This window comes from Methylotenera sp. G11 (assembly GCF_000799735.1).
Taxonomy (GTDB): domain Bacteria; phylum Pseudomonadota; class Gammaproteobacteria; order Burkholderiales; family Methylophilaceae; genus Methylotenera.
Genome location: NZ_JUHH01000001.1, coordinates 1,670,652 through 1,785,994 on the forward strand (window position 1 = coordinate 1,670,652; position 115,343 = coordinate 1,785,994).

Sequence of the window (115,343 nt, forward strand, 5' to 3'; positions counted from 1 at the left end):
CCGAGATAAATGCACGCAAACAAGATGGCTGCGGCAATACCAGATGCTTGATAGTTAACTGGCACAGGAGAGAAAGGGAACGTTGGGCATTGATTATTTAGCACAACATAGCTCGCTGCTAAAAACGTTCCAATGCCCATGACTATATAAAACCTATTGAATGCGACTGCTGAATAACTTGTGCCAACAGGCCACACCAGATAAATAAGCAAACAATAGATAAAAATTACAGTAGTTTGAACAGTGGGTGGATTAGCTACAGCTTGTGAACTTGCAAGAAGCGCAAGCAGCAAAAGTGTTAAAACAAAAACTATTAAATATTTAACAATTTCCATTGAACCCTAACGTTTGAATTAAGGTGCTGGCTTTAGCCAGTCCCGCTTGAATGAGAGGTTAGCTCGCATTAACAACACCACTGAAGTATGGAATTAACAACTTGGTAATACCTATCATGTCGGTAATGAATAATATCTCAAACAAAATCATGATAATTGGCACTATGTATGCGGTAAAGCGAGAGCTAAATGCTAGTACAAAACAAAGCATTCGTGGCAACCCAGAAATGTAATAGTCTCTTGTCATTTCAAGCATTGCCAATCTGTAATCGCTCCGTATATGGTTCTCAGTATCTGTCACTATGTCGGAGTATCTTTCTTGATACTTTGAAAGCTGGGAGTCGGAAATTTTTGCATGATTTTCTCTATCTTTATCAATCTCACGTATTAGTTCTTTTAGCTTATCTCCACATTCAGTAAGGTTTTCTGCTCTTAATTCGTATCGCGCGGTACCTATTACAACTGAATATACCAGTACAGCGACGGCAAGAAAAATTACCATCATATTTAAAACACTAGGCTTGAATGCGAGTGAAATGCCTGAATTTTGCATTAACGGAATAAAAATCAAACCTAATGAAAGAGTGGTGGTGGTGAAAAATGCAAACTTTCCTTGTCTTTGCAATCTTCCCGCAGCGTTATACCGGCATTTTGCAGTTGTGCGCATACTCATCTGAAGTTTCTCTGAGGCATCCTTAACGGCTCTTTCACGCTCATTTAATGATAAAAGCCAGCGCCATAAATTCTTAAGCATTTGAATATCCATTATTTTGAGGACTAACAGTAATTATAGAGACCCATGGGTCTCTATATTAATAATTGAAATTGTATGATGCACGGCTGGAACCCCTTGTCTTTTCTTGGTTTTATTGTTTCTTGGTCTCTATATTCAAATATTAATATAGAGACGCAGCATGACTGAATTGATTGTAATTGAATTTGATTAAATATTGAAAAATGACCGTCCGCTTTGTCCGGCTTAGTTGCCGTTCATACATAATTATCAACTGCCCCTGTTGACCAAATGGGAGCATTCATAAATTTTCAACATGACAATTTTGTCACGCACTGACGAGTCCTAGCGAGTAAAGGCGAGCCTAAAACACTATAAAATGATGATTTTAAAGTTGAAAATCCGTGTGTCGGCAGTTCGATTCTGCCCCCGGCCACCAAATTTCGCGAAGCTGCTTTTGCAGCTTTGCAAAATTTAAGTTGGGTGATTTTCTCAACGGCCACCATCTAAATCAAGCTCACTTTAATGTGGGCTTTTTTACGTCTGTAGATTACAAAAAAACATGACCCGCTCCTTGCTCATGGTTTTTGACGGCAGGAAACTGCTGCCGTCAAAACTGAGTTTGCTAATTCCAGCGTTGTCCATTGCCTTGAATGCTGAAACGGCCAGCGCCAAGAAAAAACACTGACAAAGCTGCCGCAAGGTACATCCCTTGCAACTCCAGCGCCCACCCGCCCGTTTGGTTAATATGCAATAGTTCACCGGTATGCACCAGCAAAATAGCCACCACCATATTGATGGCGATGATGAGGCCGCCGATACGCGCCCATAGCCCCAGCAGCACAAGCAAAGGCGCGATCACTTCTCCGACATAGACCAAGTTGCCCAAGATTGCGGGAAATCCGGCCTGGGATACCAGGCCGGTAATGAAGTCGGCGCCATTCATCAGCTTGCTGACACCGTGTAAAAGAATAAGGACTGCCAGCGTCACACGCAGAATGAGTTTGCCGGTATCAGCACAGTTGCTATTAATTGTCATAGTAGTCATAAAACTTCCTTTTTTTTTGAATGAGACGGTTTTACTTCTTATTGATGATGCAACAAAGGCAATACGAAAATTATCACATCACACGCTTGTTGAACAGATTAAAAGATATCCGCAAACATCGTTATCCTGCGGCAGTATTATCCAATGCTTTAATCTGCCATTTCTTGAAATCGAATCGCGGTTACCGCAAGCCAGAACTCCAAATAGCCTTTGCCTTCCTATAGAATAGGCAAACACCTTAAATCGAATCGTGATTGATGATGAACATATCCATTAACTCCCCTGTCACCGACCTGTTACAGCATGCGGGCATTACTTATGATGTGATAGAAATTCCATTAAGCGAAGACAAAAAACCGGTCAGGAACCTGGAAGAATTGCTTTCACAACAAGGGTTAGACCCGCAATCAGTGGTAAGAAGCGTGCTGTTCAAAACCGCATCGGAAAAATTTGTTTTATTGGCCGTTGCCGGAGGCGGACGTGCCGACTGGGGCGTGCTGCGTAAACATTTGAATGAGCGCAAGTGCCGCATGGCGGAGTTCGATGAGGTTCCACAAGCCACCGGGTATGTTGTCGGGGCTGTACCGCCGCTCGCACTGCCGGAAGACATCCAGGTATTGATAGACGCCAGTGTCAAAGATTATGAAACCGTTATGATCGGCAGTGGCGTGCTGGGGTTTGCCTTGGCGCTGAAAAGTGCCGATCTGCTCAGGCTGCTTGCTGATGCCGACCAAGGGGTATTTACAAGTAGCCCGCAATAGAACATGACGTAAACACTCATTGCCAGAACCATCAACATACCTTTGGCCGCACGCTCTGATAGCGGGCTGCCGCAGACCCGGCTTACCGATCGTCGATTTTTTCGATAATCATCTGGTAATAAACACGCACAATCTTATAAGACCCTTTTTTGAGCTTCAGAAAAAGATTGATCGCTGCGGCCGGGTTATCGATAAAATCAGGGTAATAACGCCATAAGTAATCATCAAAGATTAATAGCCCGCCTGTTTTAAGCATCTCAAAGCATTTAATGGCATCAATCATGACATCATTACAGTGATGCGACCCATCCACATAGATCAGGTCGAAGCGCTGGTCAGGCTGTGCGGTGTTAAAAAAAGAGTATGACGTCCCTTTATATTTCACCAGCCTGCCCTTGAATGTTAAAAGGTTGCGATCAAAAGCCTGCTCTATATTGCTCAGCATTTCTTGCGTAGCGTAACGGCCAGATTTGTGTTCGTCGGCACCCTCCCATGTGTCTACGCAAGTGAGCGTTGCATTAGGCAATGCATGCAATATGAAATAACTGGACAGGCCTTCCCAGCTGCCGATCTCAAGAACTTTTACCTGGCTTCTATCTGCGAGGCGATACGCATCAAATACAGAAAACCATTGCGGGGTGTGATGCGTGAACCAGTCAGTAGATAATGCCAAGGCAGTTTTGGCATTGATGAAAGCAGATTGCCTGGGCAGGTAAGGTTTGGTAATGCGGTCATTTTTCAACCGGCCAGCAATATACAACACAATCGTATTAAATGAAGCATAGGTCTTAACCAGATAATGCAGATCCAGGAAAATATTCTTCCCCAGCTTATAACGCCGACCTGGCTTTAATAAATTTCGGATCGATGTCATAGCTTGCATGGCTTTAATTGGCTAGCTTATATTACACATGATTGGTCAAGTATAACAACATACACATTTCAACAGTAAGGCCTATATGCAGGCCAGCGTCAGCCAAACCCGGTACAGAATCTAAAGTGTAATGACCAGCTCTTGCATGCGCGATCACAATATAGTGCATGTATTTTTAACACGCACAGCATTAGTGCGCCATGCCTGTAATTAAGCCCATATTCATCGGATACCCATGCTTAATCGGGTGGCATGCCGCTTGCTTTTACTTAAAGTAATATTAAAAGCAAAGCGGTGATCCATCATGAATAGCCCTACGAGAATCTGTTTTGATGAAATGCATTCCAGCCCTACCGGGGTACGGAAACTCTACGCTAACTACGCAAAATGGCTGCACAGCATGCCGGCTGAGCAGCTGGAAAGCAAACGTAAAGAAGCGGAGCTTTTATTCCGCCGCGTGGGGATCACGTTTAACGTATACGGGGAAGATGCAGGTACCGAACGGCTGATTCCATTCGACGTGATTCCGCGTTTACTTGCCAATGACGAATGGCAGGTTCTATCCAAAGGTGCGGTACAGCGTGTAAAGGCGCTCAATATGTTCCTGCATGACATTTACCATGACCGGGAAATCGTCAAAGCCGGCATCGTGTCGGAAAACGTCCTGATGCATAGTCAGTATCGTCCGGAAATGTTTGGCGTGGATGTACCGGGCGGCATTTATGCGCATATTGCCGGCATTGACATCGTGCGTACCGGCGAAAAACAGTTCTACGTACTCGAAGACAACTTGCGCACGCCTTCCGGCGTATCGTATATGCTGGAAGACCGCAAAATGATGATGCGGCTGTTTCCCGAGCTATTCCGCCGTTACTCGATCGCACCGGTTGAACATTACCCGCATGTATTGAAGAACAATTTGCGTGCAGTCGCCCCGGCAGGCGTAAAAGACCCCACTGTCGTCCTGCTGACGCCGGGCGCATATAACAGCGCTTATTTCGAGCATGCGTTCCTGGCACAGCAGATGGGGGTGGAACTGGTCGAAGGGCAGGATTTATTCGTGCGCGGCAATGCGGTATACATGCGTACAACCGAAGGGCCAAAACGCGTTGACGTGATCTATCGCCGCATTGATGATGAATACATAGACCCGCTCGCTTTCAACCCGAACAGCATGCTGGGCGTGCCGGGGCTGTTTTCCGTTTACCGCAACGGGGGCGTGACGCTTGCCAATGCTGTCGGCACCGGGGTCGCAGATGATAAATCCACATACATCCGTGTGCCGGAAATGATCCGGTTCTATTTGAATGAAGAGCCGATCCTGTCTAATGTGCCGACGTATGAATTAAGCAAAAAGGATGACCTGGCCTTCGTGCTGGATAAGCTGCCTGAACTGGTGGTAAAAGAAGTACAGGGCTCCGGCGGCTACGGCATGCTGGTGGGGCCTGCTGCAAGCAAACAGGAAATCGCCGATTTCCGGCTGCGCATACTGGCTGACCCGGGCAACTACATCGCACAGCCTACGCTGGCACTCTCCACCTGCCCGACGCTGGTTGATCAGGGAATTGCGCCGCGCCATGTTGACCTGAGGCCATTTGTGCTGTCAGGTGAAGCCGTGACCCTGGTGCCGGGCGCACTTTGCCGCGTTGCCATGCGCGAAGGCTCGCTGGTCGTCAATTCCTCACAAGGCGGTGGCACCAAGGACACCTGGGTGCTGCAGCAAGATTCTGCACTAGCAGCGGCAGAAATCACGCAAGCATTCGATGAGGCCGCCGTATGTTAAGCAGAACCGCAAATCATTTATTCTGGATGGCACGTTATATCGAGCGTGCGGAAAACATGGCCCGTATCCTGGACGTCACTGCGAATATGGCTTTAGTGCCTAACGCAGCGCTGAGCGAAGCCGCTTTATGGCAGCCGGCACTGGAAATATCCGGCAATGCGGAAACATTCAACCAGCGCTTCAGCGATTACACCGCAGGCAATGTGATCCATTACCTGGCGATGGACCCGGAAAACCCGTCCAGCATTTATTCCGCTTTATACAGCGCTCGTGAGAACGCCCGCGCCGTGCGTGTGGCAATGACCTCTGAAACCTGGGAGAACATCAACGCACTCTGGCTCGAATTCAGCCAGTTTGATGGCAAAGACCTGGCGGAAGAAGGCCTGCGCGAGTTTTGCGACTGGGTAAAAGCGCGTTCACATCTTTTCCGTGGCGTCAGTTTCGGTACCATGCTGCGCGATGATGCCTTCCAGTTCCTGCGCCTGGGCACGTTCATCGAACGCGCCGACAATACGGCACGTTTGCTGGATGTGAAATACCACTTGCTACTGCCTATGGAAGAAGAAGTCGGCGGCGGTGTGGATTACTACGAGTGGAGCGCCGTATTACGTTCAGTATCTGCATTCCAGGCATACCAGAAAGTGTATAACGACACGATACAGCCCTGGCGCGTGGCCGAACTGCTGGTGCTGCGCAAGGATATGCCGCGTTCGCTGCATGCCTGCTTCACTGAAATCACATCCATACTGGACAACCTGACCACAGGCCGCCATATTGAATGCAGAAGGATTGCGGGAGAGATTAACGCAAGCTTGCAGTATGGCCGCATCGACCATATTTTCCAGAATGGCCTGCATGAGTTCCTGACCGAGTTTATTGACCGCAACCATCAGCTAGGTGCCGAGATCCAGGGCAGCTTCCTGAATGTGCATGCGGCCTGAACAACCGAGACAATTGATAAGGAATCGCCACACCATATGCAATTCAGCATACTCCATAGCACCGAATATCATTACAGCGAACCGCTGCACTACAGCATCCAGCAACTGCGCCTGACGCCGCAGGATGGGTTTGGCCAGCGCGTCATGAACTGGTCCATTTCCGTCAACGGCCAACTCAGCCAGCATCATGACACTTACGGCAACCTGGTACACACCATGGTGCTGGACAGCAACCATCATGAAATCAGGCTGGTCGCAAAAGGCGATGTCGAAACCGGCCTCACCATCACAGCGAATCAGGAAAAACTGCCGCTGGCGATTTACCTGCGCAGCACCGCACTGACCGCTGCGGACGCAGGGATCAGGGCATTCTCGGAGCCATTCGGCAAGCTGAAAACGATCCCTGACCTGGAGAGATTAAGCGCATCCATCATTGACCAGGTGCCCTACATGAAGGGCGGCACAGGCGTCTACACCACTGCGGCGCAGGCTTTTGCCGCAAGAACCGGCGTCTGCCAGGACCATGCGCATATTTTCATCGCATGCTGCCGCAGCCTGGGGCTGCCTGCACGCTATGTGAGCGGCTACCTGTTTACCGATGACGGCCATCTATCGGAGAGCCACGCCTGGGTAGATGCCTGGCTCAGCGATACTGGCTGGGTCAGCGTGGATGTTTCCAACCGCTGCCTGGCGAATAGCGCTTATGTCAGGCTGGCAACTGGCCTGGATTACCACGACGCCTGCCCGGTGAGCGGCGTGCGTGTCGGCGGCGGCATGGAAACCATGCAGGCAGGCGTCAATGTCTGGCAGCTTGGCAGCCAGGAAAATAACCTTCTATTGAAAAAACAGATTGCCCAGATTCAGCAATAAACAGAATCCAATAAACATAAAGCAGGAAACCTATGACATATTGCGTTGCCATTTTAGTTGATCAAGGCCTGGTACTGGCTTCCGACACCCGCACTAACGCCGGTGTGGACCAGGTAGCCATTTTTCCGAAAATGCATCATTTTGAGGTGCGCGGCGAACGCATGGTCACCCTGCTGACCGCCGGAAACCTGGCGATCACGCAGCTGGTGGTCAACCGGCTACGCGAGGCGATCAAGCGCGATGACGGCGCCCACCTCAACAATGTGGAAAGCCTGTTCGATGCGGCAAGCCTGGTGGGGGATGAAGTCCGTTTCGCTTTTGAGCGTGATGCGGAACACCTTAAGAACCACAATGCCGATTTTCATGCCAGCATCATCGTGGCCGGACAGATAAAAAACGAAAGACCCAGGCTGTTCAATGTTTACAGTGCGGGCAATTTTATTGAGTCCAGCACTGAAACCCCTTATTTCCAGATTGGGGAAACCAAATACGGAAAACCGATTATCGACCGCGTGATCAAACAAAATACCGACATGATGGAAGCGGTGAAATGCGTGCTGATCTCTTTTGACTCCACGATACGCAGCAACATTTCCGTTGCACCGCCGATTGACCTGATGCTGTATCGCAAAGACAGCCTGCATGGCGACTCCCATCAGCGCATCGGCGAAAATGACGCCTACTATGCGCTGATACGCAAAGGCTGGTCAGAAGGCCTTAATACGGTATTCCGGCAGTTGCCCGCTCCTGACTGGCACGAGGCCAGCTGCACATGATGCTGGATCCCGCCACCGATATTCACGATGTTTCAATCGCGATCCGCGATGCCGTTACCCCGGTATTCCTGCTGACTGGCATCGGTTCGATACTGGGCGTGCTGGTCAATCGCCTGGGGCGCTCGATTGACCGTGCAAGGGCCATCGGTGCCATGAATGATGAGCAGTTCTCCAGGTGCGCTGACGAGCTGGATATTATCGTCAGAAGAACCAGGTGGATGCGCTGGTCGGTGGGATTATTCATCTTTGCCGGCTTATGTGTGGCCATATCGATTGCTTCAGTTTTTATCAGTGTGGAACTACGGGCGAACCTGACGCATTTTGTGCTGATCACCTTCATTGCCGCCATGCTTTCATTAACGATAGGCTTACTGTGCTTTTTGCGGGAGATCATCCTCGCTTCCAAAGAAAAAATCTCCTGCGACCGCAAGCCATTGCCATGACACCATAACGGCCGCCACAGCTTAATTCGCCTAGCCGCAAACTGCCGCTAGACGATGCATGGTTATAATAAATCGTGCAGCTTGAATCCTGATTCCTGAGACAGGGGTTCGGTTTCCCTGATGGACTGTGACAGGTACTGATCCGCCTTGACCGGCCCTGCACTCTGGCACATGGCGACATACACCAGGTTAATCAGCTGCCGCAGCACCTCAAGCTCATAGGTACCCTCCAGGTCGGACGTATGCAATGAGAGCCACTCCCGAATATACATCAGGCGCATCTTGTCTGTTTTCACCTCATGCAGGTGATCTATCAGGAATTTCCTCAGCTGCTCCTCATCACGCTTGTTAAACTTGAGGAACATCTGCTGCAGCAGCATCGTGAATACTTTTGTCGTATGGTCCTGGGCCTGCCTGATTTCCGGCTGGAATACATTATTGGCATTCAACTCGACAAACGGATCCGGCAGCAGCTCATCCGACGCCAGATCCATCGCCATAAAAATTGCCCCGAGTATCTTGGGTCGGTCGAGCTTAAGCTGTGCTGTATTGCAGCAGCGCGCCACAAAAACGCTCAGGGCGAATTTCTGCTTATGCGAATACTCGGCCTGCCAAAGGTTGATTGCATTCAACAAAGCCTCATCATCAAAATATGGGCGCATCCCCGTGTAGATGGCGCGCCGTCTTAACGTCAATTCCATAGTGTTGCCCGCTCCATATCTTTAATCCCATGCATCAGATCTTGCTCAGGCCTTTAAGGCTTTCGCTGCTGTATACAACATCCTTGCCGAACTCAGGGTAGCCGATCTCGCCATGCTCGGTAATATCCAGGCCACGCTGCTCATGCATGGTGCTTACACGCAGGCCAAATACCCGTGAGATTGAAAAATACATGAGCAGTGCACTAAAGAACACCCATGCGAATGCTGCACCAATACCGGCCAGCTGCACCAGAATCTGATGCGTGTCATACATATTTCCGGTCAGGAACAGCCCTGCGGCCAAAGTGCCCCACACACCGCAAATGCCGTGTACAGACACCGCGCCAACTACATCATCCAGACGCATTTTCTCCAGCCATATCGTACCCATCACGCTCAACCCACCGCCGATTGCGCCGGTTAATATCGCATAAGGCACCTGCATGCTAGCGCAGCCTGCGGTGATCGCGACCAACCCGGCAATGCTGCCGTTTACCGTACCGGTAAGCAGCGCAGGCTGACGGGTGATGAAACAGACCAGCAGTGCGCCAACAGCCCCGGCTGCACCAGCCATGTGCGTATTCAACAGAATATGGCCGAGATCGGTGCCGGCAGCCAGGGTACTGCCGCCATTAAAGCCAAACCAGCCGAACCATAACAGGAACCCGCCTATGGCAATGAAACTCAGGTTATGGCCAGGCACCTGGCGCGCCTCACCTTTTTCGCCGAACCTTCCCAGCCTTGGCCCCAGCAAGATAACGGCTGCCAATGCACACCAGCCGCCAACGGAATGCACCACGGTAGAGCCGGCAAAATCAATAAAGCCCATTTGCTTTAACCAGCCGTGCTCGTTCCACGCCCAGCTGCCGAAAACAGGATAGATAATCGCCGTGATACCGCAGGTGCCGATCAGGTAGGCAATATAGTTGGTGCGCTCCGCCATGGCGCCGCTCACTATGGTAGCGGCAGTGGCTGCGAACATGATCTGGAAGAAAATCAGCGTGTAATCCCAATGGGGAGCTGAAGACAGCCCGAACAGGCTGGTGCCGTAAAATCCACTGGGATTATCGCCGAACATCAGCCCATAGCCCATCAGCCAGAACAGCAGCGTACCTACACATAAATCGATATAGTTTTTCATCATGACATTCACTGCATTCTTGGCCCGCACCATGCCGGTTTCCAGCATGGCAAACCCGGCCTGCATCAAGAACACCATGGCACCGGCAATCACCACCCACAGCGTATTCACCAGCTGCGCCTGTATCTCATCAATGGCCATCACAGTAGCGGGAGACAGAAAAACGATGCCTGCAAGTATCAACAAGAAGGGTTTGGCAATTTTCAGCATATAGGCCTTTGCATATTGTGATTAATTTACATAGTGCCAAGCATGATCTATGCCATTCACAAGTGTCGGTGCCCATAAGATGGGTGCGTGTTGAGATTGCCTGTCCATCACGTGCCAAACTATACTGATCAATATCATGGGTTGCCGCGGCATCCCGCTCATTTTGGTGAAGCTCGCCAGTAGTCAAGACAAGGGCTCTCAAGAAAAATAAGACTCTGATGAAAAATACGATTAAAAGAATTTTCATGCCAAGGTTGCCGGTGCCTGCCATAAGCAGGCCTGCGCTGGTGCTGCTGTTATTCGCGGCATACTTCATACTGGGTTTGGTGATCCATTCAGACTATGGCGTGTCATGGGATGAGCCGGTTTCCAGGACGAACGGCATGGTCAACCTCAAATATATCGTCGAAAAAGTCGCCCCTTCCCTCATCACGGGCGATAGCGCAAAAAATATCCCAGAACTGCACAGCTGGCAGGATAAAGACTACGGTGTCGCTTTTGAAGTACCGGTAGCTGCGCTTGAGCTGCTTTTGAAACTGAAGGACTCTGAAGATATTTATATTTTCAGGCATCTGGCTACATTCCTGGCCGCGTTTATTGGCGCGGTGGCGGTTTATGCAAGCGCACGGCATCTGTACAAGGATTACCGGTTCGGCCTGCTGGCAGTAGGCATGCTGGTATTGTCGCCAAGGATCTTCGCGGAATCGTTCTACAACTCGAAAGATATTGTATTCATGGCCTCGATAGCGGTCGCCATTTATACCATGATCATTTTCTTGTCCAGGCCAGGCTTCTCCAGCGCGGTCATGCATGGCTTCTTCTGCGCTTTTGCGATCGATGTGAGAATCATGGGCGTGATGATGGTGTTATGTACCATAGGCCTGTTGGTGATCCGGGTGCTCAGGCGTGAAACGGCCACCGGCACCGGCTTCCGGTGTGCGGCAGCATTTGCAGGCGCCTGCTGCGCTTTTACTGTTCTCATGTTTCCTTTTCTTTGGGATGACCTGGCCGGGAATTTCCTGCTCGCTTTCAGCAATATGGCCAAGTTCCGTTGGGATGGCCTGGTTCTGTATATGGGGGAAATCCATCAAGCAAGCAAGCTGCCGTGGCATTACATCCCGGTGTGGATCCTAATAACGACACCGCCTTTGTTCACGGCGCTGATGGGGGTTGGCGCATTCAGCACCATCAGGCAGGCCTGGTCTAACAAACTCGGCCTCTGGTCAAATGAAAGGGAAATGTTCGACCTGGTAAACCTTGCATTACTGATGATACCGATAGCCGCGGTCATTGCCTTATCTTCAGTACTCTATGATGGCTGGAGGCAGATGTATTTCGTCTACCCGGCCTTCATACTGATTGCGACAAAAGGCGCCGTGACCATATTCGGCCTATTCAAGGAAAACCGGAAAATACAAAACTTGCTCTGGGCAGTGCTGTTGTTATGTGGCGCTTATAATGGCTACTGGATGTGGGCATCCCACCCCTTGCAGAATGTTTATTTCAACTTTCTGGCCGGGAGCGACTGGAAAAACAAGTTTGAACTGGATTACTGGGGGCTTGCCAATAGAGAAGCGCTGCAATTCATCCTCGACAACGACAACAGCCCAGTCATTACGATAAGCGCAGACAGCCAGACCCCGCTGGAAACCACATTACTGATCCTGAACCGCAAAGACAGGAACCGTGTCGCGATCCTGCCTGCCGAGGCTACGCCGTCATACCGGCTCACCAATTACCGGCAATCCAGGAGCATGGGGCTCACAACGCCCCCTGAAAACCACACGCTTTTCTACCGCAAGCAGGTCGACGGAGAAACCATCCTGTCAGTCTACAAGATCAATGCCCCGCAAAAGGCCGCCAGGGTCACTAGAACTGACCGCGCATACAGCGCTGACGAAATCCGTGGAATCAGTTATCGCTATGACGGCAGGAGCGTACGCGACGGAAAGTCGATTGTAGACTTCAAAATCAATCATCATGGCCTGCTGCCAATATCAGCGTTATCAGACGTGGGCAAGCCGATACACATTGCATGGCGCTTTCTGGATGCTTCGGGCAAACCGGTATCGGAATGGAATAAACAAAAAGGCCTGCCGGCGGATATTCCGGCAAATGGTGAGCTGACGGTAGAGATAGCCATCAACCCCAAGAACGAAATCAGGGGTGGCACACTCCAAATCTCCATGGAGCAGGAGTCTGCTTTCTGGGCGCATGATATTGGCGTTCAGCCGCTTGAGATTCCGTGGAAGTAGATTTTACAAATACGCGTTACAATTGTGGTTATGCCAGAGCGTTGCAACCGGTCTGGAACAGACTGAAGACTACACAAATGACGACCGAAGCCATAACACAGCACAATAACCCTTTGCACGGCAAGACTCTGGAGGCAATACTGACTGCATTGCTTGACCACTACGGATGGAACGGCTTAGCCGAACGTATCCCTGTGAACTGTTTCAGGAATGACCCCAGCATCAGATCAAGCCTGAAATTCCTGCGTAAAACGCCCTGGGCCAGAGATAAGGTTGAAACACTTTATTTATCGCTGCCCGCCGCACCGGGTCGTTAAGCTCGTGTCAGCACATATGGCGTCAATGGTCCATCAAGCCTGAACCTGGTTCCCGAACAAACCTCAAATTAAAATCCACAGATGAAAATCGACAAACTGATCATAGCGGTAACATTTTATTACGTTGAGGCGCGGCTCAAATACCTATCCGCAATCTCACGCCATTTCTCCAGCCTGGCGAACCAGGTTCAAGTATTCATTACCACCAACACCAAGGATGAAGGCCATCACCAGAAAATCATGGCGAGCCTTGACCAACAGCTCGAAGCAGAAATTCTTGTTCCTGAACTGCTGGGGCACCCTTATCTGCTCACGTGGTGCCATCTCGATATTTTCAGGGAGAAGTTCCGTCAGGACGAGGGCATTACGCACTTTATGTATCTTGAAGATGACATGTGCATTCACCCCGGCAATATTGCATACTGGATGCAGGCACGGGAAACGCTCAGGCCACATGGGCTCCTTCCATCTTTCCTGAGGTTTGAGTACAAATCAGAAGAAGATACACCATACAGCAGCGACGTTACCAAGAAGATCCCCTTCTGGCAGCTGCCGAAAGTCAGGATCTCGGATCATTATTATTTCGTAAACTTACGCAAACCATATCAGGGCATGTATTTAATGGACAGGGAGCTGATGCAGGAACATTTATCCGGTCCATCATGCAGCCCGGATTTCGGCATCTGGAATATCAGGGAAAAAGCGGCGCAGGGGCTCACCTTTGCAAAAATACCGGCGGGCTACACTTCAAGAAACCTGGTCGGATATGACAGCAGCACACGGCAGATTGACCCGGATGCCCTGATACATCACACCCCCAACAATTACGCGAACAATCCGGATAGCGGGTTTGGCAAACTGCCCGTGAATGAACTGATCGACATGTCACTTACGGGCTATATACGCAGCCTGGTAAAACCAAAAAGCGCATTCAACTTTTAGCCTTGCCGTTCAGGATATGAATGAAATTATCCGTAATCTGCATGATTTCCTTTTTGGAATGGCTGATGTAGATCATCGGAATATTGATTTCATCAGCAATTAATTTCAAGAAAGGCAGGATCTGGTTCTTCAGCCTGTCGTCCAGCGATGCCAGCGGCTCATCCAGCATCAGCAGCCTGGGCGAGCTCAGGAGCGCACGTCCTAACGCCACCCTTTGCTTCTCGCCGCCGGATAACTGATGTGGGCGCTGCTGCAGCAAGGCGCCGATTTCAAGCAGCTGCACAATGTGCCCGAAATCAAACTGCTGCCGGCTGGCAGGGATAAAATTCAAGGCATAACGCAGGTTCTGCTCAACATTCAGGTGCGGAAACAGGCGCCCATCCTGGAATACCAGCCCTATCCTGCGTGCATGTACGGGTTGATTGATATGTGTCCGGCTGTCGAACAGGCATTCGCCATTGATCACGACACGCCCGCTATCTGGTCTGATGATGCCGGCAATGATATTCAGCAAGGTGCTTTTACCTGAACCCGACGGCCCGAAAATAGCGGTCACGCGATGTTCCAGCTGCAGCGAGACATCCAGCTCGAAATTCGGCCGTTCAAGCCGCGCCTGCACTTCAATCATGCCGTACCTCAATCATGCCCGCGCCCGATCTGCAGGTTGGCTTTACGCTCCAGCCTGTCACTCACCATCAGCGCACCCAGCGCCAGTAAAACGCTTAATATGACCAGGCGCAAAGCCGGCAGGTCGCCATCCGGCACCTGTGTGTAGCTGTAAATCGCCAGTGGCAGCGTGCGTGTTTCATTCTCGATATTGCCGACAAAGGTAATGGTTGCGCCAAATTCACCCATACTGCGGCTGAAAGCCAATATCAAACCCGTAATAATGCCGGACATGGATAACGGCAGGGTAATGGTGAAAAACACCCTGAGCGGATGCGCCCCCAGGGACTGGGCTGCAATCTCCAGCCCCTTGTCTACCTGCGAGATCGCCTGCCTCACCGAGCGCACCATCAGCGGAAACGCCATCATGGCAGAGGCGACGACCGCGCCCATCCACGTAAACGCCAGGCTGATGCCAAAATACTCATGCAGGTACCTGCCGATCAGACCCTGGTTACCCAGCAGCAATAACAGCAGGAACCCCGGCACGACCGGCGGCAGAACCAGTGGCAGGTGCACCAGGCTATCCAGCAAGGATTTACCGAAGAAGGATTTTCGCGCGAGCAGCCATGCGACAGCGGTCGCCGGAATCAGGATCAGCGCCACGCAAAACAAGGCCACTTTTAATGAAAGCAGCAATATTGAAATTTCAGCGGATGTGAAATGGAAAAGATCAAGCATATCGGGATTGTAGCCTACTACATGCTTTTGTGGCGCGCCCCGGCTCAACCGTCATGGCTGAATCCCGCGCCCGCTTCTTGATAACAAGGCGCCAATATGGTCTGCGGCGGCTTGTATCCATGCATCGCTTTTTCTCGAATCTAAACGACAGTAATCCGGCAACAGCGCGCATGCGGCTGTTGCCGGATGATATTAAAACAATACCTGTTATCGATATTGACTATCAATATTCAATATCGATATTGGCCGTCAATATTTACTGTGCCGCAGCCTCTGCTTCGGCAGGCGGCGCTGCTTCGGGCTGCGTACCCCCTATTTTTTTGTTAAGCAGCAGGACTTCGCCCTGGGTAATGGTGGTCAATGTATTTGTCCGGCTAACGGCCACTAAAGACAAAATGAGCGCCAGCACTGCAACGACAAACGTTACAGCGATCCAGATACCGAATCTTGCCGGTTCAATAACGTGATTCACATCAGACATATTATTTACTCCCTTTTGTTAAAAAATTTAAGCGCTACATTTTTACTGCTAAAAAAGCTGCTGCACGGCACCTGTGTTGCCTTCTGAAGCATGCAGGGCGAGCTGCGTTGCTTTTGTCCGGGATTCATAATGGGCAAGCTGCGTCACCATATCCCTGCCCAGCACGACCCTGACGTTCACATTGGCACGAATATCACGGCGCTCAACAAGTTTGGGCGCATCCAGCAGTTTGGATTGCAGCAACAGCGCCTGCGCCTCATAGCCAGGGCGATAATGGATCTGTGTCGTCAGCGTCCGGTATGGCTTTTTATTGGTCAATCGCGTTGCCATATACCCCTGTTCGCGCAGGAACCTGCTGACTTTACCGGCCGCACCGTTCACGCCGTTTCCGTTTGCCACTTCAAGGCGTATCTGCTGCATGTTCTGCTCAGCCTCGACGGCTGCGACCTGCACTGTTTCGGCACTTTGCGGACTGATCTGCAGCTCTGATACATGCGGTGCCAATTGCACCAGTTTTGCCCGGCTCTCTATTGCAGGCACCACCAGCGGCGCCGTATCGGCTGTGCGGATAACGCCCCGGTCTTTGGGGATTGCCAGTACCTGCACATCCTGCGGTGCAGCTGCGGTTGAGACGGCACTGGAATCAGCGGCTGGAGCTGGAGTTGCAGCCGCTGCAATATAGGTCACGCTGGGCGGCGCGCTTGGGGCAGGCACGGGCACGGCGGCCTCGGCTGCTTGTTGAGTGGTTTTCTCTACGCTGATGGCTTCAGAAAAAGCCAGTGCGGCCTGCGTAGTATTGCCGGCCTTGGCATAAGCCTGACCCAGGTTATTCAGCGCACGCTGGTTATTTGGGTCAAGCGCCGTTGCCTGCTGCAACGCTTTTACCGACTCGGCATACTGGCCTTGCAGGTAATAGGCATAGCCCATATTGCTGTATAAATGCGCAGCCTTGGGTGCCTGTTTGATCGCGAGGCGGAATGCCTCGATCGCCTCGCGGTACTTGCCCTGTCTTGAGTAAACGACGCCCAGGCCATTGCGTGCCTCCACGAAGCCGGCATCTGCATTCAGCGCTTTCATATAAGCATTGATCGCTTCATCAAAGCGGTTCTGCCCCTGGTAGTAACGGCCCAGCTGGTACATGGCTTCAGGTTTGTCGCCGCTGCTTCTGGTCACCGCGGTTGACTTGATTGTCCACGGCACGGCACTGGTACTCTGGTTAGACGCGCAGCTCGTCATCAATGCGATGCAGCACACTGCCGGTAAGATTTTATGTTTAGCGTTCATTTGAAACCTCCAAACTTAACAACTACGTCTACTGACCCGCCAATGCCGGCAGCATGATGCGATGTATGCTGATGAGCGCCGGCCCTAACAGTACCAGCAGCATTGATGGGAATATAAAGAATATCAGCGGGAACAGCAGCTTCAATGCAATCTTGGCAGCCGCCTCTTCTGCCCGCAGGCGGCGTTTGGTGCGCAGATTCTCCGCATGTACCCGCAAAGCCTGTGCGATACTGGTACCGAAACGGTCTGACTGCACCAGCATCGCCACCAGCGTGTCAATATCCTCAACCCCGGTTCTCAGTGCAAGGTTGCGTAACGCCCTTTCACGCGAGCTGCCTGCACGCAGTTCAAGGTTGATCAGATGCAGCTCTTCACCCAGTGTCGGGCTGATCATGTGCATTTCCTCGCTGACCCTTGCCAGCGCAGCATCCAGACCCAGGCCTGATTCTACGCAGACGATAATCAGGTCCATGGCATCCGGAAAGCTGTCGAGGATTTCACGTTTCCGATAAGCGATGCGACGCTCCAGGAACACATTCGGCAGGAAATAGCCCAATCCGGCAGCGGTAACAATGAACAGCAGCAACAGATTCGCCTTAAGGTTGATCCCGCTGATCGTAACGTAAAGGATGACCATCAGCGGCAGCGCAAAGGTAAGCAGCGTTTTTGCCAGGAAATAGACCATCGGCGCCGTTTCATTGCGGTAGCCGGCATTCATGAAACGGATGCGCAGCTGGGAAGTCTCCCACCCTTCTTTAGGCACTGAAAGCTGGGCTACCGGTTTGGTGAGTTCAATGATCTTGCCCACCCATGGAGCAACCCTGGCCTGCTCGTCGATCTCGACTGGATCATCACGGCCGGATCTCACAATCCGCAGCCTGTCTTGCAGAGACTTGGTATTGAATTGTGTCAGGATCACCAGTGCGACCACAAACACGGTAATGAAAATTAATGCTAGATAAATGATTTGTATGCTGTTCATATTATTCTCAATTCATTAATCTGCTTACACCCTGATTTTAATGATGCGGCTCATCGCATAAATACCCAGCAGCATCATGCCCAGGGCGACAAGGCTTAACCTGATACCCAGCGGGTCGGTCCAGAGCACGCTTAAAAAGCCGGGGTTAACCACCTGCAAAGTGGCGCCAAGTATGAAAGGCAGCAATGTCAGTATCCAGGCCGACAGCTTGCCCTCTGCCGACAGCACGCGCACCGTTCCCATCAGTTTCAGGCGCTCCCGGATAATCCCGCTGATGTTGCTCAGCAGTTCGGATAAATTACCGCCTGTTTCATGCTGGATCAGCACCGCAATCACAAAATAACTGAGATCGGTGCTCGGCACGCGCACACTCAGGTTTGTCAAGGCTTCCTGTGTGGAGATGCCATAGTTGATTTCCTCAAACACCAGCCTGAACTCTGACGCGATCGGCTCGGACATCTCGTTGCCCACCATACGCAAAGCGCTCGGGAATGCATGCCCGGCTCTCATGGCGCGCCCCATCAGGTCCAGCGCATCAGGCAGCTGCGCTTCAATCACCCGCATGCGTTTATTTTTCGCATTGATCGTCAGAATCAACGGCAACGATCCGAGCGCTATCGCCAGCACAACCAGAAAGAACAGCGGCATCGCCAGAAACACGGCAATCGCTGCGCCAAGCAGCGCCATCAGGATACTGATGCCCAGGAAAGCCGCCACGCTAAGGTTCGAGCCTGATTGCAGCAATAGCCGATCCAGCAGGTGTACCCGCGGCAGGCTCAGCAACAGGCTTTGCAATTCAGGGGTTTTTGCAAGCAGACGCTGCTTGGCCAATGTCGCAGCCTGGCCGCTGCCGCCTGCTGCCGATATTGCCTGCAACCGTTTGGCAATACGTGTTTTTTCCGGCCCTTTGTAGGCATTCCATGTGAGAAAAACACCTTCCAGGAACAGCACTACCGCAAAGAAGCCCAGCACTACAAACAGATAATAGAGAAAGTCCACATCAACCTCCTATTCAAACAGGACCGTTGGATCGAACAATTCATCAGGCACATGAACCCCGTGTGTACGCAAGCGTTCTACAAAGCGCGGACGGATACCTGTCGCCCGGAAGCGGCCATTCACGGTGCCGTCTTCTGCAACGCTGGTTTGTTCGAATGTGAAAATATCCTGCATGGTAATAATATCGCCCTCCATACCGGTAATTTCCTGGATACTCGTGATCTTGCGCTTACCGTCACTCAGCCGGGTCAGATGCACCACCGCGGTCAGCGCCGAACTGATCTGTTCGCGCATGGCTTTCGGCGGCAGGTTGAAGCCCGCCATGCCGAACATGTTTTCCAGCCGGGTCAGCGCATCACGCGGCGTATTGGCGTGAACGGTCGCCATGGAACCTTCGTGGCCGGTATTCATCGCCTGCAGCATATCCACCACTTCGGCACCGCGCACCTCGCCTACGATGATGCGGTCAGGACGCATACGCAGGCTGTTGCGCACCAGCATGCGCGGCGTGACCTCGCCCTTGCCTTCGATGTTGGGCGGACGCACTTCAAGGCGAACGACATGCGGTTGCTGCAGTTGCAATTCAGCTGCATCTTCAATCGTCACGATACGCTCCGACCCCGGAATGCTGCCGGACATGATGTTCAGCAATGTCGTCTTACCGGTACCGGTACCGCCTGAAATCAGGATATTGACCTTGGCTTTCACCAGCCCCTGCAATATTTCCGCCATCGGCGGCGTCAGGCTTTTATATTCAATAAAATCCTTCATCTGCAGCGGAACCAGTGCAAAACGGCGGATAGACATCAAGGCGCCGTCAACAGCCAGCGGCGGAATAATGACGTTCACGCGCGAACCATCAGGCAAACGCGCATCCACCATCGGGCTGGATTCATCCACGCGCCGCCCGACACCGGAAACGATCTTGTCGATGATCTTGAGCAGATGCGCCTCACTTTCAAAGCGCACATCCGTCAGTTCAAGCTTGCCCTTGCGTTCGACATACACCTGCCGGTAAGTATTGACCAGGATATCCGACACCGTAGCATCTGCCATCAGGATTTCCAGCGGCCCCAAACCCAGTACCTCATGCTGAATATCTCGCACCAGGTTCAGGCGTTCTGAATCATTGATTGCGATGGTCTCTTCAGTCAGCAGACGCTCGACCAGCGTTTTGAGCTCTTCGCGCAAGCGTTCGCCCGACATGCTTTCCATCATCACCAGGTCAACACGGTCCAGCAACTTACGGTGGATACGTGACCTTAGGGCCTGATACTCCTGATAACCCATAAAACCGTATTGCTGCGGCGCCTGCGTTTGCGCCGTGATTGAAACCGGGGTTTCATCTTTTTTGATTTCTTCCAATCGATCGCGTAATGACATAGTCCTTATCCTTCCTCGAATCAGCATGCCTCAGCTGACTTATAGTTCTGGTTACCGTGCTGATGTGCTCAATTAAATAATTTTGAAAGCCAGCTGCTCTCCTTCGCACCGGGTATCTCCGTCAGCTTTTCTGCGATGCCCTCTAAACTCTTGCTGACCGGATCGTGCCTGGAAATCTTCATGATCGGCACACCCTGGTTAACCGACGCCGAAACGGTCGCGTAGCTATTGGGAATCCGCTCATAGACTTTCATTTCCAGGGTCGCTTCCACATCGCGCACATCAATATCACTGGCCTTCTCGCAGCGGTTGATCAACAGGTTGATTTTGGCTTTCGGATACCCCAGGGAAAGCAGGATCTTGATCAGGCGTTTGGAATCGCGAATGAACGGCAGTGTCTGCTGCAGCACCAGGAAAATGTTATCGGCATGATCCAGCGCTTTAAGGCTTGATGAATTCAGGGTGCGGCCGATATCCAGAATCACAAAGTCATACTGGCGTTTGGCTAGCTTGATCAGCGTATCCACATGCTGCGGCTTCACTTCCACTGCACGCTCGGCATCTTCAGGGGCTGCAAGCACACCGAAATTCGGCAGGATCTGCACCATGGACGAAGCCAGGAAAGAAGAGTCCAGGCGGGCAATATTGCTGGCGACATCCGCCAGCGTATTGGGCGGAATATGGTCAGACAGGAACAGTGCCGCATCACCGAATTGCAGGTTCAGGTCAAGTAAGGCTACCTTGATATCGCCATGCGTAGCCGCCAGGGTATACGCCAGGTTACAGGCAAGGAAAGTAGCGCCACTGCCGCCCTTGCCCGAGGTGAACACGATGACTTTACCCTGCTTGGTGGCCGCAGCATAATTTGATTTGCTCTCCACGCGATGCACCGCACGCAGCAGTTCCTCATTCACCAGCGGCAGTTTCAATACATCCTTAACGCCGATGCGCAGTGCGCTGATCAGGAACTCCTGCGACACGGTCTCGTTCAGCATGATAAAACCCGTACTCGGGTATTGCATGCAGGCCTGCTCCAGCGCGGCCAGGTCTTTTGCATCCACCCCTGACTCATCAAGAATCACCACATCAGGCGACTCTTTATTGATTAGGTTGATGATGTTGACCGCTTTATCCAGGCTCCCTTCAAACAGGTAGAAAACGCGCTGCGGATTATCTTCCAGCAAAACCCGCCGAATACCTTCCATCAGGGTCTTGTTAGGCGAAATTATTGTTATTTTCATTGGTCTCATTTTTATTTTTCATCCAAAATTTTTTAACCGGAATACCCCATGCTTTCTGCGGGCATCGTCACCGTTGAAGCAGGAATAGGAACTCTAAGATCGATTCTGAATGGATTGCTCTCCGAAAATGGGAATGCTGTTAATTGCAACGTGGAAAAGATACTGACAACCGGCGCATAAGTGGCATTGGTAATCGACACCCTTACAAATGCGATACAGTCATAACTACCGCTAGGGTCCAGGCATGCCGTTATATTGTCGGAGCCAGTTGGCGGGAGCCTGCTGGATATTATCTCCACGCCATCTGCTTTCAGATATTTGATATCTACATTACCGACTGCGATCTCGGCACCTGCCGGCATTGAGTTCTGCCCAAACAATGCCGCTATCTTTGCCGGACTGGTACTGGAGTTATCCACTTGCCTGACGACAGCCTCTCGAGCGGCATGCCGCGTGACTTCCTGCACGGTATTAAACACATAAAACATCCGTCCAAATTCCATAATGCCAAACAGCAGGATAAACAGGATTGCCGCAACAATGGCAAACTCGACCGCTGCCGCACCCTGCTGCCTGTGCCCGAATACCCGTTGATCTGTTGTCATCATTGTCAGCATGATTTCACTCATTGCATATACCGCATTGTAGTTGCGGGAGAAAGCGTAGCATTCCAGGTCACGGCGCCGGTAGAAACAATGATCGGTATCCAGCCGCCAATGGTCACCGGATAATCGATGATGCTTACTGTCACGTAAGTGGGTGCCACGCAATCTGTCGGGTCACACACTACATCTACGTAGGATGTTGAAAAAGCAGGCACTTTGGCTGCATTTACCGCATTAAGCACCATCGTTCTTGCGTTAGCTTTTATCGTGTCATTGACGCCTACCGCAGGGCTTACCCTGGTATTGGAAACATAGCGCGCAGCATCCCTTGTACTTTTAGCGAGCGCATCGTAGTACCAGAACGTCCTGCCGAATTCGATGATGCCAGCAACGATCATCAGCAGGGGAATAATCACCAACGCAAACTCAACCGCGGCAGCCCCGCGCTGCTGCGGTATGGAGTGAGCATTGGTGTTTAATATCCGCATATCCATATCTATCTGTAAAGCTTGATGTCACTGGTTGGCAGCGGTGTAGGCAGCAATCCGCCAAACTCAACATATAAATCTTTATCAGAGTTGGGCAGACTGGCTTTCCGCTGCATTAAAAATCTCCCTACACCCAATACCGTCACAGGACGGCAGTTACCGCCTGCCGCTGAGCAATCAACAATCACCATATTGAGTACCCTGCGCCTAGGAATACCGGGTCGATGTGCAACCGCTGGCGCAGTAAAGAAATCTCCACTGGTTTGTGCATAAGGCGAAGTCTCCGGATAGCTGGTGGCAGTATTACCGTTATACAGCGTTGACCACTGCGCTACGGTTGCGCCGCTGGGTCGGTTACCAGCCCACAGCACGCCATAATCTGTCGCAGTTCTCAAACTGTATGGTTTTGCTTTACAAGGTTTGTTAGGTTTACACGCACCGTTAGTTGCACTATCAACAAAAGTGATGCTTTGCTGAACCGGGTCAGTCCCCATCCATTGATCTGCCAAACCCGGTGCAGACCCAGGGACATACTCTTTGATATTGGCATCAGGAGGCGCAGTCGCCGGGTCACATTGCGCTGATGAAGGATACATATCGAACCTGGAGTCGAGTGCTTCAAAGAATGGACCTAAGGAGTTACCCGAGTTGGTGTTGACCGTCTGCCCCACGACTGGCGTGAACCCGATCTTGCCCGCACAGACATAAGGCCTGCCCGCGTTAGTATTGGTGACAGGACAGTTGCCTGGCGTTGCAGACTCCGGATCGATCCAATACATAGTACCGGGGCCTATGGGATTGGCTGCACTCACCTTATAAGATACGCCGCGCTCATACCCAAGTTCATTAGTCGTGCCAGGGTTTGCTAACTGGCAAATGGCGATAGGCGTGATATCTGCCGCATATTTGCCTGCCACAGCCACTGCCGAGGTTGCCATATTGCTTATGATGGAAGGCAGTACCTGAGCAAACCAGGTACCCAGGTTGTGGCGGCCGGTATTCACTTCAAGAAAGGTTTTATTGGCAGCCAGGGCATCCGTTGTGATGCTGGTAATCGGCACCATGCAGCCGGAAGTATGGCATGCCCCTACCCTGATATCTGCCGATGAAATCACCAGTGCCTGAGATTGAAGATTGAATTTATTTCTTCCCGCGGCCTCTACTGCCTTGCTGATCGCATTATTGATACCTGTCAGCCTGCCATTGAGCTCTTTGGCTCCGCTTAACGACGCGGCATCCGCAGCATTCTGCAGCTCGGTTTTTGTGACATACAGATGCCCCAGGTCAAGCACCAGTCCCAGCAAACCGACAAGCGCAACAAGGCAAATAGCAACAATAATCGCTACCGCGCCATGCTGGCGTGATTTGATTCCTGCCCTTAAACCCTGTTGCTTAATCATCATAGGCTCCTTCACTATCCACTCACACAGCCGGCATGCTACCTGTATGAACCACCACTGCTGCTGCCGCTACTGCCGCCGCCCATGCTGCTGGCGCCGCTGCTCACGCCGATATTAAATACATTGGGTGTGGTTGCGGGCTGAACGAAAGACCTGTGGTAACGGCTCATCGCCGCATCCGCAGCCTGGCCGTCTATACCGGCCACGGGGTCGGTATTCAGTGAGGCATCCGGGTTAATGATCTGCGCCGCTTTCGCTGCATTCACCGCGCTGCCGAAGTTATCGTCCAGTTTCGGCGTAGGCGTTGCGCAGCCCGCCGCAACGGTAGCCAGCAACACTGAGAGTATCAATTTAAGTGATACCGGTTTTATTGTTGATGTATCCATGATGCTCTCCTTATTTCATCTCAAAGCCGTCGTTAGGGCTTTGTTGTGCCGGTTTTTCGGTTGTTGTCGCCGCAGGTGCGTTTTCAGCAGGAGGCGATACGCTTTCCAGCTTGCCGTTCAGGAAAAACTCGGTTCTGCTAGGCGGGCTGAAACTATCCGTAGGCAAGGCATAATCCGGCGGCAGCGGTTTAACCAGGCGTGGCGTCACCACGAACAGCAACTCGGTTTTTTCGGTCTGGAACGAACTGCTTCTGAACAAGGCGCCTAATATCGGGATTTCCCCAAGAATCGGGAAGCGTTTGATGTTCTCGGTGACATTGTTTTTGATCAGGCCTGCAATTGCAAAACTTTGCCCGTCATTCAACTGCACCGTAGTGGAAACACGCCTGGTGATCAGCGTAGGGTAATTGGAAATCGTAGTGTTCGCTGTATCGGCTGCCTTAGCCAGCTCGGTCACTTCAGGTGCGACACGCAGGTTGATCAGGCCTTTTTCCAGAACCGTAGGCGTAAACCTCAGGCCTACACCAAAATCCTTTTCTTCCAGGGTGATTGCGTTATTGGTGCCGCCCTGCGGAACCGGGATATAAAATTTACCCCCCGCCAGAAAGCTGCCTTCCTGACCGCTGATGGCAATGATATTGGGTTCAGCCAGTATCTTGAACACTGAGTCGGTTTTGTCGGCATCGATGGTGACGGTCGTCCCGCCGTTTCTGAACACCAGCTTGCCCGCCCCTGTAAGCGAAAAACCGCTCAGGATATCGTAAGCAACCCCGCCATTCGCGCGTCCGGCTCTGAAGTTAACACCTAGCTGGTCCAGCAGGTTTTTTGAGATCTCGGCCATTTTCACTTCCAGCATCACCTGCTGCGGTGCGCCCACCTGCATCATGTTGATCACCTTGTTATCCTTGCCCCCGTAGGCCTCGGCCAATGTCATCGCTTTATCGACTTTCACGGCATCGCTTGCCGTGCCGCTCAGCACCAGTGATTTTCCGGCGGTACCGACAAAGATGCCTTTTTCATCCGGCAGCATCTGTTTCAGCTTGCCCTGCAATGCCATTGCATCCATCGCTACGGTACTGCCCATCACGCTGATATCCATGATGGTGACCTGGCCTGACTTATCCCAGATCATGAGTGAAGTGGTCCCTATGCTTTTGGCATGCAGCACGATCTCCCTGGGGCTGGTAACCTCCACCTGCACGATCTTGTCATCTTCGACCTTGACCCGTTTCAGGTTGACTCCGGCCGGCATCCTGATCAGGTGCGATTGCCCCGGAGAAAACTCCATTCTGGGAGCAAGCTCAGTAGAGGTTGGGATGATCCTGCCTGCCGATTCTGCCGCGTATACCGGGCCGCCAATGAGTACGGCGAACCCCAGGACAGCGACCATGGCTTTGATGCTATGCCGCGCTAAATGGCACGATAAATCGTGCGTCATAAGACTTTTTACATTGCTGTGCTCATTCATTTTAAACTCTCCCTAGCAATATCCTAAATTCACTTAAAGAGTGATACTTCCCGAATTGCCATCACATTAAATTTACATTTTCTGCTGCATACACCTAAAACTTCTCAACCGATTTCACATTGCCCCTGATCACTTCAACCTGTTCATAGGTTTCAGGTTTCTTGGCAACCGCTTTACGGCGAACCACTTTCTTGACTTCCGGTTTGGCCGCTGTCGCTTCAGGTTTGGCATCGGCAGCGACAGGCAAGGCAGCTGGCTGTGTATCACCATTCAACAAATCTTTTTTGGTAGAGCCTCCGGTGGCGGCCAGGCTGCTGTCGATCTGGTTGCGCAGCACCAGAGACAGGCTGCCGACACTGCGCGCGAGGTCAAGTTTTTCGGCCTGTTCAGGCGTGACCTCCAGTGTCACGGCATTCACGACCTTGGGCTTGGTTTCGTCGCGGTTCTGCTCCTGCGCAACCGCCAGCACCAGAATATGCTCAAGCACGATCTTGGAGATGCTGTTATTGCCGTTTGCGGCCTTGGCAGTTTCATCTACGGTATTCACCACGATATCTACATAGTTGCCTGGCAAGGCAAAACCGGCAACACCAACCACATCGTTCACGCGCACGGTCATCGCACGGTTACCTTCTTTAATCACGGCAGAAAGGCCGCCAGTCGCGCCCAGTGGCGCCAGCTTGGATTCCAGAACCGGCTCGCCGCGGGATAAACTGGTTTTCAGCACCCGCGTATCCAGCGCTTTAACATCAGTAAAAGCGCCCGCCGGCACGCTGCCCATTGGCCAGTCGGCCACTTTCAGCATCTGCGGCGCAAGCGGCGTTCCCAGATCGACATCGGTGGCGGCCACTACCACCTTGCTGGACTGTACAGAAGCCTGTTTATTGACCCAGCGCGATGCAAGCACGACTGCACCCAACCCTATGATTATCGAAATAATCACCATCAGAAAAGCTCTCGGATTTTTCATTTGGAAACCCCTTTTTCTCTATTTTGTTTTTTCGTTTTCATTGCTTGCCGTTCTATTTCCCGATTAATCCTGCGTCATTAACGTCATCTTAATCATGCGTAAAGTAGTTGTTCCAGGCCCAATCCAGCAGCTCCTTAGTCATCTCGGCCTGCCTGCCTTCGTAACGCGATATATCGCGCAGCTGCTCCATGATGTCGCGCGGAATGCAGGCCGACAGCGGCTTGCCGGATTTATAGTGGTGCTCATGCAGCAGGTAATTAAAGCCGTCTTCGCTATAAGGTATGCCCAGCTCCTGGCATACCTGCTGCGTGATGCGGCGATATTCCTCTTCGCTGAGCGCACCGACATAAATCTTGTAGCCAAGCCGGCGCAGGAATGCCTCATCCGCTAATTTGCTGGGGGCGATATTGGTAGAGAACACGACGATCACATCAAACGGGATCATGAATTTCTTACCCGTATGCAAAGCCAGGTAATCGACACGGCGGTCCAGCGGAACGATCCAGCGATTCATGATGTCGACTGCCGGTGCCAGCTGCCGGCCAAGGTCATCAATAATCAGCAAACCGTTGTTGGCCCTTACCTGCGGCGGCGCCTGATAGAACCTGGCACCCTCATCAAAATCAAGATCCAGCATGGAGAGCGTTAACTCACCGCCGGTTTTAATCACCGGCCGGTGGCATAGTATCCAGCGCGCATCCGATGCAAGCCGTCGATCAAGCACAAAACCGCTTTCGTCCGTAGACCCCTTAGGCAGCAAAGGGATATGCACCAGCGGGTCATAAATCTGGATAATCTCGTTGTCCACAACAATCGCATGTGGAATCGCCACATCGCCGTTAAGCAAGCCTGCCAGATGTTCGGCAATATAGGTTTTTCCGCTGCCGGACGGGCCATATACAAAGATCGCGCGGCCTGAATTCATTGCAGCGCCCAACTGCCTCAATATCCCATCCTTGACGACCAGGCTGCCGAACACCTGCGCCAGGTGTTCTTTCGTGACTTCCATATCCGCAATCGACTGCTCTCGCACCTGCTTGATATAGGCATCCAGGCTAACGGGCGCCGGGCCTACATACTGGCTTTTACGCAGGTAATCTTCGCCGCGTTCACGGCCCAGCTCGGATAAGTTATAGGAAATGGCCGTTTCGGTCTCGCCGTTACGCATGACCTCGCACATGTATTCAGTACGTAAAAAAGACAGCACCGGTTCCAGCACTGCCATTGAAAGTTTGGTAGATTTAATGAGATCCTGCAGGCGCATCTGGCCACGCAGGAATAAGGTCTTTGTAACGAGTTCGACAAGAAATTGGAAACCAAGCCCCGTTTCCTCTATGCTATGGGGAGCCGCAGGCAACTGCACATGGCGCCGCTCTACGCCGGGCCTGGCGTTACGCTCTGAAAACAGGCTGTTTATTTTCGCTTCGCTCATCATGGTTTTTTCAATCTTGGTTGTTTTTTTATACCTTGATCTCACTGGATAGCAACCGGGTTACCGCTCACAATCCCGCTAATCGCCAGCCATCCTTTTTAAATGATGAATCATTGCCGCTCAAATTCGTTTTTAAGTCACGTTTACTTACATACGCTGCCAAACCAGGTAACCCAAAGTACCTGTCGTAATCGCTACCGCATACGGTAACTGCCCTACCGATAACGGCATGTCGTTCATGAGCGGCGGCCGTCCTGTACTCATCCTCAACAGGCCGCCCAACAGCATTCCCCGGATATTCAGCAGCAGATTCAGGAACTGCCTGGACCATAATGCCGCAACCAGGGCCATCACACCGCCAGCAATCAGGGTTGCGATCAAGGCGCCGATCAAATCCCCAGCCCCCAGAAATGCGCCCACCATACCCATCAGCTTCACATCGCCGGCACCCATCGCACGCAGCAGGTAAATCGGCAGCAGCACGGCCAGCCCAAGTGCCAGCCCTTTCAGCGCGGCCAGCCAGCCTAGCCCGCCCGGCAATAATCCATTCAGCGCCAACCCCAGCACGACACCGGCCAGAACCAGCCTGTTCGGGATGCGATGACTGCGCATATCTTCCCGCGTGGCCAGCAACAGCAGCACGCTCAATATCATTAACGCCAGCAATCCTGTTAATTCCGCGGTCATTTCATACGCTCAAACAGTCTTTAAAACTTACCTACGCTTAGCTGCAAGTAATAATAGCTGTGGTGCCCAGCGCCTCAGCTACACTCTTGAATCTTCCGCATACGCGGTCACCCAACACATCTACTGAAGCAATGATCACCAGCGCAATCAGCGAAGCGAGCATCACATACTCAATGGAAGTCACGCCTTCTTCATCCCGCCACCAGCTTTTAACCATTTCACACAAGCGATTCATCGTCATCCCTTTTGTTTTTCCGGCAGCCAGGCCTCGCTACGATAGCGGGCGCAACAGAAGCAGCGATCAATTCATGCAGCGCTGCGCTGCTTATTCTTTGAATCTGTTTTTTTGATGGCGATACAGCCAAAATTTCCATACCGCCATCAAAACAGTGCAATTAAGGCCTCAGGAAATTGCATTCGCAACCTTGTTGAAGGTTAAATTAACATCCTGGCCGACCAGTGAAACTGCACCGATAATCACCACCGCGATCAAGGATGCAATCAATGCATATTCAATAGCGGTAACGCCTTCTTCATCACGGATAAAACGCTGGATACCTGCATATAGTTTTTTCATCATTAATCTCCTCTTATTAAAAAAACACTAATTGCTACGAAACTGCATTACATTAAGCCATTATTTACCTGTGCTACTTGCCTTGGCGCCGTAATTGGCTTATGGCTATATCTCAACACAGCTACAATCTACCGCAGTCATGATTTAACTCATATACGTGCTAACCCCTATTATGAAAGCGGTATCCTTTCGAACCTGCAGAACGATGGAGAAAGCTGTGCATTCACGTCGCTTGAATGGATTAAAACCAGCCTATGAATACGTACAGGGAATGATTGCCACTGGGTAGTTAGCGGTGCAAGCGCGGCGCAGCATCGGGTGCTGCGCAGGCCATGGGTGATAAAAACTTATCTAGGATTTTTCTGCTGGATCCGGTACGCAATTGCGTCCAGTTTTGCGTCGATCTCGGGATAGTAACTATCCGGCAGTATCAAGGCCGTGCCGGTTTCGGAACCAAGACGGAGTTTGCGTAACTCTTTGTCCATGACATCCAGCTCAGGCATGGTTTCGGGTGCCGCAAGCTGCCTGAGCAGTTCGATCCGGATCAGCTGCCTGTTGCGCTGCATCAGTATGTAAGTACTTGCTTGCTTCAGGGTTTGCAGCGCTTTGGCAGCATGCCCTTCTTCCAGCTGCAAACGTGACAGCGTAATGATTGCATCAACGTGATAAGGGTTGGCCTGCAGGCTCTGGTTCAGCACCTGATGCGCCTTTGCATAGGCAAAACCGTCATCGAAAGCCGCATGGTGCCCGATCAGGACCCTGGCCTCGCGCACGCCTAGTTCCGCGTCGTTTGCGTTAAGCGCACGCACTGCATCGAACCGCTGCAATGTCTGCTCAAGCAATCTGCGGTAAAAATCCGTGCCCACCCTGCGTATCAATGCGTCATCGGCAAGCGCCCGTTCCGCAGTCTGCAATATGGTTTCCTGTGCAACCCTTTCCTGCGGCTGGATCATGGCGATGATCCCGGCGAGTTGATAAGCATTGAATTGCTGGGAAACCAGGTTCTCCGGCGATACATTATGCTGCCTGTTGATTGACCAGCCAACGATATGCGCGCCATACGGCAGCAGGATCAGCACCACGATGAAACCGGCGCATAAATACTTGAGCGAAGGGCTGAGCATTTTGATGTGACTAACATGCAGCACTGCGGCTTTCTCCGTTAATTGCGCTGCACGCGCCAGGTAAAGGCCGGCGAGGATATTCATGAAGGCCAGGTAAAAAATGAAATTGACAAACGCATGCACGAATAGCGCCATCACACCCAAGAGTAAGGCGGCGCTTTCAAAGCCTGCCGTGGCCGCTGCCAGGCGCAGGCTGCGCTTGAGCTGCACCCACACGCCATACAGCAGGCATAGCTGCAGCAATAAGGCAGGCAGGCCGCCTTCAATAGCCAGCTGCAGGTAATCATTATGGGCAAAGAAACCGGCCGTGCTATTTTCCAGCGGCACCCGGTATGCCGGATAATAATGGACAAAGGTACCCCAGCCACTGCCGATGACAGGATGCGCCAGCAGCATTTTCAGGCCTGACTGCCATAACAGCAGCCGTGCAGCGGCTGACGGGTCATGATCCAGGCGGAAGGTACGGTCTGCAATGCTCACGTTCAACAGCACGGTGCTGCACAGGTACGCTGCGATCGTCAGCAGCACAAGGAACAGGATGCGCTTTCTGGCCATGTCATTACGATAAGCCGCCCACAGGAAAACCGGCAGCAGCAATAGCCAGGCAGCGATGCCGCCGCGCGAAGTGGTCGCAAACAGCGCGGTGCTGATGATCAGCAGGCCGGCAGCTGTCACCAGGCACTTGAACCGATAGCGGCGACTTTCAGCAGTGAGCAGCACAAATGCCGCAGGGAACCAGAGCAGGTTCATGAATGCCGCAAACACATTGCGGTCCTGGAACGGACCCTGGGCATAGCCATATCCGGTATGGTGCACCACCTGCCAGATGGCCCATAGCGCAAACCCAACACCCAGCAGGAACAGCAATGTCCGAAAATACCGCCACGTTTCGGCAAAAGCCGCTGTATTGGTGGCAAACAGGTACATGACAGGCAACCCGGCCAGCATCGGCAGCGTCATCAGTGCCGTTTCGGGTACTGCGCTGGCCCAGCCTGCAACGAACAGCCACAGCAGATAAACCAGCATCAACCTGGAAAGCCGATAGGCCTGACAGGCCTGCCGCGTGAACACAAGCTGACAGCCGGCGGCGCCGGCAACCAGCAGGAACATGGCCGTCACTGCGCTGCCGGCATACCAGAAACCCGATAGAGTGAGCTCTGCCAGAAATAACAGGTATATGAACTGGCGAACATTCATGGTGCTGAATACCATAGCATTGAATACCATAGCATTGAATACCATGGCATTGAATATCCGGGCAGTGAGATCACATGATCAAAATAAACATGCATAAAGCCTCATGCGGCAACCATTGTTTTACAGCATGCTACCACCGTTGCAGCGCTAGCTGAAATCATTCTTCCGGTCTGGCTTTTAAGGCATTAGTCATAGACAAAAAAAAACTTCTCTCTTAGACTTGATGACAGCGATTGCAACCTTATGGTAATTCTGAAGGAATATCAGTTGATCAGCCAATATTCAGACCTGAGTTTCCAGACACTGTTTAACACCGTGTCTAACGCGATGCTGCTGGTTAACGATGCCGGGCAGGTTGTTCAGGCCAACCCCTCGGCACAACTGCTGCTTGGCTACCCGCTGGAAACCATTATCGGCCTTGAAGTCGAATCACTGATACCGCAACGCTACCGCGAACACCACCGTCATTACCGGCAGGCATTTAACGACAACCGGGAAGAACGCCCTATGGGTACCGGCAATACCCTGACCGTATTGACCCGGGATGGCAGGGAACTGAACGTACACATAGGCCTGAGCCCGCTGCATGGCGAGATAAAAACTTACACCCTGGTCACCCTGCGTATTGTAGACAGGCGGCGTCAGGCCGAAGAGGACTTGAGAATCAGTGAGGAACGGCTGCGCTTCGCAAGGGAAGCCGCCAACCTGGGCGTTTTTGACCTGGATGCCAACTTTAACATCCTGTACTGGGATGACCGCATGCATGAACTGTGGGGGCTGGATCCAGGCAGCCCGCTCAATAAGAAGCAGCTCCTTTCAGCGATACACCCGGAAGATATCGCGCTCAGGCAAGCCGCGCTCAAACATGCATCAGACCCCGATGGCAACGGAAGATACCATGCAGAATACCGCGTCACTAATTTCAGGGATGGCAGCGAACACTGGGTGGCCGCCGTTGGCAGGATGCATTTTCACGATGGGTGCCCGATCCGCCTGGTAGGGGTGGCACGTGACATCACCGAGCAAAGGTCTCTTGAAAAAAAACTGCAGGAACAGCGTGATGAAGCCGAGCAGGTTTTTACACAACAGGTAGCCGCACAAACCGCCTCAGCCATTGCGCACGAACTCAATCAACCGCTAGCCGCAATTTCCGCCTACAGTGAAGTTGCCCTGCATGCACTGGAAAACAATTCCATTGATACCGAAAAATTGCAGCGCGCGCTTGAAGGCTGCGTGAAACAGGCGCAGCGTGCAGGCAACAGCCTGCACGAGTTGCTGGCTTTCCTGCAAAAAGGTGATCTGGTCAAAGACCAGCTGAATATCAATGATGCAGTGAGAGAGGCGCTCAATATCGCAAAAAGCAGCGGCTTTGGAAATTTCCGCAGTACGCTGAACCTGGAAAAAAATATCCGGCCGGTACTGGGCAGCCGGACGCATGTCATCAAGATACTGGTCAATCTGCTGAGGAACGCGGTAGAAGCGATGCAAAGCGCCGGCGTATCCACCGCGGCCATCATCATCAAGGTGCGAACCAATACGGAAACCAATATGGCGCATGTTTCCGTCCAGGACTATGGCCCCGGGGTGGCACCTGATGTTGCAAACCGCATGTTTGAGCCTTTTTTCACCACCAAAACCACCGGTATCGGCCTGGGCCTTGTGATCAGCCGCGCCCTGGCAGAAGCCAACGGCGGCCAGCTATGGGTTGAACCAAGCACCAAACCCGGCACTACGTTTCATTTCACGCTGCCTTTTGCACCGCCGGCCTTCGACGCTTCAATGTAATTTTTCAGGTTCAAGGCCAGGTTCGGGAGCCTGAGCCAAAATCCAGACTCGTTCAAACCCTGTCCCTGCCCCGTACTTTAATCCGCTGTTGATATTTCATATAGTGCGCAACAGGCGCTTAATTGATATTATTGATGCTGATCAACAAAGGCCTGTTCCAATGAACACATATCAGCAGATTCAACCGGATGATTTAATCGCCATGCTTTCATCCGGCCCGGTATTACTAGTCGATGTACGCAATGATGACGAAGTCGCGCGCGGCATCATCGAAGGTGCGATTCATATCCCCTTAGCCTTGCTTCCGCTCCAGTGTGATGCGCTGAACAAAACGGAACCCATCGTATTCTACTGTCATAGCGGCGTGCGCTCGGCGCATGCGGCGGCCTTTGCCATCAGCAAAGGTTATAAAGACGTATACAACCTGTCGGGCGGGGTTTTAAGCTGGGCAAGGGCAGGCTTCCCTTTTGTGCCGAACAGCAGCATGCCTAAGGCTTAACGGGCTGGATATGCAAGGCCGTGAAACTCGGCCGGCTTATTAAACAAAACGGTAAATTACAGGAAAAAGAAATAATGCAGTTTAATAAAGAAGTAGATGCCAGCGGCCTGAATTGCCCGCTGCCGATTTTGCGCTGTAAAAAAGGCTTAAGCGACATGGCGCCGGAACAGGTGCTTAAAATAATCGCGACCGACCCTGGTTCAGTAAAGGATTTCAAGGCATTCTGCGTACAGACCGGGCATGAACTTCTGCAGCTTGAAGAACATGATCAATCATTCACTTTTTATATCAAAAAACGGGTGGCTTGATTCACGCGCCAAAAACCTGCTCCCGGCAGATTCCGCAAACCTGGGCAAAAAACCCTGACTTAAAAAAACCTTACTTAAAAAAAAAGAGGTGCCCAAAGCACCTCTTTTTTCTGGCCGTTATTCAGGCGGTTCTATTTAAGTTTCGATAGCTGCACCTGGAGTTTTTCCAGGCTTGCCCCAAACTCGGCCACACGGCCTTTTTCCTGCTCCACCACCGCCGCTGGCGCGCGCGCTACAAAACTCTCATTGCCCAGTTTTGCATTGGCCTTGCTGATTTCGTTTTCCAAACGCGCAATCTCTTTGCCCAAACGCTCTTTTTCAGCCGCCACGTCAATTTCAACTTTGAGCATCAGTTTAAAGTCATCCACCAGCATCACCGGCGCATCGGCTTCAGGCAAGTCAGCCACAATCGCGACATCTTCCAGCTTGGCCAGCGCTTTGAGATAAGGCGCGTATTTAGCCAGTTTTTCAGCATCACCCGCCGCAATCAGCGGCACGCGTGCGGCCGGTGAAATACCCATTTCGCCGCGCAGGCTGCGGCATGCATCCACCGCCTGCTTGAGCAAGGCCACCCAGGCTTCATCCGCCTCATCAATCTTGTTCGGCTGCGCTTTGGGATAAGCTTCCAGCATAATGCTAGGCCCACTGCGGCCGCTCATCGGGCCTATGGTCTGCCAGATTTCTTCGGTAATGAATGGCATGATCGGGTGTGCCAGACGTAAAATGGTTTCCAGCACACGCAGCAAAGTGCGGCGCGTCGCGCGCTTTTCACCGTCGCTGCCATTCTGGATCTGCACTTTAGCCAGCTCCAGATACCAGTCGCAGTATTCATCCCACACAAATTCATAAATGGATTTGGCTGCCAGGTCAAAACGGTAATCCGCAAACGCACGTTCCACATCGGCTTCAGTGCGCTGCAGAATGCTCACTATCCAGCGGTCTGCCTGACTGAAACTTAAATACCCTTCCGGTTTGGTTTTGCAGTCTTCCAGCCCGTTGTCCTGGCCTTCTGTGTTCATCAGCACAAAGCGCGTGGCGTTCCACAGCTTGTTGCAGAAATTACGGTAACCGTCACAGCGCTGCAAATCAAACTTGATGTCACGCCCAGGTGACGCCAGTGCGGCAAAGGTAAAGCGCAAAGCATCGGTGCCATAAGCGGCGATACCTTCCGGAAACTCCTTGCGCGTGCGTTTCTCGATCTGCTCAGCCTGTTTCGGATTCATCAAACCGGTGGTGCGTTTTTTGATTAAATCATTAAGGCCGATGCCGTCGATCAAATCAATCGGATCCAGCACATTACCCTTGGATTTACTCATCTTCTGGCCTTCGGCATCGCGGATCAGCCCATGCACGTACACATGCTTGAACGGGATTTTGCCGGTGATGTGCGTGGTCATCATCACCATACGCGCCACCCAGAAGAAAATGATGTCAAAACCGGTCACCAGCACGCTGGATGGCAGATACTGCTGCAAAGCCACATTGGCTGCGTCCTTTTCTGCATCGCCAGTCCAGTCCAGTGTTGAGAACGGCCACAGGGCAGATGAATACCAGGTATCCAGCACATCGTTGTCGCGTGTCAGGTTGCCGGTATAACCGTCTTTAGCCGCCAGCGCTTTGGCTTCTGTCTCATCTTTGGCTACATATACCTTACCATCGTCTGAATACCAGGCCGGAATCTGGTGCCCCCACCATAACTGGCGTGAAATACACCAGTCCTGAATATTATTCAGCCATTGGTTGTAAGTGTTGACCCAGTTCTCCGGGTAAAACTTGATTTCGCCTGAAGCCACCACATCCAGCGCTTTTTGCGTGATGGATTTACCATCAGCAGCCGGTTTGCTCATCGCCACGAACCACTGGTCGGTAAGCATAGGCTCAATCACCACGCCGGTGCGGTCGCCGCGCGGCACTTTGAGTTTATGTTTATCCACCTTGACCAGATAGCCCTGCGCTTCAAGGTCAGCCACCACTTGCTTGCGTGCCGCAAAACGCTCCAGCCCCTGGTACTGCTTGGGCGCCGCTTCATTCACAAAACCTTGCAGGTTCAAAATACCTATCATCGGCAGCTTGTGGCGCTGGCCCACGGCATAGTCGTTAAAATCGTGCGCCGGGGTGACTTTCACCACACCGGTACCAAACTCTTTATCTACATAATCATCGGCAATAATCGGGATTTCACGGTCGCACAAAGGCAGCTTCACGTTCTGGCCGATGAGATGTTTGTAACGCTCGTCTTCCGGGTGCACCATTACCGCCACGTCGCCGAGCATGGTTTCAGGACGGGTCGTCGCTACGGTTAAATTACCTGCGCCATTCGCCAAAGGATAATTGATGTGCCACATCGAGCCATCTTCTTCTTCCTGCACCACTTCCAGGTCTGAAACGGCCGTGCCCAGCTTCACATCCCAGTTCACCAGGCGCTTGCCGCGGTAGATCAGGCCTTCGTTATACAGGCGCACAAAAGTCTCGGTTACGGTTTTGTTGAGGCCTTCATCCATGGTGAAGCGCTCGCGTGACCAGTCCGGTGACGTGCCTAAACGGCGCATCTGCTTAGTGATGGTACCGCCTGAATATTCTTTCCACTCCCAGACTTTTTCCAGGAACTTCTCGCGACCCAGGTCATGGCGCGACACGCCTTGCGCATCCAGCTGGCGCTCGACTACGATCTGCGTGGCGATGCCGGCATGGTCGGTACCCGGCTGCCATAAGGTATTGTCGCCGCGCATGCGGTGATAACGCGTCAAGGCATCCATCAGGGTCTGGTTGAAACCATGGCCCATGTGCAGGGTGCCGGTCACGTTAGGCGGCGGCAGCAGGATACAGAAGTTGTCTTGCTTGGATTGGTCTAAACCAGCGGCATAGTAGCCTTGGCCTTCCCAGAACTCGTACCATTTGCTTTCTATGGTTTTGGGATCGAAGGATTTAGCTAACTCTTTAATTTCGGACATTTTTTGAGAGGGATATTCAGTTGTAATTGGCCGTTATTTTAACACAGGCCACAGGCAGTTCGTCATTGCGCTGTTTGAGCAGCACATTTACGGTGGGATGAAAACTTGCGGCGCGCTGGTGCCACTGCCTGCTCAAGTGCCCAGCAATAATGGCGCGGCTTTATCCCAATAACGGGAAAAACGCTGCAGGCGCTTATCGCTCATTTCCGCATCCACCAATTTATCCACCGGCTGCCATTTGGTCAAGAACGGTGTCAGCGCCTGTTTAACCCTGGCATTGGGCGTGGCCTGCGTAATCAGTTCCCCCACGTTTCTTTGCAGCAGCACGTCATAGGTATCGCCGACCCATACTTCCACATGCATCATCTCGCTCAGGCAGTCCATCACAAACTGCAGCCGATTAAGCGGCCAGTCGCCATGCAGCTGCGGATCGAATACAAAAATCTTGGGGAACGGCTGGTTCAGCACGCTATTGTTTGGCGACAGCATTTCATCATGCACATAAACCGCTACCGCTTTATGCATGGAAGCCGCATTCATCGGCAATGGTTTCAATGGATACCGCTTTGCATCAGCGCTTGCGGGCTGGGTGAATAGCCGTGCCTGCAATGTTTCATAGCTGGCATCAAACGGGCAAACGGCCGTACAGTCGGCACAATAGTTCTCGCCGGTATAGCGTGCCAGATTCTCTTTGTTAAAGTAATAAGGTTTGGAACTGAATGTAGACGCGACCCATTGCCACGATAAATGATTGCTGGCGATGTCACCATCCAGCAAATGTGCTTCGAACCAGTCGGCGGCTTCACGCCAGTCGATTTTAAGATGATGGACGATATAACTGGCCAACCACATGCGCGCATGATTGTGGACATAACCGGTGCCCAGCAAATCACCGATAAAAGCATCCATGCACGGCAAACCGGTTTCACCCTGCCTGACGGCGTCTGTTAACCGGGCGTACCCAAGCGCAACTTTAGGCGGCTCCATCTCGCTGTAAATTGCATTACCGCGTGTAAACCATACCTGACGCCAGTAATCGCGCCAGGCAAGCTGCATCAGGAGGTTTTCCGCAGTCAGCCCGAATTTTCCTTTGATTGCCGCAAAGGTCTCGTTCAAAGTCAGGCAACCGTACCTGAGGTAAGGGGATAGATGCGTGACCGAGCCATTCAGGAAATTACGGTTGCGCCCATAGGCAACCGCATCAACGTTATTCAGCTTAGCCAGCGCATTTGAACGCCCGCCCGCCCATTCGCCTTTAAGATCGTCACCCCTGGCATCCGGGAATATACGCTTGACGTAATGCAGACGCTCCATGCGATCGCTGGGGATAGTGAGCTTCAGTGCAGGCTTCATGAGTTTTTCTCCTACGTGCTTAATCGCTAGTTTACTATTTTTTATCACCTGAACGGGTAGTGTTTGTTATTCATTTTCTAATATGCGTACCAAAATATAACATGCAATAATGCCTTGTTATGTATAGAATCAACATCGAAATCTTCTGAAAAGGAACGGCATGATAGAAGCAATGTGGGCCTGGGCAGTATTGGGCATAGTACTGCTGGCAGTCGAAATTATGATCACCGGCACTATATATACATTATGGTTCAGCATCTCTGCGCTATGCGTTGCGATCATGCTGTGGCTGTTCCCCGGCACGTCTTACGCTGTCCAGTTCACGGTTTTTGCGGCATTATCCTTAGGGTCACTGGCCATCTGGCGCCGTCATTACAAGAAAACCGACACCAGCTACCGTGTTGGCCAGGCACAGGGTGAAGAAATAGGCCGCGTCGGCACTGTCATTATCGCAACCAGCCCTACTCATAATGGAACGATACGTTTTGCACAAGGCTTGATGGGTAGCCGCGAATGGATTGCACTATCAGACGAGCCAATTGAAGTAGGCGTCGATGCGACAGTAGTGGCAGTTGAAGGTAATACGCTAAGAATTGCAAAAATAATTAATAATTGAATTAAGGAAATAAAATGACTGAATTTAGCTTTGTACTGATATTTTTGGTAATCGTCGCCATTGTTAAAGGTGTGCGCATCGTGCCGCAAGGCGAAGAATGGGTGGTGGAACGCCTGGGCAAGTTTGCCGGCGTGCTGACCCCCGGGCTGCACGTCATCAACCCGATTTTCACCAAAGTAAGCTATAAGGTCACCACCAAAGACATCATTCTGGATGTGCCGGAACAGGAAGTCATCACCCGCGATAATGCTGTGATTCTGGCCAATGCGGTGGCGTTTATCAAAGTCACGAAAATCGACCGTGCCGTATATGGCATTGAGAACTTCCGCGAAGCAATGCGCAATATGGTGCAGACCAGCCTGCGCTCCATCATCGGCGGCATGGACCTGAACCAGGCGCTGACCTCGCGTGACCGCATCAAGGCTGAGCTGAAATCCGCCATTGCCGACGAAGCGCTGGATTGGGGATTAACAGTTAAGTCTGTTGAAATTCAGGACATCAAGCCATCGCACAACATGCAGGAGGCGATGGAAAGACAGGCCGCTGCCGAACGTGAGCGTGTGGCGGTGGTGACCGAAGCGGAAGGCGCGAAACAATCACTGATCCTGAACGCAGAAGCGCGCCTGGAAGCGGCACGTAAAGATGCGGAAGCGCAGATGGTGGCTGCAAAAGCCTCAGCCGAATCCATTAAGTTCATCACTGAAGCCGTCAAGGAAAACAACTCGTCTGCCATGTTCCTGCTCGGTGACCGCTACATCAACGCCTTGCAAAGCATGTCAGCTTCTGAAAACAGTAAAATCGTAGTGATGCCGGGTGACTTGGTGGGTGCGGTTAAAAGTCTAGTTGGTGGTAAATAACTCCATTTCCTTCCCCCACTCAGGGGGAAGGCTAGGATGGGGGTGTGAAACTTATCAAACCATGTTAAGAGTTTCTCCAAATATAAAAACCAATTCACGCAAATTACGCAGTGAACTAACCGAAGCTGAAACGCATTTATGGCAACATTTGAGAGCACGTCAAGTATGTGGTAAAAAATTCAGGCGGCAACATCCCATCGGAAACTACATACTGGACTTTGCGTGCGTTGAAATTAAATTAGCAATCGAAGCTGATGGTGGGCAACATAGTGAAATGCAAATCGAAGATAATTTTCGTAGTGCATGGCTTGAACGCAAGGTTGGAATGTATTACGTTTTTGGAATAACGAAGTACTACAGAATGTTGAGGGAGTTCTTGAAGTCATTTATGGCGCAGTCACAAATAGATGAGCTGAAAACAATTTCACCCCCACCCCAACCCTCCCCCTTATATGGGGAGGGAGCGTTAGAAAGCGCACACGCTGCAAGCCGGGTCTTTACTCAGTCTGATTGTGCGCCACTCCATGGCAAGTGCGTCCAGCAGCAGCAGGCGCCCCTGCAAACTTTCGCCGATATCCATCAGTAATTTCAAAGCCTCTGCTGCCTGACAGGTACCTATCATGCCAACCAGCGGCGCAAACACGCCATTGGTCGCACAGCGCAGCTCGGTATCCTCTCCGTTATCAGGAAACAGACAGTGATAGCATGGGCTCAGGATCGAGCGCATATCGTACACCGTGACTTGCCCCTCAAAACCGATGGCCGCACCTGAAACCAGCGGCTTTTTCAAGTCCACACACAGCTTATTCAAGGTATAACGCGTAGCAAAGTTATCGCTGCAATCCAGTACCACATCCGCCGCTGCGATCAGCCTTGCGAAATCGGCTTCGGTAGATTTTTCACAGACCGTATTGACCTGTGCTTCCGGGTTGATTTGCAACAGCGTTTTTTGCGCGGAGAGCGCTTTGTTAATGCCGACCGCAGCAGTGGTATGCACAATCTGGCGCTGCAGGTTGGTTAAGTCCACGACATCAAAATCACAGATCGTAATCGTACCCACGCCGGCAGCGGCAAGGTACAACGCAGCGGGGGATCCTAACCCACCGGCGCCGACCACCAGGGCATGGCTGTTGACGAGCTTATCCTGCCCTTCATAACCTATCTGCGGCAAGAGGATGTGGCGACTGTATCGGAGGAGTTGGTTATCGTTCATAAAAACTAAGGTAATTGTCCTGCGGAAACCATGCGGTTCATAAGAATATTAACGGATATCCAGTTAACGCTATCATCAAATTCGTTAGCCGAACCTTGCGGTGTGGGGGTGTGGCTTATAAAAATGTTATTTGAATTAGCATTTTCCACCTCATCAGCCCCTGCCGGTGCCGGCATCTGGTTATCGGGCGAAGCCTGCACGGTATTGATCCCGCCAAAACCATTGGGCCCATGGGAAGCAACCACGGCTACGACGTTACTGGCAAGCGTGCCGGTATCACTCTTCACAGTGATATTCCCAATATTTGTAAGTTCGAAAAAATTTAGATTATCAGTGAATTTTGTACTCACCCGGTATCTGATATAGCGGCCCCATGCATCCTGTCCCCGCACGCCCAAAAGCTGCCAGGGCAGCACCCCTTCCAGCACTGCGCATTCATCAGTGGCAACGTTGCGGACGCCTTCTGCTCCAGAGGGTATCGCATTAACATCCGGGCATGGCAGGAACTTATTAACCAGGGCGTAGCCGAGCAGGGCTTCTTTCGCTTCTTCCAATATGGCTTCCGTTTCCTGGGTTCGCCGCAGTTCGACCTGCGTACTCAACGGGCTTAACAAGCCGGCGATCAGCAATCCAAAAATCACCAGAACCATCGCCAGCTCTACCAGGGTAAACCCTGGCTGCTTCCGGCTGTATTTATTTGTTTTCATGGTGATGGCCTGTTTTCATCGTTATGGCGCTGAACAAGTCACGACATTCGCATTGGCATCACACGAATAGCTGCCAAACGCATCTGCCAGCGTGACTTTAATATGTGTAGCCGTTATATATTGATAAGTTGTCATTGCAAACCATCCGTTATTCGCGAGCCATGTCCCTAGCGTGGGGTAGCCTAAACCTATTGCATCATCATTATATGGCACAAATCCTGTCGCCAGCGTGCAGTCCGCATTGCCATCCACGGTCTTTGCCGGGCATGGATACTCATTATGCGGCGTGCCTGTTGAAGGGTGATAATATCCGACCAGGCCGCCTGCCACACCTGCATCACCCACGATTTCCCGCACGATGCGCTTTTTTAGCGCAGGGTAAAATTCCTTGGCAGTGATATACAGCAACTGATCGTTAAAATCATCGCCTGCCTTACCCAGCTTGAATGTGTAATGATCCCCGGCTACATTCCCCGTGGCGTTATTCACGGCGCCCCTGGTATCCAGGTAGTTGCCAGCTAAAAAATCGCCCGGGCAGTAACCGTCCGCTTCCCCGCTCCGGATCTGGCCTTTGACCGGACTATTGGGCGCGATAATCACCGCAATCACCGGGTTCACATTTCCCAATGGGGCTTCATTGTCATTCACCAGGGTGATCGTACCGGGCGTATTGCTATTGATTGGGTTCAGCTTGCGGTTGGCAACCGTCATCTGGTTGCGGAACACGGGAGACAATGCATACCAAAGGCACTCACCGTAGCTATCTTTCAACATCGGAGCCCCTAGCTGCTTCGATGGCAGCCGCCCGATAAATGCTTTACAGTTATTGCTGCCGTTAGTATTGGCGCTACCATCACTATATTTTTCAGTTTCATAATCAGTGCAAGGCAGCGTACCGGGCTTGGTATCACTTGTTAACGCATAGCCGATCAGCGCAGCTTTGGCTTCAGCCAATGCCGCGGCAGTTGTTTTATCACGCTCGACTCTTACAGTGCTGCCATTCACCCCTGACAGCATTGCCGCTGCTGCAATCAGCAGAAGAACCAGCATCAGCATAATTAATATACTGCCCTGCTGAAAAGAAAAGCTGGTGCACCAACGCTTAATCACCGGCTGTTCCCGTCGCCTGCAGATTGAGCTGCTTTTCTTTCTCCAGCAGCCTAAGCTCACGGATGCGGTTAGTATCAGGCTCGTACACCTGCCCGGCCTTCAGCTGCAGGCGCTTGCCGGTTGCCGGCACCCTCACGTCCAGGCTCTCCGAGCCTTGTCTGCCCGCGCCGTGCCTGGCTGCACTTCTCTGCTGGTTCAGGCGGCCGATCTCTACATTATCCTGGGTGGTATTTTCCTGCACCGGTTTATTATTCACCCATAGCGTCGTTGCCCCGTCGCTGCGCTTGACATAACCCTGCATCGTGATCGGATCCGGCAGTTCGTTAAGCTCGGGCTCCGGTGATGTATCCTGCCGCGGGCTCACCACAATGAGCTTCTGATTCTGCCGCAGGGTATCCAGTTTTTTACGCTCTGCGGCACTGCTGAACAGGCGGCCAAAGCCATCATCCGGCGCGGCCTGTGCAGGCATGAGGCCCGCCAGTGAAACCAGCAGAAAAATAGATAATCCAGACAATTTATTCATCACGTTAGCTGCCTATTCAAGGTGCCGGGCTTACATAAGCAGAAGCAGGCTCGCGCAACGTGAGCCAATCAAGCTCACACTGTGCATGCAGGTTCGCAATGAGCTGGTTGCCTAATGGCCGGCCCGCATTAATCCTGGTTATTTCGCAGTCGCGCAGTATAAACGGGGCCGCATGCCTGCTGTTCAAGCCTTCCGTTAACTGCAGCAGGTCGCCTTCGTGCAGCATATCCAGCTCCAGTTTCATGACCGAGCGATTCAATGTGAACCCGCCCAGGTTTGCGGCAAATGCCGGCGTATATTTTTCCTGCGGGCTGATACCGTACTTAATACCAAAAAGTTTCTGGGTTTTGTGCTGTTCGCGCAAGTGTTCTACCCACGCTATGCGTTGCTCCTCCCCCACAAAACCTTTGCTGATCAGCATCTGGTACTTGGGCAAATACTCGGCGATCATCTCTTTTTCTGCACCGGATAACTGATAGCGCTGGCGAGCCGCATTCAGCAGGCCCTGCTGGTTCTGCAGCGCGAGTGCCTGGCTCTGGCTGAAATAGCGGGCAAATCCAAACAGCAGGATACCCGCAACGACAACCGCGCCCAGCACAAGCAAAGGCGTCTGCAGTTTCTGCCAATCCTGTTTTTCCAGATTCATGGCTGCGTCACCCCGCTCACCTCAGACAAGACCTGATCCACAGGTTTGAGTATCACTTTCAATTTGAAATATACCGGCGGTTTCTGTGCAGACTGCTCATCGGCAGTGCTGCCCTGCAGGTCAGCAAAAGAACTTACATTCACCGGTTCCTGCAATATTTCTACAGCGGCCACCCTCGCATCTGCTTTGATATTTGCAGCATAGCTGTTCACCGTATTCAGCGCAGCACGGTAATCGCCGCCGAAACCTGCAATCTCGGCCGTCACGAAACCCACTTCATACAGTGCCGCAGCATCTGCCGGCAACACCACACTTGCATTTGCCTGCGCATTGCCTGCTACCTGTGAGGTCGGCAGCGGCATAGATTTGTCATCATCTTTCACATTGCCATCAGCACTCAGCATCCAGCGCAGCCTGTCCAGCTGCACATTATCCATGGAGCCCTGACCTGACGATTCAAGTGCAGCACTCAGCACCTGCATCATGCGCCGTGGCGACTGCGGGTAAGCTGCGATTTTCTTATCAAGCTCAACGGCAAGCTGCAAATCATTGGCGCTAATAGGCGTGACCGGGTAACTTCTGGCCACATCCCTGTAGCGATGCTCCTGTACGTTAGTGTCCTGCACAGCCTGCCTATAGGCTGCCTGGTGATTCAGCCCTTGCAGCAGCATCCACGCAGATGCAGACACGCCTAAGACCCCAGCCGCCACAGTTGCGATCCCGATGGCCTGTTTGAGCTGCCTGAACCGGAAACCTTTCGTAAGTTTTTCCGGAGCAAGGTTATCAACCAGATTGCCATTCGCCAGCAACTGCATATGCAGCAATTCCGGCATCTCCTGCAGCATATCCAGCGGCAGTCCCAGGCTCTTTGCCATTTCTGAAGAGTTGATGCTCAGGCAATCCAGCCCCTGATCCTGGCTGATGGCTTGTGAAATGTGCTGGGTCACGCCATCGGCACTTACCAGCACCAGGCTCATGCGGGTTTCCAGCGAGATGAAACGCTTGCTCATCAGATAAAGCCGCGTTTTCTCGGTTTCCGCCAGATAAAAATAAGCCAGCTTGCCGATATCGTCCGGCACATTCGGCACCAGGCGGCTCATGCTCAAGCGTCCGTTGTAAAAATAAGTCTGGCGCAAGCCTGATGACAGCTGCTCGCACAGCAGGATATCGGGAGCCGTCAGCTTAAACTGTTTCACCAGCAGTTTGCTAAGCATCGGAAGCAGGTAAATACCGACCAGCTGCGCATCTGCCCGCTGGATCACGCTGATCCAGCCCTCGATGAACTCATCGTTATTCAGGGCGACAAACAGGTAATTATCATCTTTGCGCTTATCTTTATCCCTGCTGATGAAGTGTGCGGTACGGTAATACAGGCCGCGGTAAAACTGATTCAGTTTACGGGTGAGCAACTCGCGCTTAGCCGCGCCTGAAGTATGTGGCAGGCTCTCCAGCCTGTAATCCTCTTCTACCGCATCGACAATCAGGTAGACCGGTATGAATGGGTGCTGCTGCAGAAAACCGGCAAAAGCGGCATGCCCGTCTTCATGATTGATAAAGGTCTGGCACCCCTGCAGTTTGCCGGCATACCAGATCCCGGCCCGTAAATTATCGGCCGTGGCACAAAGCACTATTTTATTTAAGTTACTTTTGATCATGATCTGGCCAGTTATTAAATCTTGAGCTTGCTGAATGAATCATAAACCGGCCCCAGCACCGAGAACATAATAAAGGCAAGTATACCGCCCAATATCACGGTGAGCGCAGGCTCTATCATTTTCAGCATTTTCTGCATGGAGTCATTCACATCGCGGTCATAGAAATAACTGATGTTAAGCAGGGACTTATCCAGGGCTCCTGTATTTTCGCCTACCTTGATCATGCGCACCACCAATTGCGGGAATAAGCCGGCATTGCGGAAACTCTCGCTCATGGAATCGCCGGCACTGATCTGTGCATGCACGCGCGTCAGGGCATCAGCCACCACGCGGTTGCCTACAATGTTTTCACAGATCTTGATGGCATCCAGGATAGGAATCCCGGTTTGGTACATGAGTGCGAAATAACGCGCAAAGCGCGCCATGATGATTTTATGCAGGATAGGCCCGGTCACCGGCAGGCTCAGTTTGAACAGATCAAAGCGATAACGTGCAGCCGGGTTGGACCTGACCGCAGCGGCCAGCACGGTCACCACCAGAACCGGCAGCCCGATGATCAGCCACCAGTAGTCAACAAAGGCATTGGAGATGGCGATCAGCACTTTAGTGTTTAAAGGCAGTTCCTGCCCCATATTACGCAGGAACGAGACCATCTGCGGTACAAGATAGATCATTAAGAAAATAACGGCGCATAACACGACAACCGCCACAAAAGCAGGATAAGCCAGCAGTTTTTTTGTCTGCGACATCAGCTCATCCTGCCAGCGTATGGTATTAAACAGGTTATTCAATACGACCGGCAGCTGGCCGGTATGCTCGCCTGCTGCGATCAGGCTCACAAATACCTGGCTGAACACGGCTGGATGCTGCGCCAGCGCTTCTGAAAGCATCTTGCCGCCTTCCACTTCCGCGCTGACCGCCCCCAACACTTTCTGGAAAAAAAGGTTGCTGCTGCTTTCACGCAGGTCATTTAAACATTCCAGCAGCGGCACACCTGCACTGGTGAGCTGCTCAAGCTGGAAACAGAACATGACCAGGTCCTGATTGCTAACCCGGCTGCTGTTGAACAGGTTGGCCGATTTGGCAATGGTGCGATAAGTAATTAAATCCAGCCCCATCCGTGACAGGCGGATCTCCAGGTCCACTTCATTAATCGCCTCAAGCTGCCCCATGGCAGGGCGCCCTAACTTATCAACCGCTTTATAACTGAATGAAGGCATAGTCAGGCACGTATGCGGCTCGTCAAGTCAATCACCCGCATGACTTCCGCCACACCGGTATGGCCTTCCAGAATGCGGCGCACACCATCTTCCGCGAGCGTTACAAAACCCTTTTCAAATGCCATTTTCTGCAATTCATCCAAGTGTGCCCGGCGTGAGATCAATGCATCCATATCACTATCGATACGCAACAGCTCCATGATTGCCATACGGCCGCGATAACCGTTCAGGTTACAGTGCCCACAGCCTTTTGCTTTGAATATCTGAGGCCTGTCATCCGCTTTAAGACGCAGGATCTTACGCTCGAATTCATCCGGCACATAAGCTTCCTTGCAGTGCGGGCAAAGCACCCTTACCAGGCGCTGCGCCACCACACCGATGATGTTTCCGGCCATAATGTCAGGCAGAATGCCGATATCCGTCAAACGCGGAAACACGCCCAAAGCAGAATTGGTGTGCAGTGTGCTGAATACCTGATGCCCGGTCATGGCCGCACGGAAAGCCATGCTGGCGGTATCTTCATCACGAATCTCACCAACCAGGATAATGTCCGGGTCCTGCCGCATGATCGAACGGATACCATTGGCAAAATCGACCTTGTTCACCTCAGCGACCGAAGTCTGGCGCATCATCGTCACTGGATACTCCACCGGGTCTTCCAGGGTCATGATGTTCACTGCGGTCGTATTCTGGCTGGATAACAGCGAATATAGCGTTGTGGTCTTGCCGCTGCCGGTAGGGCCGGTTACGATCAGGATTCCCTCGGGGCGCGTCATCATCAGACGCAACTCGTCCAGGGTGTCTTCACGCAAGCCCATGCGCTCCATCGGGATAATCGACTTTTCGCGATCCAGCACACGCAGCACGATATTTTCGCCGTGTATCGTCGGGTGCGTGGAAACCCGGAAATCAATCGGACGGCCGCATAAATTCATGTTCAGCCGGCCATCCTGCGGCGCCCGGGTTTCTGCAATATCAAGCCCGCTCACGACCTTGAGCCTGACCGCAACGCCTCCCCAATAGCTTTTGTGCAGGCTGCGAATCTGCTGCAGCACGCCATCAATCCGGTAACGGATCCTTAAAAAGGCATGTTCCGGTTCAAAATGGATATCCGAAGCGCCGCGTTTAACCGCATCCATCAACAGCGATCCAACCAGCCGCACCACGGGCTGCGTATATTCATTGCCAGCCGCACTCAGGCTCTGGTAATCAATCTCGCCGGTCTCGATCTCGCGCAGGATACCGTCAACGGACAGCTCATAGCCATAGAACTGGTCAATAAATTCCTCAAGCTGCGCCTCTGCCGCAAGCACCGGCTTGAGCTGGATCTTGCCGCCCAGCATGGCGCGCAGCTGATCCAGCGCCACCACGTTGAACAGGTCCGCCATCGCAACCACCATGATGCCGCTCGCTTGCTCATAGGCGACAGGCAGCAGATGATAGCGGCGCGAAAAATCCTGCGGCACCATTTGCAAAGCCTCGATATCCGCGACCACTGTCGACAAGTCGATGCTTTCGGTGCCGATCGTGCTTGCCAGCGTGTCGCGAACCATGGCCTCTGTCACAAAGCCGAGCCGCACCAGCAAGCGCCCCAGCGGCAAGTCATTATGTTCCTGTTCAATCAGCGCGATTCGCAGCTGGTCATTGCTGATCAAGCCCTGCTGCACCATCAGTTCGCCTATGCGAAGTTTGCGCCGCTGCTCAACCATTGAGTCCAGCCTGTTCTGATCGGTTTGTTATGGTCATATTCCTAGTATCTTTATTTTTATATCGGCTCGTGTGCAATCCGCGCTAATGCTGCAGTGCCTGTATCCTGGCTTCGAGCTGCGCTTTGTCAAGGTTGCTGGCACCTGATGTATTGCCTGCATTGTTTAACAAATCCAAGGCACGCTGGTATTGGGCCAATGCGAGGCCGGGCTTGCCGAGCTGGTCCAGGCTTATTGCCAGATTGAAAGCATAATCCGCACTGTTAGGTGCATAGCGGCTGGCATTAAAATAAGCCGCCTGTGCCAATGGCCATTGATTCTGCGCTGCGTACAGATTGCCTAATGCAGCATGCAGGTTTGCGGCTTCCGGCTGCTGTGCCAGCATGCTCTTGATGCGGCTTTCCGTATCGGCATTATCGCCTGCAGCAGAGTCCGTCGTGATCTGTGCATTGGCAATCGCGGATAATGCGGTGCTGTTCCTTGGCTCAATCTCCAGCACCTTCTGGTACCAGCCATTAGCATCGGCATTGCGTGACTGCCGGACAGCGATGGCCGCCATCCCCAGCAATGCGTCCACATTACGTACATCACCCTGCAATACTTGCCGGTATTGTTTCTGTGCTGCCGCGTCGTCGCCGCGGCTATAAGCCTGGTAAGCCGCCAGCAGGGTCGGGTCTACACCTGCGGCAGGCATCCGGCTCACCAGTTTTAGCGGTGCTCCCTTTTTGGACGCTGCCTCACCTTCACCAGGCGTATTGTCTGATTCAGCAGCACGACTATCAGGCGTTTTACCAGCCTGGTCCTCATTGCCGGAAACAGTCGCATCATGAGCGCTGCCTTGCGCATTCACCGGCGGTTTCGGAACCGGAACACCTTTTTCCTGCACGGCCTCCATCGCAACTGCCGGCGCTTCAATATCTGCCTGCGGCTCAACTGCCAGCACTGGCGGCACAACAGGACCAGCTGTGGTTGTGGCAGGCGTGGCTTGGGGTGATGGCCTCGCCAGCGTAAGTTCAGGCGCATTCAGCTTCTTCATATACTGATACCCCTGCAACCCAAGCCATATGGTCAAGGCTCCGGCAACACCCAGCATGAACAAAGCCAATGGTGAAGTCGAGTTCTGGGCAGCCTGGTTAGCCACAAACACATTGGCAGCCAGCTGGTGCTGGCTGCCTTTCCTGGCTTCAGGTTGCAGCCTGGGTTTTTCCACACTTGCTGCAGCGGCAGCAGCGTTGAAAGAGGCTGCCTTGGCGGCTAACGCATCTGCGGCAGAACCCAAGCCCGACGCCTCCGCACTTGCAGCAGGCTGTGCATTTGGCAGCGGTTCCAGCATAAGATCTGCAGATGCGGTTTCGCCTGCCCCGCTTTTTTTAAGCTCAGCCTGCTTGCCTTTCTCTGCCGATTCAAGAGCCTTAATCAGTAAACTCATCTACCGACTACCTCTCACCATTCTCGTCCAATGTTTTCTGTAGCTGCTGTGATGGCAGGAACTGCTTGAAATTAGCCAGCTCATCACTCTCCAGGCTGGCGGTTGTAATGACGGTAGGACGCAGGAAAACGACCAGTTCCGTTTTAGTGTTGCTGTCATTCTGGCCGGTAAATATCTTGCCAATGCCCGGCACATCCGAAACACCGGGAACCTTATCCTTGTTACTTTTAATTTCATCCTGCATCAAACCGCCTAATACCGCTATGTTTCCGCTGTTGATCTGTAGCAAGGATTCCATCTCGCGGATCCTAATTTCCGGGATACCTTTGTATGTCGTGAAAGGCTTACCGTCGGATCCGTACAATGATGGATTGGGGTCCGGAATATATTGTATCAGGCTGGAAATCGTCGGCCTCACATTGACATTCACCATACCGGCATCGCTTATCTGCGGCGTAACGCTCATGACTACGCCTACAGGCACCGTGTTAGGCGTGGTGGTAATGGTTTTGGAACTGCCTGCATTTGCAACCAGGCTGTCTTGAACCTGCACGGTGAAGTACACCAGGTTATCAACCACCTTGAGCACCGCTGTCTGATTGTTAAGCACCATCAGTTTGGGGCTGGACAATACCTTGGTCGTGCCGAACTGCTTCAGCAAACTGATCGAGGCGGCAATATTGCCGATGCGGCTTAAAGGGTTAAGATACCCGGCCACGAACCCCGGCCCTGTTGCACCGACCATGGGAATCAACGGCCCCAGTGAACCGGAAACCTCAAAACCGCTATTGGTATCACGGTTATTATTCAGACGACTCCAATCGATACCTGCCTGGAAACCATCATTAAGCTTCACTTCTACGATGGTGGCCTCAATCAGCACCTGGCGTTTAGCGCTATTAAGCACTTTATCCAGGAACTCCTGTACCTTTTCGTGCTGCTTGCTGGTGCCCCTTACGCTGATTACGCCAGCTTCCCTGTTTGAGATTACCGTAGCGGCAAAGAGCGTTTTATATTCTTCCCTGAACTCTGCACGTTCAACCTTCTGGCTGTTAACCTGTGTCGCAGGATCTTTTGCGCTGCTCTCGGACTTCTCCGCCCCTGCCGATAGCGAACCGCCGCTACCGGACCTGGCGATCATGACCTCTTTATCGGTTTCTTCCAGGATATCTTTAATGTTGTTTTCCAGGGTTTCCCAGAAGCGCCCTTTGGATTCGCTCGTTATCGAGGTTCTGGAACTGTTGCTTGCCCCGTTTCCGGAGGTGCTGGTCGTTGTGCCCGTGCTGCCGGCAACTGTGCCTGCCGTGCCGCTTGAGCTCTGAGAAGTGCTTGATATCTGCCCGTCCACACCGATAAAGCCCCTGGTATCACGCGACATATTCACATAATCAATTTTGTAAGTTCTTAATACAGGCTGATCAGGCGCTATCGTCAGCACATTCCCCTGAATCTTATAAGTTAAATCCACCTGCCTCGATATGCGCTCCAGAATTGCCGGCAGCGTCTGGTCAACGGCATTCAGGGTTACGCGGCCCCGGATTGAAGGATGGATATCTACATTGAATTTGCTATCTCGTGCAATGGCGAACAACACCTCTTTGACCGGGGTGTCATATACGACGATGCTGTAAACAGGTTCTTTGGCTTTGGGTTGAGGTGGCGGCAAATAAACGTGGTCGGTTACCGGCTTGGGGATGCCACTTGCTGCGGCATTGCCTGCGGACTTTGATGGCTCAACAGCGGCAGACGAACTTTTATCGTCGATATGGCCTTTGGACGGCTGCACCTTGGATTGGTGCGCGCAAGCCGACACCCCTAGCACCACAGACATTGACAGCATCAATATTACTTTATTGATTGCCATAGATTAACACTCCCGATAGCTGCCTTACAGGCCACTTTTCTATTTATATCACGTTAATAATACCGCAAAAAATAGCAGGGAATAGCAAATCACTACAATAAGTTGCAATCTGCTTTTAAGTATTTGAAAAAATAGCCGTATTTAATGTGCGACCGCAGAAAATCAGGCCTGAAACTACCAGGGGAAATTGATTGATTCAGCCGGCCGTCATTGCGACAGCGCAATGTCTTTTTTCACTCCAGCCAGCGTGCGTAAATAGGGCTGGTTGGCCTTGATTTCCGCCGGCAGGCCATCAAGTGCGCTCAGCGCATCAGCCCGCTGCGCAAACGCACCGTACAGGATGACGGTATAAACGCCATCACGCTGCTGCATGCGGTATAGATAGATATTATCCATCTCCAACTGCCGGCCAAGTTTTTCAAGGGTAGCCTTCAGCAGAGCGTCATGCGGCGGCACGGTAGTTAATGAACCGCCTGCCAGCGACCCGCCGGCAACCGACTGGATCTGCAGGGATACGGTTTCAGGACTCGCGCTCACCAGCAAAGCTTTCATGGCCTCCAGACGCTGATCCACCAACTGCTGCGGTACATCAACAGCAGCCGGCCCGGCAGGGGAAGCAGGCGCAGCTGATAATGCCGCGTGTTTCACCGGGTTACTCCCTGCGGCGGCAACAGGCTGCCGCTTGGGCGTATCGACCAGCACCGCTGCCAGCAGACCCACACTCAGCACCGCTACCAGCATAATCGCCGGCCATGCATATTTGCGGGATAACCATGCCCCGGCGAAGCCCGATTGATACCATTTGGGCTTTAAACCAAACTCGCTGTCATTGATTGCCGCATAGACGTGTTTAGGCGTAATTTGGTGAACATTGTCCGCAAATGCCGACAGCAAAGCTTTGTCAGCCAGGATATTAATCCGGCGCACCAGGCCTTCCGATGCTTTCGAGAGCTTCTTAATGGCCGATTCGGTAAACAGGTGCGGGCCATGATAGCCCGCTGCACGCAGCCTGAAGATCAGGTATTCGCCTACATCCCTGGTTTGCAGCGGCCCCAGGTTAAAGCGATGCGTAATGCGCTCGCGCAACTGGCGTATATGATCCTGATTAAGATTGTCATCCAGCTCGGGCTGGCCGAATAATACGATCTGCAGCAATTTATCCTGCCTAGTCTCCAGGTTCGACAGCAGCCTGATCTCCTCAAGCGTCGCAAGCGGCATACCTTGCGCTTCCTCTACAAAGATCACGACCTGTCGCCCCTCTGCATAACGTGCCAGCAGGTACGCCTGCAATGCCTGCATCACTTTCAGGCGGTCGGCATCCCTGGGCAGCTTGAGCTGCAGCTCAAAAGCGATTGCATGTAGCACATCTTCCGGTGCGACACTCGGGTTGGCAAGATAGATGCTCTCGATTCTTTCCGGTAGTATCGTCTGCAGCATACGGCAAAGCATGGTTTTGCCGCTGCCCACTTCGCCCACGACCTTGATGATGCCTTCACCGTTAGTGATGGCATAGACCAGCGCATCAAGTATTGCGCCTCGATTACCGCCGGAAAAGAAAAAATCCGTATTCGGCGTAATTTTGAATGGCGGCTCTTTCAAGCCAAAGTGGGGATAATACAAATCAGTTCCAGCCAGTCCGAATATTGGTCAATGCGCGCAATGATCGCGCAGGATGCTATAAGGGATTCTACAGTAAAAAAAGTTTAGCCGCGCCACCTGCCCGTAGCCAGGCAAAACGCCGTCATCCGCATGCATGCCGGCAAACGCCGTGCTAATGATCATCCTGCGTGTTCATACGGCTGTATAACGTTGTGCGGTTCACGTTCAGCAGCTTTGCCGCCTGACTCAGGTTGCCATGCGTCATTTTCATGGCAGCTTCGATATAAGCGCGCTCCCAGGTTTTCAGAACCGCATCCAGGCTGACATTGGCCTGTCGCTGCAAATGCCGTTGTGCCTGTGCTGTCATGCCTGCTTCATTGTTGAAACTGAATTCATTGTCTGCAACTTCAGGCTCGGTTAAATCAAACTCGGCAATCAGCTCTTCTTCTTTAACCGTTTTACCCGCATATTTTGCAATTAAACGAATCACGATATTTCTAAGCTCTCGCACATTGCCGGGGAAAATATAATCCAGCCAGCGACCCTGCGCCTTTGCATCCAGTTCAAATGCCGCTTTCCCGATCTGGTTCGCATAAAAAGCCGTAAAATAATCACGCAACAGATGCTTATCTTCACCAAGCTCACGCAGCGGTGGCACTTTCACCGTAAATACGCTAAGCCGGTGATACAGGTCGGATCTGAACTTACCGGCACGCACCTCCGCACGCAAATCACGATTAGTAGCAGCCACGATGCGGGCACGGCTCTTGCGTGTCTGCGTTTCCCCAATGCGCTGGTATTCTCCGTTTTCCAGCACGCGCAGCAGCTTGGCCTGCAACTCCAGCGGCAATTCACCGATTTCATCCAGAAACAGCGTCCCTTCACCCGCATCTTCAAAATAACCCGAATGCGCAGCAACTGCCCCTGTAAACGCCCCTTTAGCGTGCCCGAATAAAATAGATTCTGCCAGCAATGGCGAAACGGCCGCACAGTTAATGGACAGATAAGGCTGCAGCGAGCGCTCACTTGCATGGTGAAAGCTGCTCGCCACGAGCTCTTTGCCACTGCCTGACTCTCCTTCGATCAATACCGGAAACGGCGAATCCGCAAACTGCCTGATCTGCAAATGTAAAGCCTGGATCGGCAGGCTATTACCCAACAAGCCGCCATACTCTTGCTCCGCCTTGATTTCATTGAGTTCAGCATCCTGCACCTTGAGTGCATTTAAAAGCATATCTTTAAGCTTTTCCACATCACACGGTTTAGCGATAAAGTCAGCCGCACCCAATGAAAGCGCGCGCTTTACATTGGAATCACCACTCTGGCCCGACAGTACATGGATCTTGATCGCAGGGGAATGCGCAAGCAGTGTGCCAATGACTTTAAAGCCTTCTTCCGGCACATGGGGATTAGGCGGCAAGCCCAGGTCAACCAGAGCCAGCGCCGGCGGGGCGTCCAGTTGCTGCAACAGGCTTTTGACCTGCGCATGCGACTCTGCCACACAAACTTCGAAATGCCTGCTTAATACAAAATGGAGGGTATCCGTAATCAACGGGTCATCGTCAACGATCATCAATACCGGACGTAGTACTGCCATTTGGAAGTGCCTTATTATAAATTTTTGATAATCACTGCGTTCGCTGCAACTATAGCCTTAATAGCTTGATGTATCAATAAATTTACCCAGCGCCGCTATCTTCTGCCTATGCCAGTGGACCATCTCCCACGCACTATATAGGGGATCGAATTCATGACGGGAATTGGGAAATCGGCCAGCTAATAAGGCTAGCGGGTTGCAGGGTTGCTGCCGCTTTCAAATCCAGGCGGCTTTGAATCAGGAAACAAAGGTGCAAAGACTGAACAGGACAACCCTTAACAGGCAAGCATGTTATTGCTGCAGCGGCTTCACATCCCCGCAGCTTGAGCTCAGCCACCTGCCACTGATGTCCGCTTTCTCGTTAACCGGATTACCCTGCAAGAAACCATTAAACCTGGTTTGCCCGGTAAACTTTTCGGTACTGACAAAAGTTCCTTCGGCACTGCCGCTACCTTTCAACTGTGCACCCGTGCATTCAAAATCCACCCGATACCTGTTGCCGGCATGGGTCGCATTTTTAGCAGTGCACCCCATTTCACTCTGGTATAGACCAGGCGGATTTTTCTGGCTTGCCATCGCCTGCGTGATGCAGGTACTGGAGGTTGCCGAACCATTCTCGATTTTAGGCATATCCAGCCCGTATTCCTTAGCCAGATCCTTCAGGCCTTCCATCTGCTCCGGCGGAATCTGTGGCACAAACCATAACAGATCCGATGATGTCGTGACTTCCCACAATCCGGGACGCATAGTTGTTTCAGCTGACTGCGCAGCAGTCCCAAAAAACAAGGAGACTAAAGAAAAAACAAACAAAGATTTATGCATTTAACTTCCCGAAGCCGCTGAGTATTTAAAACATATCAGAGATATTGCGGCAAAGGAAGTTCAGAATAACTCAGGAACATTGATTGAGAGTGCTAGTTTGGCAGAAGGCAATATGCTGCATCATGCGCAAAAGTCTATCGCCTGGTCAAAAACAACAAGGGAAAGATCAATAAACAACCATAAAGGGAAATTGGGGTGGCTGATGGGGCTCGAACCCACGACAACTGGAATCACAATCCAGGGCTCTACCAGCTGAGCTACAGCCACCATAGAGACTTCAAAAAAAACAAACTGGCCTGCCCGACAGGAATCGAACCTGTAACCCCCAGCTTAGAAGGCTGGTGCTCTATCCGGTTGAGCTACGGGCAGATTTTGGTTACAAGACTTTATATCTAGCAATATAAAGCACTTCGGGCTGACTTTTTATTTATTAGCCCGTTGGTATTTTAATACCAACGGGCTAATTTATTTGGTCGGCGTGGAGAGATTCGAACTCCCGACATCCTGCTCCCAAAGCAGGCGCGCTACCAGGCTACGCTACACGCCGAAGAAGTAGAAATATACCCGAATCTAGGATTGTGGTCAATTCCAATATGATAAAATCTCACTTTATTTAGTTAACCACTAAGAATTCTCAGATTGAAACATATCAAATGACTGCTCAAATTATCAATGGCAAAACGATTGCCGAAAATTTATTAAATTCCATCAAAGATCGCATTGATGCTCGCCTGCAAACAGGCAAACGTGCGCCTGGGCTAGCTGTGATCCTTCTTGGCGGCGACCCCGCTTCTTCAATCTATGTGCGCAACAAACGCCTGGCGTGCGATAAAGTCGGTATCCGTTCCATTGCCTATGATTTACCTGCGGCAACGACAGAAGCAGAATTGCTCACATTGATCGAGCAGCTCAATCATGATGCGTCAATCGATGGCATTCTGGTGCAGGCACCGCTGCCTGCACACATCAAGGATGAACATATTATTGAAGCCATCAGCCCGAATAAGGATGTGGATGGCTTTCATCCTTACAATATCGGCAGGCTGGCCGTGCGCCAGCCTACGCTGCGCTCATGCACACCGTTTGGCGTCATCAAGATGCTGCAGGCGACCAATGTTGAGCTGATGGGCATGGATGCAGTCGTTGTTGGCGTATCCAACCATGTAGGCCGACCTATGGGTCTTGAATTACTGCTGGCTGGCTGCACCGTCACCAGCTGCCATCGCCACACCAAAAATTTAGGCCAGATTATTGCCCGCGCAGACCTGGTGATTGCAGCGGCAGGCAAACCAGGGTTAATTAAAGGCGAATGGATCAAGCCGGGCGCGATTGTGATTGATATTGGCATCAACCGCCTGGCGGACGGCACACTTTCCGGCGATGTGGATTTTGCCAGCGCAAAAGAACGTGCCGGCTGGATCACCCCCGTGCCAGGTGGCGTGGGCCCTATGACTGTCGCCACACTGATGGAAAATACCTTGCTGTCATTGGAATTAAGTGAGAAAGTATAATTAACTGCTGAAGTTAAAACGTTTTATGTGATATCAGCCCTGATTTTGCATGAAAGCTTTATTCAGTGTACACTCATGCGCTAATTTTATAACGGCTACTTCTAGTAGCTTCATTTTAAACAGCTTTATTTTTTAGTATTTGGGTCCAAACCATGGCAGATGTAATCAGTAAGCACTTCACGCCTTATCAGCCGAAACCTGATGAAGAATATATGAGCAAAGAGCAGCTCGATCATTTCCGCAAGATTCTGAATGACTGGAAAGGTGAGCTCAGCGAAGAGATTGACCGCACGGTGCATACCATGCAGGATGAGGTCACAATGTTTGCAGACCCTAACGACAGGGCCAGCCAGGAATCCGACATGACACTGGAACTGCGCAACCGTGACCGTGAGCGCAAATTGATCAAGAAAATCGACGAAACCCTGCGCAACATCGATCATGATGAATATGGCTATTGCGAAGGCTGCGGCGTAGAAATCGGTTTAAAACGCCTGGAAGCCCGCCCGACGGCAACCCTGTGCATTGACTGTAAAACACTGGATGAATTGAGAGAACGCCAGGTAGCCAAATAGTAAACCTGCTTAATAGAAACAGACGCATCATCTGCCTTTATTAAAACAAAAAGCCCGCTTGCGCGGGCTTTTTTGCGTCACTGACCTTAATGATTACTCGTCAGCTTCAACTTCTGCTTTAGCTTCTGCCGCAGGTGGGTCGATCAAGGCTTTCATGCTTAAACGCACGCGACCTTTTTCGTCAGCTTCAACCACTTTCACCTTCACAACATCGCCTTCTTTCAGGAAATCACCCACCGCATTTACGCGCTGGTGTGCAATCTGCGAAATGTGCAGCAAACCATCTTTACCCGGCAGCAAAGTAACGATCGCGCCAAAGTCCAACAGCTTGATTACTGTGCCTTCATAGGTTTGGCCTACTTCAACTTCTGCCGTGATTTCCGCAATACGGCGCTGCGCTTCGGCACCTTGCTCAGAACTTGTGCAGGCGATCTTCACAGTACCGTCATCATCGATATCAATCGTGGTGCCTGTTTCTTCAGTCAGCGCACGGATCACCGCGCCGCCTTTACCGATCACATCACGGATTTTCTCAGGATTGATCTTCATCGTGATGATGCGTGGTGCAAATTGCGACATCTCAGTGTTTGCGCCGCTCACAGCCTGCTTCATGATACCCAGGATGTGTGCACGGCCTTCTTTAGCCTGCGCTAAAGCCACTTGCATGATCTGTGCAGTGATGCCGGTAATCTTGATGTCCATCTGCAAAGCAGTGATGCCATCTTCTGTACCGGCTACTTTAAAGTCCATGTCACCCAGGTGATCCTCATCACCCAGAATATCTGTCAACACCGCAACACGGTTACCTTCCTTGATCAAGCCCATTGCGATACCTGCAACGTGGTTTTTCATCGGCACACCGGCATCCATCAATGCAAGACAGCCACCGCATACAGAAGCCATTGAGCTTGAACCGTTAGACTCAGTAATTTCTGAAACCACACGCATCGTGTAATCAAACTCTTCTTTTGATGGCAATGCCGCCACCAGTGCGCGTTTAGCCAAACGACCATGGCCGATTTCGCGACGCTTTGGCGTACCGACACGGCCAGTTTCACCGGTAGCGTACGGAGGCATGTTGTAGTGCAACATGAAACGGTCTGCATACTCGCCCTGCAAGGCGTCGATAATCTGTTCATCACGGCCTGTGCCCAGCGTTGCAACCACCAACGCCTGTGTTTCACCGCGTGTGAACAGCGCTGAACCGTGCGTACGTGGCAATACGCCGGTACGGATGCTGATAGGACGCACGGTGCGTGTGTCACGGCCGTCGATACGCGGCTCACCATTCAGAATCTGGCTGCGGACAGTTTTAGCTTCCAGATTGAAGATTTCATTCTTGATTTTGTTAGCTTCTGTCGTAGATGTTTCTTCAGTGATCAACTCACCCAATACGCGGTTGGTGATTTCTTCCAGCTTTGCTGAACGCGCCCCTTTAGCTTTAATCTGGAATGCAGCGTTGATATCTGCAGCAGCCAAAGCGGCTACTTTTTCAATCAATGCAGTATCCGGCTCCGGAGCAACCCAATCCCATGCATCTTTACCCGCTTCTGCAGATAGTTCGTTAATCATTTTGATCACTGCCTGCATTTGCTCGTGACCATAAACTACGGCGCCAAGCATGACTTCTTCTGAAAGCTCTTTCGCTTCCGACTCAACCATCATTACCGCAGTTTCAGTCGCAGCAACAACCAGGTCCAGCTCTGTTTCTTCCAATTGCGCTTTAGTCGGGTTCAATACATATTCATCATTGATATAACCAACACGTGCCGCGCCCAATGGACCGAAGAACGGGATACCGGAAATCGCCATGGCTGCTGATGCACCAATGATCGCTGGAATATCCGCATCGATTTCAGGATCTGATGACAACACGGTCGCCACCACTTGCACTTCGTTATAAAACGCTTCCGGGAACAGAGGACGTAACGGACGGTCGATCAAACGACTAGTCAATGTTTCTTTCTCTGAAGGACGTCCCTCACGCTTGAAGAAACCACCCGGAATCTTGCCTGCTGCGTAGGTTTTTTCCATGTAATCCACTGTCAGCGGGAAAAAGTCCTGACCTGCTTTAACTTCACGTTTGCTGGTAACCGCGACCAGCACTACTGTGTCGCCATAGCTTACCATCACGGCAGCATCTGCCTGACGTGAGATTTCACCTGTTTCAAGGGTGAGCGTATGCGCACCGTATTGAATACTTTTCGTAACTTTATTAAACATTTATTTTCCTTTTCTTCTACAGGCTGCTATTCACTAAAACTGTTATTCACTACCCAATAACATTAACAGCCCAACAATAAAAAAAGCCGATGCAGTTTTATGCTATCGGCTTTTTACAGCAATTATAAAAGTGCGCCCAAAATTAACAGGCAATACTTTGCTGATTTTGGCACTTTTATAAAAGTTATTTACGCAGACTCAAGCGTTGAATCAATGTTTGATAACGGCTTGCATCTTTGCGTTTCAGATAATCCAACAGGCTACGGCGTTGGCTTACCAAAGCCAGCAGACCACGACGTGAGTGGTTGTCTTTTTTGTTAGATTTGAAGTGCTCTGTCAAGTAAGCGATACGGTTTGTCAAAAGTGCCACTTGTACTTCCGGGCTAGCTGTATCGTTAGCTGAGCGTTGATATTCTGCGATGATTTTCGCGTTTTCTTGTGCTGTAGTTGCCATAACTTAATCCTGAATTTTAGAGGTTTTGCGTCAATGTAAAGGCAGCCAATCAATAAACCGCCTGAACAATCATTTACATGAACCGCGCATTATAGTGACTTGTTTCACACTTAACAAGCAATATTTTTAATATATATCAATTATTTACTTGCTGCATCAAGCGCTTAGGTGCGATTTTTCCGTCGTCCTGCAATTCGCCCAAACCTAAAAACACCTGCTGCTCGTTATACAGCCGCAACAAACCCGGCGGAATCGCACCGCTGCACCATACCGCCTGCCCCTGCAGCAAGTAAAAAGCTGCATCGCCATCAAGCGTGATGGCAGGTAAATAATGCACGGCACTATCCGGCGGCGCCAATGCTGCCAGACGCTGCTCATCACCCATCGCTTCGAACTGCTCCAGCGTAATTGCCTGCTCGATCCGGTAATCAGCGGTAGCCGTCCTGCGCAAGCCAGTCAGATGCGCCCCGCAGCCAAGCTGCTTGCCGATGTCTTCAGCCAGAGTACGGATATAGGTGCCTTTGCTGCAGGCCACGGCAATCACCGCTTCATCACCCGAAAACGCATTGACTTGAATACTGCGAATCGTGACTAGACGCGCCTTGCGCTCAATTTCCACACCCGCTCTCGCATATTCGTACAAGGCTTTGCCCTCAAATTTTAGCGCTGAATACATAGGCGGCGTCTGGCTGATCTCGCCCACAAACTGCTCACAGGCGGCTTCGAAGTCCAGCCGGCTTACATTCACGGCATGGATTGAAAGCACCTCACCTTCAGCGTCCCCTGTAGTCGTGGTCGCACCCAGTTTCATGGTGGCAATATAGGTTTTATCCGCATCGGTAAGATAGTGCGCAAATTTAGTGGCTTCACCAAAACAAAGCGGCAGCAATCCGGTGGCAAGCGGGTCCAGTGTACCGGTGTGCCCAGCCTTGGCGGCCTTTAACAGCCACTTGATTTTCTGCAGCGCTTGATTGGATGAAAAACCCAACGGCTTATCCAGCAGCAGAATGCCGTTGATATTTTTCTTTTGTCTTTTGAATTGCAAAGGCTTAATTGAATACTAGAAATAAATCAGGATTTTTCAGGTTTGGAGGCCAACGCTTCATCAATCAACTTAGACATTTTCATGCCATTATCAATCGACGCATCATAGACAAAATGCAATTGCGGCACAGTGCGCAGCAACATGCGCCTGCCAAGCTGCGTGCGCAAGAATCCAGCGGATTTTTCCAACCCTTGCTGCAGGCTGTCACTTTGCTTGGCAGCCGTGTAAAAAATCTTGGCATGCGCCATATCGCCAGTCACTTCCACCGCAGTGATGGTGACCATGCTTACGCGCGGATCCTTTACTTCGAACATGAGCAGATCAGCGAGCTCTCGCTGCATCTGCTCTGCCACGCGGTGGCTACGTGAAAAGTCTTTAGCCATTATAGTGTTCTTGCCACTTCTACCATCTCGTAGACTTCTAAAATATCACCGACTTCGATGTCATTGTAGTTCTTGATGGACAAACCGCACTCAAAGTTGTTTTTAACTTCTTTTACGTCATCTTTAAAGCGTTTCAATGAATCCAGTTCACCGGTATGCACGATCACGTTGTTGCGCAGGATACGTACTTTAGAGTTACGTTTAATCATACCATCCTGCACATAACAACCGGCGATCGCGCCCACTTTAGAAATACGGAACACTTCACGCACCTCTACAGTACCGATCATCTGCTCTTTCTGTTCCGGCGCCAGCATGCCGCCCAGTGCCGCTTTAATCTCATCTACAGCTTCATAAATAATATTGTAGTAGCGTACATCAACACCCAGTGAATCAACCAGCTTGCGCGCACCTGAATCTGCACGCACGTTGAAGCCGATCAGCACCGCTTTGGAAGCCGCAGCCAGGTTGACGTCAGATTCACTGATCGCACCAACGCCGGTGTGAATGATATGCACCTTGACTTCGCTGGTTGAAAGCTTCTGCAGGCTGGCAGCAAGGGCTTCGTAAGAACCCTGCACGTCAGATTTAATAATCAGGTTCAGCGTCTGCACCTCGCCGGACTCCATCTGCTCGAACATGTTTTCCAGCTTGGCAGCCTGCTGTTTAGCCAGTTTGACGTCACGGTACTTACCCTGGCGGTACAACGCGATTTCACGCGCCTTACGCTCATCGTTCAATACAATGACTTCTTCACCGGCGCTTGGCACATCGGACAGGCCCAGGATCTCTACAGGAATCGAAGGACCGGCTTCCTGAATCTCTTTACCTGACTCATCAAGCATCGCGCGCACTTTACCGAAAGTGGTACCTGCCAGAATCATGTCACCACGCTTCAAGACGCCGGATTGCACCAGAATTGTCGCTACAGAACCACGGCCTTTATCCAGCCGGCCTTCAATCACCAGGCCTTTGGCCGGTGTGTTTCTAGGTGCCTGCAGCTCTAAAACTTCAGCCTGCAGCAACACCGCTTCCAGCAGCTCATCAATGCCCTGGCCGGTTTTAGCCGACACTTCACGGAACATCGTATCACCGCCAAAGTCCTCCGGCACGACTTCCTGGGAAACCAGCTCCATTTTTACGCGCTCTGGCTGCGCATCCGGCTTATCAACCTTGTTGATTGCCACCACAAGAGGCACACCGGCAGCTTTCGCGTGGTGAATCGCTTCTATGGTTTGCGGCATCACGCCGTCATCTGCAGACACGACCAGGATCACAATATCCGTTGCTTTCGCACCGCGCGCGCGCATCGCCGTAAAGGCTTCATGGCCCGGGGTATCCAGGAAAGTGACCATACCGCGCGGCGTTTCCACGTGGTATGCGCCGATATGCTGCGTAATGCCGCCAGCCTCACCCGTAGCCACGCGGCTGCGACGGATATAATCCAGCAATGAGGTCTTACCATGGTCAACGTGGCCCATCACAGTCACTACTGGCGGGCGTGTTTCCAGCACGGCTTCCGTATGTTCGGCTTCTTCCAGGAATGCATCAGGATCATTCGGCGCCGCAGCTTTGGCTTTATGGCCCATTTCTTCAACCACGATAATGGCAGTTTCCTGATCAAGCACCTGGTTAATCGTTACCATCATGCCCATGCCCATCAGCGCCTTGATAACCTCGCCTGACTTCACGGACATTTTATGCGCAAGGTCTGCCACGGTTATCGTTTCAGGCACCAGCACTTCATGAATGATAGGCTCTGTCGGTGCAGTAAAGGCATGCTGCTGATCATCATCAGCATGATGCTTATGGTTTTTTCCTTTAGGCGCGCGCCAGCCGCCTTTACCCGCGGTCACATCACCGCGTGTTTTCAAGCCGCGTTTTTTATTCTCGGCATCAGTCCACTCTTTATTGTTGCCTTTGCCTTTTTTCGCGTCTTTAACGGCAGGTTTTTCTGCACCTTCTTTTACGGCAGGCTTATGCAAAGTGCCCTCAGAAAGCTTAGCCGCCTTGGCTTTAGCTGCTTCAGCCTCAGCCACCCTTTTTGCCTCTTCATCAAGACGGCGCTGCGCCAGTTCTTCTTTTTTACGCTTATCTTCTGCCTGCAGCGCCAGCAAGGTAGCATGGCGCTTGGCCTCCTGCTCACGCAATGCGATTTCTTCGGCACCAAGCAAATCCTTACGGCTGATGACCTGCGGTTTTACAACCGCTTTTTCTGGCTCAGCCTCAACCACCGCGGCTGCAGGCACTTCCAGCACAGGCGGCTGTGCAACTTGCGGCTCTGCCACTGCGGGCTCCGGCTCAATCGCCACAACCGGCTCCGGCTCAACCTCAACCACCGGCTCAACAACGGCTTCAGGAACATCAGCTACCGGTGCCAGATCCTCTTCCGCAGCGATTTCAACTTCCTCTTCACGTTGTTCGATCACACGCTTTTTACGCACTTCAACCTGAATCGTGCGCGCTTTGCCCGTATTGTCGGTTTTTTTAATTTCCGTACTGGATTTACGGGTCAACGTAATTTTACTTTTTGGGGCCTGTGTGCCGTGCTCTTTACGCAAGTGATCCAGCAATGCGGCTTTATCCGCTTCGCTCAGTTGATCTTCCGCACTTGATTTATGCACGCCAGCACTTTTGAGCTGCTCTAATAACAATGCTGTAGGCAGCCTTAATTCGCCAGCAAATTGTTCTACGGTTGTTTGTGCCATTTGTTGCTCCAGTATTCTTTTCCCTAAGCTTTATTGCCTAGCCTTACTGCTTGTACTTCTTAATATTGATACTTCCGGCAGGTTCGGGCGCTCACCCACCCTGCCTATATCACCTGCTGAAACCCGATTACTGCATTTTATTTATTTGAACCAAGGTTCACGGGCTTTCATGATCAGCGCCTTTGCACGCTCTTCATCCATGCCGGAGATATCTACCAGCTCATCAATAGCCAGCTCTGCCAGATCATCCATCGTTGAAATGCCTTTAGATGCCAGCAGATGTGCAGTTGCATCATCCATGCCTTCCAGTGTCAGCAGATCTTCCGCTGCTTCCTCGACCTTCTCTTCTTTTGCGATCGCTTCCGTCAGCAGGGCTGCACGTGCGCGTTTGCGCAACTCCTCAACCGTATCTTCATCAAACGCTTCAATCTCAAGCATTTCCGCCAGCGGCACATAAGCAATCTCTTCCAGGCTGGTAAACCCTTCCTGCACCAGGATCTCCGCCACTTCTTCATCGACATCCAGTTTTTCCATAAAGAGGTGCGTCACGCTTGCAAACTCCTCCTGGTTCTTCTGTGCTGCCTGATCCACCGTCAGGATGTTCAACGTCCAGCCGGTCAATTCTGAAGCCAGGCGCACGTTCTGACCGTTACGGCCAATTGCCAGCGCCAGCTGCTCCTCCTCGACCACAACATCCATGCTGTGCGCATCTTCATCCACCACGATACTTGAAACTTCAGCCGGAGACATCGCATTAATCACAAACTGCGCAGGCTCCATGCTCCACAACACGATATCCACACGCTCGCCTGCCAACTCGGCAGTCACGGCCTGCACGCGTGAACCACGCATACCGACGCAGGTACCGACCGGGTCGATACGCTGGTCATTGCTTTTCACGGCAATCTTGGAACGCAAACCAGGATCACGTGCCGCAGAACGGATTTCAAGCAGGCCTTCTTCTATCTCAGGCACTTCCAGTTCAAACAAACGGATCAGGAACGCAGGGGTGATTCTTGACAGAATCAACTGCGGGCCACGACCGCCACGCTCGATACGTGACAGATAGGCACGCACACGGTCACCTACTCGCAGATTTTCTTTCGGGATCATCTGCTCACGCGGCAACAAAGCCTCGATACGGCCGATTTCAATAATCGCATTGCCCTTTTCCATGCGCTTGATAACGCCGGTCACCAGCTTTTCATCACGCGCCAGGAAGTCTTGCAGAATCTGCTCACGCTCAGCTTCACGCACTTTTTGCAGAATCACTTGCTTTGCTGCCTGCGCGCCAATACGGCCAAACTCGATATTTTCCAGCGGTTCTTCGTAATAATCGCCGATGTTCAGGCCTTTTGAACGCTCATCTTCCTCATCAAGCTGATAAGCTGAGTTCTCCAGCAGATCATACTCTACGTACTGCCAGCGCCTGAATGTTTTGTAATCACCGGATTCGCGATCAATTTCCACGCGGACGTCGGCATCATCATGATGCTTTTTCTTGGTAGCTGAAGCCAAGGCAAGCTCAAGCGCAGTAAAGATCACCTCTTTACTTACATTTTTTTCATGCGCCAGGGCATCTACCAACAATAAAATTTCACGACTCATCATCAATCTCCGACTATAAATTGCAGGTTAATCTTCAGGGCCAGGCTTCTCATTCAAATTCAGCTGCGCCAGTTTTGCAGCCTTCACGCTTCAACTTTAACAGCTCAGGCTTTTATTGCCTTGACCGGGCACCCCGTTAACAGGTAGCAGGCTGAATGAAAAACACCCTTTATTTCTTAAAATATTTTTACGCTAGAACACCGGGTTCAAGCGCGACTTATCGATATTCGCTATCGCTATTTTCTGTATTACACCGTCGCATTCCAGCAGCAAGCTGGCGTCTTCCACACCGCGCAGAATCCCCAGAAAATTCTTCTTGCTTACCTTCTCTTCTGCACCGGTTTTAGCATTCACCACCGCTTCCACCAATGGCACACGCAATTTAACGGTAGCGCGCTCACCGATGAAACGCAGAAAATCCGCTTCTTTTTTCAGTACGCGATCCATGCCCGGCGAAGAAACCTCCAGACGGTCATAATCAATTTCATGCTCAACCGACAGCAGGTTGCCGAGCTGGTTGCTTACCAGCACGCAATCATCAATATTCACGCTATCTTTGATATCTTCCGGGTTCTGCTTGTCGATAAACACACGCAGCAGTTTTCCGCGATTAGAAATCTCCAAATCAACAAGCTCATAGCCTAACTGGCTAACAGACTGCTCTATCAAAGTATGCAAATCCTGCATGATTACTCAACCCTCAATTTCGCCGCAACTCGACAAACGCTTGATCATTTACTAAATCGCGTTACGCAAATTGCAGAAACAAAAAATGGGCTCAAAGCCCATCAAAAAAATCCATCCGCATTATACCAATGAATTCAATGAATTGGAATCACTACAGATAAATAGTTGGCTTTCCCCCGATTTGTGCCCGACGACCCATTTATATTCATTTTGATTATAAATTAATAAATAAATATTATTTTTAATTATTAATGATTGCTTTTATAGTGCAGCTCTTATCAATTAACGCATTTATTCAAGAGATCAACATGTCACTTACCAACAATATCAGTCATCACCCTGGCCGCATAAACGGCAGCAAAAGCGCTGACGTGTCACAAGAGATATTGCGCGCGGTTGAAGAGCTTAAACAAGGCTCCGGCTTTGGTTCAATCGAAATAGTGCTGCATGAAGGACGTGTGACCCAGATTGAAAAACGCGAGAAGCTGAGGTTCATCCACAGCCCGAATCCGGATACCACAAAAAAATAACCAACTGCACCAGCAGCGGTAATAAGCAACGCTTAAAAAACTTTAAAGAAAAAATGGCTGACCGGTTCACTGGAAGCTAAAACAGGAGACAAGAATGCAATTTAAATACACAAAATTCGCCTCTGCATTATTAGCAACCGGCTTATTATCGCTGCCTTATGCCGCTAACGCGAATGACAGCACAGAACTGGAAGAATTACGCAACCTGGTGCAAGAGTTAAGCCAGCAGGTCAAAGTACTGGCCCGCAAAGGGGAAATCAACGAAGAAACCGCAGCTGCCGAGAAAAAAGCGGCGCCGGTGGTTAAAGCCGGCACCGGCGGCTTCTCATTCGGTTCTGCCGACGGCAAGAATGAGGTGAAAATCCGTGGTTTGCTGCAAGCCGATCACCGTCATTTTTCAGAAGGTGCCAATGATGTACGCGGCCGGACAAATGAAAGGGCCGGCATACTGGACGCAAACGGCTTCCACGATGCTGAAGATTCCAGCCTGTTGCGCCGCGTGCGCCCTACCATTGAAGGCAAGGTTGCCGGTAAATACGGTTTCCGCTTTACACCGGAGTTTGCAGGCGGCAGCGCCTCTGCCGTTGATGCTTACGTAGAAGCAAACCTGAGCCCGGAGTTTAAAATCCGGGCCGGTAAACAAAAAAGTATCGTAGGTCTCGAACGCCTGCAAGGCGGCGGCGACCTCAAATTCATCGAGCGTAGCTACGTGACCAATGCAATCCTGCCAAACCGCGATCTGGGCATCACTGTTTCCGGTGATCTTTTCGGCAACAAACTCAATTATGGCGTCGGTATCGTCAATGGCGTTGCCGATGGCGGCAACATCAGCACCGGCACCGAATATAACGGGGAACGTGAATATACTGCCCGTATCTTTGCGACACCATTCATTGATTCAGACTCTGCGCTGGCTGGGCTAGGCTTTGGTATCGGCGGTACCTGGACCGACTACACCGGCGAGAAAAATCTCAACTTCACGGATACTTCCGCCGCAGATGCAACCCGCAACGGCCTGCCAAGCTACGTAACGGAAGGACAGCAGACTTTCTTCCGCTACACCAGCAATGCCATTGCAGACGGCAAACGCGTACGCTGGTCTCCGCAGGCCAATTATTATAACGGCCCATTTGGCGTGATCGCTGAATATGCCAAGGTATCCCAGGATGTCAGCCTGTCCAGCGGCGGTTCTCCAGCGGCCGGCGGCGCAGGAACACCAACCGTCATTACTCCCGGCACCCACAAGAACCTTAAGCATGATGCATGGGGCGTTGGCGTTTCATACCTGCTGACCGGTGAAGATGCTTCTTTCAAAGGGGTTAAGCCCAAACAGGACTTCGACCTGGACAAAGGTGGCTGGGGCGCATGGGAGCTGGTTGCCCGTTACAGCGAAATCAATCTTGATGAAGATACCTTCAAAAATGCGGCCGGACAATACGGCGCTGAAGGCAGCGGTATCAGCAACACATTCTCGGACTTAACAAAAAGTGCGAAATCTGCTGAAACCTGGACGCTCGGCGTCAACTGGTACTTGAACACCAACGCGAAACTTTCATTGAATTACGCCCGCACCACGTTTGATGGCGGCGCGCTGGCTAAAGGGCTGGCACAAACCACCAACAATAACGCCAGCGGCAGCAACGTGCGTGACCGTGATGACGAAGAAGCCATCCTGGCGCGCTTCCAGGTAGCGTTCTAATTATCAACTCTGAGATATGAAACTGTGCATCTCAAATCAAGGGATGCACATTTCAGGAAGGTTAATCATGGATTGTCATTGTTCAAACATTAAAAGCTCAAACATTAAAAACCAAACAAAACCAGATTAAAGAATTTAAAGGACATCGCAATGAAAAAATCACTATTAGCAATCGCACTGTTATCCGCGGTATTCAGCGTAACGGCACCGAGCACGGTTTTAGCCAAAGACATCAACTTACTGAACGTTTCCTACGACCCGACCCGTGAGTTGTACCAGGACTTCAACGCGGCATTCAGCAAATACTGGCTGGCTAAAACCGGCGATAAAGTCACCATCAAGACCTCACACGGCGGCTCCGGTAAACAGGCCCGTGCCATTATCGATGGCCTGGATGCCGATGTTGCGACACTCGCGCTGGCTTATGACGTAGACCAACTGCAGGAAAAGGGCAAACTGATTCCTAAAGACTGGCAAAAGCGCCTGGGACATAACAGCTCGCCTTATACATCGACCATTGTGCTGCTGGTTAGAAAAGGCAACCCGAAAAATATTAAAGACTGGGATGACCTGGTGAAACCTGGTGTATCCGTGATTACGCCCAACCCTAAAACCTCAGGCGGCGCGCGCTGGAACTACCTCGCGGCATGGGCGTTTGCACAGAAGAAATACGGTAACGACGAAGCTAAAACCAAAGAGTTCGTTGGCAAATTACTGAAAAATGTTCCTGTACTGGATACCGGCGCACGTGGCTCAACCACCACTTTCGTTGAACGCGGCATCGGCGACGTATTGCTGGCCTGGGAAAACGAAGCTTTCCTCGCACAAAAGGAACTGGGCGTAGGCAAGTTTGAAATCGTAGTGCCTTCACTGTCTATCCTGGCTGAACCACCGGTCACCGTTGTGGACAAGTTTGCCAGGAAGCATGGCAACGAAGCTGTAGCCAAAGCCTATCTTGATTACCTTTACACTGAAGAAGGCCAGGAAATTGCGGCGAAGAACTACTACCGCCCGACGTTGGAATCTGTAGCCAAAAAGTATGAAAGCCAATTCCCGAAAGCCAACCTGGTAAAAATTGACGAAGAGTTCGGCGGCTGGCAAAAGGCACAGAAAACACACTTTTCCGATGGCGGCACTTTCGACCAGATCTATCAGAAATAACTGGATAATCTAAACCAAATCCGGCACCGGACAAAATCTGGTGCCGGATCTTACAAGGAGGCTCTTATCATGAGTTCAGTATTGATTGTGGGTGGTGACCAGATTGAAGGCATTAAAGAAGTATTCGGCAATTACGGTATTGATCAGGTAAACCACTGGTCAGGCCGTAAAGCTGGCGATAGTAACAAAGTGATTCCGCAAAACACTAAGGTTATTGTGCTGATCACGAAATGGATTAATCACTCCATTACTTATAAATTAAAACGTAACGCCGTCAGGCGCGGCATTAAAGTGATTTATACGCCAAACGGTTCCAGAGAGCGTTTATCGGAAATCATCGAGCAGAATGCACTGAGCCCCAGCCTCAAACATGTGCTCAAGCATTAGGCACAGAAATCGTTCATAAATCTATAGTGGTGGCCACTTGACACTTAAAACAAAGCGGCGCTTCTCCTTAGCATTTCATGCTCTTTTCCGGCAATCTGTTTAAATGCACATACAGATTGCCGGACTTTTTTTGCCATTTGCCACCATTACCGCCTGACGGCTATCCATTGAGCATGCTGCTGATCTAAAAACCACCAGGCGCCTTGTTTGAAGTCAGCCGCAGCAAGGCGTTCACCATGACATCCACCTCCGCAGGCGTATTATAAAAAGCCAGCGACGGCCTCACCGTAGTTTCCACGCCAAAACGGCGCAGGATTGGCTGCGCGCAGTGGTGCCCGGAACGTACTGCAATCCCCTCCTGATTGAGCGCCGCACCCACTTCCTCACTCTTGAATCCATCCAACCGGAATGAAAGTACACTGGCTTTTTCCTTAGCAGTACCCACCAGATGCAAGCCGGGTATTCTGGACATTGCTGCTGTGGCATAGACCAATAATTCATGCTCATAACGCGCAATGTGATCGATGCCGATGCGCTCCACATATTCCAGCGCAGCGCCCAAACCCACCGCATCTGCGATATTGCCGGTACCGGCCTCAAACTTGGCCGGTGCTTCATGGTATACGGTTTTATCAAAAGTGACGTCCTGAATCATATTGCCGCCACCTTGCCAGGCTGGCATGTCATCCAGCACTTCGGATGTTCCGTACAGCACGCCGATACCGGTTGGGCCAAACACTTTATGGCCCGAAAACACAAAGAAATCAGGATTCAGCCCTTGCACATCCGTGCGCATGTGCGACACCGACTGCGCGCCATCGAGCAATACTTTTGCACCGGCCCGGTGTGCCATCTGTATCATTTCTGCTGCAGGCGTGACCGTTCCGAGTGCATTGGATACCTGGGTGAATGAAACCAGTTTCACGCGCGGAGTCAGCAACTGCTGGTACTCTGCCAATAGTATCTGTCCGCTGTCATCGACAGGTGCCACCTTGAGCCTGGCGCCTGTTTCCTGGCAAAGCTGCTGCCAGGGCACGATATTGGCATGGTGCTCCAGATGTGAAATGACAATCTCATCGCCTTCGCCCAGGTGTTTCTTACCCCAGGTCTTCGCTACCAGATTGATCGCCTCTGTAGTACCGCGCACAAACACAATATTATCTACAGATGGCGCATTGATGAATCGCCTTACGGTTTCACGCGCCCCTTCATAGGCATCGGTCGCACGTGCTGCAAGTTCATGTGCGGCACGGTGGATATTTGAATTCTCATGCGCATAAAAGTAAGCGATTCTATCTATCACGGCCTGCGGTTTTTGTGTCGTAGCCGCATTGTCAAACCAGATCAGGGGACGCCCGTTCACCAGTTCACGCAGAATCGGAAAGTCTTTACGTACCAGGTTCGCATCAAACGGCGGATGCGCGGCGGCCGGCACTGCCGGCTGTGTCTTCAGCAATGCATCCTGTAAAAAATAATATGGCGTTAAACTTGTGCCGCCGGGCACGCCAGCCACAGCGCCATCCGGTTTACCCGCCAGTGCGCCATCCAATATCCGGTTAAGCTCTGCCTGATACGGATCATCGATACCCAGCGGCAGCCAGCCCGATTGCAGCCCATCCTTACTGACAGGCCATTGGTTTGCATAGCTGGCATCAGCCAGGCTCGGCACACCGGAAACAGCACCAGGCACGGCCTGCCAGATGGAAGGTATTGGTGCCTGCACCGGGTCTTTTGGGGCATTTGCACCCGGCAGCACTGAGGCGGCTGCAATTTGCGACAGTGAGGCATTGGAAGGGAAATCCTCAGCCTGGCCAAAAAGCGCACCTGCCGGAAAACCCTCCGCATACAGCTCATTGGCTATACGGCTTAACTCGGCTACATCCAGTACGCCGTTCTGGCTGGCCTGCCTGCCCACGGCAAGCCCGGCAGCCATACGCGGATGTTCGCCGGGCATTGCAGCCAGTATCGCCTCCGGCTCAAATGATGATAAATCACCCAATGCCGTTGAAAATTGATTACTTGTAGTCATAGTAGTTGCCTACATCAACATTTTCCAGCACAGCGATCGCGTCATCCGTCAGCACAGCCAATGAGCAATATAACGATACCAGATAGGAAGCGATCGCCTTATGGTTAATGCCCATGAAGCGCACAGACAGCCCCATGCTCTGCTGGCCAGGTAGATTAGGCTGGTACAGCCCGACCACACCCTGACGGCTTTCACCGGTGCGTAGCAATAGAATGTTGGTTTTGCCGCCCGTCACTTTCAATTTATCGCATGGAATGATCGGTACGCCGCGCCATGTAATGAACTGGGATCCGAATAATGCTACGGTTGGCGGCGGCACGCCACGGCGTGTACACTCACGGCCAAATGCAGCGATTGCCTGCGGATGCGCCAGAAAGAATGCCGGCTCTTTCCACACCTTAGCCAGCAGTTCGTCAAAGTCATCCGGCGTTGGCGAGCCGGTGCGCGACTTCACTTTCTGCGACGGTGCAATATTGTTCAGCAAACCATATTCTTTATTGTTAATGAGCTCGCTCTCCTGGCGCTCTTTAACGGTTTCAATGGTCAAACGCAATTGCTCTTTGATCTGGTTGTGCGGGCTGCTGTATAAATCTGAAACACGGGTATGCACATCCACTGCGGTATTCACCGCATTCAGCACATACTCGCGGCCCCACTCCTCGTAGTCTACAAAGGTTGCCGGAATCTCGCGCTCATCTTTTGCCGAACAATCCACCTCAATGGAACTTGGATCCTTGACTTTATTGACGCGGTAAATACCCGCTTCTACCGGCACCCATTGCAGCAGATGCACCAGCCAGCGCGGCGTGATGGTGCCCATCATGGGGACGGTTTTAGTTGCATTCGATAATGTACGCGCAGCTACGTCGCCTAATGCGGTATGGGCTTGGTGTATGTCAGTCATTGCTTTCTCCTGTGAAAATTTTAAATATGAAATCTGGGCTACTGTGCAGTTTCGTTAACTGCGTGTTCCTGGGTTTTGGCCTGAGTGACCTGGCTGCCCGGCGGCACGCTGCGGGTCAGCCAGACATTACCGCCGATGACTGAACCGGCGCCTATGGTGATGCGGCCGAGAATGGTGGCGCCTGCATAAATCACCACGTCATCTTCGAGTATCGGATGCCTGGCACTGCCTTTGATCAGGTGTCCGTGCTCATCGGTAGGAAAGCGCTTGGCTCCCAGGGTGACAGCCTGGTAAAGCCGAACATGGCGGCCGATTACGGCAGTTTCTCCAATCACCACCCCGGTTCCGTGATCGATAAAGAATCCTTCGCCTATTGCCGCGCCGGGGTGAATATCTATGCCTGTGGCTGAGTGCGCCAACTCTGAAATGATTCTGGCAATCAGCGGCAATCCCAGCTGATGCAGCTCGTGCGCCAGGCGATAATTGATAATTGCAGATATGCCGGGGTAGCAAACCAGCACCTCATCCAGGCTGCGTGCAGCCGGGTCACCTTCAAAAGCTGCATCGAGATCGGTATCCAGCAGCTTGCGGATTTGCGGCAACGTCCTGGCAAATGCACGTGCTTTATTGAAAGCGGCCTCGGCGCTGGGAGTTTTATCGTGCCCGGTGTCTGCGGAATATCGCAGCTCCAGCTGGATCTGCGTGTTGAGTTCACGCAACGCAGCATCCAGGGTATATCCGACAAAATAATCAACACTTTCTTCTTTCAACCCCGGGGTACCCAGCCGGTTAGGAAACAGCGCTGCGCTCAGGCCATCCACCACCTCCTGCAGCGATTTTCTTGAAGGAAGCTTTGGCGGCTTATTTCGCCTGTGCCGCTGCTCCAATGACGTTAACCTGACATCGCGCAGCGCTTGCACAATATCCGGAATATCAAAGCTTTCGTTAAATGACGCTGTAGTAGGATGGAGCATATCAACACCTGTAGCAGAAATAAAAAAAGCCAGCGTGTCTCACGACACGCTGGCTTCCGGTTGTCCGGTCAGCACTGCAAATTCGAATAACAAAAATTTTTAGCCAATGCCATTGCACACAATGCATTGGCTATTCACATGTGCCCAATATACACCACTCGTGCTGCTAAAAAAAGGGTGCATATCAAATTATCATTAATCACTATTTGTTATATATATATTAAATACCATTCTTTTACATTATTAAATATTCTCGTTAAAGTTCAGTCCTCATTACTTTCAGCTAGAGAATTCCATGTTCAAAAAACACATCATCCCGGCATTATTCGTTATTTCCAGCGCACTGCTACCGGCATCGGCAAGCGCAGATACGACATTACTTAACGTGTCTTACGATGTTACGCGTGAGTTTTACAAAGACTTTAATGCCTCTTTTACAAAATACTGGAAAGCAAAAACCGGCGAAACAGTCACGATCAATCAATCGCACGGCGGCTCCAGCAAGCAGGCCAGATCTGTTGCCGACGGTCTTGAAGCTGATGTCATCTCCATGAATCAGGCACCTGATATTGATATCCTGTACGAGCGCTCAAAACTGATTCCCCGGGATTGGCAAAAACGCCTGCCAAATGACAGCTCTGCAACCAACTCAACCACAGTGTTCCTGGTACGCAAAGGCAACCCGAAAAACATCAAGGACTGGGATGATCTGGTTAAACCGGGGATCTCTGTCGTGATTCCCAACCCGAAAACCTCCGGTAACGGCAAATACAGCTATCTCGCAGCTTGGGGTTATGTCATTAAAAAAGGCGGTGATGAAGCAAAAGCGAGAGATTTTGTAACAAAACTGTTCAGAAATGTGCCGGTACTGGATGCCGGCGGCCGCGGCGCAACCACCACTTTTGCCCAGCGCGATATTGGCGATGCATTACTCACATTTGAAAACGAAGTTAACCTGATTAAAAAAGAGCTGGGCGACAAATTTGATGTGGTCTATCCATCAGCAAGTATCCTGGCTGAGAACCCGGTTACCGTAGTTGATAAATTTGCCAAAAAACATAAAACACAGGCCGTTGCGCAAGCCTATGTCGAATACCACTTCTCTGAAGCCGGGCAGGAAATTGCAGTGCATCATTACTTGAGACCCACGCTGGATTCTGTTGCGAACAAGTATAAAGACCGCTTTAAACCAATAGATCTATTCAGCGTTGAGGAAGTATTCGGCGGCTGGGCAAAGGCTCAGAAAATACACTTTGCCGATGGCGGCACGTTTGACAAGATTTATCAAAAATAAGATATCGCGTAATTTTGAAAGAAACAGATGGGAATACAGCATGGCAGCTACGGACAATACAAGCAATCACATTGAGCAGCTCAGGTTACAGTTGAAGGAAACCTTGCAGCTGGATCTGGATGACTACGGCCTGGTCGAACAATCAACAGGCGAGTTTAACAGTACATTTTTAGGTGTCAGGCTCAACAGCGCATTTCAGCCAATTTATGACATTCAGGCTGGCGACTTGTTCGGTCACGAGGCGCTGTTGCGGCCTTCACTAGGCGGAGAGCTTTCCAGCACCCCGGGGTTCGCGTTTACCTATGCAGAGCAGGCTGGCAAGCTGGTGCAGTTTGACCGTGTCAGCCGAACCTTGCATGTGCTGAATTTCAGGCAGATTTATGCCGAGAATGGTCTGCTATTCCTGAATGTGCATCCCAAGCTATTAATTGCAGTCAATGCACACGGCAAAGTGTTTGAAAGAATCCTGCACTCAAACTCCGTACCAACAGAACGGGTGGTAATCGAGATTCAGGAAGGACAGATCGAGCAGGAAAAATTGCTGACAGAAGCCATAGATAATTATCGCGCCCGCGGCTACCGCATAGCGATTGACCGTTTTGGCAGCACCCAGTCACATATTGATCGCCTGTGGAAATTTGCACCTGATTTTGTAAAGCTTGACCAATCCCTGATTCAAAAAGCCGAACAAAATGAGCACATACGCAAAATTCTGCCCGGCCTGCTCAAAATGATTAAAGACCTCGGCGCCCAGCCTGTGATTACCGGCATCGAAACTCAGGAACAGCTGGATATTGCTATTGAAAGCGGCAGCAGCCTGGTGCAAGGGTATTTTCTGGCAAAACCGGTAACCGCCCATGAGTTGCAGCCGGCTAAATTATTCAAAACCAGCGCTGTTAATACCCAGGTTAAAAGCGCAGCCTGATTCAATTCTCAACTTGGCTACCGGCAAGCGTTAACTGCCGGTAGCCGCCACTTAATCACTATTCCTTATATCAATATTACAAATCATTATTTTTGCAATATATATGTTTCTGTTAAATTAGCGCGCGATCACTCAAATTAATCACTGAATATTATGGCAAAACAAAAAAACGTACTTCCGGGCTTTAATCTGACCCTAGGTTACACGCTGCTCTATTTAAGCTTGATCGTGTTAATACCGCTATCAGCCGCTTTTATAAAAACCACCGAACTCAGTTTCGATGAGTTCTGGGCTGTGGTGACGGCGCCTCGCGTGCTAGCGTCTTACAAGCTGACTTTCGGCGCCTCGTTGATAGGCGCGTTAATCAATGCGGTTTTCGGTTTGCTGACTGCGTGGGTGCTGGTACGTTATAGCTTTCCCGGTAAGAAAATCATTGACGCGCTGGTGGACCTGCCATTCGCACTGCCTACGGCGGTAGCCGGCATTGCACTGACAGCCGTTTATGCCGGCAATGGCTGGATCGGGTCATTGCTCGAACCGCATGGTATTAAAGTAGCATTCACGCCTATCGGTGTGATTATTGCACTTACATTTATTGGCCTGCCTTTTGTGGTGCGCACAGTACAGCCGGTGCTCGAAGACCTGGAAGCCGAAACTGAAGAAGCTGCGGCCAGTTTAGGTGCGAACCGCTTGCAGACTTTTACCAAAGTCATTTTACCCACATTATGGCCGGCATTGCTTACCGGTTTTGCACTGGCCTTTGCCAGGGCAATCGGCGAATATGGATCTGTGATCTTTATTGCCGGCAATGTCCCGTTTGTGTCTGAAATCACCCCATTAATCATTATTACCAAACTTGAGCAATATGAATATTCAAGCGCTACCGCCGTTGCCGTGGTAATGCTGGTGATTTCGTTCCTGCTGCTTTTTGCAATCAATGGCCTGCAATGGTGGGCAACCCGCCGCAACGGATCATCCTATTAAGCTCAATTAGGTTCATATCATGTCAAATACCACTTCATCACAATACGCCAACTATCATAACAAGGTCAGCCGCAGCCGCGCGACGTCCGAACCTGCGTGGATACGCTGGGCGCTGATTATCACGACCTTAGTGTTTTTAAGTCTATTCCTGTTTGTGCCGCTGCTGGCGGTTTTCACTGAAGCACTGCGCAAAGGCTTTGAAACCTATGTCAGTGCGCTGACAGATTCCGATGCACTTTCAGCAATCAAGCTCACCCTGATTGCCGCTGCAATTGCAGTTCCCCTGAACCTTGTATTCGGCGTTGCTGCAGCATGGGCAATTGCCAAGTTCGAGTTCAAAGGCAAAAGCATTTTGATCACCTTGATTGATCTGCCATTTGCAGTATCGCCAGTCATTGCAGGTTTGATTTATGTGCTGATTTTTGGTTTGCAGGGATGGTTTGGCTCGTATCTATCCGATCATGATTTCAAAGTCATTTTTGCTATTCCCGGCATCGTGCTGGCGACGATTTTCGTAACCTTTCCATTCGTGGCGCGTGAGTTGATTCCGCTGATGCAGGCACAAGGCAAGGATGAAGAAGAAGCTGGCCTGGTACTGGGGGCTTCTGGCTGGCAGATTCTGTGGCGCATTACTTTGCCTAATATCAAATGGGGGCTGCTATACGGCGTCATACTGACCAACGCACGCGCAATGGGCGAGTTCGGCGCTGTTTCTGTGGTATCCGGCCATATTCGCGGCATGACTAACACCATGCCGCTGCATGTAGAAATTTTGTATAACGAATACAACTATGCGGCAGCATTTGCTGTTGCCTCCCTGCTGGCACTGCTGGCTTTAGTGACCTTAGTCCTTAAATCCTTTGTGGAATGGCAAGTGGCGCGTAATGCCAGCGTTAATGAAGACAGCAACTAAGGCAACCATTTAAACCATCGACGGCGAATGTTTATTAATTAGAAAATTACAGTATTGGAATTAAACCCATGAGTATAGAAATCCGTAACGTAAGAAAAAACTTTGGCAGCTTTAGTGCGCTCAACGATGTCAGCCTGGATGTACCAAGCGGCGAGCTAGTCGCCTTACTCGGGCCATCAGGTTGCGGCAAAACCACGCTGTTAAGAATCATTGCGGGCCTTGAAACGCCTGATTCCGGCAATATTCTGTTTCATGGCGCCGATGCTACAGAGCGCCAGGTACGAGAGCGCGAGGTAGGCTTTGTGTTTCAGCACTATGCTTTATTCCGCCACATGACTGTGTTCGAAAATGTTGCTTTTGGCCTGCGCGTAAGACCCAAGAGCACACGCCCATCTGATGCCGAAATCAAAAGACGCGTGCATGAGTTGCTGGAACTGGTTCAGCTGGACTGGCTCGCTGATCGTTATCCACCGCAACTATCCGGCGGCCAGCGCCAGCGTATTGCCCTGGCACGCGCATTAGCTGTCGAGCCTAAAGTGTTGCTGCTGGACGAACCATTTGGCGCACTTGACGCAAAAGTTCGCAAAGAACTGCGCCGATGGTTGCGTCGACTGCATGATGAACTACATATCACCAGTATTTTCGTCACCCATGATCAGGAAGAAGCGCTGGAAGTAGCCGACCGTGTCGTGGTCATCAACAAAGGCCAAATCGAGCAGATTGGTACGCCGCAGGATGTTTATGACCACCCGGTATCACCATTTGTTTACCAGTTCCTGGGTAATGTAAATCAGTTTGACAGCCACATCCACAACGGTGAGGCAAAAATTGCTGGTGTAGATTTCAAGATAGAATCACATCAGCAAACACAGAACAGCCCAGCCGTAGCCTATGTGCGCCCGCATGATATTGAAATATTCAAAGAGGAAACTGGCTCCAATCCTAAGTTCGAAGCTTTTATCAGTTACGTGCATGCGATTGGGCCATTAGTCAGGTTAGAACTGCAGCGTACAGATCATACTGAGCTGATTGAAGCTGAATTGACACAGGAACGCTTTAAAGAACTGGCACTTAGCCAAGGCGATAAGGTATTCGTGTATCCACGCAATGTCAGAGTGTTTCTGGATAAACAACTCACCGCCTGATCCATTCACACTATCCTGCCACATAAAATAGCGCATGATTTAACTAATAAAATCATGCGCTATTTTTTATACTGCGGTCAAACTATTATAGTTAGCGCCAAAAATCTATTATGCGCATCTCTGCTTGAAACCAGGCAACCCGACTACATGTAAATGCAGCTCGTTAGCTTAAAACTGGCTCTAACCAAAGCTAAGAGAAATTGAAAATATGTCTACTGACAGGAAAAAACTATATCTTAACTGCTGCAAAAGAGCCAAACAGCAAATTAGAAATGGTTTTAATAAAGGATGAAAATTCGCAATCATTACGCGCACCATCATTACGCACATCAATGCATTCGCGCTTCCCAAATAGAAACACCCCGCCACTTTCATGGAGGGGTGTTTTGGTATAAATAGCTTGGCAGTGACCTACTTTCGCATGCAAGAAGCATACTATCATTGGCGCTGGTTCGTTTCACGGCCCTGTTCGAGATGGGAAGGGGTGGGTCCAAACCGCTATGGCCGCCAAGCATAACTGGTATCACCGATGCTTTGACTTTTCAGTCGATTCATCAGCAGAAATGCTGTGTTGCCGTCTCATTTTCATGAGGCGTCTGTAACAAATTGGAAGAAGTAAAGTCATTCATGTGTATCACATGAACTCAAATGGGTATGACTACATTATCGTGCTTTAAACAACCGTTTCACTTTTCACATTTCACTTTTTACGGTGTTTAGTTCAAGTTTTAAGGTTATAGGATCAAGCCTCACGAGCAATTAGTATCGGTCAGCTTAACGCATTACTGCGCTTCCACATCCGACCTATCAACGTCCTGGTCTCGAACGACTCTTTAGGGGGGTTGAACCCCCAGGGAAATCTCATCTCAAGGCGAGTTTCACGCTTAGATGCTTTCAGCGTTTATCTCTTCCAGATTTAGCTACCCGGCTATACCACTGGCGTGATAACCGGTCCACCAGAGATCTGTCCACTCCGGTCCTCTCGTACTAGGAGCAGGTCCCTTCAAATTTCCAACGCCCACGGCAGATAGGGACCAAACTGTCTCACGACGTTTTAAACCCAGCTCACGTACCACTTTAAATGGCGAACAGCCATACCCTTGGGACCGGCTACAGCCCCAGGATGTGATGAGCCGACATCGAGGTGCCAAACTCCCCCGTCGATATGAACTCTTGGGAGGAATCAGCCTGTTATCCCCAGAGTACCTTTTATCCGTTGAGCGATGGCCCTTCCATACAGAACCACCGGATCACTATGACCTGCTTTCGCACCTGCTCGACCTGTCCGTCTCGCAGTCAAGCAACCTTATGCCATTGCACTATCAGTACGATTTCCGACCGTACCTAGGTTACCTTCGCACTCCTCCGTTACTCTTTGGGAGGAGACCGCCCCAGTCAAACTGCCCACCATACACGGTCCCCAGTCCGGATTACGGACCTAGGTTAGAACCTCAACAACATCAGGGTGGTATTTCAAGGATGACTCCACGATATCTGGCGACACCGCTTCATAGTCTCCCACCTATCCTACACAAATCTTGTCAAAGTCCAATGTAAAGCTACAGTAAAGGTTCATGGGGTCTTTCCGTCTAGCCGCGGGGAGATTGCATCTTCACAAACATTTCAACTTCGCTGAGTCCCGAGAGGAGACAGTGTGGCCATCGTTACGCCATTCGTGCGGGTCGGAACTTACCCGACAAGGAATTTCGCTACCTTAGGACCGTTATAGTTACGGCCGCCGTTTACTGGGACTTCAATCAAGAGCTTGCACCCCATCATTTAATCTTCCAGCACCGGGCAGGCGTCACACCCTATACGTCCACTTTCGTGTTTGCAGAGTGCTGTGTTTTTATTAAACAGTCGCAGCCACCTTTTCACTGCAACCCCATCGAGCTTCACGAGCAAGTCGCTACACTCTACCGGGGCGCACCTTCTCCCGAAGTTACGGTGCTAATTTGCCGAGTTCCTTCTCCCGGGTTCTCTCAAGCGCCTTAGAATTCTCATCCTACCCACCTGTGTCGGTTTGCGGTACGGTCTCTATACAACTGAAGCTTAGTGGCTTTTCTTGGAAGCATGGTATCAATCACTTCACGTACAAGTACGCTCGTTATCACGTCTCAGTCTTAGCTCTCCGGATTTGCCTAAAGAACCAACCTACACGCTTGAACCGGGACATCCAACACCCGGCTGACCTAACCTTCTCCGTCCCCACATCGCATTGTATACAGGTACAGGAATATTAACCTGTTTCCCATCAGCTACGCATCTCTGCCTCACCTTAGGGGCCGACTCACCCTGCGCCGATGAACGTTGCGCAGGAAACCTTGGGTTTTCGGCGAGGGAGCTTTTCACTCCCTTTATCGCTACTCATGTCAGCATTCGCACTTCTGATACCTCCAGCATGCCTCACAGCACACCTTCGCAGGCCTACAGAACGCTCTCCTACCATGCATACATTCCGAAGAATGCAGCATCCGAAGCTTCGGTTACGTGCTTAGCCCCGTTACATCTTCCGCGCAGGACGACTCGACCAGTGAGCTATTACGCTTTCTTTAAATGATGGCTGCTTCTAAGCCAACATCCTGGCTGTCTATGCCTTCCCACTTCGTTTTCCACTTAGCACGTCATTTGGGACCTTAGCTGTCGGTCTGGGTTGTTTCCCTCTTGTCCACGGACGTTAGCACCCATGGACTGTCTCCCGTAATTGCATTTCTCAGTATTCGGAGTTTGCAATGGTTTGGTAAGTTCTTATGAACCCCCTAGCCATAACAGTGCTCTACCCCCAAGAATGATTTACGAGGCACTACCTAAATAGTTTTCGGAGAGAACCAGCTATTTCCAAGTTTGTTTAGCCTTTCACCCCTATCCACAGCTCATCCCCAAATTTTTCAACATTTGTGGGTTCGGACCTCCAGTACCTGTTACGGCACCTTCATCCTGGCCATGGATAGATCACTTGGTTTCGGGTCTACACCCAGCAACTAGACGCCCTATTCGGACTCGCTTTCGCTACGCCTCCCCTATCGGTTAAGCTTGCTACTGAATGTAAGTCGCTGACCCATTATACAAAAGGTACGCAGTCACGGAACAAGTCCGCTCCCACTGTTTGTATGCATACGGTTTCAGGTTCTATTTCACTCCCCTCCCGGGGTTCTTTTCGCCTTTCCCTCACGGTACTGGTTCACTATCGGTCGATTACGAGTATTTAGCCTTGGAGGATGGTCCCCCCATGTTCAGACAAGGTTTCTCGTGCCCCGCCCTACTTTTCGTTACCCTAGTTCCACACACGGGATTTCGTATAAGGGGCTATCACCCTCTATGGCCGGACTTTCCATTCCGTTCTACTATCGCATGTGCTAAAAATAACAGGCTATTCCATGTTCGCTCGCCACTACTTACGGAATCTCGGTTGATTTCTTTTCCTCGAGCTACTTAGATGTTTCAGTTCACTCGGTTTGCCACCATCTCCCTATATATTCAGGAGCGGTTACCCTTGCGGGTAGGTTTCCCCATTCAGACATGTCCGGATCAAAGCTTATTTGCCAGCTCCCCGAACCTTTTCGCAGGCTATCACGTCTTTCATCGCCTGTAATCGCCAAGGCATCCACCATATGCACTTATTCACTTGATCCTATAACGTTAAAACCTGAACCCTTTTAATTATCCAGTTTTCATGGTGCATGAGACACCCGTCATAGGCTTTCTAAAGCAACTTTTCTTAATCTGCAAGGTTGTACAGATTAAGATGGTTTATTTGTTTCATTATTTCTGAATACCGCATTGCTGCAGTATTGAGACTTAACGAAGCAAATGTTTCGATTTTGCAATCATTCAATATATCCGACTAAGATATATTGCCCATTTTGAATACATCACTGTCATCACACAGTGTGCATTCTCTTTACTTCTTCCATTTTGTTAAAGAACAGTCTAGTTAAAAACCAGAAGTAAATATTCAAGCGAACACTTACTTCTAATTTCTTACATACAACATCAATACTTGGTGGAGGATAACGGGATCGAACCGTTGACCCCCTGCTTGCAAAGCAGGTGCTCTCCCAGCTGAGCTAATCCCCCATTTTCAGGTGAATCTGGTGGGTCTGGATGGACTCGAACCATCGACCCCCGCCTTATCAAGACGGTGCTCTAACCAGCTGAGCTACAGACCCTCAAGGTTTACTTAGCGTTTCCGCCAATGTTTGGTCAATCATTGATGCTGCTGACTTCTAACAACTGATAAGTGTGAATGCTTGCAAATTCGGTCGTCTCTAGAAAGGAGGTGATCCAGCCGCACCTTCCGATACGGCTACCTTGTTACGACTTCACCCCAGTCATGAATACTACCGTGGTAAGCGTCCTCCTTGCGGTTAGACTACCTACTTCTGGTAAAACCCACTCCCATGGTGTGACGGGCGGTGTGTACAAGGCCCGGGAACGTATTCACCGCGACATGCTGATCCGCGATTACTAGCGATTCCGACTTCATGTAGTCGAGTTGCAGACTACAATCCGGACTACGATCGGCTTTCTGGGATTGGCTCCCCCTCGCGGGTTGGCAACCCTCTGTACCGACCATTGTATTACGTGTGAAGCCCTGGCCATAAGGGCCATGAGGACTTGACGTCATCCCCACCTTCCTCCGGTTTGTCACCGGCAGTCCCATTAAAGTGCCCAACTAAATGATGGCAATTAATGGCAAGGGTTGCGCTCGTTGCGGGACTTAACCCAACATCTCACGACACGAGCTGACGACAGCCATGCAGCACCTGTGTTAACGTTCTCTTTCGAGCACCAATCCATCTCTGGAAAGTTCGTTACATGTCAAGGCCAGGTAAGGTTTTTCGCGTTGCATCGAATTAATCCACATAATCCACCGCTTGTGCGGGCCCCCGTCAATTCATTTGAGTTTTAATCTTGCGACCGTACTCCCCAGGCGGTCTACTTCACGCGTTAGCTGCGTTACTCATGGATTTTACTCCACCAACAACTAGTAGACATCGTTTAGGGCGTGGACTACCAGGGTATCTAATCCTGTTTGCTCCCCACGCTTTCGTGCATGAGCGTCAATATTATCCCAGGGGGCTGCCTTCGCCATTGGTATTCCTCCACATCTCTACGCATTTCACTGCTACACGTGGAATTCTACCCCCCTCTGACATATTCTAGTCTTGTAGTTTCAAACGCAGTTCCCAAGTTGAGCTCGGGGATTTCACATCTGACTTACAAAACCGCCTGCGCACGCTTTACGCCCAGTAATTCCGATTAACGCTCGCACCCTACGTATTACCGCGGCTGCTGGCACGTAGTTAGCCGGTGCTTCTTATCAAGGTACCGTCAACCTCACCCTATGTTAGAGGGTAAGTTTTCTTCCCTTGCGAAAGAGCTTTACAACCCGAAGGCCTTCTTCACTCACGCGGAATGGCTGGATCAGGCTTGCGCCCATTGTCCAAAATTCCCCACTGCTGCCTCCCGTAGGAGTCTGGACCGTGTCTCAGTTCCAGTGTGGCTGGTCGTCCTCTCAGACCAGCTACTGATCGTCGCCTTGGTGAGCCTTTACCTCACCAACTAGCTAATCAGATATCGGCCGCTCCATTAACGCCAGGCCCGAAGGTCCCTAGCTTTCCCCCGTAGGGCGTATGCGGTATTAGCCAACCTTTCGATTAGTTATCCCCCATTATTGGATACGTTCCGATATGTTACTCACCCGTTCGCCACTCGCCACCAGACCGAAGTCCGTGCTGCCGTTCGACTTGCATGTGTAAAGCATTCCGCCAGCGTTCAATCTGAGCCATGATCAAACTCTTCAGTTTAATTCACAACTATTACTTTTTTCCTCTTGCGAGGTGGTATTTCGCTTTTGCTTTACCAGCCTATTTAAAGGCCGGTGACTCAAATTCATTTCAAGGTATGTGTTGCTATAAAAGCACATGTACATACTTGTCATAAATTTAAGTGTAAGCACTTGTATTTTCTGAGGTCTGATCCTGATACCAAACTACCGGATAAATCCCGTAGCGATCAGGTCAGCTGCCTAGTTCACAAGCACCCACACTTATCAGTTGTTATATTGTTAAAGAGCTTTTTATTTCAATCCGCGTTACGCTTTGCGTTAACGAGGTGCGCATTATACAGAGCTTTCCGAGCTCGTCAACCTTAATTTCGAATTATTTCTTAATTAAAATTAACCGTACTTCTTAACGCCTTTTTACTTCCCTTCACTCACTTGTTTCGTCAGCGAAGGCGCGCATTTTACAGCGCTTTTAACTTTGGTCAACCCCTATTTCTAATCTGTTACATAATTGTTACATTTGCGAATCAGGGTCTTACACAAATAGAAACACCCCGCCACTTTCATGGAGGGGTGTTTTGGTATAAATAGCTTGGCAGTGACCTACTTTCGCATGCAAGAAGCATACTATCATTGGCGCTGGTTCGTTTCACGGCCCTGTTCGAGATGGGAAGGGGTGGGTCCAAACCGCTATGGCCGCCAAGCATAACTGGTATCACCGATGCTTTGACTTTTCAGTCGATTCATCAGCAGAAATGCTGTGTTGCCGTCTCATTTTCATGAGGCGTCTGTAACAAATTGGAAGAAGTAAAGTCATTCATGTGTATCACATGAACTCAAATGGGTATGACTACATTATCGTGCTTTAAACAACCGTTTCACTTTTCACATTTCACTTTTTACGGTGTTTAGTTCAAGTTTTAAGGTTATAGGATCAAGCCTCACGAGCAATTAGTATCGGTCAGCTTAACGCATTACTGCGCTTCCACATCCGACCTATCAACGTCCTGGTCTCGAACGACTCTTTAGGGGGGTTGAACCCCCAGGGAAATCTCATCTCAAGGCGAGTTTCACGCTTAGATGCTTTCAGCGTTTATCTCTTCCAGATTTAGCTACCCGGCTATACCACTGGCGTGATAACCGGTCCACCAGAGATCTGTCCACTCCGGTCCTCTCGTACTAGGAGCAGGTCCCTTCAAATTTCCAACGCCCACGGCAGATAGGGACCAAACTGTCTCACGACGTTTTAAACCCAGCTCACGTACCACTTTAAATGGCGAACAGCCATACCCTTGGGACCGGCTACAGCCCCAGGATGTGATGAGCCGACATCGAGGTGCCAAACTCCCCCGTCGATATGAACTCTTGGGAGGAATCAGCCTGTTATCCCCAGAGTACCTTTTATCCGTTGAGCGATGGCCCTTCCATACAGAACCACCGGATCACTATGACCTGCTTTCGCACCTGCTCGACCTGTCCGTCTCGCAGTCAAGCAACCTTATGCCATTGCACTATCAGTACGATTTCCGACCGTACCTAGGTTACCTTCGCACTCCTCCGTTACTCTTTGGGAGGAGACCGCCCCAGTCAAACTGCCCACCATACACGGTCCCCAGTCCGGATTACGGACCTAGGTTAGAACCTCAACAACATCAGGGTGGTATTTCAAGGATGACTCCACGATATCTGGCGACACCGCTTCATAGTCTCCCACCTATCCTACACAAATCTTGTCAAAGTCCAATGTAAAGCTACAGTAAAGGTTCATGGGGTCTTTCCGTCTAGCCGCGGGGAGATTGCATCTTCACAAACATTTCAACTTCGCTGAGTCCCGAGAGGAGACAGTGTGGCCATCGTTACGCCATTCGTGCGGGTCGGAACTTACCCGACAAGGAATTTCGCTACCTTAGGACCGTTATAGTTACGGCCGCCGTTTACTGGGACTTCAATCAAGAGCTTGCACCCCATCATTTAATCTTCCAGCACCGGGCAGGCGTCACACCCTATACGTCCACTTTCGTGTTTGCAGAGTGCTGTGTTTTTATTAAACAGTCGCAGCCACCTTTTCACTGCAACCCCATCGAGCTTCACGAGCAAGTCGCTACACTCTACCGGGGCGCACCTTCTCCCGAAGTTACGGTGCTAATTTGCCGAGTTCCTTCTCCCGGGTTCTCTCAAGCGCCTTAGAATTCTCATCCTACCCACCTGTGTCGGTTTGCGGTACGGTCTCTATACAACTGAAGCTTAGTGGCTTTTCTTGGAAGCATGGTATCAATCACTTCACGTACAAGTACGCTCGTTATCACGTCTCAGTCTTAGCTCTCCGGATTTGCCTAAAGAACCAACCTACACGCTTGAACCGGGACATCCAACACCCGGCTGACCTAACCTTCTCCGTCCCCACATCGCATTGTATACAGGTACAGGAATATTAACCTGTTTCCCATCAGCTACGCATCTCTGCCTCACCTTAGGGGCCGACTCACCCTGCGCCGATGAACGTTGCGCAGGAAACCTTGGGTTTTCGGCGAGGGAGCTTTTCACTCCCTTTATCGCTACTCATGTCAGCATTCGCACTTCTGATACCTCCAGCATGCCTCACAGCACACCTTCGCAGGCCTACAGAACGCTCTCCTACCATGCATACATTCCGAAGAATGCAGCATCCGAAGCTTCGGTTACGTGCTTAGCCCCGTTACATCTTCCGCGCAGGACGACTCGACCAGTGAGCTATTACGCTTTCTTTAAATGATGGCTGCTTCTAAGCCAACATCCTGGCTGTCTATGCCTTCCCACTTCGTTTTCCACTTAGCACGTCATTTGGGACCTTAGCTGTCGGTCTGGGTTGTTTCCCTCTTGTCCACGGACGTTAGCACCCATGGACTGTCTCCCGTAATTGCATTTCTCAGTATTCGGAGTTTGCAATGGTTTGGTAAGTTCTTATGAACCCCCTAGCCATAACAGTGCTCTACCCCCAAGAATGATTTACGAGGCACTACCTAAATAGTTTTCGGAGAGAACCAGCTATTTCCAAGTTTGTTTAGCCTTTCACCCCTATCCACAGCTCATCCCCAAATTTTTCAACATTTGTGGGTTCGGACCTCCAGTACCTGTTACGGCACCTTCATCCTGGCCATGGATAGATCACTTGGTTTCGGGTCTACACCCAGCAACTAGACGCCCTATTCGGACTCGCTTTCGCTACGCCTCCCCTATCGGTTAAGCTTGCTACTGAATGTAAGTCGCTGACCCATTATACAAAAGGTACGCAGTCACGGAACAAGTCCGCTCCCACTGTTTGTATGCATACGGTTTCAGGTTCTATTTCACTCCCCTCCCGGGGTTCTTTTCGCCTTTCCCTCACGGTACTGGTTCACTATCGGTCGATTACGAGTATTTAGCCTTGGAGGATGGTCCCCCCATGTTCAGACAAGGTTTCTCGTGCCCCGCCCTACTTTTCGTTACCCTAGTTCCACACACGGGATTTCGTATAAGGGGCTATCACCCTCTATGGCCGGACTTTCCATTCCGTTCTACTATCGCATGTGCTAAAAATAACAGGCTATTCCATGTTCGCTCGCCACTACTTACGGAATCTCGGTTGATTTCTTTTCCTCGAGCTACTTAGATGTTTCAGTTCACTCGGTTTGCCACCATCTCCCTATATATTCAGGAGCGGTTACCCTTGCGGGTAGGTTTCCCCATTCAGACATGTCCGGATCAAAGCTTATTTGCCAGCTCCCCGAACCTTTTCGCAGGCTATCACGTCTTTCATCGCCTGTAATCGCCAAGGCATCCACCATATGCACTTATTCACTTGATCCTATAACGTTAAAACCTGAACCCTTTTAATTATCCAGTTTTCATGGTGCATGAGACACCCGTCATAGGCTTTCTAAAGCAACTTTTCTTAATCTGCAAGGTTGTACAGATTAAGATGGTTTATTTGTTTCATTATTTCTGAATACCGCATTGCTGCAGTATTGAGACTTAACGAAGCAAATGTTTCGATTTTGCAATCATTCAATATATCCGACTAAGATATATTGCCCATTTTGAATACATCACTGTCATCACACAGTGTGCATTCTCTTTACTTCTTCCATTTTGTTAAAGAACAGTCTAGTTAAAAACCAGAAGTAAATATTCAAGCGAACACTTACTTCTAATTTCTTACATACAACATCAATACTTGGTGGAGGATAACGGGATCGAACCGTTGACCCCCTGCTTGCAAAGCAGGTGCTCTCCCAGCTGAGCTAATCCCCCATTTTCAGGTGAATCTGGTGGGTCTGGATGGACTCGAACCATCGACCCCCGCCTTATCAAGACGGTGCTCTAACCAGCTGAGCTACAGACCCTCAAGGTTTACTTAGCGTTTCCGCCAATGTTTGGTCAATCATTGATGCTGCTGACTTCTAACAACTGATAAGTGTGAATGCTTGCAAATTCGGTCGTCTCTAGAAAGGAGGTGATCCAGCCGCACCTTCCGATACGGCTACCTTGTTACGACTTCACCCCAGTCATGAATACTACCGTGGTAAGCGTCCTCCTTGCGGTTAGACTACCTACTTCTGGTAAAACCCACTCCCATGGTGTGACGGGCGGTGTGTACAAGGCCCGGGAACGTATTCACCGCGACATGCTGATCCGCGATTACTAGCGATTCCGACTTCATGTAGTCGAGTTGCAGACTACAATCCGGACTACGATCGGCTTTCTGGGATTGGCTCCCCCTCGCGGGTTGGCAACCCTCTGTACCGACCATTGTATTACGTGTGAAGCCCTGGCCATAAGGGCCATGAGGACTTGACGTCATCCCCACCTTCCTCCGGTTTGTCACCGGCAGTCCCATTAAAGTGCCCAACTAAATGATGGCAATTAATGGCAAGGGTTGCGCTCGTTGCGGGACTTAACCCAACATCTCACGACACGAGCTGACGACAGCCATGCAGCACCTGTGTTAACGTTCTCTTTCGAGCACCAATCCATCTCTGGAAAGTTCGTTACATGTCAAGGCCAGGTAAGGTTTTTCGCGTTGCATCGAATTAATCCACATAATCCACCGCTTGTGCGGGCCCCCGTCAATTCATTTGAGTTTTAATCTTGCGACCGTACTCCCCAGGCGGTCTACTTCACGCGTTAGCTGCGTTACTCATGGATTTTACTCCACCAACAACTAGTAGACATCGTTTAGGGCGTGGACTACCAGGGTATCTAATCCTGTTTGCTCCCCACGCTTTCGTGCATGAGCGTCAATATTATCCCAGGGGGCTGCCTTCGCCATTGGTATTCCTCCACATCTCTACGCATTTCACTGCTACACGTGGAATTCTACCCCCCTCTGACATATTCTAGTCTTGTAGTTTCAAACGCAGTTCCCAAGTTGAGCTCGGGGATTTCACATCTGACTTACAAAACCGCCTGCGCACGCTTTACGCCCAGTAATTCCGATTAACGCTCGCACCCTACGTATTACCGCGGCTGCTGGCACGTAGTTAGCCGGTGCTTCTTATCAAGGTACCGTCAACCTCACCCTATGTTAGAGGGTAAGTTTTCTTCCCTTGCGAAAGAGCTTTACAACCCGAAGGCCTTCTTCACTCACGCGGAATGGCTGGATCAGGCTTGCGCCCATTGTCCAAAATTCCCCACTGCTGCCTCCCGTAGGAGTCTGGACCGTGTCTCAGTTCCAGTGTGGCTGGTCGTCCTCTCAGACCAGCTACTGATCGTCGCCTTGGTGAGCCTTTACCTCACCAACTAGCTAATCAGATATCGGCCGCTCCATTAACGCCAGGCCCGAAGGTCCCTAGCTTTCCCCCGTAGGGCGTATGCGGTATTAGCCAACCTTTCGATTAGTTATCCCCCATTATTGGATACGTTCCGATATGTTACTCACCCGTTCGCCACTCGCCACCAGACCGAAGTCCGTGCTGCCGTTCGACTTGCATGTGTAAAGCATTCCGCCAGCGTTCAATCTGAGCCATGATCAAACTCTTCAGTTTAATTCACAACTATTACTTTTTTCCTCTTGCGAGGTGGTATTTCGCTTTTGCTTTACCAGCCTATTTAAAGGCCGGTGACTCAAATTCATTTCAAGGTATGTGTTGCTATAAAAGCACATGTACATACTTGTCATAAATTTAAGTGTAAGCACTTGTATTTTCTGAGGTCTGATCCTGATACCAAACTACCGGATAAATCCCGTAGCGATCAGGTCAGCTGCCTAGTTCACAAGCACCCACACTTATCAGTTGTTATATTGTTAAAGAGCTTTTTATTTCAATCCGCGTTACGCTTTGCGTTAACGAGGTGCGCATTATACAGAGCTTTCCGAGCTCGTCAACCTTAATTTCGAATTATTTCTTAATTAAAATTAACCGTACTTCTTAACGCCTTTTTACTTCCCTTCACTCACTTGTTTCGTCAGCGAAGGCGCGCATTTTACAGCGCTTTTAACTTTGGTCAACCCCTATTTCTAATCTGTTACATAATTGTTACATTTGCGAATTTACGCTTGCCAACCTGCGCTACTACGCTAACACCTTTATTGAGGGTTAATGCCTTATCGGAAACCTTTTCGCCATCCAGTTTAATGCCACCCTGCTCTATGGACCTGAATGCTTCCGATGTACTCGCAACCAGGCCAGCAAGTTTCAACAGCTGCGCTATACCTATAGTGTCGCTCTCTATAGTGACTGAAACCTCAGGCACATCATCAGGGATTCCGCCTTTTGAACGCGTCTGGAAATCAGCCAGCGCTTTTTCTGCATCGGCCCGGCTATGGAAGCGCGCAACAATCTCTTGTGCAAAATGCACTTTAATATCACGCGGGTTAGCCCCGGCCGCTACATCAACTTTCCATTTGGCAATGGTTTCCAATGTCTCGAACGACAGCAACTCTATATAACGCCACATCAATTCATCTGAAACGGACATGATCTTTGCAAAGATCACTTCAGGTGCTTCTGCAATACCTATATAGTTACCCAATGATTTGGACATTTTATTGACGCCATCCAGACCTTCGAGCAAGGGCATAGTCAATACGCACTGCTGACTTTGGCCAGCCTGCTTCTGCAACTCTCGCCCCATGAGCAGGTTAAATTTCTGATCCGTGCCGCCCAACTCCAGATCGGCTTGCAGCGCCACGGAGTCATAGCCTTGCAAGAGCGGATACAAAAACTCATGAATGGCGATTGGCTGATTGGCTTTATATCTTTTGGTAAAGTCATCGCGTTCCAGCATCCTGGCAACCGTGTGACTGGCAGCGAGTTTTAACATGCCCGCCGCACCAAGCTCCGTTAGCCACTTTGAGTTAAACACTACCTCTGTTTGCTCTGGCTTCAAAATCTTAAATACTTGCGCCGTATAGGTTTGGGCGTTTTCCTGCACCTGCTCTGCCGTCAGTGGTGGTCGTGTGGTGCTTTTTCCGGTCGGGTCACCAATCATGCCGGTAAAATCACCGATCAGGAACAAAACCTGATGACCCAGATCCTGAAACTGGCGCAGCTTATTAATCAACACGGTATGCCCCAAGTGCAAATCAGGTGCAGTAGGGTCAAAACCGGCCTTAATCCTAAGCGGCTTACCTTGTTTCAGCTTTTCTACCAGGTCAGCCTCAATTAGAAGCTCATCGGCGCCGCGCTTGATGATTGCAAGCTGCTGGTTAATGTCTATATTCACGTTGTTACACCTTTAAACTATTAAATTTTTTACAGCTCATTTACTTGTTTTAGTTGAGTTTTCTGTTAGTATTTGTGGCCGTATCAAAATTTCGAAAGCAAGCCCGTGGATATTAACGAGCTCAATCAAAACAATTCAACCCAAACGCCTATTTTAGCGCAAAACATCCGTAAAGCTGAACGCAAGCTCAAATTACGCTGGATTTTAGCGATTTCCTGCTTACCTTTGTTTGGCATCTATGCTGCATTTGGTATTGCACCTCAGACATTAACCGGCAGCATCGCAACCGAAACGGTGCTCGAAGAAATAAACTTACCCATTGCAGAGACTGCTGACGCAGCTGGCAGCGCAGCACAGAGTTTCTGGTATAAAGATTTTGTACGCCGAGACGATACCCTGCAAAGCATATTGTCACGCCTCAATATCCGCAATCGAGATGCTTATGATTTCATTCGCAATGACCAAACCGCCGCTGAAATTGCAAAATCACTGATACCTGGCAAGCAAATTGAAGCCGAAACGGATATAGACGGCAATTTAGTCAGCTTTGAATATCAATTAAATGCTGACCAATACATCGCCATTCACAAAACCACTGACGGATACCAGGCCGAGAAGCAGCTTCTGCAACTTGAAGTACGGCCTATCCTAAAATCAGCAAACATCAGCAGTTCTTTATTTGGTGCAACAGATGCTGCCAACATCCCCGACCATGTCGCCATTCAACTTGCCGATATTTTTGAAAGTGAAATCGACTTCCATACGGATTTAAGACGCGGTGACCGTTTTAACGTCATTTATGAAGGCAGCTATTACCAGGGTGAGTTACTCAAGACCGGCAACGTGCTTGCGGCTGAATTTGTAAACAATGGCAAGACCTTCCGTGCCGTAGGTTATCGCGGCCAGGATAACCAGATGCAGTATTACACTCCTGAAGGCAAAAGCCTGCATAAATCCTTTTTACGCTCACCCCTGGAATTCACTCGCGTAAGTTCCGGTTTCAGCGTTGCAAGGTTCCACCCAGTCCTGCAAAGAATGCGCGCGCACAAAGGGGTCGACATGGCTGCACCTACCGGAACCCGAATCAAGGCATCCGGAGATGCTGTCGTTGATTTTGTAGGGGTTAAGGGTGGTTACGGCAATGTCATCGTACTTAAACATAATAATGGTGTAAGCACCGTTTACGGACACCTTTCACGTTTTGCTGCAGGGTTACGGCGCGGCGCGAAAGTAGCGCAAGGTGAAATTATTGGATTTGTCGGTATGACAGGCACTGCAACCGGTCCGCACCTGCATTATGAATTCCTGCTGAATGGCAAACATTACGATCCGATGAAGGTTGCATTGCCGAAAGCCAATGCAATCGAAGCCCGCAATAAACCGGAATTCGACAGTATCAGCAATCAGATGACTGCTCAACTCAGGCTGCTTAGCACAAGCAACATCGCGGCACTGGAATAACCCTTCAATCAACGGAAACATCATAATGGCTGGCGAGCTTTTCATCGGGCTGATGTCGGGCACCAGCCTCGATGGCGTTGATGCTGCACTGGTTGAGTTCAAAAAACATCAGCAACTGCACGTTTTACATACCTACTTCCTCAGTTACCCCGCATCCCTGCGCGCAGATATTCTGGCGCTGCAGCACCCTACCGAAAATGAACTGGAAACCAGCGCCCTTATTGCCAACACGCTGGCCAGGCTTTATGCGGATGCTGTGATCGGGCTGCTGAGCGAAGCCAAAGTGAAACCCGATGCCATTGCCGCAATCGGCTGCCATGGCCAAACCATACGGCACAGGCCCGAGCTGGGATTTACCATGCAAATCGGGAATGCCGCACTCCTGGCTGAGCTGACCGGCATTACGGTAATATCGGACTTCAGAAGCCGCGACATCGCCGCAGGTGGCCAAGGTGCCCCGCTGGTACCCGCTTTTCACCAGGCTGTGTTTGCCGACCGCAACCATAACCGTGCCATTATTAATATCGGCGGCATTGCCAATATTACCTATCTTGCACATGATGGCGAAACATTCGGTTTTGACTCAGGCCCCGGCAATATGCTGCTGGATGCATGGACCAAGCAGCACCTGAACCGGGATTTTGATGCCAATGGCGACTGGGCAAGTTCAGGCAGTATTATTGCCCCGCTATTAGCCGACATGCTCACAGATGCTTATTTCTCACTGACACCGCCCAAAAGCACCGGCCGCGACTTATTCAATAGCAATTGGCTGAATAAGCACTTGCATCATACAGATTATCGGCCTAACGACGTTGCTCATACATTAGTCGCCCTGACAGCCCACTCTATTCATAATGCGCTTGAAACGCATTGCGGTACAGCTGATGAAATATTTTTATGCGGCGGCGGTGCCAGGAACCTGTTACTGACCCGGCATCTGCAATCTCTGCTCGGCAAGGTAAAAGTTACGAACATTGACGCATTAGGCATCGGTATAGATTGGGCGGAGGCGATTGCGTTTGCGTGGCTGGCCAAGCAGTGCCTGCACAAACAGACCGCCAATCTGACGCAAGTCACAGGCGCGAGCGGTACGCGCATTCTCGGGGCGATATACCAGGCCTAAAAATGCGCTCGCCGTTCATGATCGCGTACCAATTAAAGTATAATCGTGACAGATGATAATTATTACAGTAGAAATGCTATGAATAACAAACCAACCAAAGCAACGATCAGTTTTGATAACGGGGCGGCACCCATTGAACTGCCGGTACTTTCCGGCAGCCTGGGCAATGATGTCATTGATATCCGTGCTTTAGGCAAACATGACATTTTCACCTATGACCCCGGCTTCATGTCCACCGCTGCCTGCAATTCCAGCATCACTTTCATTGATGGCGAGAACGGCCTGCTGTACTACCGCGGTTACCCGATAGAAGAACTTGCTGAGCACTGTGATTATTTAGAAGTAGCCTACTTATTGATGCATGGCGAACTACCCAATGCCACTGAGAAACAGGAGTTTATCGCAACCATCAGCGGCAGTTCAATGCTGCATGACCAGCTCAATAATATTTTCCGGGGCTTCAGGCGCGACGCACATCCGATGGCAGTCATGGTCGGCGTTGTGGGTTCGCTTTCAGCATTCTACTTCGATTCTATGGACATCCGCGAAGCCAAGCATCGCGAATTATCCGCACACCGTTTATTGGCCAAAGTACCGACCATTGCAGCCTGGAGCTACAAATACAACCTCGGCCAGCCATTCATGTACCCGCAGAACCATCTGAACTATGCAGAAAACTTTATGCATATGATGTTTGCAACACCATGCGAAAAATATGAACCCAATCCGATTCTGGCCAAGGCATTTGACCGCATCCTGATTCTGCATGCAGACCATGAACAGAACGCATCCACGTCTACTGTGCGCCTTGTGGGCTCCAGCGGTGCGAATCCGTTCGCCTGCATTTCCGCAGGCATTGCGTCGCTCTGGGGACCGGCACATGGCGGCGCGAACGAAGCGACACTCAATATGCTGGAAGAAATAGGCGATATTTCACGTATCGGCGAATACCTCAAACGTGCAAAAGATAAAACGGACAACTTCCGTTTAATGGGGTTCGGCCATCGTGTATACCGCAACATGGACCCGCGGGCAGCCATTATGCGCAAGACCTGCCATGAAGTACTCAATGAGCTTGGACTGAATGATGACCCGATGTTTAAGCTTGCGATGGAACTTGAGAAAATCGCGCTGGAAGACGAGTACTTCGTATCAAGAAAACTTTACCCGAATGTGGATTTTTACAGCGGCATCGTGATGCGCGCAATGGGAATCCCCAACAGTATGTTCACGGCGATTTTTGCGCTGGCAAGAACGGCCGGCTGGATTGCACAGTGGTCAGAAATGCACTCAGACCCGGAAGCCAAGATCGGGCGCCCGCGTCAGCTATACACCGGCGCAGCAAGGCGTACTGTTATGCCAGTGAGCAAGCGTTAACTGACAGGCAAATCTGCATCATAAAAAAAGCCGGGTCACTGCCCGGCTTTTTACATACTACGACTCTTGCGACATTCTTTTAACGGCTAATTCAGTTAAACAGAAAAAGATGAACCGCAACCACAGGTAGTTTGCGCATTAGGGTTACGAATCACAAATTGCGAACCCTGCAGACTGTCCTGGTAATCGATCTCTGCACCCATCAGGTATTGCAGGCTCATTGGATCGATCAGCAGCGTCACTGTATCTTTCTGCACTTGCGTGTCATCCTCATTCACCTCTTCTTCAAAAGTGAAGCCATACTGGAAACCTGAACAACCGCCGCCACTCACAAACACGCGTAACTTGAGGTCTGGTGAACCCTCTTCCTCAATCAGCTCTTTAACTTTTTTGGCCGCATTATCGGTAAAAACCAAAGGCGAAGGAATCTCTAATTCCTGAACATCTGTAACTGTACTCATCACGTACTCCTATATTTTAAAAACAATCCTGTTATTACATGGCCCTTCAAACGCTCAAGACCCATGTCACGCTATACTTTTTCTGCCTGCTCGCCTAAATAAACCAGCTTACCCTCGATTACCGCACCGGTGTGCATCTCTAACGAGTTGTAATATACATCACCGGTGATACGTGCCTTGGTTTGCAGTTCTATAAATTGATTTGCCTTAACCGGGCCAACCACAGCGCCATTAACCACAACTTTAGAAGCCGTAATCGCACCCTCAACCCGTCCATGTTCACTAAGTATTAGTGTGCTGGGCGCATCATTTGGTTCAGTGATGGCACCCAACACGGTTCCATCTATACGCAGGCCGCCTGAAAAATGCACGTTACCTTCAATGCGTGTATCTACACCAATTAATGTGTCAATCGTATTCTGTACCCGATTACTCTTTTTAAAAAACACACTGGTTCCTTTCAGTCTACCGCCTGACTGCCGGTAAATTCAATTGAGCAAACTACTTTGCCAGCCTTTTGGCATTTGTTATATTTTTATAAAATACCAAATCCTGCTTGATATGCATATTTTCATCCTGCACTTTATTTAATTGCTGTGCAAGATTGGTTTGCGCTGCCTGCTCAATCTGCAACTGACGCTCGACTTGTATAATCTTGGTATGCAAGGTCTGATTTTCAAGTGCTGTCTGCCTTAACTTTTGATGCACATCTTCAGCACCGGCAAATTGCCAGTAAGCAATCCCATATCCAAACACGACATATAAAACCGTGATGCCCCATTGAAAATACCAGGGCCGCTTTGAACGCACGGCCACCTGTTTTGCCGTTAAGCCGAAATGTCGTCTGATGCGTCGTCTAACCGGCTTCATTCAGATACTTAAGGCAATAGCGGCACAACTTGCAGACCTGTAGCCTCCGGCAGCCCAAACATAATGTTCATATTCTGGACAGCCTGTCCGGCAGCACCCTTCACCAGGTTATCCTGAACGACAACCAGGGTTAAATAACCAGCCTCTGCCTGCTTGTGCAATGCAATACGGATCTGGTTAGAGCCACGCACCGAGCGGGTTTCAGGCAGGCTTCCTGCCGGCATTACATCCACGAAACGTTCATGCCGGTAGCGCCCCTCGTACAAGGCCTGCAAATCCATATCCTTTGCCTGTGGCGCCAGTTTAACGTAAATCGTAGACAGCATGCCGCGAATCATCGGTATTAAATGCGGCACAAAAATAAACTGCAGGTCAACCTTCGCCAACTGCGTCAGCTGTGCATGGATTTCAGGGTGATGGCGATGGCCCGCAACACCATAGGCTTTCATGCTGTCGCTGGATTCGGCAAACAGTGTTGCTACTTCCGCCTTTCTGCCCGCCCCGGAAACGCCGGATTTGGAATCTGCAATAATCGGTGCGGAGAAATCAACCAGTCCCTGCTCCAGCAATGGCGCAAGACCGAGCAGCACCGTCGTCGGATAGCAGCCAGGATTACCGATCACCTGTGCCGATTTAATCTGCTCACGATTCAGCTCAGGGATGCCATATACCGCATGACTTAAAATATCCGGGCAGCTGTGCGGCATTTTGTACCATTTTTCAAAAACTGCCGTATCCTGCAAACGAAAATCCGCCGCCAGGTCAATGACCTTGACGCCCGCCGCCAGCAAAGCCTGCGCCTGGCTCATGGCAACACCATGCGGCGTAGCAAAAAATACCACATCACATGCATTCAGGTTTGAAGTAGCCGGGTCAGTGAAAGCCAGGTCTACATAACCGCGCAGGCTGGGAAACATGTCCGCCACCGGCATGCCGGCCTCACCCCGCGAGGTAATTGCAGTTAACTCTACATCAGGGTGTATTGCCAGAAGACGCAGCAATTCAACACCGGTGTACCCGGTACCGCCGACGATACCTACTTTAATTTTATTACTTGCCATATTGTTTATGCATCAATGTCATTCTAAGGATTATAAGCCTACTATCTTTTTCATCCAATAAAATAAAAAAGGTCGCCAGAGCGACCTTTTCTAATTCCAACCGCCAAATAGCGTTTAACGTATTAGCGTTTAGAGAATTGTTTACGGCGACGTGCTTTACGTAAACCAACTTTTTTACGCTCAACTTCACGTGCGTCACGTGTTACGAAGCCTGCGTTTGATAATGCACTTTTCAAAGCCGCATCGTAGTCGATCAAAGCGCGCGTGATACCGTGGCGAACTGCACCAGCCTGGCCAGATTCGCCACCGCCGATTACGTTAACCATGATGTCAAAGCTTGCTGTGTTGTTGGTTAACTCTAATGGCTGACGCAGAATCATGCGTGAAGTCACGCGTGAGAAGTACTCGTCAACCGGTTTGTCGTTAACTACGATGTTGCCTTTACCAGCTTTTAAGAATACACGTGCCACTGAGCTTTTGCGGCGACCTGTACCATAATTGTATTTACCGATCATTTTTTATCCTTAGATGGTCAATGGTTGCGGTTGTTGCGCCGCATGGTCATGCTCACTACCAGCATATACCTTCATTTTTTTGATCATTGCATAACCTAAAGGACCTTTAGGCAACATGCCTTTAACTGCTTTTTCCAAAGCGCGACCTGGGAAACGGTCCTGCATTTTAGAGAATGTTGTGGTGGTGATACCACCTGGATAACCAGAGTGCCTGTGGTACAGCTTACCCTCTGCTTTATTGCCAGTTACTTTTAATTTGTCGGCGTTAATCACGACAATGTAATCACCTGTATCTACGTGAGGTGTGTAAATGGCTTTATGTTTGCCGCGCAAACGGTGTGCAACTGCGCTAGCCAAACGGCCTAACACTAGGTCTGTGGCATCAACCACAAACCAGTCGCGCTTCACTTCATGTGACTTTGCTGAAAAGGTTTTCATCGTGTTACCAATACTTGAGCTAAAAAAATTAAGAGGCGGATTTTATTCCGAAACAATACACCCTGTCAAATACAATTATGCCTAAACATGCGTTTTTTTCTAACAAAGCATCGCTTGCCAGCAAGAAACCCGCTGCGGCAAATTGTAATGCAATGTAAATCATTGTGTTACAGCAGTATAACCGATGTTTCCACACCGTATAATACAACTGGTATAAATCATGCTTGTTCCTGCACTGACAAGGCTTGAACAATCAGCCGGGATGCTCGCTGACTGATAATAATACCATTAAGAAATTTTACCAAGAAATTAGCTTACCAATTGAAAATAAAAAACATTCTGCGATTTTCCTTATTTTTATTGCCGGCCTATTGCAACCTGGGCCAGGCATTTGGTTTGAACGATGCCATCGTCACATCGAGCCTGGGAGAACCTTTAATTGCCCAGATCAATATTACTGATGTCGAAAAATCGCCAGATATCAGCTGTTTTTCAATAACCGACGCCAATTCCCCACCAGCCTTCACTAAAGCCTCGCTTGCCATTAAACATCAGGCCAGCGGCTATCAACTCACCATCAAAAGCCCGCAAGCAATCACTGAGCCCATCATTAACCTGCGCGTTGTCCACCATTGCGAACCGAACATACATCGGGATTATGTCGTGCTACTGGACCCGCCGCTGCTGAATGACACTAACGCCAGGGGCGTTGATGCCAAAGATGCTGACGCCAAAACAGAACCAACGCAAGCTGCAAACAATACGAACATGCCAGCATCCGCACTTTATGCTGCAAATGGGACCATCAACAAAAAGAAGAAAAAATCCCCTAAAACGGCCTCATCGTCCAGCCTGGATAAAAAGTTGACGGCAACTTACACCGGCCAACCCCAAGCGGCAGACAAGTCCGGCAATCAAGTCGAAGTCAAATCCAGGCCATATCTCAGCATTTCAGGCGGCCACCCTCCGTCAGGACAGCTCCTGCCATCAGGACAAGACCTGACGCTCCCGAAACTCGGCCTGAAGCTCGAAACCAGGCTTAATCTGTCGCGTGCAGAAAACACGCTGCCACCAAGCTCAACGGATGTGATAGATGAAATCACAGCGATGGATAATCGCCTGGCGCTTTTAAAAACGCAGATCATCAGCCTGCAGGACAAAAACGAGAAACTTGAAGCCGATGCCGCCAATGCCGAAAAAAAATTGCAAGAATCCACAAAGACACTGCGGATCACGGCTGGCTTGATTGCGCTGTTTGCATTGCTGGCATCCGCCGCATGGCTGCGTCGCCAGCTGGTACATGCACGCAAGGTAAAATCCGCACTTAGCTGGTTTGATAACCGTGATTCCGCGGACGCGACCGACAACGTTACCGATACGGCCACGACACCTGCCGGCGACACAAGAAATGCAGGCTTTAATGATGCCTTTGATGAAAGCCCAGGCTTTGACATCGCATCGGGGTTTAGTACGCAGCCTGCAAACGCTGCACTGGCGACCTCCATCAACGGCAATCATGAAGATATTCTGGAAAGCGTGGATGTGCTGATTGAATACGGGCGCTCCGGCCTGGCGATTCACCTCCTGCAGGACCATCTTGACGACCACCCTTCGGAGTCACCTAAAATCTGGCTTAAGCTGCTGTCACTGATTGCTGCACATGGCTCCGAAACCGACTACACGCAAACTGTTGCAGAGTGTAGTCGTTACTATCGCATCCATATGCCGGGTTTTGCTGAAGCAAGGAAAACCGGCACCGCCACTATAGAAGACTTTCCATACATCACCAAAGAGCTCGAAACGGCATGGGGCTCTGCTGCTGCCGTGGAATTGCTTGATGACCTGATCTACAACAGTGAATCGCAGCCGGAAGAAGGCTTTGAACCAGAGATATTTGAACAGCTGTTCATGTTAAGGCAAATTGCCGAGACCCTTAATAACACTCCAACCGCTACAGATGAAACAGCCAAGCCGGCAGCCGTTAATACGAATGGCGGCAACCCCAAGCCCGGCAATACAGAATCCCCTGCTGCGCCATCGCAGGCCGTAGCCGGCTTTATGACTGGTCCCATGATGAATGTTTACGAAACCACAGCGGAGGAACTGCCGGCAAACTGGTATGACGCACTCCCGCAAACCACGCCATCAGCACAGGCCTTCCCGACGTTAGACTTTGCAAGTGAAACCACTCAATACCCACCCGCTGAAACAACAAACGCCGATACAGCGCCCGAAGCTGCCGCGCAGGCTGGCTTTGAAACCTCCGATCAATTACCGGAGGCCAAACGGATTTTGGAAGCACCCGAGATTGATTTTTCACAGCATATCAAGGCGGCCGCCGACACCCAGGAAAGCACGGCAACCGTAACCGACGGCAAACAGCCAAAAAGGATTGTGAAAGACTCCAACCTGATTGATTGGGTTCTAACAGATGAAAACTGAGCTATCGAACACGATGCAGCCGACAGTCATTAAGCCTGGTAATTGAATACCACGCCGCAAAAGACAAACAGCCCAAACCAGTTATTGCCTAAAAAAGCCTTAAAGCAATTTTTTCTATCGCGGCCTTTAATCAGGAAATAGTGATAGATAGCGACGCAGGATGCGGCTAACAGCCCTGCATAATAATAAGCGCTCATTTCCAGATATGCCCCGGCAACAGCCAGCAGCAAGAGCGTCGCCGCATAGCACATCATCACTGCGATAATGTCATAACGCCCGAAAGTGATTGCGGAAGATCTGATGCCGATTTTCAAATCATCTTCACGATCCACCATGGCGTACTCGGTATCGTAAGCAATCGCCCAGAACACATTTGCCAGCAGCAGCAGCCAGGCAACTACCGGCACATCATTATGGATGGCGGCAAAAGCCATTGGAATACCGAAACCGAAGGCGACCCCCAGGTAAGCCTGCGGCATTGCAAAAAAGCGCTTGGTCAACGGATAGGTGATTGCCAGGAATAATGCCGCGACCGACAGCTTGACGGTGAGCGGATTCAGCAGGCTCACCAAGCCAAAAGCCACCAGGCTTAGCGCGGCAGCTAACAAATAAGCCTCTTTCCTGCTGGCTTCACGATTAGGCAGCGGCCGGTATTGTGTACGCTCGACATCGCCGTCAAATTTCTGGTCGGCAATATCGTTCATGACGCAGCCGGCACTGCGCATCAGCACCGTGCCTAAAATAAACAGCCCAACCACAAACCAGTCCGGCCTGCCGTTTCCTGCGATCAGCAACGCCCACAGCGTCGGCCACAGCAGCAGCAGAATACCGATAGGCTTATCCAGCCGCGTTAAGCGGATGTAGACATCAAATTTTTTTCTCACAGCAGTCAATCGCATTCAATTAATCGGTATCAAACATTAACAGCGGGTCCGTTCAAAACTCACTCCAGGCCCGGCAGGAAAACCTCGGTGACCATAATACTAGCGCAGTTCAAACTGAATATAGAGCGGCGCGCCCACAAATACTCCGGCCTACCCGCCACATGGCGTATGGCCTCCCGGTATAAGGCATGGGTCGCTGTCAGTTTTTTATAACGCAAAGGTGTACGCTTTACCTTGGGACTTGCAAACAGAACGGCTCCCAGCGGCTTATTGCCTAACCTGCCCAGGCTTCGCCATTCACCTTGCAGGCTTCTGCGCGGCAAAACGCTGTGTGCGAACACAACCGGCCTGCCATTTCCATACAAGAGCACTTGGCGAACCTGCGCACTGTCATTGGCGGTCATATGCAGCAAGGCAGCTTCTTCAAACGCCGGTTTACGGTACCTGACACAGACCGGCTTAACATGGAAATCAGGGTATCTTTGCTGAAGCCTGGCCGTCAACGAGCCCCTTTCTATGAGCCAGCGATGGTATTGATGGCTTGCCAACGGCAGGTTAAGCCAGCGTTGCCGACTATGAGAGAATATTTGATTGATTTTCACAATGGAATTATCGCATAGCATCGCCTGGCTTACATGCCTGCAGGCGCCCTGTTTTCACATCGGCACCAATCCGGCTGTGCCATGCCGCGTTAAACCTTGACCAGGTCACCCGCACTGCTCATCCATCGATCAAGATGCGCTTCCACTTGCTGCGGATGCTTTTCCAACAAACCATCCGCTACAGATTTAGCCGCTTCCAGCAGATCGGCATCCCGTTCCAGATCAGCGATCCTGAGCATGGGCACGCCACTCTGACGCACCCCCAACAGCTCTCCGGGGCCTCTTATATGCAGATCGGCCTGCGCGATCGCAAAGCCATCATTACTCTCATAAATCACCTTGAGCCGTGCCCGCGCGGTTTCTGAAAGCTTATTCTGGTACAGCAGGATACACGTGCTTTTTGCCGCACCGCGGCCTACGCGTCCACGAAGCTGATGCAGCTGCGACAAGCCCATGCGCTCGGCATGCTCGATCACCATCAGGCTGGCATTCGGTACATCGACACCGACCTCGATCACCGTGGTTGCCACCAGCAGCTGCAATTCACCCGCACTGAACGCCGCCATGACTGCCTGCTTTTCTGCCGGCTTCATGCGCCCATGCACCAGCCCTATCTTCAGTTCCGGAAATTCATTCTGCATCAAGGCAAAAGTATCGTTGGCGGTAGCCAGCTGCAAGGCCTCGGACTCCTCGATCAAAGGGCACACCCAGTATGCCTGATTGCCTTGCAGACAAGCCTCGCGCACACGCTGCAATATTTCATCACGCCTGCTATCGGAAATTAATTTGGTCACGATAGGCGAGCGCCCCGGCGGCAGTTCATCAATCACGGATACGTCCAGATCCGCGTAATAACTCATGGATAGCGTGCGCGGTATCGGCGTTGCACTCATCATGAGCTGATGCGGCTCCGGCTGCCCCTTCTGCCGCAATGCCAGACGCTGGTGCACACCAAAGCGATGCTGCTCATCAATGATAGCCAGACCCAGGTTCCTGAACCTGACCGCATCCTGAAACAAGGCATGCGTGCCGACCACGAACTGCGCACTGCCATCGGCAATCCCCGCCAGTGCCGCTTCACGTTCTTTTTTGGTCTGGCTGCCTGTCAGCCAGGTGATTTGTATATTCAGCGGCGTCAGCCAACCCAGCATCTTCCGGTAATGCTGTTCTGCCAGGATCTCGGTTGGCGCCATGAACGCGACCTGCCAGTTATTCTCTATGCTCTGCAATGCGGCCATGCAGGCCACGATGGTTTTGCCGCTGCCGACATCGCCCTGCAACAGCCTTTGCATCGGGTGCGGCTGCGTCAGATCCTGCTCAATTTCCAGGGCGACTTTCTGCTGCGCCTGCGTCAATGCGAACGGCAACGATTTTAACAATGCCGAGACTAACAGCCTGGAACGGCTGAACTGTGGCGCACTTACGCTGCGGCGCCGTGCATAATGCTTACGCATGGAAAGCTGCTGCGCGAGCAGCTCATCGAAAGCCAGCCGGCGCCAGTAAGGACTTTCCTTGTTTTCCAAGGCCTGCAAAACAGAATCCGGCGGCGGATTGTGCAATGCGCGCAGACTATCCGCAAAGGCCGGCAGGCGCATGTCCCGGTATAGCCTGGCTGGCAATGTTTCCTGCATGCAATTCTGCGCGAGCGCAATGCCGATGGCCTTGCGCAGGCTTGGCTGCGTCAGCCCGGCCACAGTGGGATAAACCGGCGTCAGCGTCTCTGCCACCTCGGTTTTCAGGCCGACAGCTTTAGTGCTGGGATGCACCATCTCGTATCCGAAAAAACCGCTGCGCACTTCACCGTAAACGCGCAGCTTGGCGCCCACTTTAAGTGCTGCGATCTGGCTGGGGTAAAAATTCAGGAAGCGCAAAGTCAGCTGACCGCTCATGTCTTCCAATTTAGCGATCAGTGCTTTGCGCGGTTTATAGGCAACCTCGGCATGGATAATCTCACCCTCCACCTGCGCGGCATCACCGGCACGCAGGTCACGTATGGCGGTGATGCGTGTTTCATCGATGTAGCGCAGCGGCAAATGCAGCAGCAGCGCATGCACACTGGAAATACCCAGCTTGGCCAGGTTGGTGATGAGGGGCTTGCTGAAAGCCTTGATTTCAGTCAGCTCACGCATTCTAAATAAAGACTTTCAGCCAGAACATATGGGATGAAGTTAGCAGCGATGTTAAAAACTACGCTTAACCGCACAAGCTGCTGATGAAATTACAAAACAATTACGCCATCCGCTTCAACCAATGCGCCGCGCGGCAATGAAGCCACACCTACCGCGGCACGCGCCGGGTAAGGCTGGCTGAAGTACTCTGCCATGATCGTGTTCACGAGGGCAAAATGTGATAGATCGGTTAAAAAGATATTCAGTTTCACCACATCGCCCAGGTTGCCGCCAGCCGCTTCCGCAACGGCTTTAAGGTTTGTGAACACGCGATGCACCTGCGCTTCGATCCCCTCCACCAATTGCATGCTAGCCGGATCAAGACCGATCTGGCCTGACAAATACACGGTGTTGCCTACCTTAACCGCCTGTGAATAGGTGCCGATGGCAGCCGGTGCGCCTTGGGTCTGAATGATCTGTTTTGAATTTGATTGAGTCGTCATAATTAAGTGATTACTTGGTTGAAAATGAGTTATTGCAAATGAATTGCTAGGCACTGGCCTTGTTGGCTGTGGCCTTGGTGCTGATATTGCCTTTGGTGCGATTGATGCGCACCACGTCAGGTATTTTACGCAAGCCGCGCATCAGGTCCGCCAGATGCACACGATTTTTCACCTGCACGGTGAAATACAGGTTTGCATAAGCGCTGCCGTCCGCCTCTTCTACACTGACGCTATCGATATTTGAACCTGCATCCGCAATGCCTGCAGCGATTTTTGCCAGCATGCCCGGCTGGTTGGCCACGGTCAGGTTAAGGTTGGTCTTGAACAGGCGCGTGTTTTCCGGCTCCCACTCTACATCCAGCCACTTATCGGGGTCGAGTTTGAATTTGCGTACGCTCGGGCAATCATGGGTATGAATCACCAGGCCTTTATCTTTGTTGATAAAGCCCAGGATCGGGTCGCCCGGAATCGGATGGCAGCAAGGCGCGAACATCACGGCCATGCCCTCGGTGCCGCGCACGGTGATCGTATCCAGCGCTTTTGCCGGCAGCTTGGTATGTTTCTCCAGGTGGCCGTCCGTGGTGGCAACCAGCTGATGGGCCACCATGACATTCTGGCGCTTGCCGAGGCCGATCTCTGACAGGATCTCTGATTTTGTAATGACACCGTAATCACGCATCAGTTTTAACCAGTTCTCATCGGAAATCTGCTTGGGATCCACATGCAGTGCCCGCAAAGCCTGGTTCAACAGGCGCTCGCCGATTTGCGCCGCTTCGCTGGAACGCTGGGATTTAAGGAAGTGCCGTATATGCGCACGTGCCCGGCCGGTCACCACATAATTCAGCCAGGCTGGGTTCGGCTTGGCAAGCGAGCCGGTAATGATCTCGACATGGTCACCGTTCTTCAGCTCGGTACGCAGCGGCGCCAGTTCATGGTTGATACGTACCGCAACGCAGCTGTTACCGATATCGGAATGCACCGCATAAGCAAAATCAACCGCTGTGGCACGCTTCGGCAATGCCAGGATACTGCCCTTGGGCGTAAATACATAGACCTCGTCCGGAAACAGGTCGATTTTAAGGTGCTCCAGGAAATCCAGCGAGTCGGAACTTTCGTTCTGGATATCCAGCAGGCGCTGCAGCCACTGGTGCGTCTGCTGCTGCAATACCGTCAATTGCGCATCGCTTGATTTATACAGCCAGTGCGCAGCCACACCCGCATCTGCAATATTGTGCATTTCAGCGCTGCGGATCTGCACTTCGATCGGTGTGCCAAACGGCCCCAGCAGCGTGGTATGCAGGGACTGATAGCCGTTGGCCTTGGGTATGGCAATATAATCCTTGAACTTGCTGGGAATAGGCTTGTACAGCGCATGCAGCGCCCCCAGTGCCAGATAGCAGCCGGGCAGATCTTTCACGATGACTCGAAATCCATAGATGTCATAGACCTGTGAAAACGGCGTTGCCTGCCGCGTCATTTTTCTGTAAATGCTGTAGAGATGCTTTTCGCGCCCGGTGACTTCTGCATCCACATGGAACACTTTAAGCTGGTGCTGGATGGACTCCAGCACCTTGCTGATGACTTCCTTGCGGTTGCCGCGTGCCGCCATGACCGCTTTGGAAATCGCGCTGTAGCGCATCGGATGCAGATACTGGAAACTTAAATCTTCAAGCGCCTGGTAAACCGAGTTCAGGCCAAGCCGGTTCGCAATCGGCGCATAAATATCCAGGGTTTCCTTAGCGATCAGCCTCTGCTTTTCCGGCCGCATGGCTTCCAGCGTCTGCATGTTATGCAGGCGGTCAGCCAGCTTGACCAGTATCACCCGCACATCCTGCGACATGGCGAGCAGCATTTTGCGGAAATTCTCTGCCTGCGCTTCGCTGGCGCTCTGGAACTCGATCTTGTCGAGCTTGGTCACGCCATCTACAAGCTCGGCAACCTGCAGGCCGAATTTCTCTTTGATATCGAGCGTAGTGATTGATGTATCTTCCACCACATCGTGCAGCAGCGCCGCCAGGATCGTAGGCACATCCATGTGCAGGTCAGCCAGTATGCAGGCCACTGACACCGGATGCGTAATATAAGGCTCACCGGTCTTGCGCACTACACCTTCATGCGCCTTGTCGGCGTAGCGATAGCCTTCAAATACCAGCTCAATATCCTGGGGTTTGAAATACTGCTTGAGACGTATGCTTAAGGCTGAGCCCTCACTGTCCGCAGGCAGCAAGGGAGCCGGACTTGATTTTGATATTTCCGCTTTAAGGTTTTGTGCGGCTTTTGGCATGGCATTCACTACGGAACGGTTATTTGGCTTGCTGAGGTTAACAGCGCACCGGCATGTTAAGCGTGTATGCGTCCCAGAACTTCAACCCCTACCTTGCCGGCAGCAATTTCACGCAATGCGATCACCGTGGATTTATCACGCGTGTTCTGCACATTGACCAGCGGCTCTGAACCGTTATGCAGCTGACGCGCGCGGTAGGCGGCAACCAATGTCAGTTCAAAACGGTTAGGGATTTTTTCCAAGCAATCATCTACTGTAATACGTGCCATATTGATCTATTCCTATTTGTTTAATTAAAACGCTTAACGAGCGAATTAAGTGAGTGTCTCAATTAGTGCAGCATAGCGCTGCAACTGTTTGGCGGCTATCAGCCGGCGTGAACGAATGACTGCACGGATATCCTGCAGCGCTTCTTCAAAATAATGGTTAATTGTAACATAATCGAACTCCCCTACGTGGCTCATTTCCTCGCGCGCAGCGGCAACCCGCCTGGAAATGGTTTCCTGACTGTCCTGCCCCCTGCTGTTCAGGCGCTGCTCCAGTGTTTCGATGGATGGCGGCAGCACGAATATGCTGATGGCATCAGGATACAGGTGCCGCACCTGCTGTGCCCCCTGCCAGTCGATCTCAAGAATCACGTCTTGCCCGGCTTTCAGCGGGGCGTCCACCGCACATTGCGATGTGCCGTAGCGCGCGCCATGCACATGTGCGCTTTCAAGAAACTGTGCCTCGCCCAGCATGAGCATGAACGTAGGCTCGTCTACAAAGTGGTAATCCACACCACTCGCCTCTCCCGGCCTGGGTTTGCGTGTCGTGTGCGAAATCGAAAGTGTTACGTTCCTGTCTTCAGCAAGCAGAGCCTTGATCAGGCTGGTTTTGCCCGCGCCTGAAGGTGCTGAAATAATAAAAAGATTGCCTGACGTCATATCAATAATACCGATCTAAATTTGCATAGCGCTAAAAACTCACAATAAACCATCAGCTTAGCTTTGCAAAGAATTCATTTATCAAAATCTACCGTAATGCCTGATGGCCGGTGCCTACTCAATATTCTGGATCTGCTCGCGCATCTGCTCAATCAACACCTTCAGCTCCATGGATACCTGCGTTGTCTGCACGGATACTGACTTGGAGCCCAGGGTATTGGCCTCACGATTCAGTTCCTGCATCAGGAAATCCAGGCGCTTGCCGGCAGGCGCATCGGCATTCAGGATGCGCTTTACTTCCGAAACATGCGCAGTGAGACGGCTTAACTCCTCATCCACATCAATGCGCTGTGCGAACAGTACCAGCTCCTGTGCGATGCGCTCATGATCTACGGTTTTGATCGTTTCCTGCAATTTCTGCTCCAGCCTGGCCTGATACTCTTTATTGAGCTGCGGCAGCAGCGGCTTCACTTTGGTAACCAGCGCTTCTATCTGCACCAGCCTGTCCAGAATCAGCGCTTTCAGTTTTTCACCTTCACGCGCCCGTGACGCCGTCAGGTCCTGCAAGCCTTGCAACACCAGGGTTCTGATATCGTCTGCCATTGATTCCTGGCTCGGTTCCTCATGCTGCACTACGCCAGGCCAGCGCAGGATATCCGCCACACTTAGGGCGCGGCTTTGCGGAAAAAACTGCAGGGTCTTTGCCTGCATTTCAGCCAGCTGCTGCATTAACTGCTCATCAAGCTGCGGTGCCTGTGCCGACTGGGTACGCTGAATCAGGTTGATTTTACATTCAACCTTACCGCGGCTTAACTGCGCGGCAATCAGCTCCCTGATCTGCGGCTCGAAGCTCTTTAAGGATTCATCCAGTTTAAAATGCAAATCCAGATAACGGCTGTTCACGGCGCGCAGTTCCAATAAAAGCGTCGCTCCCTCTACCGGCTGCTCCAGCGCAGCGAAGCCAGTCATGCTAAAAGTCATTTAAATTTTCCTAATCTAACAAATTGATGCTGTTTTTCTTAACCGGGTTCAATGTTACCAAACACTCGCTACTCCATACGAAAATAAAACAGAAAGATTGTTATAAAATCACTATCCGGATGAAGTTCCCGCTGCTACCGCATCAAAAAAACTTTAATTACAGCCGATTAAGCGCTATATTGCGCTAATTGAATCGAAGTTTGAACGCCAAGCCAGTGATTATAAAAAAACACTCATCAACAATCGATTAATAGTTAAAGAAATCATTCTCAAAAGTGTCTACTACCCATAAGAATCTAGCATTACCTGCCGGCTACAAACTGCAAGATTATGAAATCAAGAAAGTCTTGAGTTATGGCGGGTTCAGCTTTGTGTATCTAGCGCACGACAAAAATAAAAACTTCGTCGCCATCAAAGAATACCTGCCGTCGTCAATTGCCTTGCGTGACGAGAATGCAACCGTGCAGCCCAATTCTGAAGACGTTGCAATGTTCAGGCATGGCCTCAAGAGTTTTTTTGATGAAGGCCTGACGCTGGCCAAGATCGAACACAGGAATATCGTGCGCGTGGTCAACTTCTTCCGCGCCAACGATACCGTTTACATGGTGATGCAATATGAGCGTGGCAAATCGCTGCAGGCCTATATCCTGGAACATGCCGAACCGGTCTCGGAAAACTTCATACGGCGGGTTTTCAGTGAATTGTCCAACGGACTGCGTGAAGTCCATACGCATAAACTCCTGCATCTGGATATCAAACCCGCCAATATCTATATCCGGCTGGATGGCTCACCGGTATTGCTGGACTTCGGCTCTTCGCGCCAGGCATTAAGCGGGACACAAACCAAGATTTCACCTAGCTATACGCCCGGCTTTGCCTCACCTGAGCATTATTATGACAAAAAACTGCTGGGGCCCTGGAGCGATATTTACAGCATAGGCGCCACCATGTATTCATGCCTGACACGCAATTCTCCGATCTCGGCTGACCAGCGCCTGAAAAAGGACGTGCTGGTGCCTGCCGTAAAAATAGGAAAGGAACACTACTCCCAGGAATTGCTCGAAATCATCGACAATTGCCTGGACTTGGACTATCTGAAACGTCCGCAAAGTGTGTTCTCATTACAGAAATCATTGATGGAAACACCGCACAAACCTAAACCAAAAACCGGTTTTGTACATAAAATCTTTAACGCGTTCAACAAGCAAAGCACACCCAGCAGCAGCAAAAAATCATCATGAAATTCACTATCTTCCAGAACAGCCGCCAAGGTCCGCGCCCTTACAATCAGGACCGGCTGGCTTACTCATACAGTAAAGATGCATTGCTGCTGGTCATTGCCGACGGCATGGGCGGGCACCGCCACGGTGAAGTCGCGGCGCAGCTTGCCGTTACGTCAATGACCGATGCGTTCCAGCGCATGGCCATCCCCTCCCTGCCCAGCCCGGCAAAATTCCTGATCGAACAGATCCAGCAAGTGCATGACATGATCGACCAGCTGGCGCAAGAGCAGGAAATGCTGGAAGCGCCACGCACCACTATTGTAGCCGCCATCGTGCAACGCGGCATGCTGTACTGTGCGCATGCCGGTGATTCACGTCTTTACCATTTCCGCGACGGCCACCTGCTTTACCGCACTGAAGACCACTCCATCGTGCAGTCACTGTACAACAAGGGCATGATCACCAGGGCAGAAATGGCGAACCACCCATACCGGCATAAGATTTTCAGCTGCCTGGGCGGTGATGTGCCGCCTAAGATCGAGCTGGCTGACCGCCAGGAACTACTCGAAGGCGACACCGTCTTACTGTGCACCGATGGTTTATGGGGAGCCGTCAGCGATGACCAGATCAAACAGGTCCTGCGCGGCTCATCCATTGAAGAAAACGTCACACGCCTGCTTGACCTGGCTGAAGCCGGCAGTGCAGAAAAAGGCGACAACATGAGCGCTATCGGCCTGCAATGGGGCGACAGGCTGCACAGTGACATGGCGGTCTCAACCATCACATTGCCCATGGGGTTTTCAACGACGATCATGAATCCCAACACCCGCAGCGACTATGACGGCACGGCAGACCCGGCACAGGCCGAAGACCTGAGCGATGAAGATATTGAAAGAACCATCGCGGAAATACAGATGGCGCTGCAAAAGACCAAAAAACATACTTAATTCATTTAAATTCAGAGCAGGATCCAACCGATGCAACCCAGTCATACAAACAACACCAGACCCAGCCAGCGCGAACTCAACCAGTTACGTGACGTGGAGATCATCCGCCACTACACCAAACATGCCGAGGGCTCGGTACTGGTTAAATTCGGCGATACCCATGTATTGTGCACTGCGAGCGTGGATGAAAAGGTGCCCGGCTTTCTCAAGGGAAAAGGCCAGGGCTGGGTCACCGCGGAATACGGCATGCTGCCGCGCTCAACCGGCAGCCGCATGGACAGGGAATCAGCCAAAGGCAAACAATCCGGCCGCACACAGGAGATCCAGCGCCTGATCGGCCGTTCCTTACGTGCCATTATCGACCTGCAGAAACTCGGCGAACGCAGCATCCAGATTGACTGTGACGTGATCCAGGCCGATGGCGGCACGCGCACAGCCAGCATCACCGGCGCTTACGTGGCGCTGCATGATGCTATCTCCACCCTGCTCAAAAGCGGTAAAATCACACAATCGCCGCTCAAGGACTCGGTTGCGGCGATTTCTGTCGGCATGCACCAGGGTCAGGCAGTACTTGACCTGGACTACATCGAAGATTCGGACTGCGACACCGATATGAATGTCGTGATGACCGGTAGCGGCGGTTTTGTAGAAATCCAGGGCACTGCCGAAGGTGAGCCATTCTCGCGTGAGGCCATGGATGCGATGCTGGCACTGGCCGCTTCAGGCATCAAACAACTGTCTGATAAACAAAAAGAGGTTTTAAGTGTTTAAGAAACTGGTTATCGCCACTGGCAACAAAGGCAAACTACGCGAAATTCAGCATGTGCTCGGTAAGCTGAATATCGAAATACTCCCGCAATCTGAATTCAATGTGCCGGAATGC

The 115,343-nt window shown here is 51.0% G+C and carries 98 protein-coding genes, 7 tRNA genes, 6 rRNA genes and 1 pseudogene (2 of these 112 cut by a window edge); 34 read left to right on the forward strand and 78 right to left on the reverse strand.

What is annotated here, in order from left to right; translation table 11 throughout:
* From GQ51_RS12415 to GQ51_RS07750, 3 genes are all read right to left on the reverse strand, one after another.
* On the reverse strand, positions 1-335 hold the 5' portion of the coding sequence (locus GQ51_RS12415; RefSeq protein WP_152604124.1) for a hypothetical protein. 115 nt of this gene lie to the left of the window's left edge; the window shows 335 of its 450 coding nt (coding positions 1-335); the start codon lies at positions 333-335; its stop codon lies off the left edge, out of view.
* Positions 336-393: 58 nt separating this feature from the next.
* The gene (locus GQ51_RS07745) at positions 394-1,089 is read right to left on the reverse strand and encodes an SLATT domain-containing protein (RefSeq protein WP_047551857.1); all 696 of its coding nucleotides are present in this window, start codon (positions 1,087-1,089) and stop codon (positions 394-396) included.
* 604 nt (positions 1,090-1,693) lie between these two features.
* On the reverse strand, positions 1,694-2,116 hold the full coding sequence (locus tag GQ51_RS07750; protein WP_235276188.1) for a DoxX family protein: 423 nt from the start codon (positions 2,114-2,116) through the stop codon (positions 1,694-1,696).
* 260 nt (positions 2,117-2,376) lie between these two features.
* On the opposite strand from GQ51_RS07750, the gene GQ51_RS07755 reads away from it, so the two are divergent.
* Positions 2,377-2,877 carry an aminoacyl-tRNA deacylase gene (locus GQ51_RS07755; RefSeq protein WP_047554038.1) on the forward strand — a complete coding sequence of 167 codons (501 nt, stop codon included), beginning with the start codon at positions 2,377-2,379 and terminating at the stop codon, positions 2,875-2,877.
* A gap of 82 nt (positions 2,878-2,959) precedes the next feature.
* Here GQ51_RS07755 and GQ51_RS07760 read toward each other — a convergent pair whose 3' ends face one another.
* Complete coding sequence (locus GQ51_RS07760) at positions 2,960-3,751, reverse strand: class I SAM-dependent methyltransferase (protein WP_052177763.1); 792 nt, start codon at positions 3,749-3,751, stop codon at positions 2,960-2,962.
* Positions 3,752-4,055: 304 nt separating this feature from the next.
* On the opposite strand from GQ51_RS07760, the gene GQ51_RS07765 reads away from it, so the two are divergent.
* From GQ51_RS07765 to GQ51_RS07785, 5 genes are read left to right on the forward strand one after another with little or no spacing between them, the layout of a single operon-like run.
* Positions 4,056-5,534, forward strand: a complete 1,479-nt coding sequence (locus tag GQ51_RS07765; protein ID WP_047551861.1) for a circularly permuted type 2 ATP-grasp protein — start codon at positions 4,056-4,058, stop codon at positions 5,532-5,534.
* Positions 5,528-6,475, forward strand: a complete 948-nt coding sequence (locus GQ51_RS07770; RefSeq protein ID WP_047551864.1) for an alpha-E domain-containing protein — start codon at positions 5,528-5,530, stop codon at positions 6,473-6,475. The genes GQ51_RS07765 and GQ51_RS07770 overlap by 7 nt, the downstream gene beginning before the upstream one ends.
* 36 nt (positions 6,476-6,511) lie before the next feature.
* Positions 6,512-7,345: a transglutaminase family protein gene (locus GQ51_RS07775; protein ID WP_047551866.1), complete on the forward strand. Its 834-nt coding sequence runs from the start codon at positions 6,512-6,514 to the stop codon at positions 7,343-7,345.
* A gap of 32 nt (positions 7,346-7,377) precedes the next feature.
* Positions 7,378-8,121 carry a proteasome-type protease gene (locus tag GQ51_RS07780; RefSeq protein ID WP_047551868.1) on the forward strand — a complete coding sequence of 248 codons (744 nt, stop codon included), beginning with the start codon at positions 7,378-7,380 and terminating at the stop codon, positions 8,119-8,121.
* Entirely contained in the window at positions 8,118-8,564 is a 447-nt protein-coding gene (locus GQ51_RS07785) for a DUF2721 domain-containing protein (protein ID WP_235276189.1), read from the forward strand. The genes GQ51_RS07780 and GQ51_RS07785 overlap by 4 nt, the downstream gene beginning before the upstream one ends.
* 62 nt (positions 8,565-8,626) lie before the next feature.
* Here GQ51_RS07785 and GQ51_RS07790 read toward each other — a convergent pair whose 3' ends face one another.
* Positions 8,627-9,265, reverse strand: coding sequence for a hypothetical protein (locus tag GQ51_RS07790; RefSeq protein ID WP_152604125.1), 639 nt, complete (start codon positions 9,263-9,265; stop codon positions 8,627-8,629).
* A 34-nt stretch (positions 9,266-9,299) separates the two neighbouring features.
* On the reverse strand, positions 9,300-10,616 hold the full coding sequence (locus tag GQ51_RS07795) for an ammonium transporter (RefSeq protein ID WP_052177764.1): 1,317 nt from the start codon (positions 10,614-10,616) through the stop codon (positions 9,300-9,302).
* 218 nt (positions 10,617-10,834) lie between these two features.
* Here GQ51_RS07795 and GQ51_RS07800 point away from each other — a divergent pair, with 218 nt between their 5' ends.
* The 3 genes from GQ51_RS07800 (at position 10,835) to GQ51_RS07810 (ending at position 14,130) form a co-directional block, all read left to right on the forward strand.
* Entirely contained in the window at positions 10,835-12,871 is a 2,037-nt protein-coding gene (locus tag GQ51_RS07800; RefSeq protein WP_047551872.1) for an ArnT family glycosyltransferase, read from the forward strand.
* Between the two features lie 77 nt (positions 12,872-12,948).
* On the forward strand, positions 12,949-13,188 hold the full coding sequence (locus GQ51_RS07805; RefSeq protein ID WP_047551874.1) for a VF530 family DNA-binding protein: 240 nt from the start codon (positions 12,949-12,951) through the stop codon (positions 13,186-13,188).
* An 81-nt stretch (positions 13,189-13,269) separates the two neighbouring features.
* Complete coding sequence (locus GQ51_RS07810; protein WP_200884410.1) at positions 13,270-14,130, forward strand: hypothetical protein; 861 nt, start codon at positions 13,270-13,272, stop codon at positions 14,128-14,130.
* On the opposite strand, the gene GQ51_RS07815 is transcribed toward GQ51_RS07810, so the two are convergent.
* The 19 genes from GQ51_RS07815 to GQ51_RS07900 form a co-directional block, all read right to left on the reverse strand.
* Positions 14,120-14,758, reverse strand: a complete 639-nt coding sequence (locus GQ51_RS07815; protein WP_047551876.1) for a molybdenum ABC transporter ATP-binding protein — start codon at positions 14,756-14,758, stop codon at positions 14,120-14,122. The genes GQ51_RS07810 and GQ51_RS07815 overlap by 11 nt on opposite strands.
* Before the next feature lie 8 nt (positions 14,759-14,766).
* A complete protein-coding gene (modB, locus tag GQ51_RS07820) occupies positions 14,767-15,477 on the reverse strand; it encodes a molybdate ABC transporter permease subunit (protein ID WP_047551878.1) in 711 nt (236 codons plus the stop codon).
* A 256-nt stretch (positions 15,478-15,733) separates the two neighbouring features.
* On the reverse strand, positions 15,734-15,958 hold the full coding sequence (locus GQ51_RS07825; protein WP_047551880.1) for a hypothetical protein: 225 nt from the start codon (positions 15,956-15,958) through the stop codon (positions 15,734-15,736).
* Between the two features lie 48 nt (positions 15,959-16,006).
* A complete protein-coding gene (locus GQ51_RS07830) occupies positions 16,007-17,242 on the reverse strand; it encodes a LytR C-terminal domain-containing protein (protein ID WP_081987123.1) in 1,236 nt (411 codons plus the stop codon).
* A 28-nt stretch (positions 17,243-17,270) separates the two neighbouring features.
* Positions 17,271-18,224 carry a type II secretion system F family protein gene (locus GQ51_RS07835; protein ID WP_047551884.1) on the reverse strand — a complete coding sequence of 318 codons (954 nt, stop codon included), beginning with the start codon at positions 18,222-18,224 and terminating at the stop codon, positions 17,271-17,273.
* Between the two features lie 24 nt (positions 18,225-18,248).
* Entirely contained in the window at positions 18,249-19,223 is a 975-nt protein-coding gene (locus tag GQ51_RS07840) for a type II secretion system F family protein (protein ID WP_047551886.1), read from the reverse strand.
* 9 nt (positions 19,224-19,232) lie between these two features.
* Positions 19,233-20,606 carry a CpaF family protein gene (locus GQ51_RS07845; protein WP_047551888.1) on the reverse strand — a complete coding sequence of 458 codons (1,374 nt, stop codon included), beginning with the start codon at positions 20,604-20,606 and terminating at the stop codon, positions 19,233-19,235.
* A gap of 68 nt (positions 20,607-20,674) precedes the next feature.
* A complete protein-coding gene (locus GQ51_RS07850) occupies positions 20,675-21,847 on the reverse strand; it encodes an AAA family ATPase (protein WP_047551890.1) in 1,173 nt (390 codons plus the stop codon).
* 32 nt (positions 21,848-21,879) lie between these two features.
* Entirely contained in the window at positions 21,880-22,452 is a 573-nt protein-coding gene (locus GQ51_RS07855) for a TadE/TadG family type IV pilus assembly protein (RefSeq protein ID WP_047554043.1), read from the reverse strand.
* Positions 22,453-22,472: 20 nt separating this feature from the next.
* Positions 22,473-22,940, reverse strand: a complete 468-nt coding sequence (locus GQ51_RS07860; protein ID WP_047554044.1) for a TadE/TadG family type IV pilus assembly protein — start codon at positions 22,938-22,940, stop codon at positions 22,473-22,475.
* Positions 22,941-22,948: 8 nt separating this feature from the next.
* Positions 22,949-24,340: a pilus assembly protein TadG-related protein gene (locus GQ51_RS07865; RefSeq protein WP_047551892.1), complete on the reverse strand. Its 1,392-nt coding sequence runs from the start codon at positions 24,338-24,340 to the stop codon at positions 22,949-22,951.
* Positions 24,341-24,378: 38 nt separating this feature from the next.
* On the reverse strand, positions 24,379-24,726 hold the full coding sequence (locus GQ51_RS07870; protein WP_047551894.1) for a hypothetical protein: 348 nt from the start codon (positions 24,724-24,726) through the stop codon (positions 24,379-24,381).
* 10 nt (positions 24,727-24,736) lie between these two features.
* Positions 24,737-26,116, reverse strand: coding sequence for a type II and III secretion system protein family protein (locus GQ51_RS07875; RefSeq protein WP_235276190.1), 1,380 nt, complete (start codon positions 26,114-26,116; stop codon positions 24,737-24,739).
* A gap of 172 nt (positions 26,117-26,288) precedes the next feature.
* Positions 26,289-27,164, reverse strand: a complete 876-nt coding sequence (gene cpaB / locus GQ51_RS07880; protein ID WP_047551898.1) for a Flp pilus assembly protein CpaB — start codon at positions 27,162-27,164, stop codon at positions 26,289-26,291.
* 88 nt (positions 27,165-27,252) lie between these two features.
* On the reverse strand, positions 27,253-28,596 hold the full coding sequence (locus tag GQ51_RS07885) for an ATP-binding protein (RefSeq protein WP_200884411.1): 1,344 nt from the start codon (positions 28,594-28,596) through the stop codon (positions 27,253-27,255).
* Positions 28,597-28,743: 147 nt separating this feature from the next.
* Positions 28,744-29,283 carry an A24 family peptidase gene (locus GQ51_RS07890; RefSeq protein ID WP_047551902.1) on the reverse strand — a complete coding sequence of 180 codons (540 nt, stop codon included), beginning with the start codon at positions 29,281-29,283 and terminating at the stop codon, positions 28,744-28,746.
* Positions 29,284-29,320: 37 nt separating this feature from the next.
* Positions 29,321-29,518, reverse strand: coding sequence for a Flp family type IVb pilin (locus GQ51_RS07895; RefSeq protein ID WP_047551905.1), 198 nt, complete (start codon positions 29,516-29,518; stop codon positions 29,321-29,323).
* Positions 29,519-29,686: 168 nt separating this feature from the next.
* Positions 29,687-29,860, reverse strand: coding sequence for a Flp family type IVb pilin (locus GQ51_RS12300; RefSeq protein WP_081987172.1), 174 nt, complete (start codon positions 29,858-29,860; stop codon positions 29,687-29,689).
* Between the two features lie 347 nt (positions 29,861-30,207).
* Positions 30,208-32,226 carry an O-antigen ligase family protein gene (locus GQ51_RS07900; RefSeq protein ID WP_047551906.1) on the reverse strand — a complete coding sequence of 673 codons (2,019 nt, stop codon included), beginning with the start codon at positions 32,224-32,226 and terminating at the stop codon, positions 30,208-30,210.
* Between the two features lie 198 nt (positions 32,227-32,424).
* On the opposite strand from GQ51_RS07900, the gene GQ51_RS07905 reads away from it, so the two are divergent.
* From GQ51_RS07905 to GQ51_RS07915, 3 genes are all read left to right on the forward strand, one after another.
* Positions 32,425-33,966 carry a PAS domain-containing sensor histidine kinase gene (locus tag GQ51_RS07905; protein ID WP_052177767.1) on the forward strand — a complete coding sequence of 514 codons (1,542 nt, stop codon included), beginning with the start codon at positions 32,425-32,427 and terminating at the stop codon, positions 33,964-33,966.
* A gap of 160 nt (positions 33,967-34,126) precedes the next feature.
* Positions 34,127-34,465 carry a rhodanese-like domain-containing protein gene (locus tag GQ51_RS07910; protein ID WP_047551908.1) on the forward strand — a complete coding sequence of 113 codons (339 nt, stop codon included), beginning with the start codon at positions 34,127-34,129 and terminating at the stop codon, positions 34,463-34,465.
* A 74-nt stretch (positions 34,466-34,539) separates the two neighbouring features.
* Positions 34,540-34,773 carry a sulfurtransferase TusA family protein gene (locus tag GQ51_RS07915; RefSeq protein WP_047554046.1) on the forward strand — a complete coding sequence of 78 codons (234 nt, stop codon included), beginning with the start codon at positions 34,540-34,542 and terminating at the stop codon, positions 34,771-34,773.
* A gap of 131 nt (positions 34,774-34,904) precedes the next feature.
* Here the strand turns inward: GQ51_RS07915 and GQ51_RS07920 are convergent, their stop codons facing one another.
* Positions 34,905-37,724, reverse strand: coding sequence for a valine--tRNA ligase (locus GQ51_RS07920; protein WP_047551910.1), 2,820 nt, complete (start codon positions 37,722-37,724; stop codon positions 34,905-34,907).
* 132 nt (positions 37,725-37,856) lie between these two features.
* Positions 37,857-39,077, reverse strand: coding sequence for an FAD-binding domain-containing protein (locus tag GQ51_RS07925; RefSeq protein WP_047551912.1), 1,221 nt, complete (start codon positions 39,075-39,077; stop codon positions 37,857-37,859).
* A gap of 160 nt (positions 39,078-39,237) precedes the next feature.
* On the opposite strand from GQ51_RS07925, the gene GQ51_RS07930 reads away from it, so the two are divergent.
* The 3 genes and pseudogenes from GQ51_RS07930 to GQ51_RS12305 all read left to right on the forward strand — a co-directional run bounded on the left by GQ51_RS07930 (position 39,238) and on the right by GQ51_RS12305 (position 40,961).
* Entirely contained in the window at positions 39,238-39,693 is a 456-nt protein-coding gene (locus GQ51_RS07930) for an NfeD family protein (protein ID WP_047551915.1), read from the forward strand.
* A gap of 14 nt (positions 39,694-39,707) precedes the next feature.
* Positions 39,708-40,550, forward strand: coding sequence for an SPFH domain-containing protein (locus GQ51_RS07935; protein WP_047551917.1), 843 nt, complete (start codon positions 39,708-39,710; stop codon positions 40,548-40,550).
* Between the two features lie 61 nt (positions 40,551-40,611).
* Positions 40,612-40,961: pseudogene (locus GQ51_RS12305) on the forward strand (endonuclease domain-containing protein).
* Between the two features lie 55 nt (positions 40,962-41,016).
* Here the strand turns inward: GQ51_RS12305 and GQ51_RS07940 are convergent.
* The 16 genes from GQ51_RS07940 to GQ51_RS08015 form a co-directional block, all read right to left on the reverse strand.
* Positions 41,017-41,763, reverse strand: coding sequence for a HesA/MoeB/ThiF family protein (locus GQ51_RS07940; RefSeq protein WP_047551919.1), 747 nt, complete (start codon positions 41,761-41,763; stop codon positions 41,017-41,019).
* A 5-nt stretch (positions 41,764-41,768) separates the two neighbouring features.
* Positions 41,769-42,470 (reverse strand): type II secretion system protein, encoded by a 702-nt coding sequence (locus GQ51_RS07945; protein WP_047551922.1) that lies wholly within the window; start codon positions 42,468-42,470, stop codon positions 41,769-41,771.
* 21 nt (positions 42,471-42,491) lie between these two features.
* Positions 42,492-43,520, reverse strand: coding sequence for a hypothetical protein (locus tag GQ51_RS07950; RefSeq protein WP_152604126.1), 1,029 nt, complete (start codon positions 43,518-43,520; stop codon positions 42,492-42,494).
* A gap of 52 nt (positions 43,521-43,572) precedes the next feature.
* Positions 43,573-44,103: a hypothetical protein gene (locus GQ51_RS07955; RefSeq protein ID WP_047551926.1), complete on the reverse strand. Its 531-nt coding sequence runs from the start codon at positions 44,101-44,103 to the stop codon at positions 43,573-43,575.
* A 16-nt stretch (positions 44,104-44,119) separates the two neighbouring features.
* On the reverse strand, positions 44,120-44,749 hold the full coding sequence (locus tag GQ51_RS07960) for a hypothetical protein (protein ID WP_047551928.1): 630 nt from the start codon (positions 44,747-44,749) through the stop codon (positions 44,120-44,122).
* The gene (locus tag GQ51_RS07965) at positions 44,746-46,404 is read right to left on the reverse strand and encodes a hypothetical protein (RefSeq protein WP_052177768.1); all 1,659 of its coding nucleotides are present in this window, start codon (positions 46,402-46,404) and stop codon (positions 44,746-44,748) included. The genes GQ51_RS07960 and GQ51_RS07965 overlap by 4 nt, the downstream gene beginning before the upstream one ends.
* Before the next feature lie 14 nt (positions 46,405-46,418).
* On the reverse strand, positions 46,419-47,624 hold the full coding sequence (locus tag GQ51_RS07970; protein ID WP_047551930.1) for a type II secretion system F family protein: 1,206 nt from the start codon (positions 47,622-47,624) through the stop codon (positions 46,419-46,421).
* 2 nt (positions 47,625-47,626) lie between these two features.
* Entirely contained in the window at positions 47,627-49,333 is a 1,707-nt protein-coding gene (locus GQ51_RS07975; protein WP_047551932.1) for a GspE/PulE family protein, read from the reverse strand.
* Between the two features lie 82 nt (positions 49,334-49,415).
* A complete protein-coding gene (locus GQ51_RS07980) occupies positions 49,416-50,759 on the reverse strand; it encodes a hypothetical protein (RefSeq protein ID WP_047551934.1) in 1,344 nt (447 codons plus the stop codon).
* A gap of 7 nt (positions 50,760-50,766) precedes the next feature.
* A complete protein-coding gene (locus GQ51_RS07985; RefSeq protein WP_235276191.1) occupies positions 50,767-52,623 on the reverse strand; it encodes a type II secretion system protein GspD in 1,857 nt (618 codons plus the stop codon).
* Positions 52,624-52,830: 207 nt separating this feature from the next.
* Positions 52,831-54,243, reverse strand: a complete 1,413-nt coding sequence (locus GQ51_RS07990; protein WP_047551936.1) for an AAA family ATPase — start codon at positions 54,241-54,243, stop codon at positions 52,831-52,833.
* A gap of 151 nt (positions 54,244-54,394) precedes the next feature.
* Complete coding sequence (locus tag GQ51_RS07995; protein WP_047551938.1) at positions 54,395-55,819, reverse strand: sigma-54-dependent transcriptional regulator; 1,425 nt, start codon at positions 55,817-55,819, stop codon at positions 54,395-54,397.
* Positions 55,820-56,110: 291 nt separating this feature from the next.
* Positions 56,111-56,566, reverse strand: a complete 456-nt coding sequence (locus tag GQ51_RS08000; RefSeq protein WP_235276192.1) for a DUF3617 domain-containing protein — start codon at positions 56,564-56,566, stop codon at positions 56,111-56,113.
* A gap of 266 nt (positions 56,567-56,832) precedes the next feature.
* Positions 56,833-56,908: transfer RNA gene (locus tag GQ51_RS08005), tRNA-His, on the reverse strand.
* 25 nt (positions 56,909-56,933) lie between these two features.
* Positions 56,934-57,010: transfer RNA gene (locus GQ51_RS08010), tRNA-Arg, on the reverse strand.
* A gap of 101 nt (positions 57,011-57,111) precedes the next feature.
* Positions 57,112-57,188: transfer RNA gene (locus GQ51_RS08015), tRNA-Pro, on the reverse strand.
* Between the two features lie 106 nt (positions 57,189-57,294).
* On the opposite strand from GQ51_RS08015, the gene folD reads away from it, so the two are divergent.
* Together folD and dksA are read left to right on the forward strand one after the other, a co-directional pair.
* A complete protein-coding gene (gene folD / locus GQ51_RS08020) occupies positions 57,295-58,152 on the forward strand; it encodes a bifunctional methylenetetrahydrofolate dehydrogenase/methenyltetrahydrofolate cyclohydrolase FolD (RefSeq protein WP_047551942.1) in 858 nt (285 codons plus the stop codon).
* A 152-nt stretch (positions 58,153-58,304) separates the two neighbouring features.
* On the forward strand, positions 58,305-58,727 hold the full coding sequence (dksA, locus tag GQ51_RS08025; RefSeq protein WP_047551944.1) for an RNA polymerase-binding protein DksA: 423 nt from the start codon (positions 58,305-58,307) through the stop codon (positions 58,725-58,727).
* Between the two features lie 93 nt (positions 58,728-58,820).
* Here the strand turns inward: dksA and pnp are convergent, their stop codons facing one another.
* The 7 genes from pnp to rimP all read right to left on the reverse strand — a co-directional run bounded on the left by pnp (position 58,821) and on the right by rimP (position 67,835).
* A complete protein-coding gene (pnp, locus tag GQ51_RS08030) occupies positions 58,821-60,950 on the reverse strand; it encodes a polyribonucleotide nucleotidyltransferase (protein ID WP_047551946.1) in 2,130 nt (709 codons plus the stop codon).
* Between the two features lie 184 nt (positions 60,951-61,134).
* On the reverse strand, positions 61,135-61,404 hold the full coding sequence (gene rpsO / locus GQ51_RS08035; protein ID WP_047551948.1) for a 30S ribosomal protein S15: 270 nt from the start codon (positions 61,402-61,404) through the stop codon (positions 61,135-61,137).
* Between the two features lie 136 nt (positions 61,405-61,540).
* On the reverse strand, positions 61,541-62,449 hold the full coding sequence (truB, locus tag GQ51_RS08040) for a tRNA pseudouridine(55) synthase TruB (RefSeq protein WP_047551950.1): 909 nt from the start codon (positions 62,447-62,449) through the stop codon (positions 61,541-61,543).
* 26 nt (positions 62,450-62,475) lie between these two features.
* Positions 62,476-62,832: a 30S ribosome-binding factor RbfA gene (gene rbfA / locus GQ51_RS08045; protein WP_047551952.1), complete on the reverse strand. Its 357-nt coding sequence runs from the start codon at positions 62,830-62,832 to the stop codon at positions 62,476-62,478.
* Positions 62,832-65,540: a translation initiation factor IF-2 gene (gene infB / locus GQ51_RS08050; RefSeq protein ID WP_047551954.1), complete on the reverse strand. Its 2,709-nt coding sequence runs from the start codon at positions 65,538-65,540 to the stop codon at positions 62,832-62,834. The genes rbfA and infB overlap by 1 nt, the downstream gene beginning before the upstream one ends.
* A 141-nt stretch (positions 65,541-65,681) precedes the next feature.
* The gene (gene nusA / locus GQ51_RS08055) at positions 65,682-67,148 is read right to left on the reverse strand and encodes a transcription termination factor NusA (RefSeq protein WP_047551956.1); all 1,467 of its coding nucleotides are present in this window, start codon (positions 67,146-67,148) and stop codon (positions 65,682-65,684) included.
* Between the two features lie 192 nt (positions 67,149-67,340).
* The gene (gene rimP / locus GQ51_RS08060) at positions 67,341-67,835 is read right to left on the reverse strand and encodes a ribosome maturation factor RimP (RefSeq protein ID WP_047551958.1); all 495 of its coding nucleotides are present in this window, start codon (positions 67,833-67,835) and stop codon (positions 67,341-67,343) included.
* 308 nt (positions 67,836-68,143) lie between these two features.
* Here rimP and GQ51_RS08065 point away from each other — a divergent pair, with 308 nt between their 5' ends.
* The 4 genes from GQ51_RS08065 (at position 68,144) to GQ51_RS08080 (ending at position 71,612) form a co-directional block, all read left to right on the forward strand.
* Complete coding sequence (locus tag GQ51_RS08065; RefSeq protein ID WP_052177769.1) at positions 68,144-68,365, forward strand: YezD family protein; 222 nt, start codon at positions 68,144-68,146, stop codon at positions 68,363-68,365.
* 94 nt (positions 68,366-68,459) lie between these two features.
* Positions 68,460-70,064: an OprO/OprP family phosphate-selective porin gene (locus GQ51_RS08070; protein ID WP_047551959.1), complete on the forward strand. Its 1,605-nt coding sequence runs from the start codon at positions 68,460-68,462 to the stop codon at positions 70,062-70,064.
* 150 nt (positions 70,065-70,214) lie between these two features.
* Positions 70,215-71,225, forward strand: coding sequence for a sulfate ABC transporter substrate-binding protein (locus GQ51_RS08075; protein WP_047551961.1), 1,011 nt, complete (start codon positions 70,215-70,217; stop codon positions 71,223-71,225).
* Between the two features lie 69 nt (positions 71,226-71,294).
* Positions 71,295-71,612, forward strand: coding sequence for a DUF2325 domain-containing protein (locus GQ51_RS08080; protein WP_047551963.1), 318 nt, complete (start codon positions 71,295-71,297; stop codon positions 71,610-71,612).
* A 184-nt stretch (positions 71,613-71,796) separates the two neighbouring features.
* Here GQ51_RS08080 and GQ51_RS08085 read toward each other — a convergent pair whose 3' ends face one another.
* Genes GQ51_RS08085 through epsC form a run of 3 tightly spaced genes read right to left on the reverse strand, consistent with a single transcriptional unit; the run spans position 71,797 to position 75,519 of the window.
* Positions 71,797-73,641 (reverse strand): family 2A encapsulin nanocompartment cargo protein cysteine desulfurase, encoded by a 1,845-nt coding sequence (locus GQ51_RS08085; protein WP_047551965.1) that lies wholly within the window; start codon positions 73,639-73,641, stop codon positions 71,797-71,799.
* Positions 73,628-74,545, reverse strand: coding sequence for a family 2A encapsulin nanocompartment shell protein (locus GQ51_RS08090; protein ID WP_047551967.1), 918 nt, complete (start codon positions 74,543-74,545; stop codon positions 73,628-73,630). Before GQ51_RS08090 ends, GQ51_RS08085 begins: the two co-directional genes overlap by 14 nt.
* A 38-nt stretch (positions 74,546-74,583) precedes the next feature.
* Positions 74,584-75,519: a serine O-acetyltransferase EpsC gene (gene epsC, locus GQ51_RS08095; RefSeq protein ID WP_047551969.1), complete on the reverse strand. Its 936-nt coding sequence runs from the start codon at positions 75,517-75,519 to the stop codon at positions 74,584-74,586.
* 295 nt (positions 75,520-75,814) lie between these two features.
* Between epsC and GQ51_RS08100 the strand changes: the two genes are divergently transcribed.
* The 5 genes from GQ51_RS08100 to GQ51_RS08120 all read left to right on the forward strand — a co-directional run bounded on the left by GQ51_RS08100 (position 75,815) and on the right by GQ51_RS08120 (position 80,780).
* A complete protein-coding gene (locus tag GQ51_RS08100) occupies positions 75,815-76,813 on the forward strand; it encodes a sulfate ABC transporter substrate-binding protein (RefSeq protein ID WP_047551971.1) in 999 nt (332 codons plus the stop codon).
* A 40-nt stretch (positions 76,814-76,853) separates the two neighbouring features.
* Positions 76,854-77,738, forward strand: coding sequence for an EAL domain-containing protein (locus tag GQ51_RS08105; protein ID WP_047554050.1), 885 nt, complete (start codon positions 76,854-76,856; stop codon positions 77,736-77,738).
* Between the two features lie 153 nt (positions 77,739-77,891).
* On the forward strand, positions 77,892-78,722 hold the full coding sequence (gene cysT, locus GQ51_RS08110) for a sulfate ABC transporter permease subunit CysT (RefSeq protein WP_047551973.1): 831 nt from the start codon (positions 77,892-77,894) through the stop codon (positions 78,720-78,722).
* Between the two features lie 19 nt (positions 78,723-78,741).
* Entirely contained in the window at positions 78,742-79,635 is an 894-nt protein-coding gene (gene cysW, locus GQ51_RS08115) for a sulfate ABC transporter permease subunit CysW (RefSeq protein ID WP_047551975.1), read from the forward strand.
* 68 nt (positions 79,636-79,703) lie between these two features.
* Positions 79,704-80,780, forward strand: a complete 1,077-nt coding sequence (locus GQ51_RS08120) for a sulfate/molybdate ABC transporter ATP-binding protein (RefSeq protein WP_047551977.1) — start codon at positions 79,704-79,706, stop codon at positions 80,778-80,780.
* A gap of 398 nt (positions 80,781-81,178) precedes the next feature.
* Here GQ51_RS08120 and rrf (GQ51_RS08125) read toward each other — a convergent pair.
* The 11 genes from rrf (GQ51_RS08125) to tyrS form a co-directional block, all read right to left on the reverse strand.
* Positions 81,179-81,292, reverse strand: a 5S ribosomal RNA gene (gene rrf, locus GQ51_RS08125).
* Between the two features lie 226 nt (positions 81,293-81,518).
* Positions 81,519-84,411, reverse strand: a 23S ribosomal RNA gene (locus GQ51_RS08130).
* A gap of 370 nt (positions 84,412-84,781) precedes the next feature.
* Positions 84,782-84,857, reverse strand: a tRNA-Ala gene (locus tag GQ51_RS08135).
* Between the two features lie 15 nt (positions 84,858-84,872).
* Positions 84,873-84,949, reverse strand: a tRNA-Ile gene (locus tag GQ51_RS08140).
* A gap of 103 nt (positions 84,950-85,052) precedes the next feature.
* Positions 85,053-86,590: ribosomal RNA gene (locus GQ51_RS08145) — 16S ribosomal RNA — on the reverse strand.
* Positions 86,591-87,158: 568 nt separating this feature from the next.
* Positions 87,159-87,272 (reverse strand): 5S ribosomal RNA (gene rrf, locus GQ51_RS08150).
* Between the two features lie 226 nt (positions 87,273-87,498).
* A 23S ribosomal RNA gene (locus GQ51_RS08155) occupies positions 87,499-90,391 on the reverse strand.
* A gap of 370 nt (positions 90,392-90,761) precedes the next feature.
* A tRNA-Ala gene (locus GQ51_RS08160) sits at positions 90,762-90,837 on the reverse strand.
* Between the two features lie 15 nt (positions 90,838-90,852).
* Positions 90,853-90,929 (reverse strand) — tRNA-Ile (locus GQ51_RS08165).
* A gap of 103 nt (positions 90,930-91,032) precedes the next feature.
* Positions 91,033-92,570, reverse strand: a 16S ribosomal RNA gene (locus GQ51_RS08170).
* The 16S, 23S and 5S rRNA genes sit together here with 4 tRNA genes alongside, the layout of an rRNA operon.
* A 481-nt stretch (positions 92,571-93,051) precedes the next feature.
* Entirely contained in the window at positions 93,052-94,251 is a 1,200-nt protein-coding gene (gene tyrS, locus GQ51_RS08175; protein ID WP_047551979.1) for a tyrosine--tRNA ligase, read from the reverse strand.
* Positions 94,252-94,356: 105 nt separating this feature from the next.
* On the opposite strand from tyrS, the gene GQ51_RS08180 reads away from it, so the two are divergent.
* The 3 genes from GQ51_RS08180 (at position 94,357) to gltA (ending at position 98,215) form a co-directional block, all read left to right on the forward strand.
* Positions 94,357-95,712: a M23 family metallopeptidase gene (locus tag GQ51_RS08180; protein ID WP_047551981.1), complete on the forward strand. Its 1,356-nt coding sequence runs from the start codon at positions 94,357-94,359 to the stop codon at positions 95,710-95,712.
* A 25-nt stretch (positions 95,713-95,737) separates the two neighbouring features.
* Entirely contained in the window at positions 95,738-96,838 is a 1,101-nt protein-coding gene (locus GQ51_RS08185) for an anhydro-N-acetylmuramic acid kinase (protein WP_047551983.1), read from the forward strand.
* Between the two features lie 78 nt (positions 96,839-96,916).
* Entirely contained in the window at positions 96,917-98,215 is a 1,299-nt protein-coding gene (gene gltA, locus GQ51_RS08190; RefSeq protein WP_047551985.1) for a citrate synthase, read from the forward strand.
* 95 nt (positions 98,216-98,310) lie between these two features.
* Here the strand turns inward: gltA and erpA are convergent, their stop codons facing one another.
* From erpA to rplM, 6 genes are all read right to left on the reverse strand, one after another.
* Positions 98,311-98,676, reverse strand: a complete 366-nt coding sequence (erpA, locus tag GQ51_RS08195) for an iron-sulfur cluster insertion protein ErpA (RefSeq protein WP_047551987.1) — start codon at positions 98,674-98,676, stop codon at positions 98,311-98,313.
* Positions 98,677-98,747: 71 nt separating this feature from the next.
* On the reverse strand, positions 98,748-99,125 hold the full coding sequence (locus tag GQ51_RS08200; protein WP_047551989.1) for a bactofilin family protein: 378 nt from the start codon (positions 99,123-99,125) through the stop codon (positions 98,748-98,750).
* A gap of 52 nt (positions 99,126-99,177) precedes the next feature.
* Positions 99,178-99,546, reverse strand: coding sequence for a DUF6776 family protein (locus tag GQ51_RS08205; protein WP_047551991.1), 369 nt, complete (start codon positions 99,544-99,546; stop codon positions 99,178-99,180).
* 8 nt (positions 99,547-99,554) lie between these two features.
* Positions 99,555-100,607 (reverse strand): N-acetyl-gamma-glutamyl-phosphate reductase, encoded by a 1,053-nt coding sequence (gene argC, locus GQ51_RS08210; protein WP_047551993.1) that lies wholly within the window; start codon positions 100,605-100,607, stop codon positions 99,555-99,557.
* A gap of 122 nt (positions 100,608-100,729) precedes the next feature.
* Positions 100,730-101,122, reverse strand: a complete 393-nt coding sequence (gene rpsI, locus GQ51_RS08215; RefSeq protein ID WP_047551995.1) for a 30S ribosomal protein S9 — start codon at positions 101,120-101,122, stop codon at positions 100,730-100,732.
* Between the two features lie 9 nt (positions 101,123-101,131).
* Positions 101,132-101,560 carry a 50S ribosomal protein L13 gene (gene rplM, locus GQ51_RS08220; RefSeq protein WP_047551997.1) on the reverse strand — a complete coding sequence of 143 codons (429 nt, stop codon included), beginning with the start codon at positions 101,558-101,560 and terminating at the stop codon, positions 101,132-101,134.
* Between the two features lie 321 nt (positions 101,561-101,881).
* Between rplM and GQ51_RS08225 the strand changes: the two genes are divergently transcribed.
* A complete protein-coding gene (locus GQ51_RS08225) occupies positions 101,882-104,002 on the forward strand; it encodes a type IV pilus assembly protein FimV (protein WP_047551999.1) in 2,121 nt (706 codons plus the stop codon).
* Between the two features lie 29 nt (positions 104,003-104,031).
* Here the strand turns inward: GQ51_RS08225 and ubiA are convergent, their stop codons facing one another.
* From ubiA to GQ51_RS08265, 8 genes are all read right to left on the reverse strand, one after another.
* Positions 104,032-104,901 (reverse strand): 4-hydroxybenzoate octaprenyltransferase, encoded by an 870-nt coding sequence (gene ubiA / locus GQ51_RS08230; protein WP_047552001.1) that lies wholly within the window; start codon positions 104,899-104,901, stop codon positions 104,032-104,034.
* Positions 104,902-104,945: 44 nt separating this feature from the next.
* Positions 104,946-105,488 (reverse strand): chorismate--pyruvate lyase family protein, encoded by a 543-nt coding sequence (locus GQ51_RS08235; protein ID WP_235276193.1) that lies wholly within the window; start codon positions 105,486-105,488, stop codon positions 104,946-104,948.
* Positions 105,489-105,577: 89 nt separating this feature from the next.
* Entirely contained in the window at positions 105,578-107,617 is a 2,040-nt protein-coding gene (gene recG, locus GQ51_RS08240; RefSeq protein ID WP_047552005.1) for an ATP-dependent DNA helicase RecG, read from the reverse strand.
* Positions 107,618-107,706: 89 nt separating this feature from the next.
* Positions 107,707-108,099, reverse strand: a complete 393-nt coding sequence (locus GQ51_RS08245; protein WP_047552007.1) for a RidA family protein — start codon at positions 108,097-108,099, stop codon at positions 107,707-107,709.
* A 46-nt stretch (positions 108,100-108,145) separates the two neighbouring features.
* Positions 108,146-110,383 (reverse strand): RelA/SpoT family protein, encoded by a 2,238-nt coding sequence (locus GQ51_RS08250; protein ID WP_047552009.1) that lies wholly within the window; start codon positions 110,381-110,383, stop codon positions 108,146-108,148.
* Positions 110,384-110,439: 56 nt separating this feature from the next.
* Positions 110,440-110,652: a DNA-directed RNA polymerase subunit omega gene (gene rpoZ, locus GQ51_RS08255; RefSeq protein ID WP_047552011.1), complete on the reverse strand. Its 213-nt coding sequence runs from the start codon at positions 110,650-110,652 to the stop codon at positions 110,440-110,442.
* A 45-nt stretch (positions 110,653-110,697) separates the two neighbouring features.
* Positions 110,698-111,309, reverse strand: a complete 612-nt coding sequence (gene gmk / locus GQ51_RS08260) for a guanylate kinase (protein WP_047552013.1) — start codon at positions 111,307-111,309, stop codon at positions 110,698-110,700.
* 114 nt (positions 111,310-111,423) lie between these two features.
* Positions 111,424-112,290 carry a YicC/YloC family endoribonuclease gene (locus tag GQ51_RS08265; RefSeq protein WP_047552016.1) on the reverse strand — a complete coding sequence of 289 codons (867 nt, stop codon included), beginning with the start codon at positions 112,288-112,290 and terminating at the stop codon, positions 111,424-111,426.
* 275 nt (positions 112,291-112,565) lie between these two features.
* Between GQ51_RS08265 and GQ51_RS08270 the strand changes: the two genes are divergently transcribed.
* The 4 genes in view from GQ51_RS08270 to rdgB are tightly spaced (at most 30 nt apart) and all read left to right on the forward strand, a layout consistent with a single transcriptional unit that may run on beyond the window.
* Positions 112,566-113,531, forward strand: a complete 966-nt coding sequence (locus tag GQ51_RS08270; protein WP_047552018.1) for a serine/threonine protein kinase — start codon at positions 112,566-112,568, stop codon at positions 113,529-113,531.
* Positions 113,528-114,460 (forward strand): PP2C family protein-serine/threonine phosphatase, encoded by a 933-nt coding sequence (locus GQ51_RS08275; protein ID WP_047552020.1) that lies wholly within the window; start codon positions 113,528-113,530, stop codon positions 114,458-114,460. Before GQ51_RS08270 ends, GQ51_RS08275 begins: the two co-directional genes overlap by 4 nt.
* Before the next feature lie 30 nt (positions 114,461-114,490).
* Positions 114,491-115,231: a ribonuclease PH gene (gene rph / locus GQ51_RS08280; RefSeq protein WP_047552022.1), complete on the forward strand. Its 741-nt coding sequence runs from the start codon at positions 114,491-114,493 to the stop codon at positions 115,229-115,231.
* Positions 115,224-115,343, forward strand: partial view of an RdgB/HAM1 family non-canonical purine NTP pyrophosphatase gene (gene rdgB / locus GQ51_RS08285; RefSeq protein WP_047552024.1) — the beginning only. 498 nt of this gene lie beyond the right edge of the window; only the first 120 of its 618 coding nucleotides appear in the window; its start codon is at positions 115,224-115,226; its stop codon lies beyond the right edge, outside the window. Before rph ends, rdgB begins: the two co-directional genes overlap by 8 nt.

Coding starts and splice junctions, on each gene's coding strand:
- GQ51_RS07745 (WP_047551857.1), bottom strand. CDS start 1,089: ATGCTTAAGAATTTATGGCGCTGGCTTTTATCATTAAATGAGCGTGAA.
- GQ51_RS07750 (WP_235276188.1), bottom strand. CDS start 2,116: ATGACTACTATGACAATTAATAGCAACTGTGCTGATACCGGCAAACTC.
- GQ51_RS07755 (WP_047554038.1), top strand. CDS start 2,377: ATGAACATATCCATTAACTCCCCTGTCACCGACCTGTTACAGCATGCG.
- GQ51_RS07760 (WP_052177763.1), bottom strand. CDS start 3,751: ATGACATCGATCCGAAATTTATTAAAGCCAGGTCGGCGTTATAAGCTG.
- GQ51_RS07765 (WP_047551861.1), top strand. CDS start 4,056: ATGAATAGCCCTACGAGAATCTGTTTTGATGAAATGCATTCCAGCCCT.
- GQ51_RS07770 (WP_047551864.1), top strand. CDS start 5,528: ATGTTAAGCAGAACCGCAAATCATTTATTCTGGATGGCACGTTATATC.
- GQ51_RS07775 (WP_047551866.1), top strand. CDS start 6,512: ATGCAATTCAGCATACTCCATAGCACCGAATATCATTACAGCGAACCG.
- GQ51_RS07780 (WP_047551868.1), top strand. CDS start 7,378: ATGACATATTGCGTTGCCATTTTAGTTGATCAAGGCCTGGTACTGGCT.
- GQ51_RS07785 (WP_235276189.1), top strand. CDS start 8,118: ATGATGCTGGATCCCGCCACCGATATTCACGATGTTTCAATCGCGATC.
- GQ51_RS07790 (WP_152604125.1), bottom strand. CDS start 9,265: ATGGAATTGACGTTAAGACGGCGCGCCATCTACACGGGGATGCGCCCA.
- GQ51_RS07795 (WP_052177764.1), bottom strand. CDS start 10,616: ATGCTGAAAATTGCCAAACCCTTCTTGTTGATACTTGCAGGCATCGTT.
- GQ51_RS07800 (WP_047551872.1), top strand. CDS start 10,835: ATGAAAAATACGATTAAAAGAATTTTCATGCCAAGGTTGCCGGTGCCT.
- GQ51_RS07805 (WP_047551874.1), top strand. CDS start 12,949: ATGACGACCGAAGCCATAACACAGCACAATAACCCTTTGCACGGCAAG.
- GQ51_RS07810 (WP_200884410.1), top strand. CDS start 13,270: ATGAAAATCGACAAACTGATCATAGCGGTAACATTTTATTACGTTGAG.
- GQ51_RS07815 (WP_047551876.1), bottom strand. CDS start 14,758: ATGATTGAAGTGCAGGCGCGGCTTGAACGGCCGAATTTCGAGCTGGAT.
- modB (WP_047551878.1), bottom strand. CDS start 15,477: ATGCTTGATCTTTTCCATTTCACATCCGCTGAAATTTCAATATTGCTG.
- GQ51_RS07825 (WP_047551880.1), bottom strand. CDS start 15,958: ATGTCTGATGTGAATCACGTTATTGAACCGGCAAGATTCGGTATCTGG.
- GQ51_RS07830 (WP_081987123.1), bottom strand. CDS start 17,242: ATGAACGCTAAACATAAAATCTTACCGGCAGTGTGCTGCATCGCATTG.
- GQ51_RS07835 (WP_047551884.1), bottom strand. CDS start 18,224: ATGAACAGCATACAAATCATTTATCTAGCATTAATTTTCATTACCGTG.
- GQ51_RS07845 (WP_047551888.1), bottom strand. CDS start 20,606: ATGTCATTACGCGATCGATTGGAAGAAATCAAAAAAGATGAAACCCCG.
- GQ51_RS07850 (WP_047551890.1), bottom strand. CDS start 21,847: ATGAAAATAACAATAATTTCGCCTAACAAGACCCTGATGGAAGGTATT.
- GQ51_RS07855 (WP_047554043.1), bottom strand. CDS start 22,452: ATGACAACAGATCAACGGGTATTCGGGCACAGGCAGCAGGGTGCGGCA.
- GQ51_RS07860 (WP_047554044.1), bottom strand. CDS start 22,940: ATGCGGATATTAAACACCAATGCTCACTCCATACCGCAGCAGCGCGGG.
- GQ51_RS07865 (WP_047551892.1), bottom strand. CDS start 24,340: ATGATTAAGCAACAGGGTTTAAGGGCAGGAATCAAATCACGCCAGCAT.
- GQ51_RS07870 (WP_047551894.1), bottom strand. CDS start 24,726: ATGGATACATCAACAATAAAACCGGTATCACTTAAATTGATACTCTCA.
- GQ51_RS07875 (WP_235276190.1), bottom strand. CDS start 26,116: ATGGTCGCTGTCCTGGGGTTCGCCGTACTCATTGGCGGCCCGGTATAC.
- cpaB (WP_047551898.1), bottom strand. CDS start 27,164: ATGAAAAATCCGAGAGCTTTTCTGATGGTGATTATTTCGATAATCATA.
- GQ51_RS07885 (WP_200884411.1), bottom strand. CDS start 28,596: ATGAGCGAAGCGAAAATAAACAGCCTGTTTTCAGAGCGTAACGCCAGG.
- GQ51_RS07890 (WP_047551902.1), bottom strand. CDS start 29,283: ATGACCGCGGAATTAACAGGATTGCTGGCGTTAATGATATTGAGCGTG.
- GQ51_RS07895 (WP_047551905.1), bottom strand. CDS start 29,518: ATGAATCGCTTGTGTGAAATGGTTAAAAGCTGGTGGCGGGATGAAGAA.
- GQ51_RS12300 (WP_081987172.1), bottom strand. CDS start 29,860: ATGAAAAAACTATATGCAGGTATCCAGCGTTTTATCCGTGATGAAGAA.
- GQ51_RS07900 (WP_047551906.1), bottom strand. CDS start 32,226: ATGGTATTCAATGCTATGGTATTCAATGCTATGGTATTCAGCACCATG.
- GQ51_RS07905 (WP_052177767.1), top strand. CDS start 32,425: ATGGTAATTCTGAAGGAATATCAGTTGATCAGCCAATATTCAGACCTG.
- GQ51_RS07910 (WP_047551908.1), top strand. CDS start 34,127: ATGAACACATATCAGCAGATTCAACCGGATGATTTAATCGCCATGCTT.
- GQ51_RS07915 (WP_047554046.1), top strand. CDS start 34,540: ATGCAGTTTAATAAAGAAGTAGATGCCAGCGGCCTGAATTGCCCGCTG.
- GQ51_RS07920 (WP_047551910.1), bottom strand. CDS start 37,724: ATGTCCGAAATTAAAGAGTTAGCTAAATCCTTCGATCCCAAAACCATA.
- GQ51_RS07925 (WP_047551912.1), bottom strand. CDS start 39,077: ATGAAGCCTGCACTGAAGCTCACTATCCCCAGCGATCGCATGGAGCGT.
- GQ51_RS07930 (WP_047551915.1), top strand. CDS start 39,238: ATGATAGAAGCAATGTGGGCCTGGGCAGTATTGGGCATAGTACTGCTG.
- GQ51_RS07935 (WP_047551917.1), top strand. CDS start 39,708: ATGACTGAATTTAGCTTTGTACTGATATTTTTGGTAATCGTCGCCATT.
- GQ51_RS07940 (WP_047551919.1), bottom strand. CDS start 41,763: ATGAACGATAACCAACTCCTCCGATACAGTCGCCACATCCTCTTGCCG.
- GQ51_RS07945 (WP_047551922.1), bottom strand. CDS start 42,470: ATGAAAACAAATAAATACAGCCGGAAGCAGCCAGGGTTTACCCTGGTA.
- GQ51_RS07950 (WP_152604126.1), bottom strand. CDS start 43,520: ATGCTGGTTCTTCTGCTGATTGCAGCAGCGGCAATGCTGTCAGGGGTG.
- GQ51_RS07955 (WP_047551926.1), bottom strand. CDS start 44,103: ATGAATAAATTGTCTGGATTATCTATTTTTCTGCTGGTTTCACTGGCG.
- GQ51_RS07960 (WP_047551928.1), bottom strand. CDS start 44,749: ATGAATCTGGAAAAACAGGATTGGCAGAAACTGCAGACGCCTTTGCTT.
- GQ51_RS07965 (WP_052177768.1), bottom strand. CDS start 46,404: ATGATCAAAAGTAACTTAAATAAAATAGTGCTTTGTGCCACGGCCGAT.
- GQ51_RS07970 (WP_047551930.1), bottom strand. CDS start 47,624: ATGCCTTCATTCAGTTATAAAGCGGTTGATAAGTTAGGGCGCCCTGCC.
- GQ51_RS07975 (WP_047551932.1), bottom strand. CDS start 49,333: ATGGTTGAGCAGCGGCGCAAACTTCGCATAGGCGAACTGATGGTGCAG.
- GQ51_RS07980 (WP_047551934.1), bottom strand. CDS start 50,759: ATGAGTTTACTGATTAAGGCTCTTGAATCGGCAGAGAAAGGCAAGCAG.
- GQ51_RS07985 (WP_235276191.1), bottom strand. CDS start 52,623: ATGGCAATCAATAAAGTAATATTGATGCTGTCAATGTCTGTGGTGCTA.
- GQ51_RS07995 (WP_047551938.1), bottom strand. CDS start 55,819: ATGGCAGTACTACGTCCGGTATTGATGATCGTTGACGATGACCCGTTG.
- GQ51_RS08000 (WP_235276192.1), bottom strand. CDS start 56,566: ATGCGTCCCGGATTGTGGGAAGTCACGACATCATCGGATCTGTTATGG.
- folD (WP_047551942.1), top strand. CDS start 57,295: ATGACTGCTCAAATTATCAATGGCAAAACGATTGCCGAAAATTTATTA.
- dksA (WP_047551944.1), top strand. CDS start 58,305: ATGGCAGATGTAATCAGTAAGCACTTCACGCCTTATCAGCCGAAACCT.
- pnp (WP_047551946.1), bottom strand. CDS start 60,950: ATGTTTAATAAAGTTACGAAAAGTATTCAATACGGTGCGCATACGCTC.
- rpsO (WP_047551948.1), bottom strand. CDS start 61,404: ATGGCAACTACAGCACAAGAAAACGCGAAAATCATCGCAGAATATCAA.
- rbfA (WP_047551952.1), bottom strand. CDS start 62,832: ATGGCTAAAGACTTTTCACGTAGCCACCGCGTGGCAGAGCAGATGCAG.
- infB (WP_047551954.1), bottom strand. CDS start 65,540: ATGGCACAAACAACCGTAGAACAATTTGCTGGCGAATTAAGGCTGCCT.
- nusA (WP_047551956.1), bottom strand. CDS start 67,148: ATGAGTCGTGAAATTTTATTGTTGGTAGATGCCCTGGCGCATGAAAAA.
- rimP (WP_047551958.1), bottom strand. CDS start 67,835: ATGCAGGATTTGCATACTTTGATAGAGCAGTCTGTTAGCCAGTTAGGC.
- GQ51_RS08065 (WP_052177769.1), top strand. CDS start 68,144: ATGTCACTTACCAACAATATCAGTCATCACCCTGGCCGCATAAACGGC.
- GQ51_RS08070 (WP_047551959.1), top strand. CDS start 68,460: ATGCAATTTAAATACACAAAATTCGCCTCTGCATTATTAGCAACCGGC.
- GQ51_RS08075 (WP_047551961.1), top strand. CDS start 70,215: ATGAAAAAATCACTATTAGCAATCGCACTGTTATCCGCGGTATTCAGC.
- GQ51_RS08080 (WP_047551963.1), top strand. CDS start 71,295: ATGAGTTCAGTATTGATTGTGGGTGGTGACCAGATTGAAGGCATTAAA.
- GQ51_RS08085 (WP_047551965.1), bottom strand. CDS start 73,641: ATGACTACAAGTAATCAATTTTCAACGGCATTGGGTGATTTATCATCA.
- GQ51_RS08090 (WP_047551967.1), bottom strand. CDS start 74,545: ATGACTGACATACACCAAGCCCATACCGCATTAGGCGACGTAGCTGCG.
- epsC (WP_047551969.1), bottom strand. CDS start 75,519: ATGCTCCATCCTACTACAGCGTCATTTAACGAAAGCTTTGATATTCCG.
- GQ51_RS08100 (WP_047551971.1), top strand. CDS start 75,815: ATGTTCAAAAAACACATCATCCCGGCATTATTCGTTATTTCCAGCGCA.
- GQ51_RS08105 (WP_047554050.1), top strand. CDS start 76,854: ATGGCAGCTACGGACAATACAAGCAATCACATTGAGCAGCTCAGGTTA.
- cysT (WP_047551973.1), top strand. CDS start 77,892: ATGGCAAAACAAAAAAACGTACTTCCGGGCTTTAATCTGACCCTAGGT.
- cysW (WP_047551975.1), top strand. CDS start 78,742: ATGTCAAATACCACTTCATCACAATACGCCAACTATCATAACAAGGTC.
- GQ51_RS08120 (WP_047551977.1), top strand. CDS start 79,704: ATGAGTATAGAAATCCGTAACGTAAGAAAAAACTTTGGCAGCTTTAGT.
- GQ51_RS08185 (WP_047551983.1), top strand. CDS start 95,738: ATGGCTGGCGAGCTTTTCATCGGGCTGATGTCGGGCACCAGCCTCGAT.
- gltA (WP_047551985.1), top strand. CDS start 96,917: ATGAATAACAAACCAACCAAAGCAACGATCAGTTTTGATAACGGGGCG.
- erpA (WP_047551987.1), bottom strand. CDS start 98,676: ATGAGTACAGTTACAGATGTTCAGGAATTAGAGATTCCTTCGCCTTTG.
- GQ51_RS08205 (WP_047551991.1), bottom strand. CDS start 99,546: ATGAAGCCGGTTAGACGACGCATCAGACGACATTTCGGCTTAACGGCA.
- argC (WP_047551993.1), bottom strand. CDS start 100,607: ATGGCAAGTAATAAAATTAAAGTAGGTATCGTCGGCGGTACCGGGTAC.
- rpsI (WP_047551995.1), bottom strand. CDS start 101,122: ATGATCGGTAAATACAATTATGGTACAGGTCGCCGCAAAAGCTCAGTG.
- rplM (WP_047551997.1), bottom strand. CDS start 101,560: ATGAAAACCTTTTCAGCAAAGTCACATGAAGTGAAGCGCGACTGGTTT.
- ubiA (WP_047552001.1), bottom strand. CDS start 104,901: ATGCGATTGACTGCTGTGAGAAAAAAATTTGATGTCTACATCCGCTTA.
- recG (WP_047552005.1), bottom strand. CDS start 107,617: ATGCGTGAGCTGACTGAAATCAAGGCTTTCAGCAAGCCCCTCATCACC.
- GQ51_RS08245 (WP_047552007.1), bottom strand. CDS start 108,099: ATGACGACTCAATCAAATTCAAAACAGATCATTCAGACCCAAGGCGCA.
- GQ51_RS08250 (WP_047552009.1), bottom strand. CDS start 110,383: ATGCCAAAAGCCGCACAAAACCTTAAAGCGGAAATATCAAAATCAAGT.
- rpoZ (WP_047552011.1), bottom strand. CDS start 110,652: ATGGCACGTATTACAGTAGATGATTGCTTGGAAAAAATCCCTAACCGT.
- gmk (WP_047552013.1), bottom strand. CDS start 111,309: ATGACGTCAGGCAATCTTTTTATTATTTCAGCACCTTCAGGCGCGGGC.
- GQ51_RS08265 (WP_047552016.1), bottom strand. CDS start 112,290: ATGACTTTTAGCATGACTGGCTTCGCTGCGCTGGAGCAGCCGGTAGAG.
- GQ51_RS08275 (WP_047552020.1), top strand. CDS start 113,528: ATGAAATTCACTATCTTCCAGAACAGCCGCCAAGGTCCGCGCCCTTAC.
- rph (WP_047552022.1), top strand. CDS start 114,491: ATGCAACCCAGTCATACAAACAACACCAGACCCAGCCAGCGCGAACTC.